Origin of the sequence: Streptomyces narbonensis, from assembly GCF_014649015.1 — a bacterium.
Taxonomy (GTDB): Bacteria; Actinomycetota; Actinomycetes; order Streptomycetales; family Streptomycetaceae; genus Streptomyces; species Streptomyces narbonensis.
On record NZ_BMSF01000001.1, the window covers coordinates 171,205 to 285,695 of the forward strand.

General features: G+C 72.1%; 95 protein-coding genes, 3 tRNA genes and 1 pseudogene (2 of these 99 only partly in view). 50 read left to right on the forward strand and 49 right to left on the reverse strand.

Features of this window, described 5'->3' with window-relative positions; all coding sequences use genetic code 11:
* The 7 genes from IE124_RS00770 to IE124_RS00800 all read left to right on the forward strand — a co-directional run.
* Positions 1 to 973: the 3' portion of a peptidoglycan-binding protein gene (locus IE124_RS00770; RefSeq protein ID WP_189503708.1), read on the forward strand. It extends 527 nt beyond the left edge of the window; the window shows 973 of its 1,500 coding nt (coding positions 528-1,500); its start codon lies off the left edge, out of view; its stop codon occupies positions 971 to 973.
* 429 nt (positions 974 to 1,402) lie between these two features.
* The gene (locus IE124_RS00775; RefSeq protein ID WP_189503710.1) at positions 1,403 to 1,885 is read left to right on the forward strand and encodes a hypothetical protein; all 483 of its coding nucleotides are present in this window, start codon (positions 1,403 to 1,405) and stop codon (positions 1,883 to 1,885) included.
* A 118-nt stretch (positions 1,886 to 2,003) separates the two neighbouring features.
* Positions 2,004 to 4,064 carry an SPFH domain-containing protein gene (locus tag IE124_RS00780; protein WP_370468718.1) on the forward strand — a complete coding sequence of 687 codons (2,061 nt, stop codon included), beginning with the start codon at positions 2,004 to 2,006 and terminating at the stop codon, positions 4,062 to 4,064.
* Positions 4,065 to 4,281: 217 nt separating this feature from the next.
* The gene (locus IE124_RS00785; protein ID WP_150274759.1) at positions 4,282 to 4,878 is read left to right on the forward strand and encodes a lytic polysaccharide monooxygenase auxiliary activity family 9 protein; all 597 of its coding nucleotides are present in this window, start codon (positions 4,282 to 4,284) and stop codon (positions 4,876 to 4,878) included.
* A gap of 84 nt (positions 4,879 to 4,962) precedes the next feature.
* Positions 4,963 to 6,639, forward strand: a complete 1,677-nt coding sequence (locus IE124_RS00790) for an AMP-binding protein (protein WP_189503713.1) — start codon at positions 4,963 to 4,965, stop codon at positions 6,637 to 6,639.
* 93 nt (positions 6,640 to 6,732) lie between these two features.
* Entirely contained in the window at positions 6,733 to 8,037 is a 1,305-nt protein-coding gene (locus IE124_RS00795; RefSeq protein WP_189503715.1) for a sensor histidine kinase, read from the forward strand.
* Positions 7,968 to 8,630 (forward strand): response regulator, encoded by a 663-nt coding sequence (locus tag IE124_RS00800; protein WP_189503717.1) that lies wholly within the window; start codon positions 7,968 to 7,970, stop codon positions 8,628 to 8,630. Before IE124_RS00795 ends, IE124_RS00800 begins: the two co-directional genes overlap by 70 nt.
* A 76-nt stretch (positions 8,631 to 8,706) precedes the next feature.
* On the opposite strand, the gene IE124_RS00805 is transcribed toward IE124_RS00800, so the two are convergent.
* Both IE124_RS00805 and IE124_RS00810 read right to left on the reverse strand, forming a co-directional pair.
* A tRNA-Lys gene (locus tag IE124_RS00805) sits at positions 8,707 to 8,780 on the reverse strand.
* Positions 8,781 to 8,869: 89 nt separating this feature from the next.
* Positions 8,870 to 9,628: an IclR family transcriptional regulator gene (locus IE124_RS00810; protein ID WP_024758909.1), complete on the reverse strand. Its 759-nt coding sequence runs from the start codon at positions 9,626 to 9,628 to the stop codon at positions 8,870 to 8,872.
* A gap of 471 nt (positions 9,629 to 10,099) precedes the next feature.
* On the opposite strand from IE124_RS00810, the gene IE124_RS00815 reads away from it, so the two are divergent.
* Positions 10,100 to 11,170, forward strand: a complete 1,071-nt coding sequence (locus IE124_RS00815; RefSeq protein ID WP_189503719.1) for an LLM class flavin-dependent oxidoreductase — start codon at positions 10,100 to 10,102, stop codon at positions 11,168 to 11,170.
* 314 nt (positions 11,171 to 11,484) lie between these two features.
* Positions 11,485 to 13,182, forward strand: coding sequence for a glycosyl hydrolase family 18 protein (locus IE124_RS00820; protein WP_189503721.1), 1,698 nt, complete (start codon positions 11,485 to 11,487; stop codon positions 13,180 to 13,182).
* A gap of 166 nt (positions 13,183 to 13,348) precedes the next feature.
* Here the strand turns inward: IE124_RS00820 and IE124_RS00825 are convergent, their stop codons facing one another.
* Entirely contained in the window at positions 13,349 to 15,469 is a 2,121-nt protein-coding gene (locus IE124_RS00825) for a putative bifunctional diguanylate cyclase/phosphodiesterase (protein WP_268246697.1), read from the reverse strand.
* A 326-nt stretch (positions 15,470 to 15,795) separates the two neighbouring features.
* Here IE124_RS00825 and IE124_RS00830 point away from each other — a divergent pair, with 326 nt between their 5' ends.
* Entirely contained in the window at positions 15,796 to 17,076 is a 1,281-nt protein-coding gene (locus IE124_RS00830; RefSeq protein ID WP_370468719.1) for a M6 family metalloprotease domain-containing protein, read from the forward strand.
* A 60-nt stretch (positions 17,077 to 17,136) separates the two neighbouring features.
* On the opposite strand, the gene IE124_RS00835 is transcribed toward IE124_RS00830, so the two are convergent.
* The 4 genes from IE124_RS00835 to IE124_RS00850 all read right to left on the reverse strand — a co-directional run bounded on the left by IE124_RS00835 (position 17,137) and on the right by IE124_RS00850 (position 19,193).
* Positions 17,137 to 17,210: transfer RNA gene (locus IE124_RS00835), tRNA-Lys, on the reverse strand.
* A complete protein-coding gene (locus tag IE124_RS00840) occupies positions 17,201 to 17,830 on the reverse strand; it encodes a hypothetical protein (RefSeq protein ID WP_189503723.1) in 630 nt (209 codons plus the stop codon). Before IE124_RS00840 ends, IE124_RS00835 begins: the two co-directional genes overlap by 10 nt.
* A gap of 257 nt (positions 17,831 to 18,087) precedes the next feature.
* A complete protein-coding gene (locus IE124_RS00845; protein ID WP_189503725.1) occupies positions 18,088 to 18,444 on the reverse strand; it encodes a DUF8844 domain-containing protein in 357 nt (118 codons plus the stop codon).
* Between the two features lie 134 nt (positions 18,445 to 18,578).
* On the reverse strand, positions 18,579 to 19,193 hold the full coding sequence (locus IE124_RS00850; RefSeq protein WP_189503727.1) for a TetR/AcrR family transcriptional regulator C-terminal domain-containing protein: 615 nt from the start codon (positions 19,191 to 19,193) through the stop codon (positions 18,579 to 18,581).
* Between the two features lie 71 nt (positions 19,194 to 19,264).
* Here IE124_RS00850 and IE124_RS00855 point away from each other — a divergent pair, with 71 nt between their 5' ends.
* Complete coding sequence (locus tag IE124_RS00855) at positions 19,265 to 19,858, forward strand: peroxiredoxin-like family protein (RefSeq protein ID WP_370468720.1); 594 nt, start codon at positions 19,265 to 19,267, stop codon at positions 19,856 to 19,858.
* Positions 19,859 to 19,888: 30 nt separating this feature from the next.
* Here IE124_RS00855 and IE124_RS00860 read toward each other — a convergent pair whose 3' ends face one another.
* The 3 genes from IE124_RS00860 to IE124_RS00870 are packed head-to-tail and all read right to left on the reverse strand — an operon-like array spanning position 19,889 to position 23,978.
* Positions 19,889 to 21,232 carry an AAA domain-containing protein gene (locus IE124_RS00860; RefSeq protein ID WP_189503729.1) on the reverse strand — a complete coding sequence of 448 codons (1,344 nt, stop codon included), beginning with the start codon at positions 21,230 to 21,232 and terminating at the stop codon, positions 19,889 to 19,891.
* On the reverse strand, positions 21,229 to 22,839 hold the full coding sequence (locus tag IE124_RS00865) for a hypothetical protein (protein ID WP_189503731.1): 1,611 nt from the start codon (positions 22,837 to 22,839) through the stop codon (positions 21,229 to 21,231). Before IE124_RS00865 ends, IE124_RS00860 begins: the two co-directional genes overlap by 4 nt.
* Positions 22,830 to 23,978: a hypothetical protein gene (locus tag IE124_RS00870; RefSeq protein ID WP_189503733.1), complete on the reverse strand. Its 1,149-nt coding sequence runs from the start codon at positions 23,976 to 23,978 to the stop codon at positions 22,830 to 22,832. Before IE124_RS00870 ends, IE124_RS00865 begins: the two co-directional genes overlap by 10 nt.
* 150 nt (positions 23,979 to 24,128) lie before the next feature.
* On the opposite strand from IE124_RS00870, the gene IE124_RS00875 reads away from it, so the two are divergent.
* Complete coding sequence (locus tag IE124_RS00875; protein ID WP_189503735.1) at positions 24,129 to 24,731, forward strand: histidine phosphatase family protein; 603 nt, start codon at positions 24,129 to 24,131, stop codon at positions 24,729 to 24,731.
* Between the two features lie 114 nt (positions 24,732 to 24,845).
* Here the strand turns inward: IE124_RS00875 and IE124_RS00880 are convergent, their stop codons facing one another.
* Positions 24,846 to 26,132, reverse strand: coding sequence for an NsdA family TPR-like regulatory protein (locus IE124_RS00880; RefSeq protein ID WP_189503737.1), 1,287 nt, complete (start codon positions 26,130 to 26,132; stop codon positions 24,846 to 24,848).
* Between the two features lie 225 nt (positions 26,133 to 26,357).
* On the opposite strand from IE124_RS00880, the gene IE124_RS00885 reads away from it, so the two are divergent.
* Both IE124_RS00885 and IE124_RS00890 read left to right on the forward strand, forming a co-directional pair.
* Positions 26,358 to 26,801 (forward strand): hypothetical protein, encoded by a 444-nt coding sequence (locus IE124_RS00885; RefSeq protein ID WP_189503739.1) that lies wholly within the window; start codon positions 26,358 to 26,360, stop codon positions 26,799 to 26,801.
* Between the two features lie 33 nt (positions 26,802 to 26,834).
* Positions 26,835 to 27,701, forward strand: a complete 867-nt coding sequence (locus IE124_RS00890; protein ID WP_189503741.1) for a spermidine synthase — start codon at positions 26,835 to 26,837, stop codon at positions 27,699 to 27,701.
* A 7-nt stretch (positions 27,702 to 27,708) separates the two neighbouring features.
* Here the strand turns inward: IE124_RS00890 and IE124_RS00895 are convergent, their stop codons facing one another.
* Positions 27,709 to 28,314 (reverse strand): hypothetical protein, encoded by a 606-nt coding sequence (locus IE124_RS00895; RefSeq protein ID WP_189503743.1) that lies wholly within the window; start codon positions 28,312 to 28,314, stop codon positions 27,709 to 27,711.
* Positions 28,315 to 28,401: 87 nt separating this feature from the next.
* Here IE124_RS00895 and IE124_RS00900 point away from each other — a divergent pair, with 87 nt between their 5' ends.
* The 4 genes from IE124_RS00900 (at position 28,402) to IE124_RS00915 (ending at position 35,120) form a co-directional block, all read left to right on the forward strand.
* Positions 28,402 to 29,103 (forward strand): response regulator transcription factor, encoded by a 702-nt coding sequence (locus tag IE124_RS00900; protein ID WP_055604237.1) that lies wholly within the window; start codon positions 28,402 to 28,404, stop codon positions 29,101 to 29,103.
* Positions 29,100 to 30,512 carry a HAMP domain-containing sensor histidine kinase gene (locus tag IE124_RS00905; RefSeq protein ID WP_189503745.1) on the forward strand — a complete coding sequence of 471 codons (1,413 nt, stop codon included), beginning with the start codon at positions 29,100 to 29,102 and terminating at the stop codon, positions 30,510 to 30,512. The genes IE124_RS00900 and IE124_RS00905 overlap by 4 nt, the downstream gene beginning before the upstream one ends.
* Positions 30,513 to 30,675: 163 nt before the next feature.
* Positions 30,676 to 32,214: a glycoside hydrolase family 18 protein gene (locus tag IE124_RS00910; RefSeq protein ID WP_189503747.1), complete on the forward strand. Its 1,539-nt coding sequence runs from the start codon at positions 30,676 to 30,678 to the stop codon at positions 32,212 to 32,214.
* A 248-nt stretch (positions 32,215 to 32,462) separates the two neighbouring features.
* Positions 32,463 to 35,120, forward strand: a complete 2,658-nt coding sequence (locus IE124_RS00915) for a cellulose binding domain-containing protein (protein WP_189503749.1) — start codon at positions 32,463 to 32,465, stop codon at positions 35,118 to 35,120.
* Between the two features lie 147 nt (positions 35,121 to 35,267).
* Here IE124_RS00915 and IE124_RS00920 read toward each other — a convergent pair.
* The 4 genes from IE124_RS00920 to IE124_RS35980 all read right to left on the reverse strand — a co-directional run bounded on the left by IE124_RS00920 (position 35,268) and on the right by IE124_RS35980 (position 38,162).
* Positions 35,268 to 35,340 (reverse strand) — tRNA-His (locus IE124_RS00920).
* 112 nt (positions 35,341 to 35,452) lie between these two features.
* A complete protein-coding gene (gene orn, locus IE124_RS00925) occupies positions 35,453 to 36,055 on the reverse strand; it encodes an oligoribonuclease (protein WP_189503751.1) in 603 nt (200 codons plus the stop codon).
* A gap of 144 nt (positions 36,056 to 36,199) precedes the next feature.
* Positions 36,200 to 37,366: a helix-turn-helix domain-containing protein gene (locus IE124_RS00930; RefSeq protein WP_189503753.1), complete on the reverse strand. Its 1,167-nt coding sequence runs from the start codon at positions 37,364 to 37,366 to the stop codon at positions 36,200 to 36,202.
* 409 nt (positions 37,367 to 37,775) lie between these two features.
* The gene (locus IE124_RS35980; RefSeq protein WP_370468721.1) at positions 37,776 to 38,162 is read right to left on the reverse strand and encodes a hypothetical protein; all 387 of its coding nucleotides are present in this window, start codon (positions 38,160 to 38,162) and stop codon (positions 37,776 to 37,778) included.
* Positions 38,163 to 38,504: 342 nt separating this feature from the next.
* On the opposite strand from IE124_RS35980, the gene IE124_RS00940 reads away from it, so the two are divergent.
* Both IE124_RS00940 and IE124_RS00945 read left to right on the forward strand, forming a co-directional pair.
* The gene (locus IE124_RS00940) at positions 38,505 to 39,026 is read left to right on the forward strand and encodes a universal stress protein (RefSeq protein WP_055643330.1); all 522 of its coding nucleotides are present in this window, start codon (positions 38,505 to 38,507) and stop codon (positions 39,024 to 39,026) included.
* A gap of 176 nt (positions 39,027 to 39,202) precedes the next feature.
* Positions 39,203 to 39,763 (forward strand): GPR1/FUN34/YaaH family transporter, encoded by a 561-nt coding sequence (locus IE124_RS00945; RefSeq protein ID WP_189503755.1) that lies wholly within the window; start codon positions 39,203 to 39,205, stop codon positions 39,761 to 39,763.
* Between the two features lie 127 nt (positions 39,764 to 39,890).
* On the opposite strand, the gene glmS is transcribed toward IE124_RS00945, so the two are convergent.
* Together glmS and IE124_RS00955 are read right to left on the reverse strand one after the other, a co-directional pair.
* Positions 39,891 to 41,708 (reverse strand): glutamine--fructose-6-phosphate transaminase (isomerizing), encoded by a 1,818-nt coding sequence (glmS, locus tag IE124_RS00950; protein WP_150269983.1) that lies wholly within the window; start codon positions 41,706 to 41,708, stop codon positions 39,891 to 39,893.
* Between the two features lie 59 nt (positions 41,709 to 41,767).
* On the reverse strand, positions 41,768 to 42,043 hold the full coding sequence (locus tag IE124_RS00955; RefSeq protein ID WP_024758123.1) for a hypothetical protein: 276 nt from the start codon (positions 42,041 to 42,043) through the stop codon (positions 41,768 to 41,770).
* 189 nt (positions 42,044 to 42,232) lie between these two features.
* Between IE124_RS00955 and IE124_RS00960 the strand changes: the two genes are divergently transcribed.
* Positions 42,233 to 43,879, forward strand: a complete 1,647-nt coding sequence (locus IE124_RS00960; protein ID WP_189503757.1) for a beta-N-acetylhexosaminidase — start codon at positions 42,233 to 42,235, stop codon at positions 43,877 to 43,879.
* A 171-nt stretch (positions 43,880 to 44,050) separates the two neighbouring features.
* Here IE124_RS00960 and IE124_RS00965 read toward each other — a convergent pair whose 3' ends face one another.
* The 6 genes from IE124_RS00965 to IE124_RS00990 all read right to left on the reverse strand — a co-directional run bounded on the left by IE124_RS00965 (position 44,051) and on the right by IE124_RS00990 (position 51,181).
* Positions 44,051 to 45,835 carry an IucA/IucC family protein gene (locus tag IE124_RS00965; protein ID WP_189503759.1) on the reverse strand — a complete coding sequence of 595 codons (1,785 nt, stop codon included), beginning with the start codon at positions 45,833 to 45,835 and terminating at the stop codon, positions 44,051 to 44,053.
* Positions 45,832 to 46,362 (reverse strand): GNAT family N-acetyltransferase, encoded by a 531-nt coding sequence (locus tag IE124_RS00970; RefSeq protein ID WP_189503761.1) that lies wholly within the window; start codon positions 46,360 to 46,362, stop codon positions 45,832 to 45,834. The genes IE124_RS00965 and IE124_RS00970 overlap by 4 nt, the downstream gene beginning before the upstream one ends.
* On the reverse strand, positions 46,359 to 47,642 hold the full coding sequence (locus IE124_RS00975) for a lysine N(6)-hydroxylase/L-ornithine N(5)-oxygenase family protein (protein WP_189503763.1): 1,284 nt from the start codon (positions 47,640 to 47,642) through the stop codon (positions 46,359 to 46,361). Before IE124_RS00975 ends, IE124_RS00970 begins: the two co-directional genes overlap by 4 nt.
* On the reverse strand, positions 47,629 to 49,107 hold the full coding sequence (locus tag IE124_RS00980) for a pyridoxal phosphate-dependent decarboxylase family protein (RefSeq protein ID WP_189503765.1): 1,479 nt from the start codon (positions 49,105 to 49,107) through the stop codon (positions 47,629 to 47,631). Before IE124_RS00980 ends, IE124_RS00975 begins: the two co-directional genes overlap by 14 nt.
* Before the next feature lie 145 nt (positions 49,108 to 49,252).
* Entirely contained in the window at positions 49,253 to 50,125 is an 873-nt protein-coding gene (locus IE124_RS00985; RefSeq protein WP_189503767.1) for a siderophore-interacting protein, read from the reverse strand.
* A 3-nt stretch (positions 50,126 to 50,128) separates the two neighbouring features.
* Positions 50,129 to 51,181 carry an ABC transporter substrate-binding protein gene (locus IE124_RS00990; RefSeq protein ID WP_189503769.1) on the reverse strand — a complete coding sequence of 351 codons (1,053 nt, stop codon included), beginning with the start codon at positions 51,179 to 51,181 and terminating at the stop codon, positions 50,129 to 50,131.
* 194 nt (positions 51,182 to 51,375) lie between these two features.
* Between IE124_RS00990 and IE124_RS00995 the strand changes: the two genes are divergently transcribed.
* The gene (locus IE124_RS00995) at positions 51,376 to 52,998 is read left to right on the forward strand and encodes a hypothetical protein (protein ID WP_189503771.1); all 1,623 of its coding nucleotides are present in this window, start codon (positions 51,376 to 51,378) and stop codon (positions 52,996 to 52,998) included.
* Between the two features lie 81 nt (positions 52,999 to 53,079).
* Here the strand turns inward: IE124_RS00995 and IE124_RS01000 are convergent, their stop codons facing one another.
* The 4 genes from IE124_RS01000 to IE124_RS01015 are packed head-to-tail and all read right to left on the reverse strand — an operon-like array spanning position 53,080 to position 58,845.
* Positions 53,080 to 54,240, reverse strand: coding sequence for an acyl-CoA dehydrogenase family protein (locus IE124_RS01000; RefSeq protein ID WP_189503774.1), 1,161 nt, complete (start codon positions 54,238 to 54,240; stop codon positions 53,080 to 53,082).
* Positions 54,241 to 54,248: 8 nt separating this feature from the next.
* Positions 54,249 to 55,184, reverse strand: a complete 936-nt coding sequence (locus tag IE124_RS01005; RefSeq protein ID WP_141300895.1) for a hydroxymethylglutaryl-CoA lyase — start codon at positions 55,182 to 55,184, stop codon at positions 54,249 to 54,251.
* Complete coding sequence (locus IE124_RS01010; RefSeq protein WP_189503776.1) at positions 55,181 to 57,214, reverse strand: ATP-binding protein; 2,034 nt, start codon at positions 57,212 to 57,214, stop codon at positions 55,181 to 55,183. Before IE124_RS01010 ends, IE124_RS01005 begins: the two co-directional genes overlap by 4 nt.
* Positions 57,215 to 57,237: 23 nt before the next feature.
* Positions 57,238 to 58,845 carry a carboxyl transferase domain-containing protein gene (locus IE124_RS01015; RefSeq protein WP_189503779.1) on the reverse strand — a complete coding sequence of 536 codons (1,608 nt, stop codon included), beginning with the start codon at positions 58,843 to 58,845 and terminating at the stop codon, positions 57,238 to 57,240.
* 87 nt (positions 58,846 to 58,932) lie between these two features.
* Between IE124_RS01015 and IE124_RS01020 the strand changes: the two genes are divergently transcribed.
* Positions 58,933 to 59,550 carry an SACE_7040 family transcriptional regulator gene (locus IE124_RS01020; RefSeq protein WP_189503781.1) on the forward strand — a complete coding sequence of 206 codons (618 nt, stop codon included), beginning with the start codon at positions 58,933 to 58,935 and terminating at the stop codon, positions 59,548 to 59,550.
* Between the two features lie 99 nt (positions 59,551 to 59,649).
* Positions 59,650 to 60,423, forward strand: coding sequence for a phosphatase (locus IE124_RS01025; RefSeq protein WP_189503783.1), 774 nt, complete (start codon positions 59,650 to 59,652; stop codon positions 60,421 to 60,423).
* On the opposite strand, the gene IE124_RS01030 is transcribed toward IE124_RS01025, so the two are convergent.
* From IE124_RS01030 to IE124_RS01045, 4 genes are all read right to left on the reverse strand, one after another.
* Entirely contained in the window at positions 60,409 to 61,365 is a 957-nt protein-coding gene (locus IE124_RS01030; protein ID WP_189503785.1) for a cation diffusion facilitator family transporter, read from the reverse strand. The genes IE124_RS01025 and IE124_RS01030 overlap by 15 nt on opposite strands.
* 22 nt (positions 61,366 to 61,387) lie before the next feature.
* Positions 61,388 to 62,257, reverse strand: coding sequence for an acyl-CoA thioesterase (locus tag IE124_RS01035; protein WP_189503787.1), 870 nt, complete (start codon positions 62,255 to 62,257; stop codon positions 61,388 to 61,390).
* On the reverse strand, positions 62,258 to 63,415 hold the full coding sequence (locus tag IE124_RS01040; RefSeq protein WP_189503789.1) for an acyl-CoA dehydrogenase family protein: 1,158 nt from the start codon (positions 63,413 to 63,415) through the stop codon (positions 62,258 to 62,260). It lies immediately after the preceding gene.
* Positions 63,416 to 63,552: 137 nt separating this feature from the next.
* On the reverse strand, positions 63,553 to 64,800 hold the full coding sequence (locus IE124_RS01045; protein ID WP_189503791.1) for a helix-turn-helix domain-containing protein: 1,248 nt from the start codon (positions 64,798 to 64,800) through the stop codon (positions 63,553 to 63,555).
* Positions 64,801 to 64,963: 163 nt separating this feature from the next.
* Between IE124_RS01045 and IE124_RS01050 the strand changes: the two genes are divergently transcribed.
* From IE124_RS01050 to IE124_RS01070, 5 genes are all read left to right on the forward strand, one after another.
* A complete protein-coding gene (locus tag IE124_RS01050; RefSeq protein WP_189503793.1) occupies positions 64,964 to 65,572 on the forward strand; it encodes a hypothetical protein in 609 nt (202 codons plus the stop codon).
* A 148-nt stretch (positions 65,573 to 65,720) separates the two neighbouring features.
* The gene (locus IE124_RS01055) at positions 65,721 to 66,986 is read left to right on the forward strand and encodes an AAA family ATPase (protein WP_189503795.1); all 1,266 of its coding nucleotides are present in this window, start codon (positions 65,721 to 65,723) and stop codon (positions 66,984 to 66,986) included.
* Positions 66,986 to 67,660: an RloB family protein gene (locus IE124_RS01060; protein ID WP_189503797.1), complete on the forward strand. Its 675-nt coding sequence runs from the start codon at positions 66,986 to 66,988 to the stop codon at positions 67,658 to 67,660. Before IE124_RS01055 ends, IE124_RS01060 begins: the two co-directional genes overlap by 1 nt.
* 93 nt (positions 67,661 to 67,753) lie before the next feature.
* Entirely contained in the window at positions 67,754 to 70,345 is a 2,592-nt protein-coding gene (locus tag IE124_RS01065) for a type I restriction-modification system subunit M (protein ID WP_189503799.1), read from the forward strand.
* Positions 70,338 to 71,522 carry a restriction endonuclease subunit S gene (locus IE124_RS01070; protein ID WP_189503801.1) on the forward strand — a complete coding sequence of 395 codons (1,185 nt, stop codon included), beginning with the start codon at positions 70,338 to 70,340 and terminating at the stop codon, positions 71,520 to 71,522. Before IE124_RS01065 ends, IE124_RS01070 begins: the two co-directional genes overlap by 8 nt.
* 60 nt (positions 71,523 to 71,582) lie before the next feature.
* Here IE124_RS01070 and IE124_RS01075 read toward each other — a convergent pair whose 3' ends face one another.
* Together IE124_RS01075 and IE124_RS01080 are read right to left on the reverse strand one after the other, a co-directional pair.
* On the reverse strand, positions 71,583 to 71,804 hold the full coding sequence (locus IE124_RS01075) for a DUF397 domain-containing protein (protein WP_189503803.1): 222 nt from the start codon (positions 71,802 to 71,804) through the stop codon (positions 71,583 to 71,585).
* Positions 71,797 to 72,591, reverse strand: coding sequence for a helix-turn-helix domain-containing protein (locus IE124_RS01080; RefSeq protein WP_189503805.1), 795 nt, complete (start codon positions 72,589 to 72,591; stop codon positions 71,797 to 71,799). Before IE124_RS01080 ends, IE124_RS01075 begins: the two co-directional genes overlap by 8 nt.
* A 182-nt stretch (positions 72,592 to 72,773) precedes the next feature.
* On the opposite strand from IE124_RS01080, the gene IE124_RS01085 reads away from it, so the two are divergent.
* From IE124_RS01085 to IE124_RS01110, 6 genes and pseudogenes are all read left to right on the forward strand, one after another.
* Entirely contained in the window at positions 72,774 to 73,076 is a 303-nt protein-coding gene (locus IE124_RS01085; protein ID WP_189503807.1) for a hypothetical protein, read from the forward strand.
* Positions 73,073 to 73,429 (forward strand): hypothetical protein, encoded by a 357-nt coding sequence (locus IE124_RS01090; RefSeq protein WP_189503809.1) that lies wholly within the window; start codon positions 73,073 to 73,075, stop codon positions 73,427 to 73,429. Before IE124_RS01085 ends, IE124_RS01090 begins: the two co-directional genes overlap by 4 nt.
* 153 nt (positions 73,430 to 73,582) lie before the next feature.
* Positions 73,583 to 77,134 carry a type I restriction endonuclease subunit R gene (locus IE124_RS01095; protein ID WP_189503811.1) on the forward strand — a complete coding sequence of 1,184 codons (3,552 nt, stop codon included), beginning with the start codon at positions 73,583 to 73,585 and terminating at the stop codon, positions 77,132 to 77,134.
* Positions 77,135 to 77,139: 5 nt separating this feature from the next.
* The gene (locus tag IE124_RS01100; protein ID WP_189503814.1) at positions 77,140 to 77,925 is read left to right on the forward strand and encodes a M48 family metallopeptidase; all 786 of its coding nucleotides are present in this window, start codon (positions 77,140 to 77,142) and stop codon (positions 77,923 to 77,925) included.
* A 370-nt stretch (positions 77,926 to 78,295) separates the two neighbouring features.
* Positions 78,296 to 78,585: pseudogene (locus IE124_RS01105) on the forward strand (hypothetical protein); the annotation flags it as partial.
* A 191-nt stretch (positions 78,586 to 78,776) separates the two neighbouring features.
* Positions 78,777 to 79,814 carry a zinc metalloprotease gene (locus IE124_RS01110; RefSeq protein WP_189503816.1) on the forward strand — a complete coding sequence of 346 codons (1,038 nt, stop codon included), beginning with the start codon at positions 78,777 to 78,779 and terminating at the stop codon, positions 79,812 to 79,814.
* A 50-nt stretch (positions 79,815 to 79,864) separates the two neighbouring features.
* Here the strand turns inward: IE124_RS01110 and IE124_RS01115 are convergent, their stop codons facing one another.
* A complete protein-coding gene (locus IE124_RS01115; protein WP_189503818.1) occupies positions 79,865 to 81,499 on the reverse strand; it encodes a PucR family transcriptional regulator ligand-binding domain-containing protein in 1,635 nt (544 codons plus the stop codon).
* Positions 81,500 to 81,618: 119 nt separating this feature from the next.
* On the opposite strand from IE124_RS01115, the gene speB reads away from it, so the two are divergent.
* Complete coding sequence (gene speB, locus IE124_RS01120) at positions 81,619 to 82,596, forward strand: agmatinase (protein ID WP_189503820.1); 978 nt, start codon at positions 81,619 to 81,621, stop codon at positions 82,594 to 82,596.
* A 258-nt stretch (positions 82,597 to 82,854) separates the two neighbouring features.
* Positions 82,855 to 84,537 (forward strand): thiamine pyrophosphate-binding protein, encoded by a 1,683-nt coding sequence (locus IE124_RS01125; RefSeq protein WP_189503822.1) that lies wholly within the window; start codon positions 82,855 to 82,857, stop codon positions 84,535 to 84,537.
* Positions 84,538 to 84,649: 112 nt separating this feature from the next.
* Here IE124_RS01125 and IE124_RS01130 read toward each other — a convergent pair whose 3' ends face one another.
* Complete coding sequence (locus tag IE124_RS01130) at positions 84,650 to 85,021, reverse strand: hypothetical protein (protein ID WP_189503824.1); 372 nt, start codon at positions 85,019 to 85,021, stop codon at positions 84,650 to 84,652.
* Positions 85,022 to 85,192: 171 nt separating this feature from the next.
* Here IE124_RS01130 and IE124_RS01135 point away from each other — a divergent pair, with 171 nt between their 5' ends.
* From IE124_RS01135 to IE124_RS01145, 3 genes are all read left to right on the forward strand, one after another.
* The gene (locus tag IE124_RS01135) at positions 85,193 to 88,945 is read left to right on the forward strand and encodes an ABC transporter ATP-binding protein (protein WP_189503826.1); all 3,753 of its coding nucleotides are present in this window, start codon (positions 85,193 to 85,195) and stop codon (positions 88,943 to 88,945) included.
* Positions 88,946 to 89,107: 162 nt separating this feature from the next.
* Entirely contained in the window at positions 89,108 to 89,524 is a 417-nt protein-coding gene (locus IE124_RS01140) for a hypothetical protein (RefSeq protein ID WP_189503828.1), read from the forward strand.
* A 132-nt stretch (positions 89,525 to 89,656) separates the two neighbouring features.
* The gene (locus IE124_RS01145; protein WP_189503831.1) at positions 89,657 to 91,114 is read left to right on the forward strand and encodes an alpha/beta hydrolase family protein; all 1,458 of its coding nucleotides are present in this window, start codon (positions 89,657 to 89,659) and stop codon (positions 91,112 to 91,114) included.
* A 67-nt stretch (positions 91,115 to 91,181) separates the two neighbouring features.
* Here the strand turns inward: IE124_RS01145 and IE124_RS01150 are convergent, their stop codons facing one another.
* The gene (locus IE124_RS01150; protein ID WP_189503833.1) at positions 91,182 to 93,041 is read right to left on the reverse strand and encodes a glycoside hydrolase family 3 protein; all 1,860 of its coding nucleotides are present in this window, start codon (positions 93,039 to 93,041) and stop codon (positions 91,182 to 91,184) included.
* Positions 93,042 to 93,271: 230 nt separating this feature from the next.
* Here IE124_RS01150 and IE124_RS01155 point away from each other — a divergent pair, with 230 nt between their 5' ends.
* A complete protein-coding gene (locus IE124_RS01155) occupies positions 93,272 to 93,835 on the forward strand; it encodes an AAA family ATPase (protein WP_189503835.1) in 564 nt (187 codons plus the stop codon).
* Positions 93,836 to 93,869: 34 nt separating this feature from the next.
* Here IE124_RS01155 and IE124_RS01160 read toward each other — a convergent pair whose 3' ends face one another.
* Positions 93,870 to 94,433: a Uma2 family endonuclease gene (locus IE124_RS01160; protein ID WP_189503837.1), complete on the reverse strand. Its 564-nt coding sequence runs from the start codon at positions 94,431 to 94,433 to the stop codon at positions 93,870 to 93,872.
* Between the two features lie 41 nt (positions 94,434 to 94,474).
* Positions 94,475 to 95,521 (reverse strand): LacI family DNA-binding transcriptional regulator, encoded by a 1,047-nt coding sequence (locus IE124_RS01165; protein WP_189503839.1) that lies wholly within the window; start codon positions 95,519 to 95,521, stop codon positions 94,475 to 94,477.
* A 111-nt stretch (positions 95,522 to 95,632) separates the two neighbouring features.
* Here IE124_RS01165 and IE124_RS01170 point away from each other — a divergent pair, with 111 nt between their 5' ends.
* The 3 genes from IE124_RS01170 to IE124_RS01180 are packed head-to-tail and all read left to right on the forward strand — an operon-like array spanning position 95,633 to position 98,732.
* Positions 95,633 to 96,784, forward strand: coding sequence for a Gfo/Idh/MocA family protein (locus IE124_RS01170; RefSeq protein ID WP_189503840.1), 1,152 nt, complete (start codon positions 95,633 to 95,635; stop codon positions 96,782 to 96,784).
* A complete protein-coding gene (locus IE124_RS01175) occupies positions 96,781 to 97,932 on the forward strand; it encodes a dihydrodipicolinate synthase family protein (protein ID WP_189503842.1) in 1,152 nt (383 codons plus the stop codon). The genes IE124_RS01170 and IE124_RS01175 overlap by 4 nt, the downstream gene beginning before the upstream one ends.
* Before the next feature lie 26 nt (positions 97,933 to 97,958).
* A complete protein-coding gene (locus IE124_RS01180) occupies positions 97,959 to 98,732 on the forward strand; it encodes a sugar phosphate isomerase/epimerase family protein (RefSeq protein ID WP_189504697.1) in 774 nt (257 codons plus the stop codon).
* A 93-nt stretch (positions 98,733 to 98,825) separates the two neighbouring features.
* Here the strand turns inward: IE124_RS01180 and IE124_RS01185 are convergent, their stop codons facing one another.
* The 3 genes from IE124_RS01185 to IE124_RS01195 all read right to left on the reverse strand — a co-directional run bounded on the left by IE124_RS01185 (position 98,826) and on the right by IE124_RS01195 (position 100,023).
* The gene (locus IE124_RS01185) at positions 98,826 to 99,242 is read right to left on the reverse strand and encodes a PIN domain nuclease (protein ID WP_189503844.1); all 417 of its coding nucleotides are present in this window, start codon (positions 99,240 to 99,242) and stop codon (positions 98,826 to 98,828) included.
* Complete coding sequence (locus IE124_RS01190; protein ID WP_189503846.1) at positions 99,239 to 99,475, reverse strand: type II toxin-antitoxin system VapB family antitoxin; 237 nt, start codon at positions 99,473 to 99,475, stop codon at positions 99,239 to 99,241. The genes IE124_RS01185 and IE124_RS01190 overlap by 4 nt, the downstream gene beginning before the upstream one ends.
* Before the next feature lie 77 nt (positions 99,476 to 99,552).
* Entirely contained in the window at positions 99,553 to 100,023 is a 471-nt protein-coding gene (locus IE124_RS01195; RefSeq protein ID WP_189503848.1) for a DUF937 domain-containing protein, read from the reverse strand.
* A 93-nt stretch (positions 100,024 to 100,116) separates the two neighbouring features.
* Here IE124_RS01195 and IE124_RS01200 point away from each other — a divergent pair, with 93 nt between their 5' ends.
* Positions 100,117 to 100,275 carry a hypothetical protein gene (locus tag IE124_RS01200; RefSeq protein WP_189503850.1) on the forward strand — a complete coding sequence of 53 codons (159 nt, stop codon included), beginning with the start codon at positions 100,117 to 100,119 and terminating at the stop codon, positions 100,273 to 100,275.
* A gap of 71 nt (positions 100,276 to 100,346) precedes the next feature.
* Here the strand turns inward: IE124_RS01200 and IE124_RS01205 are convergent, their stop codons facing one another.
* Positions 100,347 to 100,571, reverse strand: coding sequence for a DUF397 domain-containing protein (locus IE124_RS01205; protein ID WP_189503852.1), 225 nt, complete (start codon positions 100,569 to 100,571; stop codon positions 100,347 to 100,349).
* A 114-nt stretch (positions 100,572 to 100,685) separates the two neighbouring features.
* Here IE124_RS01205 and IE124_RS01210 point away from each other — a divergent pair, with 114 nt between their 5' ends.
* Positions 100,686 to 100,889: a hypothetical protein gene (locus IE124_RS01210; RefSeq protein ID WP_189503854.1), complete on the forward strand. Its 204-nt coding sequence runs from the start codon at positions 100,686 to 100,688 to the stop codon at positions 100,887 to 100,889.
* A gap of 59 nt (positions 100,890 to 100,948) precedes the next feature.
* Here IE124_RS01210 and IE124_RS01215 read toward each other — a convergent pair whose 3' ends face one another.
* Positions 100,949 to 101,686 (reverse strand): hypothetical protein, encoded by a 738-nt coding sequence (locus IE124_RS01215; RefSeq protein WP_189503856.1) that lies wholly within the window; start codon positions 101,684 to 101,686, stop codon positions 100,949 to 100,951.
* Between the two features lie 108 nt (positions 101,687 to 101,794).
* On the opposite strand from IE124_RS01215, the gene recD2 reads away from it, so the two are divergent.
* Together recD2 and IE124_RS01225 are read left to right on the forward strand one after the other, a co-directional pair.
* On the forward strand, positions 101,795 to 104,044 hold the full coding sequence (gene recD2, locus IE124_RS01220) for an SF1B family DNA helicase RecD2 (protein WP_189503858.1): 2,250 nt from the start codon (positions 101,795 to 101,797) through the stop codon (positions 104,042 to 104,044).
* Between the two features lie 179 nt (positions 104,045 to 104,223).
* Positions 104,224 to 105,513 carry a citrate synthase gene (locus tag IE124_RS01225; protein WP_055643377.1) on the forward strand — a complete coding sequence of 430 codons (1,290 nt, stop codon included), beginning with the start codon at positions 104,224 to 104,226 and terminating at the stop codon, positions 105,511 to 105,513.
* A gap of 518 nt (positions 105,514 to 106,031) precedes the next feature.
* Here the strand turns inward: IE124_RS01225 and IE124_RS01230 are convergent.
* Entirely contained in the window at positions 106,032 to 108,257 is a 2,226-nt protein-coding gene (locus IE124_RS01230) for a heavy metal translocating P-type ATPase (RefSeq protein ID WP_189503860.1), read from the reverse strand.
* A gap of 72 nt (positions 108,258 to 108,329) precedes the next feature.
* Complete coding sequence (locus IE124_RS01235) at positions 108,330 to 108,554, reverse strand: heavy-metal-associated domain-containing protein (protein WP_189503862.1); 225 nt, start codon at positions 108,552 to 108,554, stop codon at positions 108,330 to 108,332.
* Positions 108,555 to 108,699: 145 nt separating this feature from the next.
* On the opposite strand from IE124_RS01235, the gene IE124_RS01240 reads away from it, so the two are divergent.
* A complete protein-coding gene (locus tag IE124_RS01240; protein ID WP_189503864.1) occupies positions 108,700 to 109,920 on the forward strand; it encodes a cation:proton antiporter in 1,221 nt (406 codons plus the stop codon).
* Here IE124_RS01240 and IE124_RS01245 read toward each other — a convergent pair.
* The gene (locus tag IE124_RS01245; RefSeq protein ID WP_189503866.1) at positions 109,898 to 110,596 is read right to left on the reverse strand and encodes a TetR/AcrR family transcriptional regulator; all 699 of its coding nucleotides are present in this window, start codon (positions 110,594 to 110,596) and stop codon (positions 109,898 to 109,900) included. The two genes, IE124_RS01240 and IE124_RS01245, sit on opposite strands and share 23 nt — an antisense overlap.
* 165 nt (positions 110,597 to 110,761) lie before the next feature.
* On the opposite strand from IE124_RS01245, the gene IE124_RS01250 reads away from it, so the two are divergent.
* Positions 110,762 to 113,104 carry an MMPL family transporter gene (locus tag IE124_RS01250; RefSeq protein WP_229832007.1) on the forward strand — a complete coding sequence of 781 codons (2,343 nt, stop codon included), beginning with the start codon at positions 110,762 to 110,764 and terminating at the stop codon, positions 113,102 to 113,104.
* 68 nt (positions 113,105 to 113,172) lie between these two features.
* On the opposite strand, the gene IE124_RS01255 is transcribed toward IE124_RS01250, so the two are convergent.
* Together IE124_RS01255 and IE124_RS01260 are read right to left on the reverse strand one after the other, a co-directional pair.
* Positions 113,173 to 113,367 (reverse strand): helix-turn-helix transcriptional regulator, encoded by a 195-nt coding sequence (locus tag IE124_RS01255; protein ID WP_189503868.1) that lies wholly within the window; start codon positions 113,365 to 113,367, stop codon positions 113,173 to 113,175.
* Between the two features lie 263 nt (positions 113,368 to 113,630).
* On the reverse strand, positions 113,631 to 114,491 hold the 3' portion of the coding sequence (locus IE124_RS01260; protein WP_229832009.1) for a sugar phosphate isomerase/epimerase family protein. It continues 75 nt past the right edge of the window; 861 of the gene's 936 nt are visible here — the last part of the coding sequence; the start codon falls outside the window, past its right edge — the gene reads right to left on this strand; it ends in the stop codon at positions 113,631 to 113,633.

The following is a 114,491-nucleotide window of genomic DNA, read 5'->3' on the forward strand; positions in this document are numbered from 1 at the left end:
CATCAACCGGGCCAAGCTGTGGGTATCCGCCCAGGTCCCGTACTCCATGGAGAAGTACTGGTCGGACGGGTACCGCCAGGACTGCTCCGGCTACATCTCCATGGCCTGGAACCTGCGCAGCAACGAGTGGACCGGCAGCCTCGACCGCTTCGCCGAGCGGATCGACCGCACCGAGCTCCAGCCCGGCGACATCCTGCTGTTCCACAACCCGGCCAACCCGACGCGCGGCTCGCACGTCACGGTCTTCGGCGGCTGGACCGACTACACCCACACCTCGTACATCGCGTACGAGCAGACCAAGCCGCGCACGCGGAAGCAGGCGACGCCGATGGCGTACTGGGAGAACTCCGACCGGTACGTGGCCTACCGCTACAAGGGCGTGGTGAGCGGCGGCAGCGGGGGCGGCACGTCCGGCGGAGGGTCGACCGCGACGCCGAAGCCGGCGACGCCGTACCCGGGGGCGGGGATGTTCGGCCCGGGGGCCAACAACGCCTACGTCACCCAGCTCGGGAAGCTCCTGGTCGAGCGCGGCGGCAAGAAGTACTACAGCAAGGGTCCCGGCCCGAAGTGGGGCACGGCGGACCGGCGCGCGACCCAGGCGTTCCAGCTCGCGCAGGGCTGGAAGGGCAAGGACGCGGACGGCCTGCCCGGGCCGCAGACGTGGCAGCTCCTCGTGACCGGCGGGGGCAAGAGCATCGGCGGATCGGGTGGTTCGGGCGGTCCGAGCGCGAATGCGACGGGGTTCCCCGGGCGTGGCTACTTCCGTCCGGGCCAATCCAACGCATATGTGGAGAAGCTGGGCAAACAACTGGTGAAGCGGGGCTTCGGCAAGCACTACCTGTCGGGACCCGGTCCGCGCTGGACGGAGGCGGACCGCCGCAACGTCGAGGCGTTCCAGCGGGCTCAGGGCTGGCGCGGCGGAGCGGCCGACGGCTACCCGGGCCCGGAGACCTGGCGGCGCTTGTTCCGATGACCCCGAGAGCATGAGGTGGACCCGAATGACCGCATCGACCCCGACCCCCGCGGACTCCGGCGCGGCGGCCTCGCGTGACGCGGCCCGCACGGCCAGACGCCTGACGGACGGCACCCTCCCCCGCACGTCACCACCCCACGGCGGGGACCCGACACGGACACCCCCGACACCCTCGGACCGGGCGCCGGCGGGCCCCTCGGACGGGGCGGGGCCTGGCGCCTCGGACGGGGCGGCGGCGGGGGGCGCGGCCGGGCCTGAGGCCCAGCCCGCGGGTGGGGCTGCGCCCACGGCGGCGGCTCCGGCCGGGGCCGCGTCCGGGCCCTCGGCCGGGGCGGGCGCGACGTCCACGGCGTGGGCTCCGGATCCGTCGGCAGGCCCCGACGGGGCCCCGTCGGGGCCTGCGCCCGGGCTCGCGGCCACGCCCACAGCTTGGGCCTCGCCCCCGGGCCGGCCCGGGGGTGGACCTGCGGCCGAGGCCGGGCCTTCGGCTGGTGGTGGGGCGACGCCTGCGGGTTGGGCTTCGTCCCCGGACCGGTCCGGGGGTGGGCCTGTGGCCGAGGCCGGGCCTTCGGCTGGTGGTGGGGCGACGGCCACGGCTTGGGCCTTGACCCCGGACGGGGCCACGGCGCCGGCCCCGAACCGGGCTGCGCCCGGGGCTCCGGGCGGGGTTGCGCCTGCGGGCCGGGCTGCGGCTTCGCCCACGGACCGGGCTGCGCCCGGGGCTTCGTCCGGCGCGGCGGCCACACCGACGACCTGGGCCTCGGCCCCGGACCGGGCCACGGCCGGGACTTCGGCCGAGGCCTCGGCCGCACCCACCCACGGGGCTTCGCCCGCGTCCACGACCTCGTACGGGGCTCCGGACCCGGCCTTCGGCCGAGCTCCGGTCTCGGACCGCGCGCCGGTCGGGCCTGAGGCAGGGGCCGCGCCCCCGGCCTCGGCCGGGACTACGACCGGGTCTGCGCCCACGGCCACGGCCCCGGCCGGGACTTCGGCCGCACCGACGGCTTCGGCCACACGCACGGGTTCGCCCATGCCCCCGGCCTCCTACGGGGCCAGGCCCCCGGCCTCGGACCGACCGCCGGCTTCGGACCGACCGCCGGCTTCGGACCGACCGCCGGCTTCGGACCGAACCCCGGTCTCGGGCCGCCCCCCGGCCCCGGCCGGGACTACGACCGGGGCTGCACCCACGACCCCAGCCACCACCGGGACTCCGGCCGCACCCACGGCGTCGGCCACGCACATGGCTTCGCCGGCCTCCACGCCCCCGTACGGGCAGACGGCCCCGCCCTCGGGCCGAGCGTCGTCCACGCCCAAGCCCGCGACCGGGGCTTCGCCCGCCCACACGGCTCCCGCCGCAGCCACGCAAACGGCCACGCCCACGGCTCCACCGACGAGCACGTCGTCGGGCCGGTCCCCGGCGGGCGCACCGGCATCGGCCAGCGCAGCGGCCGCACCGGCATCACCCGCCACTACTGCCCCCGCCACTGCTGGACCCACCACGTCTGGCCCCGCGCCCGCCGAACCGTCCACCACCAACACGGCTTCAGCCCGGTCGGGCCCGGCCGCCGCTGCCGCCGCGCTTTCGGTTCCCGCGATCAGCGGTACGAAGTCGGGGGCGCCCGGCTCGGCCGCCCCGGCGCCGACCCGCGACGCCGGTTCGCCCTCGGGCGCGGAGGGGGCGAAGGCGTCCGCGCGCGACGGGGCCGCCCCGGCGGGCGAGCGGAGCGCGCCCGTGCCCCCGGACGCCACGAAGGTCTCCGCGGCCAAGGAGCGCGTCGACGTGCCCGACTTCGGGCGGATCACCGGTGCGCGGGTCGCCGCGCTCGCCGTGCCCGTCGCCGGGGTCGTACGGGTCGTGCGTCGGAAGAACGTGATCGGGGCCGAGACCACCGGCTCTATCCCCGTGCACCTGCTCTTCCGGGACGAGCCGGAGGGCGGCGCCCCCGGCGCGAAGGGGGACGACGGCGGTCCCGACACCGTCGCGATGGCCGCGCCCGCCGCCCCCGGGAAGAACGGCAAGGCCGCCATCCCGGCGCCCTTGAAGACGCAGCAACAGGGCCAGGGCCAGGCGCAGAAGGGCAAGGGGCAGCCTCCGGGCAAGGCCCGAGCCCAAGCCCAGGCCGAGGCCCCATCCCGGTCCCGACAGCAGTCCCGCGCCGCCAAGGCCCGCCCCGCCCCCACCGCCGATCCCGATCTCGTCGAACGGCCCGGTGCGGTGCTGCCCGGCTGGCTCGGCGTGGTCGGCGGTGCCCTCGCGCTCGCCGGGTGCGCGGCGGTCGTGTGGTGGGCCGGGGCCGTCCCCGCGGAGGCGGCGCGGATGCTGAGGCTGCCGGTCCGCCCGTACCACGGCATCCACCTCGGCCAGTGGGCGCTGCTCGCGCTCGGCGTGCTCGCCGCCCTCTTCGCGGTCGGCGGCCTCGGCCGCGGCCGGGTGGGCTACGCCTGGGTCCTGACCCTCTTCGGCGACTACCGCGGAACCGTCCGCCGGACGGGCCTGGTCTGGGTCAGCCCGCTCCTGCTCCGCCGCCGCGTCGACGTCCGGCTCCGGCACTGGCGCAGTGAGCCCCTGCCCGCCGTCGACGCGAAGGGCACGGCTCTGGACGTCGTCGTCCTCGTCGTCTGGCGGGTGCGGGACACCGTCCGCGCCGCACTGGGGGTGGACGGCCACGAGGAGTACCTCCGGGAGCAGGTGGAGGCGGCGATGGCCCGGGTGCTGTCGCAGCTTCCGGCGGACGCCTTCCACGAGGACGCCCCGACGCTCCGGGACGCGGAGGCGGTCGGCGAGGCGCTGACGCGGATGCTGTCGGCGGAGTGCGCCCCGGTCGGGGTCGACGTCTTCTCGGCGCAGCCGACGCGCATCGAGTACGCCCCCGAGATCGCGGCGGCGATGCAGCGGCGCCGGATCGCGGCGATCGACGCGAAGCACCGGGACAGCGTCCTGACGTCGGTGGTGGACGCGGTGGACGACGTGGTCCACCGGCTGACCAGTCGTGGTCTGGTGGAGCTGGACGACTACGAGCGCAAGGCGCTGGTCAAGGACCTGACGGTGGCGTTCTACACGGGGAGGACGGCGCCCGCCGAGGGGGTCTGAGGGGATGGACATGTTCAACTTCCGTCCATACCTTGGTACTTGGTCCAGACCAAAATGAGTCACCCGTACGACCCGTGCGACCGTACGACTCGCGCAATCAGTACGACTCGCGCGACCGCACGACCGCACGACCCGTACAAGCAGAACCGGCAAGACCGCACGCGTGCGCACGGCCCAACGGAACTCCCCCACGTTCTCCTGGAGTGACAGCATGCACATGCGCAAGAAGAAGTCAGTCGGGGCGGCGGTGGTGGCGCTCGGCGTCGCCGGCGCCTCCCTCCTCGCGACCGGCAGCGCGGGCAGCCACGGCTACACCGACTCGCCGATCAGCCGCCAGAAGCTCTGCGCCAACGGCACCGTGACCAACTGCGGCTCCATACAGTGGGAGCCGCAGTCGGTCGAGGGCCTCAAGGGCTTCCCCGCCGCCGGTCCCGCCGACGGCAAGATCTGTTCGGCCGGGCTCACGCAGTTCGCCCAGCTCGACGACCCCCGGGGCGGAGCCTGGCCGACGACGACGCTCACGGCCGGGCAGAGCTACAGCTTCCGCTGGCAGTTCACGGCCCGGCACCGCACCACCGACTTCAAGTACTACATCACCAAGAACGGCTGGAACCCGAGTCAGAAGCTGACCCGGGCCGCGCTCGACCCCCAGCCGTTCCTCACCGTCCCCTACAACAACCAGCAGCCGCCGGCGACCCTCTCGCACTCCGGGACCGTCCCGGCGGGCAAGACGGGCCGTCACCTGATCCTGGCGGTGTGGACGATCGCGGACACCGCGAACGCCTTCTACGCCTGCTCGGACGTCAAGTTCTGAGAGACCCGACGGCCCCGACGGTCCTGGCAGCCCGTCAGCCTCTGGGCGTTCAGTTCTGACGATACGTCAGTTACAGTCCGGCTCATGAAGGGTGCGGACACCGTCGCGGAGCTCGTACGACGCCAATGGGGCGACCACCGGACCGGTCTGAGGGACGCGCTCCACACCCTCAGCCACCACGAGGTCGCCGCGGGCGCCGCCGCGCGGGCCGCACTGCTCGTGGACCTGATGCCACCCCTGCCGGGGAGCGAGCCGCACCTCGGCATCCTGCTCGACAACACGCCGGAGTACCCGCTCTGGCTCAGCGCGGCGGCCCTCGCGGGGGCCGCCGTCGCCGGGATCAACCCGACCCGGCGCGGCGCCGAACTCGCCCGGGACATCCGGCACACCGCCTGCCGGATCCTGGTCACCCAGCGCGCCCACCTGCCGCTCCTCGGCGGCCTCGTGCTGCCCGGGCTGCGCATCCTCGTCACCGACACCGACGCCTACCGCGAACTCCTCGCGCCCTACGCCGGCGCCCGCCCGGGAGACGCCACCCTCGGTCCCGTGCGCCCCGACAGCCGCTTCCTGCTCTCCTTCACCTCCGGCTCGACGGGCGCGCCCAAGGCCGCGCTCTGCAGCCAGGGGCGTCTCGCGGCGGCCGGTGCCTCCCTCGTCTCCCATTTCGGGGTCGGCCGGGACGACGTCCACTACGTCTGCATGCCGATGTTCCACGGCAACGCGGTGATCGCCGACTGGGCACCCGCGCTCTCCGCCGGCGCGGGAGTGGCGCTGCGGGCCCGCTTCTCCGCGTCCGGCTTCCTCCCCGACGTGCGCCGCTTCGGCGCCACCTACTTCACCTATGTGGGCAGGGCCGTGCAGTACCTGCTCGCCACGCCGCCCGGCCCGGACGACCGCGCGCACGCGCTGCGCCTCGGCTTCGGTACCGAGGCCGGGGCCGTGGACGCGGCCCGCTTCCGGGAGCGGTTCGGGGTCCCGCTCGTCGAGGGGTACGGCTCCTCCGAGGGCGGCGCGGCGATCCAGCGCACCCCGGACACCCCGACCGGGGCGATCGGGCGGGCCGCCCCCGGAGACGACCTGGCCGTCCTGGACGCGGAGACCGGCAAGGAGTGCGCCCCGGCCCGCTTCTCGCCCGAGGGGCGGCTCCTCAACACGGACGAGGCGGTCGGCGAACTCGTCAACCGCGGCCGGAACCCCTTCGAGGGCTACTGGCGCAACCCCGAGGCGGAGGCGGTCCGGCTGCGCGGCGGCTGGTACTGGACGGGCGACCTCTTCTACCGGGACGAGGCCGGCTTCCTCTACTTCGCCGGCCGCACGGACGACCGGCTGCGGGTCGACAGCGAGAACCTGGCGGCGGCGATGATCGAGAACATCCTCGCCCGCTGGGACCGGGCCGCCGGGGTGGCGGTGTACGCGATACCGGACCCGGTCGCCGGCGACCAGGTCATGGCGGCGCTGGCCCTGCGCGAAGGGGCCGTCTTCGACCCGGCGGAGTTCGCGGCCTTCCTCGCCGCACAGCCGGACCTGGGCACGAAGATGCCGCCGCGCTTCGTCCGCGTGACGCGCGAACTGCCCCTGACGGCCACCAACAAGATCCACCGCGTGGGCCTGCGCCGGGAGTCCTTCCTCTGCCCGGACCCCGTCTGGTGGCGCCCGGCGCCCACCGCCCCGTACGAGCCCCTGACCCCGGAGGCGACCGCCGCCCTCCAGGAGCAGTACACCCGCCACGACCGCACCCCGACCTGGGACCGCCGCACGTGACGGGTGTCCGGTGGGGGTAGGGCCGGCCCTACCCCCACCACGCCCCCCAGGCCCATGGCCCCGCCCGGGGCCCCGCGCCTACCGTGGGCGCTCATGGAACCCCGTAACCCCTGGCAGGCGCTCACCCGGTCCCGCTTCCCGCTCGGCCCCTGGCCCTGGCGGGCCGCCGGGTACCTCGCCACCGGGGCGCTCGTCGGGGCCCTCGCCTGTCTCGTCCTCCTGGTGCTCGGGGTGTTCTCGCTGCTCCTCGTCGGGATGCCGCTGCTGCTCCTGTCCGGGCTCGCCCTCGGTTCCGTCGAGCGGCTCAGGCTCCGGCTCTTCGACCTGGACCCGGCCCCCGACCCGCACCGCGTTCCCGCCGCCCCCGGGTTGACCGCCTGGCTCCGGCTCCGGGCGGGGGAGCAGGCGACCTGGCGCGAGCTCGGGTACGGGCTGCTGCTCGCCACCGTCCTGTGGCCGCTCGACCTCATCGCCCTCGCCGTCGGCGTCGGCCTGCCCCTCGCCCTGCTCAGCGCCCCGGTCCAGCTGGCGGCGGACGGCCGCGAGGCCAAGGTCGTCAAGGCGTACCTGGTCACCTCCTATCCCGAGGCCTTCGCCGCCGCGCTCCTGGGCGGCGTCCTCCTCGTCGCCCTCTCCTACCCCCTGGCCGCCGTCGCCGGAGCCCGCTCCGCCCTCGCCCGGGCGCTGCTCGCCCCGCGCGACACCGGTGCGGGGGACGGCAGGATCGGCGAGGTCATCGCCTCCCGCGCCCGGCTCGTCGACGCCTTCGAGGCCGAGCGCCGCCGCATCGAGCGCGACCTCCACGACGGGGCGCAGCAGCGGCTCGTCGCCCTCACCATGACCCTCGGTCTCGCCCGCCTCGACGCCCCGCCGGGCCCGCTCGCCGAGCAGCTGGCCAAGGCCCACGCGGAGGCCGGGCAGGTCCTGACCGAGCTGCGGGAGCTGATCCACGGCATCCACCCGCAGGTCCTGGCCGACTACGGCCTCGGGGCGGCGCTCGCCGACGCCGCCGACCGCTCGGCCGTCCCCGTCGACACCGACGTCGATCTGCCCCGGCTGCCCGCCTCCGTCGAGAGCGCCGGCTACTTCGTGGCCTGCGAGGCCCTCGCCAACATCGGCAAGCACAGCGGCGCCGCCCAGGCGAGGATCACCGCCCGGTACGCGGACGGCGTCCTGCGGCTCGACGTCGAGGACGACGGGCGGGGGGCCGCCGACCCGGCCCGCGGCACGGGGCTCACCGGACTCGCCGACCGGATCGCCGTCCTCGATGGCACACTGACGATCATGAGCCCGCCGGGCGGGCCGACCGTCCTGCGAGTGGAGATCCCGTGCCGAACCCTCCGAGAAAGCTCCGCGTCGTCCTCGCCGAGGACAGCGTCCTCCTCCGCGAGGGGCTGATCGGGCTCCTGACGCGTTTCGGCCACGAGGTCGTCGCCGCCGCCGGTGACGCCGACGGTCTGCGCGAGGCGGTCGCCGCCCACGGCCCGGACATCGTGGTCACCGACGTCCGGATGCCGCCCGGCTTTCAGGACGAGGGGCTGCGCGCCGCGGTCGCGCTGCGCGCCGAGCGGCCGGCCCTGCCGGTCCTCGTCCTCAGCCAGTACGTGCAGCGCAGCTACGCCGCCGACCTCCTCGACTCGGGTGACGGCACCGGTGTCGGCTATCTCCTGAAGGACCGGGTGGGGCAGGTCGAGGAGTTCGTCGAGGCGCTCACCCAGGTCGCCGACGGCGGCACGGTCGTCGACCCCGAGGTCGTACGGCAGCTGCTGCGCCGCCACCGGGACCCACTGGAGGCGCTGACCCCGCGCGAGCGGGAGGTCCTGGGTCTGGTCGCAGAGGGGCACTCCAACGGGGAGATCGCCCGCAGGCTGGTGGTGACGGAGGCCGCCGTCGGCAAGCACATCGGGAACATCCTCGCCAAGCTCGACCTGCCGCAGGCCGAGGACACCCATCGCCGTGTCCTCGCCGTCCTGACCTACCTCAGGGCCTGAGCGCAGGCCCCGGCCTCGGCCGGTGGCGGCAACGACAAGAAAGCCCCCCGCCGAAGCGAGGGGCTTTCCCTGTCTGTGCGCCGCCAGGGACTCGAACCCCGGACCCGCTGATTAAGAGTCAGCTGCTCTAACCAACTGAGCTAGCGGCGCCTGCTGACAGAGAAAATACTACCTGGTCCGAAGGGGTGCTCGTGACCGCCCCGCCGGAGCGCCGTCCGGCGGGGTCGCGGCATCCCCTTCTAGATCGCCAGCGAGAGCACCACCGGAGCGGCCCGTCGGTTGAGCGTGTCCGCCGCGGCGCGCAGCCGGTGGGCGTGCTCGATCGGCAGGGACAGGGCCAGGCAGCCCACGGCCGAGCCCGCCGTCAGCGGGACGGCGGCGCAGACCGTGCCGACCGCGTACTCCTGGAGGTCGAGGACGGGGACGGTCGCCGGCTGGCTGTCGAGCTTCGAGAAGAGGATGCGCTCGTTGGTGATCGTCCTGGAGGTCAGCCGGGCGATCTTGTGACGGGCGAGGTGGTCCCGCCGCCCGTTCTGGTCGAGCTGTGTGAGCAGGCACTTGCCGACGGCGCTGGCGTGCGCCGCCGAGCGGAAGTCCACCCATTCGTTGACCTTCGGGGTGCGTGGCCCGTCGGCGAACTGGGTGATCTTCACTTCGCCGTCGATGTACCGGCTGATGTAGACGGCCGCGCCGACGGAGTCGCGCAGTTCGGTCAGGGTCTCCTGGAGCTTGGCCTCCAGGGCTTCGCGGCGGGTCAGGCCGGAACCGAGGAGGACGAGGGAGTCCCCGATGACGTACGCGCCGTCGGCGACCTGCTCGACGTACCCCTCGCGGCGAAGCATGAGGAGCAGCGACGAGAGGTGGGCGACGGGCAGGCCGGTCTCGCGGGCGATCTGGACGTCCGTCACTCCGCCACCGTGCCGTGAGACCGTCTCGAGGACGCGCAAGGCGTATTGCACCGAGTGGAACGGCGCGGTGGGCTCGGGCTTCAGCGCCACGGTTTCCCCCTACCAGGTTGTGACCGCAAGCTTTCGTACCACGATAGCCGCCAAGGGCCCTTTAAGGGGCGGCTGTTGGCGAGAATGATGCGGAGGATCCCTGGCCTGGGCTGGGGCGCACCACCCTGGCATATGCCTGTGTCATGACTCCTTCATAGAGTCTCAGGTCAGGGCCGTGCGGGGCCGGGTTCGCGCTCACGTTCGGGTGGTGGCGGTCGAGAGATTTTTTACGGGGAAGCGGACCCGCGAAAGCCCCGTCGGCAGCCCTGCGAGCGGTTCCACCGTGGCCGAGAACGTTCGGAGGGCGGATCTGGACGACCGGACGACCGGACGACAGAAATACGCGAGACGGGCACGAGGTGAGCGCGAGACGGTCGAGGGGTACTGCAGCGGGGTGCCGGAATAACCGGAGACACCCTCCTGTTGTGTCCCGAGTCTTACCAACCGCACGTGCCGAGGAGGGTCCCCACGGTGACCGACGCCATTCGAGGAGAGACGCGGGGCACCGCGCCCGTACCGCTGTCCGTACTGGATCTGGTGACCGTCGGCAGAGGCGGCTCCGCGACCGAGTCGCTCGCCACCAGCGTCGAGCTGGTCCGGCTCGCCGAGCGACGTGGCTTCCACCGGCACTGGGTGGCCGAACACCACTCCATGCCCGGCGTCGCCTCCTCCTCGCCGGCGGTGATCCTCGCCCACCTCGCGGCCCACACCCGCCGCATCCGCCTCGGCTCCGGCGGCGTCATGCTGCCCAACCACGCCCCGCTCGTCATCGCCGAGCAGTTCGGCACCCTGGAGGCCCTCGCCCCGGGCCGGGTCGACCTCGGCCTCGGCCGCGCCCCCGGCACGGACGGCGCCACGGCCGTCGCGCTGCGCCGCGCCGAGTCGCCGAAGGAGGGCGCCGACGACTTCCCGGAGCAGCTCGCCGAGCTGACCCGCTTCCTGGACGACGACTTCCCGGACGGGCACCCGTACTCCCGTATCCACGCCATCCCCGGTCCCGTACAGGGTCCGAAGGGCCGGCCGCCGGTCTGGCTGCTCGGCTCCTCCGGCTTCAGCGCCCGCCTCGCGGGCCTGCTCGGGCTGCCCTTCGCCTTCGCCCACCACTTCTCCGGGCGGAACACGATTCCGGCGCTCGACCTCTACCGCGAGTCCTTCCGGCCCTCGGGCCTCCTCGACGCCCCGTACGCGGTGATCAGCGTCGCGACGCTCGCCTCCGAGGACGCGGCGGAGGCCCGCCGCCAGGTGCTGACCGGAGCCCTCGCGATGCTGCAGCTGCGCTCCGGGCGGCCGGGGCTGATGCCGACGCCGGAGGAGGCGGAGGCGTACCGTGTCAGCCCCGTCGAGCGGGAGTTCATGGACGAGTGGGTGGGGAACGTTTTGTACGGCACCCCGGACGAGGTCCGCACGGGCCTCGACGACCTGCAGAAGCGCACGGGCGCCGACGAGCTGATGCTCACGGCCAACGTGCACAGCGGGGAGGCGCGGCTGCGGAGTCACGAACTGATCGCGGACGCGTACGAGCTTCCGGAGCTCGCGGAGTAGCCGGGAACTTCTCGGAGGGGTCGCCCGCGCCTCGCGGGGCGCTGGACCCCGGCTCGAAAACCCGGGTTTCCGTGGCGGGGTGGTTCGGTCCCGAACCACCGCCCCCTCACCCCTAAGTGAACCTTAAGTCGCTCGTCACCCATGGTGGCGGGCGGTTCCGTTTTGTGCTGCACCCCTCTGACGAGGCCTTTCCTCGGCAAATTGGTCTAGTCCTCAATCTGGTTCAGACCATTGACGTGCTGTTCATGAGCCGGTTATCACTTCCTCAGCTCCTGTACGGCACCACCCAGTTCTCCCCCCTTCGGAGGCCGCACGTGCACCCCCGTAAGCCATTGATCGCCGCGCTTCTCAGCTCGGCCCTCGCCGCCGGCGCGCTCGCCGCGACCGTCGGCCTCGGCTCCGCCCAGGCGGCCGACTCGTCGACCACTGCCTCTGCGGGCAACGTGCGCATCGCGTACTACGACCAGTGGAGCGTCTACGGCAACGCGTTCTACCCCAAGCACCTCGACACCCGGGGCATCGCGAGCCAGCTGGACGTCATCAACTACTCGTTCGGCAACATCCACCCCACCAACCTCACCTGTTTCATGGCCAACAAGGCCGCGGGTGACGACAACAACCCCAACGCGGGAGACGGTGCGGGCGACTCCTACGCCGACTACCAGAAGTCCTTCAGCGCGGCGGACAGCGTCGACGGCGTCGCCGACAAGTGGGACCAGCCGATCGTGGGCGTCTTCAACCAGTTCAAGGAACTGAAGGCGAAGTACCCCCACCTGAAGATCAACATCTCGCTCGGCGGCTGGACCTACTCCAAGTACTTCCACGACGCGGCGAAGACGGACGCGAGCCGCAAGAAGCTCGTCTCCTCCTGCATCGACCAGTACCTCAAGGGCAACCTGCCCGTCGAGGGCGGCTTCGGCGGCGCGGGCACGGCGGCCGGCATCTTCGACGGCATCGACATCGACTGGGAGTACCCGGGCTCCTCCGGCGGCCACCTGGGCAACCACTACGGCCCCGAGGACAAGCAGAACTTCACCCTCCTCCTCGCCGAGTTCCGCAAGCAGCTCGACGAGTACGGCGCGGCCAACGGCGGCAAGAAGTACCTGCTGACCTCTGCCCTCCCGGCCGGCCAGGACAAGATCAAGTACATCGAGACCGACAAGATCGGCCAGTACTTGGACTACGCCAACATCATGACGTACGACATGCACGGCGCCTGGGACGGCGACGGGCCGACGTACCACCAGTCCCCGCTCCACCCCTCGCCGAACGACCCGACCGACGTGATCGCGCCGGGCACCGAGAAGTACAGCATCGACTCGGCCATCGACTCCTGGATCGACGGCAACCCGGCCTACGGCATCGCGGGCGGCTTCCCCGCCAACAAGCTGACCCTGGGCTACGAGTTCTACTACCGCGGCTGGAAGGGCGTGCCGGCCGGCACCACCAACGGCCTCGCCCAGACCGCCACCGGCGGCTCCGGCGCCCGCCCGCTCAGCCAGCAGGCGGGCATCGCGCACTACAAGGAGCTCGGCGGCATCGTCGACAACGCGTCGACGACCTTCTGGGACGACCAGTCGAAGTCCTCGTACTTCTACAAGGACGGCGAGTTCTTCACCGGCCTCAACCAGAAGTCCATCCAGGCCCGGGTGGACTACGGCAAGCAGCGCGGCCTGGCCGGCGCGATGATGTACTCGCTCCTCGGCCTGGACAACAACGCCACCCTGCTGACCCAGATCAACACCGCGCTCGGCGGCACCACCGCCCCGCCGACCACGACGCCGCCGACCACCCCGCCGACGACGCCGCCCACCACGCCCCCGACCACGCCCCCGACGACGCCGCCCACGGGCTGCGGCTCGCTCCCGGCGTACGTGGCCGGCACGATCTACAACGCGGGCAACGAGGTCTCCCACAACGGCCGCAAGTACAAGGCCCAGTGGTGGACCCAGAACGAGACGCCGGGCACGACCGGCGAGTGGGGCGTCTGGAAGGACCTGGGCGCCTGCTGAGGCCCTGACCCACTGAGCTCCACCACATGACCACTGCCCCCGCCCGGAATGTCCCTCCGGCCGGGGGCAGTTCCATGCCCCGTCCCTGCCCCCGTCCCTGCCCCTGCCCCTGCCCCGCCCCTGCGTCCGTTGCGGTGCAGGGGCGGGGCAGGGGCAGGGACGGGGTTCAGACGCGCAGGGGCTCCGTGCGGATCAGCTCGGCGATCCGGTCCGGGGCCACCGCCCGCGAGTACAGCCAGCCCTGCCCGGTGTCGCAGCCGATCCGGCGCAGCCGGGCCGCCTGCCCCGAGGTCTCGACGCACTCGGCGGTGACCGTGAGCCCGAGGCGGTGGGCGAGCTGCACGAGCGCCTCGACGATCAGCTCGTCGGCCGGGTTCGGGTGCTCCTCGTCCTGGAAGCCTCGGACGAAGGAGCCGTCCAGCTTGAGCACGGAGACCGGCAGCCGGCTCAGGTAGGCGAGGTTCGAGTAGCCGGTGCCGAAGTCGTCGATCGCGATCCGCACGCCCATGTCGCTCAGCGCCTTGAGCGCCTGGAGCGGCCGCCCGGCCGAGCCCATCACGGCGGACTCGGTCAGTTCGAGCTGGAGCAGGTGCGGGGCGAGCCCGGTCTCCGCGAGGATCCCGGCGACGTCCGCGACCAGGTCGGAGTCCCAGACCTGGCGCACCGCCACGTTGACGCTCACGAAGATCGGGCGCTCGCGCGGATGGTCCTTCTGCCACTGCCGGGCCTGGCGGCAGGCGGTCCGCAGGACCCACCGTCCGAGCTCGACGATGGAGCCGTCCTCCTCGGCGATGCCGATGAACCGATTCGGCGGGAGCGAGCCGAACTGCGGGTGGTTCCAGCGCACCAGCGCCTCCACCCCGCGCACGGCCCCGTCCGTCAGGTCCACGAGCGGCTGGTACTCCAGACCGAACTCCCCGCGCTCCACGGCCGGGCGGAGCGTGGAGGAGAGCGCCTGCCGGGTCATCCGGTGCGCGTTGCGCTCCGGGTCGAAGAGCGTCCAGCGGGCCTTGCCGTCCGCCTTCGCCCAGTACAGCGTGGTGTCGGCGGCCTGCATGAGGGCGGTCGCCGTCGTCCCGTGCGCGGTGCGCTCGACGACGCCGATCGAGGCGGAGACCGAGAGCCGCTGGCCGCCGAGGTCGAAGGGGCTCTGGAGCGCGCAGAGCACCGAGCGCGCGAGGTCGGCCAGTTGCTCCGTACCGGTGGAGTCCTCGACGAGGATCGCGAACTCGTCGCCGCCGAGCCGCGCCACGAGGTGGCCGCCGCTGCGGGTGTAGCCGTCGCTGTCGGCGCACTCGGTCAGGCGGGCGGCGACGGCTGCGAGGAGCCGGTCGCCGACCCGGTGGCCGAGGGTGTCGTTGACGGCCTTGAAGCCGTCGAGGTCGAGGTAGCAGAGACCGATCCGCCCTGTTCTGCCATACCCGTACGACTCATGCGACTGATGCGACTTGTGCGATTGATTCGACTGGTGCGCCTGATGCGGCTCGTCTGACTCGTACGGCGGGTCGGTGTCCTGGGCGGCGGCCTCCAGGGCCGAGGAGAGGCGCTCGAAGAACAGGGCCCGGTTGGGCAGTCGGGTCACCGGGTCGTGCATCTGGAGGTGGCGCAGCCGCGCCTGGAGCTCGCGCCGGTCGCTGACGTCCGCGATCGACAGGAGGACGCTCCGGCTGTCGGGTACGGGGGCGACGGTGACCTCGGCCCACAGCGAGCGCCCGTCGGGGTGCTTGAGCCGGCGTGTGCAGCGGAAGCGGGAGCGGCGGCCGCGGAGGACCTCGTGGTACGCGTGCCAGGTGCGGCCGTCGGACGCGAGGTCGACGAGATCGGCGGCGGCCTGCTCGCGGAGCGCCCCGGCCTCGGTGCCGAGAAGGGTGCCGAGGGAGTCGTTGGCCGTGACGACGATGCCGTCCTGGTCGACGACGGCCATGGCGAGCTGCGCGGCCCGGAAGGCGGCGCGGTAGTCGCGGAGTTCGGCTGCCCGACGGTCGGCACGGAACCCGGCATCGAGTCCGGCGTCGGGCTCGGTGGGATGCCCGGCATCGAGCCCGGTGTGGAGCTCGGTGGGATGCCCGGCATCGAGTCCGGTGTGGAGCTCGGTGGGGAGCCCGGCGTCGAGCCCGGGACGGAGTCCGGCAGGGAGCCCGGTACTGAGCGAGCCGGGGGCCGGATCGGGGACGAGGTCGGTCTGACGCGTGGCGCAGGGCTCGGCGTGACGCTCCGTGACGGCGGGATCGGTCTGGGGCGTCTCCGGCGGCTCTGGGTGCACCGGTCCTTCGGGGGTTTCGCTCACCGCTCGCTCCCGTAGTGCAGTCGGGCCGTTCACATGTGGTCGGGATGGTCGGCCAAGGAAAAGTGAGCCGATCATAGAGCCCGTTCGGGGGGCCGTTCCAGCTCCGAGGCCTCTCCGGCGACCGGTGACCATCGTGAGGGGCCCCGCCGCCACCCCTCGCCCGATCGTTTCTGCACAGGTCTGACACGGGCCGATGGTGACGTGACCGAATGTGACTTTCCGTGAGCTGATCCCCGCTCGTGTCGCGTCGACCCGGCGGCGCCCCCTCACCCGACCGGGGCAGCGGAAACGTGCGAAACGCTGCAAACCATCACAAGGTGGTTGTGGTGTCCCGCCCTACCGATCCGGAGGTCCACGTGAGGGGTCAGCAGCCACCCGGGGGAGTGGAGCGGCCGAGGCTGCGTTCCGGCGCGGCGGCCTTCACCGCGCTCGCCGCGCTCGCCGCCACCGGGCTCGTCGCGGGCCCCGCCGTCGGCGCGCCCGCGGGGAACCCCTGCACCCTGCCCCGCACCGCGGCCCACCACTCGCTCGGCCTCGACACCTGGAACGGCTCCTACCCGAAACCCACCCGCAGCCTCGACGCGGTCATGATCTTCCTGTCCTTCCCTGACTCCACCCCGCTCACCACTCCGGCCGAACTCGCCGCCGACCACTTCCCGGCCACCAGCGAGTACTTCGACCGCGCCTCCTACGGCCGCTTCGACCTGCGCCCGCACCCCCGGACCGAGTGGACCCGGATGCCGCAGGAGTCGGGGGCGTACGACATACGGCGTGACTGGGCCTCCGGGAAGCGCGCGGCCTATCTGCGCGACGCGGTGGCCGCCGTCGACGCGGACGTCGACTTCTCGCTGTACGACGTCGTCTACCTGGTCGCCGACCCGGACGCGCCCGGCGTGGACTCCGACGCGACGAAGGTCGTCAACCTCGAACGGCCGCTGGAGGTCGACGGCACCGAGATCAAGCGGGTCGTCACGGTCTTCGAGCGGCACCCGCCCGACCGGAACGTCCTCGCCCACGAGACCGGCCACGTCTTCGACCTGCCCGACCTGTACCACCGCCCGTCGGACGGCAAGGGCGACTGGGACACCCACGTGGGCGACTGGGACGTCATGGGCAGCCAGTTCGGGCTCGCGCCCGACTTCTTCGGCTGGCACAAGTGGAAGCTCGGCTGGCTCTCCCGCGCCCAGGTCACCTGCGTCCAGGGGCCCGGACCCCAGTTGGTCAGCCTGGAGCCGACCAGTGCCCCGCCCGCGGACGGCGGCACCCTCGGCACCCGGCTCGCCGTCGTCAGGACCGGCCCGGACAGCGTCCTGGCGATCGAGGCTCGCGGCGCCTCCGGCAACGACACCGAGACCTGCACCGAGGGCGTCCTCCTCTACCGGGTGCGCAACAGCGCGGCCTCCGGCGACGGCCCGGTAGAGGTCGTCGACACCCACCCGCGCACCGAGGCGTGCTGGGACCGCTCCGTCTACCCGCCGCTCGCGGACGCGCCGCTGGAGGAGGGCGAGACCTTCACCGTGCCCGGCACGGGCGTACGCGTCGAGGTGGCGGACCACACCGAGGCGGGCGGCTGGACGGTGAAGGTGACCCCGCCCGGCACGGGCTGACGGCACCTGATCGCGCGCACGAAGAAGCCCCCCGCTTCCGCGAGGGGCTTCTTCCGTCTGTGCGCCGCCAGGGACTCGAACCCCGGACCCGCTGATTAAGAGTCAGCTGCTCTAACCAACTGAGCTAGCGGCGCCTGCTGACGTCGTAGACATTAGCACCCGGATCGGCGGGAGGAAAAATCGATACCCGCACGTCGGGGGTGGCGGCCGCCCGGACGGCCCGCACGCAGGCCCAGAGCACGACCTCGGGGCCGGGCAGCCAGGGGTTCCGCGTGTCGGGGGCCACCAGCCAGCGGGGGCCGGAGGAGCCGGCGGGGGTGAGCGGCGGCACGGTCACCGCGTCCCCGACGCCGTGACAGAGCGGCCGGGGGACGGCGTCGCCCCACTCCTCCCAGTCGAGCAGCGCCGGCAGGCGCTGGGCCGTCCCGGGCGCGGTGAACAGCATCATCCGGCCCCGGTGCACCGCGACGGGCCCGGAGCCCGGGCCCTCCTCCCACAGCCGGTCCAGGATCCGGCGCCCGAAGACCGGGTCCACGTTGACGACGTCGAAGACGGTCCCGCACGGCAGTGCCGCGGGCGAGGCCGGGCTGGCCTCCCAGCGGGTGAGCGCCGCTCCGGGGCGGCCCCCGGCGGCCGAGGCGAGCCAGGCCGCCCCGTCGGCGGTCACGTGGGCCGTCTGGTGCCGGCCCTCGTCACCCTCCCGCAGGAAGCGGAAGATGTCGTGCGGGGTCTCGTCGCGCAGCCAGGTCGTCATGCGTCCAGATCTACCGGGCGTGACGGGCCGGTTTCCGAGAGTTGCCGGAATCCCGGACAAGGGGCATGAGCGAGGAGTATCGTGCGCCCCGCATATGCCATGGGACGCGGCGCGACGCGCCGCCTCGCGCCCCCGGACACACCCCCGGGCCGCCCTCCCGGACAAGCGCCCCCGGGCAGGCCCCTCGGCCGGCCTCCCGGACAAGCCTCCCGGACAAGCCTCCCGGACAAGCCCCCCGGACAAGCCCCCTGGCCGTCCTACTCCTCCGCGGGGCGCCCGTTCGTCCGGATCAGCCCGCGGCCGAACTCGATCATCTTCAGGGCGTAGTCCTCGGTCCACTCCGCCCGTTCGGCGACATCCGCCGCCGTCAGCCGGTCGAACCGGCGCGGGTCCGCCAGCTGCGCAGCCGCGATCGCCTGGAACTCCGTCGCGCGGTCCGTCGCCGCACGGAACGCGAGCGTCAGCTCCGTCGCCCGGGCCAGCAGCTCGCGCGGGTCCTCTATCGACTCCAGGTCGAAGAAGTGCTCCGGATCGGCGGTCGCCTCGGCAGGCTCGAAGACCAGTGGCGCCGGCCGCAGCTGTCGCTGTCCGCTCCGCTCCGCGGGTTCCGCCATCGTTCGTCTCCTCCTCGCACAGGCACGGCCCGGGATCCCGGGCCGCTTTCCATTGTCCCGCGCCGCGCAAGAGCGCGAAGCCTCCGCCGCGCGCCCCGGCTCCGCATCCGGGCCCCGGTTTGGCGGGGCGCGGCTCAGTCCTCGATGCCGCGCAGGAGCAGCCGCAGTCCCCCGAAGAACTCCTGGTCGGGGTCGACCTCGGCGGCGGTCCGGGCCGTCTCCGTCAGATGCGGGAAGCGGTCCTCGGGGAGTGCGGCGATCACCGACGTGCCGGCTCCGGACAGCGGTCCGAGGTGTTCGAGCTGTATCGCGCCGGTGATGTACCCGTGGAGCGCGCGCAGGGCGACGACCCGCCGGGCGCCGTCGATCCCCGCCTCGGCGAGGAGGCCGAGCACGGTCTCCGACCAGCGGAGTCCGCCGGGGGAGCGGTGCCGGTGGGTGAGGGTCAGGGTGATGGCCTCCGGGTGGCGGGCGATGGCCTCGCGCAGTCGCCTGGTCATGACCTCGATCCGTTCCCGCCAGGGGGCGTCCGGGGCGGGTGGGCTGGTGTCGACGGCCCCCAGGACGCGGTCGACCACGAGTCCTTCGAGCTCCTCGCGGTCGGCGACGTAGCGGTAGAGCCCCATGGGGCTCATGCCGAGTTCCTTGGCGACGGTGCGCATGGAGAGGGCGCCGAGTCCGTCGCGGTCGATGACGGCGAGGGCCGAGGCGGCCAGTCGGTCCGGGGTGAGGGAGCGGGGTCGTGGCATGGCGGTTGACAGCGTACGCCCTACGCCTACGCTGTTAGGAGTACGCCGTACGCCTACGAGGACGGTGCCCCATGCGCATGCCCCAGACCCTGCCCGGCGCCCGACTGGCGCCCGGTACCCGCGTCCCCACCCGCGCCCTGGCCCCGGTGCTGGGCGCCCCGCTGACGCTGCCCGACCCCGAGCGGGTCACCCACGTGCAGTTCCGGCGCTTCGCGGGCTGCCCCGTCTGCAACCTCCATCTGCGGTCGGTGGTCCGACGGCACGAGGAGATCGAACGGGCGGGGATCCGGGAGGTGGTGTTCTTCCACTCGCCCGCCGACGAGCTCCGCGAGCACGTGGCGGAGCTGCCGTTCGCCGTCGTCGCGGACCCCGACAAGGTGCTCTACGCCGAGTTCGGCGTGGAGGCCCACCGCCGCGCCCTGCTCGATCCGCGTGGCTGGCCCGCGATCGTCGGGTCCGTGCTCGGCGGCGTCCGCGAGCTGCTGCGGGGCCGGGGCCGACTGCCGGCCGCCTCCCAGCCCGCCGGCCGGCTGGGCCTCCCCGCCGACTTCCTGATCACCCCCGACGGCCGCGTCGCCGCCGTGAAGTACGGCGAGCACGTCTACGACCAGTGGTCGGTCGACGAACTCCTCGCCCGGGCGGCGGAGCTCAGGGCGTCCGGCTGACCCGGTGCTCCGAGCGAACGGCCAGGGTCCCTACGGCCGCCACGGAACCCGGTGCTCCGCCAGGTGGGAGAGGACCGCGTGGTTGGCCTCCCAGCCGTCGGGGAACGACACCGCCGCGCCCAGCCGCACCGGCTCCGTCGACGGGTGCTCGTCGAGCAGGTCCGCGACGCCCGCGCGGCAGACCACGATGCAGGCGTGCCGGTGCCGGGAGGCCAGCACGCACAGCCGGCCCGTCTCCAGGTGGAAGGCGGTCGCGTCCGGGCGGCCGGACAGCGGATGGAGGACGACCGTGACGTCGTACTCGCGCCCCTGGAGCCGGTTCGCGGTGTCCACCGTCACGCCCGTCACGCCGAGCCGCGCGAGCGCCGCCCGCACCGCCGCCGCCTGGTCGCGGTGGGCGGTGCCGACCGCGACCCGGTCGGGCGTCAGGGGCGCGGGGGTCTCCGAGCGCTCCGAGACCGCGGCACCGCCCCGGTCCAGGAGCCGCCGGACGACCAGGGCGACCGCGCCGACCGCCTCCGGGTCGGTGCGCGGGGTCGTGCGGGCCGGCAGTTCGAGCAGCCCCCAGCCCGACTCCGCCGCCTCGTCGAGGACCCGGTCGGGACCCGAACCGTCCGACGCCACCGAGAAGGAGAGCTTCCGGTCCCCGGGCCCGGTGCCACTGCGGAACGGGGTGTACGGGTAGAAGGCGTCCGAGACCAGCGGCGCCGCCGAGGCGGGCAGGCGCCAGGACACCGGCAGCCGGTGCTGCGGAAGCTCCGGATTGTGCGCGAGCAGCGTGGAGACCGCGCTCGCCGACGGGTCGTACGAGAGCCCCGCCCACTGCTCGGCGCCCACCACCGAGAAGGGGTCGAGCTGACCGGGGTCGCCCACGAACAGCGCCCGCTCGAACAGCCCCGCCACGGCGAGGAGCGAATCCGAGCGCATCTGGTAGGCCTCGTCGACGATCGCGTGCGCCCACGGCTCGACGTTCTTCACGTGCGCCCACTTGGCGGAGGTGGAGAGGACGACCGGCAGCCCCGTCAGCTCGCCGGGCTTCGCCGACTTCCGTACGTTGGCCAGGTCGTCGAGCGCCTTGTCGTACGCGTCGCTGTCGCTCGAGTGCAGCCGCCCCACCTCCAGACCGGGCTCCTTCTCGGCGAGCCGCAGCACCAGGTCGTCCACCTGCGCGTTCGTCTGCGCGACGACCATCAGGGGGCGCCCGGCGGCGGCCAGTTCGAGAGCGGCCCGGACGACCAGGGTCGACTTCCCGGCGCCCGGTGGGGAGTCCACGACGACACCCCGCGAGGTGCCGTGCAGGGTGTCCGCCAGGATGCCGTCGGTCGCCCGGCCGGCCTCGGCCGACGGATCGAAACGCGGCTCGGGAATCGTCACAGCACGTCCTCGGGGGTCACGGCGTCGGGCAGTTCCACGGCGTCCGTCCTGGGGGTCCCCCCGGCGGAGCCGGGGGCAGGCGGGCCGCCGTGCGTCCAGGGCGTGTCCTCCGGCTCCGGCAGCTTCGGCCCGACCCGCTGCTCGTGCTCGAACAGCGTCCAGGAGATCCGCTCGCCCTTCTCCGGCACCGAGCCCGCCGCGGGCTCCTTCGACCGGCCCATCCGGTCGAGGAGCCGCAGCACCAGCGAGCCGTCCTCCTCGTACCGCACGAACTCCGCCGCCTGCGGCTTCCCGTCGAGCGAGCGGAACACCTTCGCCTTCTCCGCGAGGTGCGGCCGGTCCTCCGTACGGACCGTGAGCAGCGGGCGGGGACGGTTCTTCTCCGTGTACGCCATCGCCACCTCGGCCACCTCCGCCGCGAACGCCTCGCCCGCGAGCCGCCGCGCCGCCAGGACCAGCGGGTCGTCGAGGGCCTCCTGCGCCTCCAGCTGCCCCTGCGCCCGCTCGCGGTTCGCGAGCTTCGACGCGGCCGCGATCACGTCGTCCCGGCGCGGCTGCGGCGGCTCACCGGCCACCACACGGTCCCGGTGGCCGGTGAACGACCAGCGGTCCCGGGTCCAGCGGTCCTCGACCCTGGCGCCCACCGGCAGCTCCCGCAGCAGGCCGAGCGCCCGCCAGACGGCGTCCCAGGTGGGCTTCAGCTGCGAGGCCACGAGCCGCCGGACCTCCCGCTCGGCCCGGTGCAGCTCACCGAGGCCCGCGTCGGCCGCCTCGCCGTCCTCGGCCGCGCCCAGCGCCAGCCGGGCCCGGTCGTACCGCTCGATCGCCGGCGCCAGGAGCCGGTTGTCGAAGGCCGGGTCGGTGGCCGGCCCGGCCGGCGGGCACAGCAGCTGCCCCCGCTCGTCCCGACCCACCTCGGCCCGCAGCGCCCCCTCGGGCCCCGACTCCCCGTCCCGAGGGTCGATCCAGGCGAGCAGCGCACCCAGGTGCTGGTCCTCCAGAGAGGACTGGCCGGTCGCCCAGTGCCGGTTGAGCAGGTCCGTCGCCGCGAGCAGCAGCGAGGAGCCGGGGACGAGGGCACGGTCGCCGTAGTGCGTCAGCCAGCGCCCGAGCAGCGGCACGCGCGGCGGCGCCGGGAACGGCGTCTCCGGGTCCTGCTCGGCCGTCCGCCGGAACCGCGTCGACCGCCCGAGCAGCCGTACGTACTCGATGCCCGCCCGGCTCGGCACGATCAGCTGCGGCGCGTCGGCGCACAGCTCGACCTCGACCTTCACCTTCTTGCCGGTCTCCGGGTCGACCTCGCTCCGCTCCGCCGCCTCCACGACGTCCGTGAACGAGTCGACGTACGGCAGGACCTCCTCCGCCAGGTCGGCGAGGAACGAGAACCGCAGGTCCCGGTCCCGGGGCTGCGTCACCACCAGGAGCCGGGGCGCCTCGGCGTCGGTGCCGACGAGCGCCCCCAGCGGAGCACCCGCCTCACCCGCGGTCGTCAGCGGTACGAGGACGAGCGGCCGCGCGGAGACGTGCCGGTGCCGGACGGTGGCCAGCGGCTGGGCGCGCCCCGACTCGACGGCCTCCATCCGGGCGAGCGCGGAGATCAGCGACATGCCCCGGCCTCCTCGGACGGCGCCGACGCCCGGTCCAGCGCCTCCTGGCGCATGGCCCGCGCCCGGCGCAGGGCCGCCACCGCCGGATCCTCCGGATCACCCGCCTCGCCGCGCGCCGCCGCCAGGACCGCGTCGACCGTCGTCAGGCCGCCCAGCTCGCCTCGCACCGCCCGGCCCAGGGTCTCCACCGCGCCCGCCTCCCGGGCCCGCGCCCGGCAGTGGAAGGCCAGCTCGCAGGCGGCCAGGCACTCCGGCGCGTACGCGTGGGGCACGGACTCCACGGCCTCCGTCAGCTCGGCCGACGAGCACCCCTCCACGTCGAAGGTCGTCCCCTCCGGCAGGGCGTCCGCGATCTCCTCGATCCGGATCAGCCGGGCCAGCTGCCGCCGGGTCACCGACCGCTGCTTGCGCACGTCCACGACCGAGGCGGTCGGCACGTTCGAGAAGTCCTTCGGGCAGACGAGGAGCACCGAGTGCGCCACCGTCGCGCCCTCGGTCACCGCCGCCGTCCGTTCGAGCGCGAGGACGTACACGGCTGACTGCCGGGCCGCCGCGCCCACCTTCGACGCGTCGGCGGCGCCGTCGATCATCGGGAAGGACTTGATCTCGACGACCGTCCACCGCCCGTCAGGGGAGACCACCACCGCGTCCGGCTCCAGATAGACCGGGGAGCCGGCCACCTCCAGGGCCACCAGTGGATGGTCGAGCAGCGTCCACGTCCCGGCCGCGGTCGCCTCCCGCAGCGCGAGCGCCGTGCGGGCCGTCCGGCCCTGGGGTCCGGCCGCGGCGAGATCGGGCACGGAGACCGCGCCGGGCTCCTCGACGCCGAGCAGGCGCAGCAGCTCACGGCCGCCGTCCGCCTTGACCTTCGCCTCGAAGGAGTTGCCCCGCATGATCGCGAACTGCGACTGGCCGAACGGCGCGGGGGAGCCCAGCCTCGACGCGAGCGCCGCCTTGTCGACCCCGGCGCCGTCCAGCAGCGCCCGGCGGCGGCAGCCGGGATTGGCGGCGAGCGCCGCGAGCGCCCGCGCGTCGAGGGCGCGCGGCGCCGTGCCCGGTCCGCGCAGCTCCCCCAATCGCTGCCGAAGTGTCGTCGTCTGCGACGGTCGTGGCAGACCGCTGTCCAGGGATGCGCTCACCCGCGGAAGTCTCGCATCCGCCACTGACAACCGTCCCGGAGTCGCCCGGACGTCACCCCGAATTCGCGTGGGTGATGATGGGAAGAGGCACGTCCCGCACGTCCCGCACGCCCGCACCGTGAACACGTGAACCCCTGGAGAATCCTTCCCATGGCACCGCGCATCCTGCTCGCCCGGCACGGCCAGACCGAGTGGTCGCTCAGCGGCCGGCACACCGGCAGGACCGACATCCCCCTGCTCGACGAGGGCCGGCGCGGCGCGAAGCTGCTCGGCGAGCGGCTGCACCGTGGCCCCTGGCAGGGCCTGCCCGACGTGGAGGTGCGCACCAGCCCGCTGGTCCGCGCGAGCGAGACCTGCGCCCTCGCCGGCTTCGCCGAGCGCGCCGAGCCGTGGGACGCGCTGATGGAGTGGGACTACGGGGCGTACGAGGGCATGACCCCGGCCCAGATCCACGCGATCCGTCCCGGCTGGCTGATCTGGCGCGACGGCGTCCCCGAGGGCGAGTCCATGGCGGAGCTGTCGGCCCGCGCCGACGAGATCGTGGAGTGGGCCCGGTCGGCCGACCGTGACGTCCTGGTCTTCGCCCACGGCCACATCCTGCGCTCGATCGGCGCGCGCTGGCTCGGCGAGGACGTCTCGTACGCCTCCCGCATCCGCCTCGACCCGACGAGCCTCTCGGTCCTCGGCTGGGCGTACGGCGCACCGGCGATCGAGCGCTGGAACGACACCGGTCACATGGAGCAGGACGCCTGATCGTCCGAGCGGCCCGCATGCGGGGACCCGTCGGGCCGCGCCGCGAACCCGCCCCGCCGCGTCGCGAACCCGCCCCGCCGCGTGGCCGACCCGTCAGTACGCGGGGCCGACCCGTCAGTACGCGGCGAGGACCCGGCCCGTCTCGGCGAGCATCCCGCGGATCCGGGCCGAGGCGATGCCGTCGAGCGACTCCGCGACGCGCTTCGCCTCCGCCGCCGCCTCGTCCGGGCGCCCCGCGTGCGCCAGGTCCCGGGCCAGATGGGCGCGGTAGAGCGCGAGGTTCCGGGCGAAGTACGGATTCTGCAGGACCGTGGCCCGGTGGGCGTGGCGGGCGGCGCGTCCCCACTCGCCGAGGGCCGCCCAGCACTGGGCCTCCAGGGCCTCCCGCTCGGGCTCGCCGAAGAACGACATCCACTCGGGGTCGCCCTCGGACGGCCCCCGGTCGAAGTGCGCGTGGGCGCGGCCGAGGGCCTGGTCGCAGGCGGACCGGTCGCCGAGCCCCGCCCACGCGGCGGCCTCCCGCAGCGAGAGCAGCGAGAGCAGCCGGGCCGAGTCGAGGGGCTGCGCGGCCCGCAGCCCCGCCTGCGCCGCCCGGACCGCCTCGCGGTACCGGCCGGTGTCCCGGGCCAGGAACGAGGTGTTGCAGAAGGCGTGCGCCTCCAGGGCCGCGTTCCCCGAGACCCGCGCGGTGGCGAGGGCCTCGGCGTAGTGCGAGCGCGCGTCCTCGTGACGGCCCGAGTCGTGGGCGAGCCAGCCGACGGAGAGGGACAGCTCGCCGGCGCCCGCGTGCAGCCGGTCCTCGGTGGACCGGCGGGTCATGCTCCCCGTGTCGAGCAGCGCGTAAGCGGTACGGAGCGGCTGGGCGGCCACCTTGTAGAGCCCGTCGGCGCCGTGCCGGTCGTCGAGCAGACGGATCTGCCGTACGGCCTCCTCGACGGCCCGGACCTCGGTCTCGCCGATCCTGTGGGTGCCGCGGGGGGCGGGGATCGCGACGGCGGGGCCGCCGAGTCCCAGAGAGGCGACCGCCAGGGTGGCGGAGCCGCTCGTCATGAATGCGCGACGCAGCACGTCGCTCTCCTCATCGTTCCGGGTCGTGATCGCGGCGGGAGGCGAGGCCCCGGCCGGGGCGCCCTGCCGCCGGCCGCGCACCGTCTCCCGCGCGGAGAAGCCCAGGTCGGAGAGGCCGAGTCCGGGGAACATGTGCAGGAAGACCCGCTCGTACGCGTAGTTGGGGCAGCGGATCTCGCCCGCTTCCACGCGCCCGATGTAGCGGGCGTCGCACGCGACCTGTTCGCCGATCTCCCGCGCCGCCCGGCGGACAGCCGCGGCGAACTCCGCCGGCGAGTGCTGTCCGCGGAGCCGGCGGAAGGCGAGATTGGGAACTGCCCGTGACATCGCCATGGCCGAGCCCTCTCCTGGTGCTGCCGGGTGGTCCGGCGGCAAGAACGTACCTGCTGTGACCGGATGCGTACGCTGAGTTTGGCTACAAATCGGATATCTCGCCTGTGATCTGCCATGAACTGCCATCCTTTGCAGCGGCATGCCGCCGTAGCCGTTGACGCGCACGGGCGTTGAACCGTAAGGGAGAGACGGAACGTGTCTCCTCAGGAGCGAGGAGGGGTCCCCATGTCGGAGATCGGTTCGCAGTCGGCCACGTGGCACGCGCCCGCCCCGGACGGCGGCGCCCCCCAGCCCCCCGCCGAGCCCTGGGACCTGGTGACCGTGCCGGCCCGCCAGGGCCTGGAGGCCGTCGACATCCTGCGCCGCGGCAGCACCCCGGCCGTCGGCCCGGTGGTGCACGACGGCGCCTGCGACACCCTGGGCTTCCTCGTCCCGCCGGGCACGGCCGCGGCCTGGGACATGCCGGGCAGCGCGTGTACGCGCACCTCGGGGCGCGGACTCCGCCTCCCCGAGCTGCCGGAACTCCCCGAACCGACCGGTGACACCCCCCGCCCCGCCGGCTGGCTGCTGCCGCCGGGGGACACCGACCCCGTCACCGACCCGGCGGTGCTGCGCCAGGCGCTCGGCGAGGCGGCCCGGCTCATCGAGGCGGCCGACGGCTGCCACTGAGCCCCCCACCCGGCATGCCCGGATAATGGGGCCGTGGCCAGGAACAGACAGCGCGACCGGGCGGCCTCGGCCGCCGCCGTCGTCGAGACCGTCGACGGCGGGCTCGCCGAACTCGTACCCGACCGGGAGCGTCCGCGCGCCTGGACACTGCTCATCGACGGCGCCCCGCAGTCGCACGTCGACCTGGACGATCCGGCCCACCTCTCCTTCGAGTACCAGCGGCGCCTCGGGCACATCGCCGATCTCGCCGCCCCGCCGAACAAGCCGCTCCAGGTCCTGCACCTCGGCGGCGGCGCCTTCACCCTCGCCCGCTACGTCGCCGCGACCCGCGCCCGCTCCACCCAGCAGGTCGTCGAGCTCGACGGCCCGCTGGTCCAGTTCGTCCGCCGTGAGCTGCCGCTCGACCCCGGGGCCCGGATCCGCGTCCGCTCCGTCGACGCCCGGGAGGGACTCGCCAAGGTGCAGGACGGCTGGGCGGACCTCGTCATCGCCGACGTGTTCAGCGGGGCCCGTACCCCGGCCCATCTGACCAGCACCGAGTTCCTCGGCGAGGTCCGGCGCGTCCTGCGGCCCGGCGGCTTCTACGCGGCGAACCTGGCCGACGGCCCGCCCCTGACCCATCTCCGCGGCCAGATAGCCACGGCCGCCGCCGTCTTCCCCGAACTGGCCCTGACCGCCGACCCCACGGTGCTGCGCGGCCGCCGCTTCGGGAACGCGGTGCTGCTCGCCTCCGACCGCGAGCTGCCGGTGGCCGAGCTGACCCGCCGGGTCGCGACCGATCCGCACCCGGGCCGGGTGGAGCACGGCAAGGAGCTCGCCGACTTCGCGGGCGGCGCGGCCCCGGTCACCGACGCGAGCGCCAAGCCCTCGCCCGCACCGCCCGCGTCCGTCTTCCGCTGAGCGACCCTCAGGTCGCGCGGTCCTCGATCTCCACGCGGGGCGCGGTGTCGTGCCACACGCAGAAGACCGACAGCTCGCGGCCGTCCTTGGTGAAGGTCACCCGGATCCAGGTCGGCTGCTTCCACACCTGCATCTGCCAGCCGGACGCGGGGATCGCCGAGACCAACTCGGCCGAGGTCTCGCCGAGGTCGAAGGTGACCCGGCCGCCGTCGACCGTGTAGCTCTTCACGGAGGACGGCGGGGCGGACACGGGGGCCGTGGTGGGCGGGGCCGTGGTGGTGGCGGGCGCCGTCGTCGTGGACTCCGGCCGGTCGGCGGGGGTCGTGGCGGGCGACGAGGAGGGGGACGCGGAGGCCGTGCGCTCCTCGTCCGGCGCGGACGTCCGGGGCGACGGCGAGGTCTTGGGGGTCGCGGGCCGGTGCGTCGAGGAGGTCAGCGGATCGCCGCCCGCGCCGACCGGCGCGTCCTCGGTGGTGCCGGCCGGGAGGGGCACGGCGAGCGGCGGGTCGTAGACGGTCCCGGACAGCACCGTGTGCACTCCCCACCAGGACAGGGTGACCGCCGCGCCGGTGGCGAGCGACCAGGCCAGGGCGTGAACGAGTCCTCTTCGCACCGGGCCATAGTGCACCACCCGGCACGGGGCCTCTCGAGAGGGTGGAGGTTGCTCGCCCGTTCCCCCGAATGGCGTACGGTGCGGCCCATGGCAAGTGTGCTCGTGGTCGAGGACGACCAGTTCGTGCGCTCCGCCCTCATCCGCCGGCTCTCCGAGGCCTCCCATACGGTACGGAGCGTCGGGACGGCCCTGGAGGCGTTGCGCGAGGTCGCCCATTTCCGTTTCGACGTGGTCATCCTCGACCTCGGACTGCCCGATCTGGACGGGTCCGAGGCGCTCAAGATGCTGCGCGGAATCACCGACGTACCGGTGATCATCGCGACCGCCCGGGACGACGAGGCCGAGATCGTACGGCTCCTCCACGCCGGCGCGGACGACTACCTCGTGAAGCCCTTCTCGGTGGACCACCTCTCGGCCCGCATGGCGGCCGTCCTGCGCCGGGCGCGGTCCGGCGCGGGCGAGGCACCGCCGCCCCGCGTCATCCGGGTCGGTGGCCTCACCGTCGATCCGCTGCGCCGTCAGGCGGAGCTGGACGGGGCGCCCTTGGACCTCACGCGGCGCGAGTTCGACCTGCTCGCCTTCCTGGCCGGGCGGCCCGGCGTGGTCGTCCCGCGCAAGGAGCTGCTCGCCGAGGTGTGGCAGCAGTCCTACGGGGACGACCAGACCATCGACGTACATTTGTCATGGCTGCGGCGGAAGTTGGGCGAAACCGCCGCCCGGCCCCGCTATCTGCACACCCTGCGCGGGGTGGGCGTGAAGCTGGAGCCGCCCCGGGAGCCGCAGCCGTGAGGTGGGCGCTCGTCAAGGTGTCCCTGGCCGTCACCGTGATGGTCGTCGTCGCCTTCGCCGTACCCCTCGGGCTCGTCGTCAAGGAGATGGCCCGCGACCGGGCCTTCTCCAACGCCGAACGACGGGCCGCCGGCCTCGCCCCCGTCCTCGCGATCACCACCGACCGCCAGGAACTGGACAAGGCCGTCGCCACCACCGAGGACGGGGCCGCCGGCCGGCTCGCCGTCCACGTGCCCGCCGCCGAACCGGGCGGAGCGGCCCTGGAGATCGGCACCCGCAGGGCCGGCGCCGAGGAGCTCGCGGCCACCCGCAGGCTCGGCCGGGCCTCCATCGCCGAGGTGCCCGGCGGCTTCGCGCTGCTCCAGCCCACCGCGCTCAGCAGCGGCCAGGTCGCCGTCGTCGAACTCTTCGTCCCCGAGGGCGAGGTCAGCAACGGCGTCGCCACCGCCTGGCTCGTCCTGGCCGGTGTCGGCATCGCCCTCATCGTCGGCTCCGTCGCCGTCGCCGACCGGCTCGGCGTCCGCATGGTCCGGCCCGCCCAGCGACTCGCGGGCGCCGCCCACGACCTCGGCGAGGGCCGGCTCGGCGCGCGCGTGCCCGAGGAGGGCCCGCCGGAGCTCAAGTCGGCGGCCGTCGCCTTCAACTCGATGGCCGACCAGGTCGTCCAACTCCTCGCCAACGAGCGCGAGCTCGCCGCCGACCTCTCCCACCGGCTCCGCACCCCGCTGACCGTGCTGCGGCTCAACGCGGCCTCGCTCGGCTCAGGACCCGCCGCCGAACAGACCCGGGCCGCCGTCGAACAGCTGGAGCGCGAGGTCGACATCATCATCCGCACGGCCCGGGAGGCGAAGCCGCAGACCCAGGCGACCGGTCCCGGCGCCGGCTGCGACGCCGCCGAGGTGGTCCGGGCGCGCATGGACTTCTGGTCGGCGCTCGCCGAGGACGAGGGCCGGCGGGTCCGGGTCGCGGGCATCGAGCGTCCCGTACGCATCCCGGTGGCCCGCCCCGAACTCGTCGCCGCCCTCGACGCCCTGCTCGGCAACGTCTTCCGGCACACCCCCGAGGGCACCGCCTTCTCCATCGACGTCCACAACGGCGACGACGCCGTCATCGTCCTCGTCTCCGACGCGGGCGCCGGCATCGCCGACCCCGCCGCCGCCCTGGCCCGCGGCAACAGCGGCGCCAGGCCCGGCTCCACGGGCCTGGGCCTGGACATCGTGCGGCGGATGGCGGAGGCCACCGGGGGCGACGTCGCCATCGGTCACTCCGTCCTCGGAGGCACCGAGGTCCGCGTCTGGATCGGGCTCGACGGGCGCCGCTCGGGCGCCACGGCCGGCCGCCGCGGTCACCGCCCGGCCCGCCGTCGCCGGGGCGGCGGCACGGGCACCCGGCGCGCCGCGGACGCCTGAGCGGAGTCCCCTGCGGTGTGAACCTTTCCTGGTTCCGATGCCTTCCTTAAGTGGAGCCTAAGAATCCCAACCCCCGTCCGCTCATGGCCTTTTGTCCGTTTCCCAGTCGCTAGCGTGCTGCCGCATCACACCCCCACACCCGGCACACAGAGGCAGGCACGCGATGGGCAGCAGTTCGCACCGGCGCAGGGCGAGCACCAGGACCAAGGCCGTCGGAGCCGTCGTCGCGGCGGCGATCGTCGGCGGCGTCGCCTTCGCGCTCGGCGGGACCGCGCAGGCCGCCGCCGTCGGCGCCGCGTACACCCGCACCAGCGCCTGGACCGGCGGCTACACCGGCCAGTACGTCGTCACCAACGAGACGAGCACCGCCCAGTCCGACTGGACCCTGGAGTTCGACCTCCCGGCCGGGACGACCATCGGCTCCCTCTGGAACGGCGAGCACACCGTCTCCGGCGGCCACGTCACCGTGAAGCCCGCGAGCTGGAACAGACAGCTCGGCCCCGGCCAGTCCGTCACCGTCGGCTTCGTGACCTCCGCCGCGGGCACCGCGGGCGACCCGACCGGCTGCCTCATCAACAAGGCCGCCTGCTCGGCCGGAGGCCCCGCCCCCACCCCCAGCGGCCGCCCCACCGAGCAGCCCACCGCCACCGCCTCCCCCTCGGCGACGGCCACCACGAAGCCCACCCCCACCGCCACGGCGACCGCGACGGTGAAGCCGACCCCGACGGCCACCACGAAGCCCACCCCCACCACGGCGCCGACCACCCCCGCCCCGACCCCCACGGCGACCGCGACCGGCGCCCCCGTCGGAGCCGCCAAGTACGCCCCGTACGTCGACACCTCGCTCTACCCGACGTACGACCTGCTCGCGACCGCCGACGCCACCGGCGTGAAGGAGTTCAACCTCGCCTTCATCACCTCCGGCGGCTCCTGCGCCCCGCTCTGGGGAGGGGTCACCGACCTCGCCGGCGACAAGGTCGCGGCCCAGATCGGCACCCTGCGCGCCAAGGGCGGTGACGTCCGCGTCTCCTTCGGCGGCGCCGCCGGCCACGAGCTGGCGCTGAACTGCTCGTCCTCCTCGGCGCTCGCCGCCGCCTACGGCAAGGTCATCGACCAGTACAAGCTGACCAAGGTCGACTTCGACGTCGAGGGCGCCGCCCTGCCGGACACCGCCGCCAACACCCGCCGCTCGCAGGCCATCGCCCAGCTCCAGAAGACCCACCCCGGCCTCAACGTCTCCTTCACCCTGCCCGTCATGCCCGAGGGCCTGACGCAGCCGGGCGTGGCGCTGCTCGCCGACGCGAAGAAGAACGGGGTCCGCGTCGACGCCGTCAACATCATGGCGATGGATTACGGCCCGGCGTACAGCGCGGACATGGGCACCTACGCGATCCAGGCCGCGACCGCGACCCAGGCTCAGGTCAAGGGGGTCCTCGGGCTCTCCGACGCGGCCGCCTGGAAGGCCGTCGCCGTCACCCCGATGATCGGCGTCAACGACGTCACCAGCGAGATCTTCAAGGTCGACGACGCCACGCAGCTCGTGGACTTCGCGCGGTCGAAGGGGATCGGCTGGCTCTCGATGTGGTCCTCGACCCGTGACAGGCAGTGCGCGGCCGGCGCCGTGAACCACGCCGACGCGACCTGCTCGTCGATCCTCCAGGCGCCCCTGGCCTTCACCAAGGCCTTCGCCGCCTACAAGTAGGCCGCTCACCCCAGTCCCCCCACAGCGCGCGCCCCGGCCGAGACACCCCACCCCGGCCGGGGCGCGCTTCCCCGTCCGGCCTGCCCCTTCACCGCACCCCGCATCGCACCGCCCACGATGTGCCGGCCGCACGCACCAGTCCCCACCCCCGTGTCGTCGAACGTCTTCGACGACTCCCGGACCTTGACCGTGTTCTGACCCCGACTCAATAGTGGGAGCGCTCCCATTCAATCTTCGACGGGATACCCATGCGCAGAACACGCCACCTCCTCGCGGGGCTCGCCCTCACCGCGGGCCTCCTCGCGGGAGCGGTCCCCGCGACCGCGGCCCCGGCGACGCCCGTATCCACGGCCGCGGCGGCACCTTCGTACACCTGGAAGAACGTCCGCATCGACGGCGGCGGCTTCGTTCCCGGCATCGTCTTCAACCGGGCCGAGAAAGACCTCGTCTACGCCCGCACCGACATCGGTGGCGTCTACCGCTGGAACCAGTCCACCACCTCCTGGACCCCGCTCCTCGACTCCGTCGACTGGGACCACTGGGGCCACACCGGAGTCGTCGGCCTCGCTTCCGACACCGTCGACCCGGACCGGGTGTACGCGGCGGTCGGCACGTACACGAACGACTGGGACCCCGGAAACGGCGCCGTCCTCCGCTCCGCCGACCGGGGCGCCACCTGGCAGCGCGCCGACCTCCCCTTCAAGCTCGGCGGCAACATGCCGGGCCGCGGCATGGGCGAACGCCTCGCCGTCGACCCGCACAAGAACAGCGTCCTCTACCTCGGCGCCCCCAGCGGCAACGGCCTGTGGCGCTCCACCGACTCCGGCGCCACCTGGGCGAAGGTCACCTCCTTCACCAACCCGGGCAACCACCAGCAGGACCCCACCGACACGAGCGGCTACAACTCCGACGAACAGGGCATCGTCTGGGTCACCTTCGACGAGTCCACGGGCACCCCCGGCACGGCGACCGGCACGATCTACGTCGGCGTGGGCGACAAGGAGAACGCCGTCTACCGCTCCACCGACGCCGGCGCCACCTGGACCCGCCTCCCCGGCCAGCCCACCGGCTACCTCGCGCACAAGGGCGTCCTCGACGCCGAGAACGGCCACCTCTACCTCGCGTACAGCGACACGGCCGGTCCGTACGACGGCGGCAAGGGACAGGTCTGGCGGTACGCCACCGCCACCGGCGAGTGGAAGAACATCAGCCCCGTCGCCGAGGCCGACACCTTCCACGGCTTCAGCGGCCTCACCGTCGACCGGCAGAAGCCCGGCACGGTCATGGTCTCCGCCTACAGCGCCTGGTGGCCGGACACCCAGATCTTCCGCTCCACCGACTCCGGCTCCACCTGGACCAAGGCCTGGGACTACACGGCATACCCCACCCGCGCCAACCGCTACACGATGGACGTCTCCTCCGCGCCCTGGCTCACCTGGGGCGCCAGTCCCACCGCGCCCGAACAGACCCCGAAACTCGGCTGGATGACCGAGGCCCTGGAGATCGACCCCTTCGACTCGAACCGCATGATGTACGGCACCGGGGCCACGATCTACGGCACCACCGAGCTCGCCAAGTGGGACACGGGCACGAACTTCACCATCCGCCCCATGGTGAAGGGACTTGAGGAGACCGCGGTCCTGGACCTCGCCTCGCCGCCCTCCGGCGCCCCGCTGATCAGCGCCCTCGGCGACATCGGCGGCTTCCGGCACACGGACCTCACCAAGGTCCCCTCGATGATGTTCACCGGCCCCAACTTCACCTCCACCACCAGCGTCGACTTCGCGGAGACCAAGCCGGACACCGTCGTGCGGGCCGGCCACCTCGACGGCGGCCCCCGCGTCGCCTTCTCCACCGACAACGGCGCCAACTGGTCCGCCGGACAGGAGCCCGCGGGCGTCACCGGCGGTGGCACCGTCGCCGTCTCCGCCGACGGCAGCCGCTTCGTCTGGAGCCCGGACGGCACCGGAGTCCACACCGGTACCGGAGGCGCCTGGACCGCCTCCACCGGCATCCCCGCCGGCGCCACGGTCGAGTCCGACCGCGTCGACCCGAAGACCTTCTACGGCTTCAAGGACGGCACCTTCTACGCCAGCACGGACGGCGGCGCGACCTTCACCGCCCGCGCCGGCGGCCTCCCCGCCAAGGGCAACGCCCGCTTCAAGGCCGTCCCCGGCAAGAAGGGCGACATCTGGTTCGCCGGCGGCGCCGCCGACTCCACGTACGGCCTCTGGCGCTCCACCGACGGCGGCGCCGGCTTCACCCGCGTCTCCGGCGTCGAGCAGGCCGACACCGTCGGCTTCGGCAAGGCCGCCCCCGGAGCGTCCTACCCCACGCTCTACACCAGCGCGAAGATCGGCGGCGTCCGCGGCATCTTCCGCTCCACCGACGCGGGCGCGAGCTGGGTCCGGATCAACGACGACGCCCACCAGTGGGGCTGGACCGGCGGTGCGATCACCGGCGACCCCCGGGTCTACGGCCGCGTGTACGTCTCCACCAACGGCCGCGGCATCATCTACGGCGACACGGCGGAGACCGGCGGCGGAGACGGCGGCACCGACCCCACGGACCCGCCCGCCCCCACCGGCGCCTGCAAGGTCGCCTACAAGGTCACCAACCAGTGGCAGGGCGGCTTCCAGGCCGACGTCACCCTGACCAACACCTCCACCACCGCCTGGACTGGCTGGGCCCTCGGCTGGGAGTACCCCGCCGGGCAGCGGATCGGCCAGATGTGGAACGCGGCCCCGACCCAGTCCGGCACCACCGTCACCGCCCGGAACGCCGGCTGGAACGGCACCGTCGCCGCCGGCGCCTCAGCCTCCTTCGGCTTCACCGGCGCCTGGACCGGCACCAACCCCGTACCCGCCGCCTTCACCCTCGGAGGTGCGACGTGCTCCGTCGCCTGATCGCCGCGGGCGCGGTCCTCGCCACCACACCCGCGACCGCCGCCGACACCCCACAGGCCTGGAACGCCACGGTGACCCAGACCTGCTCCTAGATACGAGAAAGGCCCCGATCCGCGTCTCCGCGAATCGGGGCCTCTCCCTTGAAAGGGTGAGTAACGGGACTCGAACCCGCGACATCCTGGACCACAACCAGGTGCTCTACCATCTGAGCTATACCCACCACGACCGGTTCTCGGGGGCTTCCCCGACCGGCCGAGAAGAAGTCTACAGGGTTCTGAGGGGTGCTCGCGCCCACGTTTTCCGGAGGGGGTCCCGAGGGCGCGAGCGGGCGGTCATTCGGCCGGTACGACGTGCTTGGCGGCGATCCGCTTCGCGGTCTCCGAGTCGGGGCCGGGCTGCGCGACGAAGACCGCCTCGCGGTAGTAGCGCAGTTCCGCGATGGACTCGCGGATATCGGCGAGCGCCCGGTGGTTGCCGTTCTTCTCCGGACTGTTGAAGTACGCCCTCGGGTACCAGCGGCGAGCCAGCTCCTTGACCGAGGAGACATCGACGATCCGGTAGTGCAGGTGGCCCTCCAGGGCAGGCATGTCCCGGGCGAGGAAGCCGCGGTCCGTTGAGACCGAGTTCCCGCACAGCGGCGCCTTGCCGGCCTCCTTGACGTGCTCGCGGATGTACGCGAGGACCTGGGCCTCCGCGTCGGCGAGCGTGGTGCCGCCGGCGAGCTCGTCGAGGAGCCCCGAGGCCGTGTGCATCTGGCGCACGATCTCCGGCATGGTCTCCAGTGCCGCGTCCGGCGGGCGGATCACGATGTCCACCCCGTCGCCGAGCACGTTCAGTTCCGAGTCGGTGACCAGTGCGGCCACCTCGATGAGTGCGTCGTCCGTCAGCGAGAGCCCGGTCATCTCGCAGTCGATCCACACCATGCGATCGTTCATGCGTCCACCTTAGGGGGTGTCTTGCCGATCAGGCCGGGCTCGCGGGGTCCGGCACCCGCGAGACGGCCGACGGGCGCCCGGGGGAGGTGTCCCCGGGCGCCCGTCGTTCCTGCGGTGCGCCGCTTGTGGCCGCGCTGGTCGGTGTTACGGCGCGCTGCGCTGGCCCGGCAGGGAGGGGCGGCCGGGAGCGTAGACGTCCATGTGCGGCCTCCCCGCCTCAAGCGGGGAGGCCGGGCGCCGCATGCCCGCGGCGACCTGGACGGGCACCTGGTCGAGCACCGCCGTGGCGGACTCGCCCTGTGGCCGCCTGGCCCGGTACGCCGCCCGGTAGGCGGCCGGCGAGGATCCGAGCTGGCGCCGGAAGTGGCCGCGCAGCGCCACCGGCGACCGGAAGCCGCACCTGCCCGCGACCTCGTCGACCGAGTAGTCGGAGGTCTCGAGCAGCCGCTGCGCCTGGAGCACCCGCTGCGTGATCAGCCACTGGAGCGGGGCGGAGCCCGTCAGCGAGCGGAACCGGCGGTCGAAGGTCCGCCGTGACATGTACGCGCGCGCGGCCAGGGTCTCCACGTCGAACTGCTCGTGGAGGTGCTCCAGCGCCCAGGCGACGACCTCGGCCAGCGGGTCGGCGCCGATCTCCTCTGGTAAAGACCTGTCGAGGTAGCGCTCCTGACCGCCGCTGCGCCGCGGCGGGACGACCAGCCGGCGCGCCAGCGCGCCCGCGGCCTCGGTGCCGTGGTCGGTCCGCACGATGTGCAGACACAGATCGATTCCGGCCGCGGTGCCGGCGGAGGTGAGGACGTCACCGTCGTCGACGAAGAGCTCCCGCGGGTCCACGTGGACCGACGGATAGCGCTTCGCGAGCGTCGGCGCGTACATCCAGTGCGTCGTCGCCGGGCGCCCGTCGAGCAGGCCCGCGGCGGCGAGGACGAAGGCCCCGGTGCACAGGCCGACGATCCGCGCGCCCTCCTCGTGGGCGCGGCGCAGCGCTTCGAGCGCCTCCGGCGGCGGCGGCGAGGTGATCGACCGCCAGGCCGGCACCACGACGGTGCCCGCGCGGCCGATGGCCTCCAGGCCGTATGGCGCGGTGAGTTCGAGTCCGCCGGTGGTACGCAGCGGTCCGTCCTCGCCGGCGCAGACGAGCAGCCGGTAGCGGGGCACGCCCGCGTCCTGCCGGTCGATGCCGAAAACGGAGAGCGGGATGGAGCTCTCGAAGATGGGGCCGCCGCTGAACAGCAGCACCGCGACGACTTCGCGGCGGCGGCGTCCGGACAGCTTCCGTGCGACCTCCGTTACGGCGGAGTCCTGGCTCATGACGCTAAGCCCCCCTCGGTGTTCGCGTCTCCCTGGTCGTGTCGCTCCTGCACGTTTCCCCTCGGTTTTGCACGAGACCCCAGTCTTCGGTACCCATGATCGAATCTACTGTGTCCCATGGCGCCGGCGTGACAAGTTCTCCATCCGGTGGATTGTCGACAAGGCCACTTGGCGCGAAGCGATCGATCGCGAAGCGTTCCACCTGACGGCCGCCAGGGGAAGGGGCGGCGCCGCGAAGGCCCGGTGAGTGTGGGGTACGGGGCCGTGTGCCGGGGTTCCGGGGGTCGTCGGCGCCGGGGTTGGCCAACCGTTCCGCCAAGGACTCGCCGGGGAATGGAAGTTGGCTGAAAACGTATGGGCTCGGGTGTGCGAACCTGTCAACTCGAAGGGGGTCCGGTACGTCCCGGGCTCAGTTCCGGCGCCTGGTTCGTACCGTTTCGGCCCGTAGTCCGCGCTCCGAGCGCCGCAGCAGCACCCGGCAGACCGCCGTCACCGTGACGAGCCCCAGTGCGGTTCCGGCGGCCCCGCCGAGCGAGGTGCCGTAGACGACGAGCACGACGGGGACGAGGACACAGCAGAAGGCCGCCCACCGGACGACGTCGTCGGCCGGGTCCACGGTTCCGGCCCCGCCCGCCCCCCACTCCCGGTCCGGGCCCGCGGCGGCGGGCGCGGAGGCACGCGTGGAGGCGCCCGCGGGGGTGGCGGGTGCCCGGCGGCGGCCGCGCGGCGAGCCGAGCGCGGCGGCGGGGGCGGAACGGGTGGAGGTCTGGCCGGCGGCGGTCGATGGTGCGGGCACGGGCGGTCTCCCTGCGACGGTGGGCTGGACCTGTGGGAACGAGGAGCGGAACCTTCCGGTCACTGTGTGTGGCGTCCGTTTGGCCCCCGTACGGACGCCTGTAGGGCACAACCGGCATTGCCAGATCGCGAACCCCTCGGGCATGCTCCCTGGAACGCCGCGCGCAGCGGGGCGTACGCCGGGGAGTGGCACGGCGGGCTCTGGGCAGGAGAGGAGTGTCGCCGTACCCTTGGGGGTATGGGCTTGGGAAGATGATTCCCGGACACAGCTCCGCCGCCACCCGTTGTTCCGTCCCCCCTTTCCCCGTCCCTTCCCACGAGGACTCTCTTCGCCGAGACACCGATGGCCGGTCACGAATTCCCCGAACCCGCGGACCGCAAGCGCGTCGCCGACTCCACGGTCGACCCTCTCGCGGTAGAACAGCCACGCCACGCCTGCGACCCGGCCTTCCGGCACGGGGTGGTCGTCGGCTTCGACGGCTCCATGTCCAGTGAGCGAGCCCTCGCGTACGCCATCGGCATGGCCCGCCGCTCCGGCTCCGGCCTGATCATCGTGCACGTGGCCAACAGGCTGCCCACCACGGTGTGGGCCGGCTGCGAGCCGCCGGTCTTCGTCGACGTGCCGGATCACCGCACCGAGGTCCTCGGCCTCGAGCTGGCCTGCGCCGAGCACCTCTCCGAGGTGCCGTGGATCCTCGTCGAGCGAGGCGGCGACATCTGCCACGAGCTGGAGGAGGTCGGCCGCGAGTACTCGGCCGACGCGATCGTGGTCGGCTCCACGCACGGGATCGTCGGCCGGATCTTCGGTTCGGTCGCCGGCCGCCTCGCGCGCCGCGCCCAGAGGCCCGTGATCGTCATCCCGTAGGGCTCCGCTCCCGCCCTCGTACACGGACCCGTTCCGGCGCTCCACTCCCCAACTGGCGTTGTCCGGCCATAATTTCGGCCTTCCTCAGGTGAATTGTGTGCTTGTGAAGGGTAGATAAGGCTCACCGGATCACAGCAGCTCACGCAGCTCGACTGCTCTCCTGAAGGGAGCCCGCCGTGGACAACGAAGTCGCCGCGGGGAACAGCACCTCCACTCTCGGCAACCTGGCCCTCGGACTGACCCTGCTGGCCTTCGGGCTGGGCGGGACGGGTGTCATCGACAACGTCGCGGCAGCGGATGCCGCAGGCCTCGCCACCTGGGTCGGCGGGGTGACGCTCTTCCTCGTCGGACTGCTCGCCCTGCGCGCCGGCAGCACCGGTGAGGGCACGGCGTACGCGGCGCTCGGCGCCTTCTGGTTCACCTGGGGGACCGCCGTGGGCGGCGGGGCCTCGGCGGACGCCGTGGCGCTCTTCATGCTCCTGTGGGCGCTCCTCGCGCTCACGCTGACCATGGCCGCGTCGGGCAGCGGTCTGTTCGGACAGGGCGTGTACGGGCTGCTCTTCGTCGCACTGCTGCTCATCGGCATCGGCACGCTGGTCGACAACGGCGGTCTGGCGAAGGCGGGCGGCTGGGTCGCGGCCGTCGGCGGGCTCCTCGCCTGGTACGGCGCCACGGCCGCGGTGGCGGGCTGGCCGACGGCGCTCCGGCGCACGGCGAGCGCTCCGGCCGCGGGGTGACGACGGGGTAAGTGAAAGAGGTCCCTGCCGCACCTGGGTGTGCGGCGGGGACCTCTTTCGTGTCCGGTCGAACCGCCGGGGGACAGGCCCGGCGGCGCGGGTCGGGGGGACAGGCCCCGACCGGCTGCTACTCGACCGTGACGGACTTGGCCAGGTTGCGCGGCTTGTCGATGTCGCGGCCCATGGCGAGCGCCGTGTGGTAGGCGAGGAGCTGGAGCGGGATGCCCATGAGGATCGGGTCCAGCTCGTCCTCGTTCTTCGGCACGACGATGGTGTGGTCGGCCTTGGCCTGCGGCTGGTGCGCGACCGCGAGGATGCGGCCGCTGCGGGCCTTGATCTCCTCCAGGGCGGCGCGGTTCTTCTCCAGCAGGTCGTCGTCGGGGACGATCGCGACCGTCGGCAGGGCCGGCTCGATGAGGGCGAGCGGGCCGTGCTTCAGCTCGGAGGCCGGGTAGGCCTCGGCGTGGATGTAGGAGATCTCCTTCAGCTTGAGGGAGGCCTCCAGGGCCACCGGGTAGCCCCGGACGCGGCCGATGAACATCATCGACTGGGCGCCCGCGTACTCCGCGGCGATCTTCTTGATCTCGTCCTCGGTCTCGAGGATCTCCTGGATCTGCGCGGGCAGCTTGCGCAGGCCCTCGATGATCCGCTTGCCGTCGGTGACGGACAGGTCGCGGATGCGGCCCAGGTGCAGGGCGAGCAGCGCGAAGGCGGTGACCGTGTTGGTGAAGCACTTGGTGGAGACGACGCAGACCTCGGGGCCGGCGTGGACGTACACGCCGCCGTCGGCCTCACGGGCGATGGCGGAGCCGACGACGTTCACGACGCCGAGGACGCGGGCGCCCTTGCGCTTGAGCTCCTGGACGGCGGCGAGCACGTCGTAGGTCTCACCGGACTGGGAGACGGCGATGTAGAGGGTGTCGGGGTCCACGACCGGGTTGCGGTAGCGGAACTCCGAGGCCGGCTCGGCGTCGGCGGGGATGCGGGCCAGGGACTCGATGAGCCCGGCGCCGATGAGGCCGGCGTGGTACGAGGTGCCGCAGCCGAGGATCTTGATGCGGCGGATGGTGCGGGCCTCGCGGGCGTCGAGGTTCAGGCCGCCCAGGTGCACGGTGGAGAAGCGGTCGTCGATCCGGCCGCGCAGCACGCGGTCGACCGCGTCGGGCTGCTCGGAGATCTCCTTGTGCATGAACGTGTCGTGGCCGCCCATGTCGTAGGAGGCGGCCTCCCACTCCACGGTCTCCGGGGTGGCGGTGGTGGACGCGCCCGAGGTCGTGTAGGTGCGGAAGTCGTCGGCCTTGAGGGTGGCCATCTCGCCGTCGTCGAGGGTGACGACCTGGCGGGTGTGGGCGATCAGGGCGGCGACGTCGGAGGCGACGAGCATCTCCTTCTCGCCGATGCCGAGGATGACCGGGGAGCCGTTGCGGGCCACCACGATGCGGTCGTTGAAGTCGGCGTGCATCACGGCGATGCCGTAGGTGCCCTCGATGACCTTGAGCGCCTCGCGGACCTTCTCCTCGAGGGTGTCGGCCTGGGACCGGGCGACGAGGTGGGTGATGACCTCGGTGTCCGTCTCGGAGGCGAAGACGACGCCGTCGGCCTCCAGCTTGGCGCGGAGCTCCTGGGCGTTGTCGACGATGCCGTTGTGGACGACCGCGACCTTGTTCTCGGGGTCCAGGTGCGGGTGCGAGTTCACGTCGCTGGGGGCGCCGTGGGTGGCCCAGCGGGTGTGGGCGATGCCGGTGGTGCCGGAGAAGCGCTTGGGGACGCGGGCTTCCAGGTCACGGACCCGGCCCTTGGCCTTGACCATCTTCAGGCCGGTGGCCTTCGGGCTGGTGATGACCATGCCGGCGGAGTCGTATCCGCGGTACTCCAGACGCGCCAGGCCCTCAAGGAGCAGGGGGGCGACGTCGCGCTTTCCGATGTAACCGACAATTCCGCACATAAAGGTGAAACCCCTCCAGGTTGGTGATGGTGCTCGTGCTCGCCGTGTCCGTGCGGGACTCAGCCGTAGACGATGCGGCGCAGCTGCCGGAGCGAGAGCTCCGGTGGCGCCACGGCCCGGTGCGGCAGCTCCGCCGCGATCCGCTCGAAGATCTCGGCGTTCACGGCCCCGCCGGACTGCAGTTCGCGGTGGCGGCGGCGAACGAACTCCTCGGTCGTCTCGTCGAAGTACGCCAGCACGTCGAGCACCACCCGGGCGGCCTCACCGCGCTGGAGCGCGGTGCTGCGGACCAGATGGTCGACGAGGTCGTCGTGCGACGGGCGGCGTTCGAGCACCCGTGAATACTGAGGGGTGCCCCCTGGCTTTTGCAAGAATCCTGCCCGAAATCGGGCAGGAGCTGCATGATCGGCGCTCCCCAAGCGGATATTGGTCCAGACCTTGACCCGAGGTGACGGCAGCGGTACGCATGGTCGCCAAATGGATATATGACCCGAAGACGTGTGTGTCGATCACCGAAGGGGACCATGCCCGTGAGTCAGCGCCGAAGGATTCCTCGCCTCATCGGATCACTCCTCCTGGTCGCCACCGCCGGGGTCGGCTGCGGAGAGGCCGGCGCCGCCGCCGGCGGCGGCGACAGCAGAGGCGCCGACGGCAAGGCGGCCGCCGCCGAACCCGAGGTCCGCCCGCTCGGCCGCATCATCCCCGTACCCGCCTCCGTGACCCCCGAGGGCGAGCCGTACACCCTCACCCACGCCACCCGCATCGGCATCGACGAGGCCTCCCGCGAGTCCCGCGCCGTCGGCCGCTACCTCGCCGGCCTCCTCCGCCCCTCCACCGGCTTCCCGCTGCACATCGTCGACGAGGACGCGGCCCGCGGCGGCATCCGCCTCCGCCTCGACCGCGAGGACGCCGAGCTCGGCGACGAGGGCTACCGCCTGCACTCCGCCCCCGACGGCGTCACCCTCACCGCCCGCACCCCCGCCGGCCTCTTCCGCGGCGTCCAGACCCTCCGCCAGCAGCTGCCCTCCGCCGTCGAGCGCCGCACCGTTCAGCAGGGCCCCTGGAAGATCGCGGGCGGCACGATCACCGACACCCCGCGCTACGCCTACCGGGGCGCCATGCTCGACGTCGCCCGCCACTTCTTCACCGTCGACGAGGTGAAGCGGTTCATCGACCAGCTCGCCCTCTACAAGATCAACACCCTCCATCTGCACCTCTCCGACGACCAGGGCTGGCGCATCGCCGTCGACTCCTGGCCCCGGCTCACCACCCACGGCGGCTCCACCGAGGTCGGCGGCGGCCCCGGCGGCTTCTACACGAAGGAGCAGTACACGGAGATCGTGCGGTACGCGGCCTCCCGCTACCAGGAGGTCGTCCCCGAGATCGACGTGCCGGGCCACACCTTCGCGGCCCTCTCCTCCTACGCCGAGCTCAACTGCGACGGCATCGCCCCGCCCCTCTACACCGGCATCAAGGTCGGCCTCAGCTCCCTCTGCGTCCCCAAGGACGTCACGTACGACTTCGTCGACGACGTGATCCGCGAGATCGCCGCGCTCACCCCCGGCCGCTACCTCCACATCGGCGGCGACGAGGCCCACTCCACCAGCCACGCCGACTACGTGACCTTCATGGACAAGGTGCAGCCGCTCGTCGCCAAGTACGGCAAGACGGTCGTCGGCTGGCACCAGCTGACCGGCACGAAGCCCGTCGAGGGCGCGCTCGTCCAGTACTGGGGTCTCGACCGCACCCCCCTCGCCGAGAAGGAACGCGTCGCCGCGGCCGCGCGGGACGGCGCCGGGCTGATCCTCTCGCCCGCCGACCGCTCCTACCTCGACATGAAGTACACGAAGGACACCGAGCTCGGTCTCGCCTGGGCCGGCACGGTCGAGGTCCGGCGCTCGTACGACTGGGACCCGGCGACGTACCTCCCGGGAGCCCCGGAGAGCGCCGTCCGCGGCATCGAGGCCCCGCTCTGGACGGAGACCCTCGCCACGACCGACGACCTCGACGTCATGGCCTTCCCCCGCCTCCCGGGCCTCGCCGAACTGGGCTGGTCCCCGGCGGAGACCCACGACTGGGACACGTACAAGGTCCGTCTGGCGGAACAGGCCCCGCGCTTCGACGCGCTGGGCATCGGCTACTACCGCTCGCCGCAGGTGCCCTGGGAGTAGGCCGGAGTTCGGCCGGGTGGCGGGTCGCTGAAACGGAACGCCCGGCCGGGCATCGGAAATGCGGTCATCCTCGCGCGAATCAGGGATGCGAGAGTCTGGCCGGTTGCCAAAAGACGTGAGCGCCCCGGCGGAGGACCGTGCTCCGGCGGGGCTCACATCGGTTTCGGGGGGTCAGGCGAAGCGGGTGATCGGGTTGGTCAGGTCGCCGATCAGCTGGAGGGCCGCCGACGGGTCCGAAAGGTCGACCATCTGCTTGTTGTTGCGGAGCTGGAGGCGGTTGAGGGCGGAGAGGGCGAAGGTCTCCGCGAACATGTCGTACTGAGCGAACTTGTCGGCCAGTTCCGGCTTCGACCGCTCATACGCCCGGACGCACTCCGCGACCGTCCGCCAGAAGTCGTCCTCGTCCAGCACGCCCTCCGTCGCCAGCGTCGCCGCCAGGAAGCGGAAGAAGCAGTCGAAGACGTCCGTGAAGACCGAGAGGAGCTTCATGTCCTCGGGGATCTCCGCGCGGACCCGCTCCACGGCCGGCGGCAGGACCGCCGCCGGGTCCATGACGACGATCTCCTCGGCGATGTCCTTGAAGATCGCCCGGGAGACCGTGCCCTGCTCGTCGAGGACCAGGATCACGTTCTCGCCGTGCGGCATGAAAGCCAGGTCGTACGCGTAGAAGCTGTGCAGGACCGGCATGAGGTAGGCGTCGAGGTAGCGGCGGAGCCACTCCGTCGGCGCCAGGCCCGACTCCTTGATCAGCGCGCCGGTGAAGGACGCGCCCGTGTGGTCCACGTGCAGGAGGGAGGCCATCGTCGCCAGCCGCTCGCCCTCGGCGAGGGTCGGGACCGGGGACTCGCGCCAGAGCGCGGCCAGCATCTTGCGGTAGGGGGAGTAGCGGTCGGTCGCGGCCTCGTACTCCATGTGCCGGTAGCCGACGGCCGCCCGCTCGCGGATGATCGAGAAGTGGGCCGACCGGAAGGTCGCGTCCGACTCGATCAGGGTGTGCAGCCAGTCGTTGATGGCCGGGGTGGCCTCCATGTACGCGGCCGAGAGGCCCCGCATGAAGCCCATGTTGAGGACCGACAGCGCCGTCTTGACGTAGTGCTTGGCCGGGTCCGTCGTGTTGAAGAAGGTACGGATCGACTGCTGCGCCAGGTACGTGTCGTCGCCCTCGCCCAGGTAGACGAGGCGCTGCTGCGCGACCTCGGCCGCGAAGGTGACGGAGAGCTTGTTCCACCACTGCCAGGGGTGCGCCGGCATCAGGAGGTAGTCGGCCAGGTCCAGGCCGCGGGAGGCGAGGGTCGCGGCGAAGCCGTCGACCGTCCCGTCACCCAGCTCGGCGCGGATGAACGTCTCGTAGTCGATGTCCGCGCCGGCGGTGAAGGTGGTGCGGTCGCGGCGGGCGGCGAGCCAGATCAGGTGGATGTCGCTCGCGGCCTCGGGGGCGTACGCGCGGAACTCGTCGACGCCGAAGCCGAGTCGGCCGTTGTTGGCGACGAAGCAGGGGTGGCCCTCGGTCATCCCCGTCTCGATCGCCTGGAAGTCGGCGCGGGCGAGCTCGGCGGAGGTGACGGGCTCCTTGGTCGACTTGAACGCCGTGCCGGCCAGGGTGGAGGAGATCTCCTCCAGGTAGACCGGGAGGATCTCGTCGCTCAGGCCGAGGGAGGAGCGGAGCTCGGTGATGAACTGGAGGGCGTCCAGCGGGAGCTGCTCGTCGCCGCGGTGACGGCTGATCGACTCGGCGTAGACCTGCCAGTGGTCGAGCGCGAAGCGGTCCGCGGTGAAGCGGTACTCGGTCGAGCCGTCGTCGCTGAGGACCTTGTAGCGGGACTCGCCCAGCTCCTGCGGGGAGAGGAGCCGCTCGTGGGCGAACTCGGCGAGGCCCTTGCGGATCAGCGCGCGGTTGGCGTCGGCCCAGCGCTCGGGGGTGAGGTGGGCGACGGGGTCGGTGGCGTAGGCGGTCATATCGTCACTCCCACGGCGGCCTCGAACTGGGCGCGGGTGCAGAAGCTGAGCAGCGCCCGCTTCTCCGGCTTCTGGATCTCGCGCTCGGGGACGAAGCCGACGACCTCGTTGAGCGCGTGGACGGCCTTGTTGGACACGTCCGGTTCGACGACCACGCGGGCGGTCGCCGGGTCGTCGAACAGCTCGGCCATCACGGCGGTGATCACCTTGCGGGTGAAGCCGTGCACGGGGGTGTCCGTGGGGGCCACCAGGAAGTGCATGCCGACGTCGCCGGGGAGCGGGTCGTACAGTCCGACCAGCTCCAGGTGGGCGGGGTCGTAACGCTCCATGAGGATCGCGGGCTGCTCGTCGACGAGGCCGATGAAGGCCTCGTGGTGCGGGTGCTCGGCGAAGGCCGTGTACTCGCGTACGACGTCCTCCAGGGTCGCCTCCTGCATCATCCAGAAGGCGGCCTTGGGGTGGGTCACCCAGGCGTGGATCAGCGCCGCGTCCTTGAGGGGATCGAGCGGGCGGAAGCGGATGGTCATGCGGCGAACTCCTGGAAGGCGATGGTCTTCTCTACGGGGTAGTACTCGGAGCCCAGCATCTCCCCGATGATGTACGCGTTGCGATACGCCCCCATGCCCAGGTCGGGCGCGGTGATCGAGTGGGTGTGCACGGCGGCGTTCTGGAGGAAGATCCCCCGGCCGGTCGTGTCGATCGCGTAGTTGCGGGCCACGTCGTAGCGGCCCTGGCCGTCCCAGCGGATGCGGTCGCGGACGGGCTCCAGGAAGGCGGGGGCCGTGTACTTGTACCCGGTGGCGAGGATCAGGCCCTCGGTGTCCAGGGTGAAGTCCTTCTCCTGCTCCTCCTGGCGGAAGCCGAGCGTGTACGTGCCGGTGGCGTCGTCGTACGCGGCGGTGTGCAGGGCGGAGTTGGTGAGGAGGCGCGTGGGGACCGGGCCGTTCAGGTTCTTCTGGTAGAGCAGGTCGAAGATGGCGTCGACGAGCTCGCCGTCGATGCCCTTGAAGAGGCCCTTCTGCTCGGTCTCCAGGCGGTAGCGGGTCCGCTCGGGGAGGGCGTGGAAGTAGTCCACGTACTCCGGGGAGGTCATCTCCAGGGTGAGCTTGGTGTATTCGAGGGGGAAGAAGCGGGGGGAGCGGGTCACCCAGTTCAGCTGGTAGCCGTGGACGTCGATCTCGCTCAGGAGGTCGTGGTAGATCTCCGCCGCGCTCTGACCGCTGCCGACCAGGGTGATCGACTTCTTCTTCTGGAGCGCTTCCTTGTTCGGGACGTAGCGCGAGTTGTGGATCATGTCGCCGCCGAGGTCCGCGCAGGTCTCGGGGACGTACGGCGGGGTGCCGGTGCCCAGGACGATGCGGCGGGCGCGGAAGGTGTCCCCGGCCTCGGTGGTGACGGCGTAGACCTCGTCGGTCTCGTCGAAGGTCACGGAGGCCACGGTCGTCGACCAGCGGACGGAGGTGACCTTCGCGGCGGCCCAGCGGCAGTAGTCGTTGTACTCGGTCCGCAGCGGGTAGAAGTTCTCCCGGATGTAGAAGGAGTACAGGCGGCCCTTCTCCTTCAGGTACTGGAGGAAGGAGTACGGGGACGTCGGGTCGGCCATCGTGACGAGGTCCGACATGAACGGCGTCTGGAGGTGGGCGCCTTCGAGGAACATGCCCGAGTGCCACTCGAAGTCCGGCTTGGACTCCAGGAAGAGGCCGTTCAGGTGGTCGATGGGCTCGGTGAGGCAGGCGAGTCCGAGGTTGAACGGGCCGAGCCCGATGCCGATGAAGTCGTACGTCTCGGTCGTCTCAGGCGTGGACAAGGGTCTCTCCCAGGTACTGCTCGGCGTGGCCGGCGATCAGGTCGAGGACGGCGGCGATGTCGGCCGCGGTCGTCTCGGGGTTGAGCAGGGTGAACTTGAGGTACTGGCGACCGTCGACCTTGGTGCCGGCGACGACGGCCTCGCCGGAGGCGAAGAGGGCCTTGCGGGCGTAGAGGTTGGCCCGGTCGATCTCGTCGGGCGAGGTGACGGCCTCGGGGACGTAGCGGTAGACGAGGGTGGAGAGCTGCGGTTCGACCACGACGTCGTAGCGCGGGTCGGCGGCGAGCAGCGCGTGGCCCTCGCGGGCGAGGTCGCAGACCTCGTCGAAGAGCTCGCCGACGCCGTCGGCGCCCATCACGCGCAGGGTCATCCAGAGCTTGAGCGCGTCGAAGCGGCGGGTCGTCTGGAGTGACTTGTCCACCTGGTTGGGGATCTGCTCGGCGACCGTGGTGGGGGTCCCCCCTGCTCGAGCGGAGCCGAGAGCTTGGGGGAGGGGGTTGAGGTAGTCCGCGTGGTACGTCGCGTGGCGCAGGGTGGCGCCGTCGCGGACCAGGAGGGCGGAGGAACTCACGGGCTGGAAGAAGGACTTGTGGTAGTCGACCGTGACCGAGTCGGCCCGCTCGATGCCGTCAAGGAGGTGGCGGCGGGTGCGGGAGGCGAGCAGTCCGCAGCCGTAGGCCGCGTCGACGTGCATCCAGGCGCCGTACTCGTCGGCGAGGGCGGCGACCTCGGGCAGCGGGTCGATGGAGCCGAAGTCGGTGGTGCCGGCGGTGGCGACGATCGCCATCGGGACGAGGCCCTCGGCGCGGCAGGCCTCCAGCTCGGCGGCGAGGACGACGGACTGCATGCGCTTGTTCCGGTCGACCGGGATGGAGATGACCGCGTCGGCGCCGAGGCCGAGGAGGGTGGCCGACTTCTGCACGCTGAAGTGGCTGCACTCGGAGGAGAAGATCCGGAGCTTCGCCAGGTCCTTCGTCTTGGCCTCCTCGCGGGCCAGGAGCATGGCCTGGAGGTTGGACTGCGTGCCGCCGCTGGTGAACACCCCGTCGGCGGAGGCGCCGAGGCCGATCCGGCCGGTGGTCCAGTCGATCAGCTTCCGCTCGATGAGGGTGCCGCCGGCGCTCTGGTCCCAGGTGTCCAGCGAGGAGTTGACCGCCGAGAGGACGGCCTCGCCGAGGACGGCGGGGATGACGACCGGGCAGTTCAGGTGGCCCAGGTAGCGCGGGTGGTGGAAGTAGACCGCGTCGCGGAGGTAGACGTCCTCCAGCTCGTCGAGGGCCGCGGAGGCGTCGCCGAGCGGCCGGTCGAGGTCGACGGCGTCGATGACGGGGGCGAGCTCGGCGGGGGTGACACCGGTGAACGGGCGGTGCGTCGCGGCGAGTTTGGCCGCCACCCGCTCGACTCCTTCGGTGACGGAGCGCCGGTAGCTCTCCGCCGTGGCGTCGTTGAGCAGGTGGGAGCGCATGTGGGGGCCCTTTCGGGAGGAACGCTGGGGATGCTTCGGGACACGCCGGAAGGGCGCTGCGAAAGTAAGGTTAGCCTAACCTAATTTCTCAACGCAATGGCCCCCCAACCCATGAGGGTCGGGAGGCCATTGGGGAAACGGGGAGTTACGCCTCTTCCTGCGTCTCGTCCGGCACCTCGCGCAGGGCGTCCTCGGACAGCCCCTTGCGCCAGTAGCCGACGAACGTCACCCGGCGGCGGTCGAGTTCGCGCTCGCGCACGAAGTGGCGGCGCAGCGCCTTCACCGCGCCGGACTCGCCCGCGATCCACACGTACGGGGCCTGGCCGGGCAGCTCGGCGCCGCGCACCGCGTCCACGGCGGACGGCGCCCCCTCCTCCCGTACGAGCCAGGTGACCGTGGCGTCCGCCTCGGTCGCGAGGTCCATGCGGTCGCCGGAGTACGGCACTTCGAGGAAGACCTGCGCGCGGGTCTCGGCCGGCAGCCACTCCAGGATCGCCGAGGCGGCCGGCAGGGCCGTCTCGTCCGCCCAGATCAGCACGGAGTCGGCGTCCTCGGGAAGCTGGAAGCGGACGCCCGTGTTCGCCGCGACCGCGGGGCCGAGGACGACCACCCGGTCACCGGGCTTGGCGCGGCCGGCCCAGCGGCAGGCGGGCCCGACGCCCGCCGCCCCGGCGGCCGATGTCTCAGCGTGGATCGCGAAGTCGATGTCCATCTCGTTCGGGTCCGTGCGCTGCTCGCGGACCGTGTACGAGCGCATCACGGCCCGCTCGTCGTCCGGCATCGCCCGCCAGGCGCCCAGGATCGCGTACATGTCCGGGTCGTCGAGCGGCGGCAGGACGGGCGCCTCCTGGCCGGGGTGCGGCAGGAAGAGGGAGAGCGACTGGTCGCGGCCCCCGGAGGCGAACCTCTTCAGGTCCTCGCCGGTGAAGGTGACGCGGACCAGCGACGGGCCGAGCCGCCGCGTCCGGTCGACCTGGAGGGAGAAGAACTGGAACGGGGCGGTCTCGGCGGTCGTCATGGGTCAGGAAACCTTCTTCGCGTTCTCCAGGGCCTTCGCCAGGTCCTCCAGGAGCGGGGCGCACTTGGCGTAGGAGTAGACGGGCTCGGTGACGCGCGGGATGACCTGGCCGGCCTTGACGGCGGGCAGTGCGCCCCAGGTGGGCTTGGCCTTCAGCTGCTCCGGCTGGAGGGTGCCCGTGCGGTTGTCGAGCATGATGACGTCGGCCTTGTACTTGTCGACGTTCTCCCAGCTGAGACCCTCGAACCAGCCGCCCTGGTCCAGCTTGGTCGGGACGACCAGGTTGACGCCCAGCTCCTTGAAGAAGAGCGTGTCGGTCGGGCGGACCGGGGTGGAGACGTAGAAGAGGTCGGGGGAGCCGGAGCCGATCAGGACCTTGATGTCCTTCTTGCCCTTGGCGGCCTTGCGGACGCGCTCGGCGGCGGCCTCGAAGCGGGCCTTGTCGGTCTTGATCTGCGCGGTCTGCACGTCGGCGCCGAGCGAGGCGGCCAGGTCGGCGTGGCGCTGGAGGACGGCCGGCATCGACAGGTCCGAGGCCCACAGGGCGACGCTCGGGGCGATCTTGAGGATCTTGTCCTTCTGCTCCGCCGGGACGTACCAGAGGTCGTTCTTCTCCCACATGTCCGTGATCAGGACCTCGGGGTTGAGCTTGAGGTACTCCTCGATCTTGAACTCGCCCCAGACGTTGCCTATGACCGCGACCTTGTTGATGTCGAGGTCGCCCGCCTGGACGTCCGGCTTCCGCGCCTTGGTCTTCGGGTCCTCGACGTAGGTCGGGCCGAAGACGCCGACGACCTCGACGCCGAAGTCGTGCAGGGCGGCGGCGGTGCCGGTGAAGGCGACGATCCGCTTCGGGGTGGCCTTCGCCTTGACGGTCAGACCGCGGTCGTCCTTGAACTCCCACGGGCCGGACTTCGCCGAGGCGGAGGGAGCGGCGGCACCGTCCTTCTTCTTGTCGCCGCCGCAGGCGACGAGCGCGGCGCCGAGCCCGAGAGCGCCGCCCGCGGCCAGCAGGCCGCGACGGGTGAGGTGGTTGGCGCGGGTGGTGCTGGGCATGGCGGAGTCGCTTTCGGTACGAGCCGGTGTCGGCCGGGGCAAGTCGAGGAAAGGTTAGCCTAACCTCACGTTTTTTTGACAGGGTGGAACTTCCCCCGACGACTGTGATGCTCGCTACTCCTGACGAGGCGAAGGGTGCGCCCGCGCGGCGCGCCGCAAGGGGCGGGTGGGCCGACAGTCGGACGATGGGCGGGATGGCCACCGTCGACACGACCTCGGAACCGCCGGACCCCAGCACGTCCACGCCCGCGGCTCCGACCACCTCCGCCGGGCGGCCCCTGCCCGGATCGCCGCTCTGGCCGGCCGGGCTCGCGGTGCTCTTCAGCCTTGCCCAACTGGCCTTGGTCGTCCCGGGGTCGGGCCTCGGCTGGGACGAGGCGGTGTACGTCAGCCAGGTCGGCGGCAACGCCCCGGCAGCCTTCTTCAGCGCTCCCCGCGCACGGGGCGTCTCGTACCTCGTCGCCCCGGTGGCCGCGGTCACCGACTCCACGGCCGCGATCCGCGTCTACCTCGCCCTGCTGTCCGGGGCCGCCCTCTGGGGAGCGCTCCGGGCCTGGCGGGGGATCCTGCCCGTGTCGGTCCTGACAGCGGGAGGCGCGCTGTTCACCGGACTGTGGGTCACGCTGTTCTACGGCCCGCGGGTCATGCCCAACCTGTGGTGCGCGTTCGGCGTGCTGGCCGCCGTGGGGTTGTTCCTGCGGTTCGCCGGTGAGGGCGGCAGGGGCGTGGGCGGGCGTCGGCGCACGGGCGAGGACGGCGGGAACGTGGGCGGGCGTCGGCGCACCGGCGAGGACGGCGGGAGCGTGGGCGGGCGCGCGGCGCTCGTGGGGCTCGGGCTCACCGCGGCCGGGGTCACCCTCTTCCGGCCCGGCGACGGTCTCTGGCTCGTCCTGCCGCTCGGCGCGGCGGCGTTGCTGGTGCCCGCCTGGCGGCGGCGCGCCATCGCGCTCGTCGCCGTGCTCGCCGGAGCGTTCGCGCTCGGGGCGCTGCCGTGGATCGTCGAGGCGTACACCCACTACGGCGGCCTCGCCGCGCGGCTGCGGCGGGCCGGGGAGATCCAGGGCTCCCTGGGCTGGTACCTGTCCGTGGACGACCACGCGCGCGCTCTCGCCGGCCGCACCCTGTGCCGGCCCTGCGACGTGCCCTGGGAGCACCCGTTCACCGCGGTGTGGTGGTTCCTCCTGCCGGTGGCCGTCGCCGCCGGGACGGCCGCCGCCTCGCGCGCCGGCCGGGGAGCCCCGGTCCTGCTCGCCACCCTGACCGCGGCCGCGCTGGCCGCTCCGTACCTCTTCACCGTCGGCTACGCCGCCCCCCGCTTCCTGCTCCCCGCGTACGCCCTGCTGGCCGCACCCGTCGGCGAGTGCGCGGTGTCCCTGTTCGCCGCGGCGCGCTCCGCGCGGCGGCGGCGGGCGGCCACCGTCCTGCTCGCGGTCGCCCTGCTCGGACACCTCGCGGTGCAGTACGCCGTGCTCGACCTGGCCGTCGGCAACAGCCGTGCCTTGCGGGTCCGGTTCACCACCATCGCGACCGCGCTGCACGGTCTCGGCGTCCGGCCGCCCTGCCTGGTCACCGGCCGCGAGTACGTGCTGGTCGGCTACTACGCGGGCTGTTCCTCCCGCCAGCCGAGCGGACACGACGAGAGCATCACCCCGGACGGCATCGCCGCGGCCGCCCGTCGGATGCCGGTGGCGGTCGTCGTGCCCGCCGGCGCCGCACCGCCCGATTACGCCCGCGCCTGGCGCTTCGTGCGGCTCCCGCCGGCCCGGGGCCGGGAAGAGGACTACGACGCGTACATCTCACCCCGTACGCGGCGGTGACCGACACGGGGCCGCCGTCACGACTGTGCCCGCCGCCCCGGGGAAGGGGCGGCGGGCACGGTCCCGTACACGCGTCGAGGATCAGGCCGGCAGGCCCAACTCCCGCGCGATCAGCATCCGCTGGACCTCGCTCGTGCCCTCGCCGATCTCCAGGATCTTCGAGTCGCGCCACATGCGGGCCACCGGGTACTCGTTCATGAAGCCGTAGCCGCCGTGGATCTGGGTGGCGTCACGGGCGTTGTCGACGGCCACCGTCGAGGAGTACAGCTTGGCGATCGCCGCCTCCTTCTTGAAGGACTCGCCGAGGACCAGGCGCGAGGCCGCGTCCCGCCAGCCGATCCGCGACATGTGAGCCTTCGTCTCCATGTCGGCGATCTTGAACTGGATCGCCTGGTTGTCGGCGATCGGCCGGCCGAAGGCGTGCCGCTCGTGCGCGTACTTCACCGACTCGTCCACACAGCCCTGCGCGAGACCCGTCGCGAGCGCCGCGATGGCGACCCGGCCCTCGTCCAGGATCCGCAGGAACTGCGCGTAGCCGCGGCCCTCTTCGCCCAGCAGGTTCTCCACCGGGACGCGGACGTCATCGAAGGAGAGCTCGCGGGTGTCCGAGGCGTTCCAGCCGACCTTCGAGTACGGGGCGGCGACCGTGAAGCCCGGCGTGCCGGACGGGACGATGATCGAGGAGATCAGCGGGCGGCCGTCGGGCTTGCGGCCGGTGACCGCCGTGACGGTCACCAGACCCGTGATGTCCGTACCGGAGTTGGTGATGAAGCACTTCGAGCCGTTGATGACCCAGTGGTCGCCGTCGCGGACGGCGGTCGTGCGGGTGCCGCCGGCGTCCGAGCCCGCACCGGGCTCGGTGAGGCCGAAGGCGCCGAGGACCTCGCCGGAGCAGAGCTTCGGCAGCCACTCGCGCTTCTGCTCCTCCGTGCCGAAGCGGAAGACCGGCATGGCGCCGAGGGAGACGCCCGCCTCCAGCGTGATGGCGACGGAGGAGTCGACGCGGGCCAGCTCCTCCAGGGCGATCCCGAGGGCGAGATAGTCGCCGCCCATGCCGCCGTACTCCTCCGGGAAGGGGAGGCCGAACAGGCCCATGCGGCCCATCTCGCGGACGATCTCGTACGGGAACTCGTGCCGCTCGTAGAAGTCGCCGATCTTCGGGGCGACGACGTCGTGCGCGAAGGCCTCGACGGTGCGGCGGAGTTCCTCGTGCTCTTCGGTGAGCCGGTGGTCGAGGGACATGGGTTTCGTCACTCCTTGTGGGAGAGGGCGCGGACGGTACGGGAAGGGCTGGGCCGGCCCAGCTGTTCGGCCATCCACCCGCTCGTGGCGGTGAGGGCGGCCAGATCGACCCCGGTCTCGATGCCGAGACCGTCGAGCATCCACACGAGATCCTCGGTGGCGAGATTGCCGGTGGCGCTCTTCGCGTACGGGCAGCCGCCGAGGCCGCCGGCGGAGGCGTCGACCGTCGTCACCCCGTGCCGCAGCGCGGCGAGGGTGTTGGACAGGGCCTGCCCGTAGGTGTCGTGGAAGTGCACGGCGATACGGGAGGTGGGGACCCCGGCCTCGTTCAGCGCGGTCAGGAGCGCCTGGACGTGGCCCGGGGTGGCGACGCCGATCGTGTCGCCGAGGCTCAGCTCGTCGCAGCCCATCTCGGCGAGGGCCTTCGTGACGCGGACGACCTGCTCGATCGGGACGGCGCCCTCCCAGGGGTCGCCGAAGCACATCGAGAGGTAGCCGCGGACCTTGAGGCCCGCCTCTATGGCGCGGGTGACCGTCGGCGCGAAGAGCGCGAGCGCCTCGTCGACGGTCCGGTTGAGGTTGGCCTTCGCGAAGGACTCGGTCGCCGAGGCGAAGACCGCGATCTCCCGCGCCCCGAGCGCGAGCGCCCGGTCGAGGCCGCGCTCGTTCGGCACGAGCACCGGGAGGCGGACGGGCAGGTCGCGGACGAGCGGGAACAGCTCCTCGGCGTCGGCCAGCTGGGGCACCCACTTCGGGTGCACGAAGCTCGTGGCCTCGACGGTGTCCAGGCCGGCGGCGGCGAGCCGCCGGACGAACTCCGCCTTCACGGCGGTCGGGACGGCCGTCTTCTCGTTCTGCAGCCCGTCGCGGGCGCCGACCTCGTGGATCCGGACCCGGGCGGGGAGCGAGGGGTCGGCGACGGTCATGGGCAGGCCGGTGGTCATGCGTCCTCCTCCTCGTGGGGCGTCACCACGGCCAGGATCTGGTCCATGGCGACGGTGGTGCCGGGCGTGACGTCGAGCTCGGTGACGGTGCCGGCGTGCGGGGCGGAGATGACGTGCTCCATCTTCATCGCCTCGACGACGAGCAGGCTCTGCCCGGCCTCGACCTCGTCCCCGACGGCCACCTTGACGACCGTGACGGTGCCGGGCATCGGCGCGGCGAGCGTGTCCGCCCCGCCGTGCCTCGCCCCGCTGAGCGCGGCCTCGACGGGGTCGTGGTCCAGGACGTGCCAGGAGTCGCCGTCACGGCCGAGCCAGACTCCCTCCGGGGAGGTGGCGACGGTGAAGTGGTGGGTGACGCCGTCGAGGGAGACGGAGATGTCCCCCACCCCGCCGCTGCCCGAAACCCTGCCGGGGGCGGAGGGCGTGCCGCCCAGGGTGGCGGTGAGGGCGCCGGCTTCGCCGGGCTCGCCGAGCAGGAGCTCGGCGGTCGCGGCGGTGCCGCGTACGCGAACCGGGACCGGCTCGTGGCCCGGGATGCGGAAGTGGTGCGGTGTCCAGGCGGGCCGGCCGCCGAGGCGCCAGCCCGTACGGGCGTCGAAGGGGTCCGTCCAGCCCGGTTCCGCAGGGGGTGCGGCCGGGAACTGGCGCAGCAGCGCCGCGGCTGCGTACACCTCGGCCGGGACGCCCTCGGGGACCAGGCTCTCCGCGTCCCTTTCCACCAGGCCCGTGTCGAGGTCGCCCGCGATCACGTCCTCGTGGGCCAGGAGGCGGCGCAGGAAGCCCGCGTTGGTCGGGACGCCGAGGGTGACCGTGTCCGCGAGGGCCGCGCGCAGCTTGCGGAGGGCCGTCGGGCGGTCCTTCGCGTGGACGATGACCTTCGACAGCATCGGGTCGTAGAGGGACGAGACCTCCGTGCCCTGGGAGAGACCCGAGTCCGTCCGGACTCCGTTCCCCTGCGGCTCGTTCAGCGCGAGGACCGTGCCGCCCGAGGGGAGGAAGCCCCGCGAGGGGTCCTCCGCGCAGATGCGGGCCTCGATCGCCCAGCCGTCGAGCCGGATGTCGTCCTGCGTGAAGGGGAGCGGCTCGCCGGCGGCCACCCGCAGCTGCCACTCCACCAGGTCGATGCCGGTGATCAGCTCGGTCACCGGGTGCTCGACCTGGAGACGGGTGTTCATCTCCATGAAGTAGTACGCCGACGGGTCGACGCCCGGCACGATGAACTCGACCGTGCCCGCGCCCACGTAGCCGCAGGACCGTGCCGCCTCGACCGCCGCCGCACCCATGGCGGCGCGGATCTCGGGGGTGAGGAGGACGCTCGGCGCCTCCTCGATGATCTTCTGGTGGCGGCGCTGGAGCGAGCACTCGCGCTCGCCGAGGTGCACCACGTTCCCGTGGGTGTCGGCGAGGACCTGGATCTCGATGTGCCGGGGCCGGTCGATCCACCGCTCCACGAGCAGCGTGTCGTCGCCGAAGGACGCGCGCGCCTCACGGCGGGCCGCCGCGATCTCCTCCTCCAGGACCGTCAGGTCCCGGACGAGCCGCATGCCCTTGCCGCCGCCGCCGGCGGACGGCTTGAGCAGGACGGGAGCGCCCAGCTCGCGGGCCGCCTCGACCAGTTCGGGATCGGCGGCGCCGGGGACGACGGGCACGCCCGCCGTCTTCACGGTCTCCTTCGCCCGGATCTTGTCGCCCATCAGGGAGATCGCCTCGGCGCTCGGGCCGATGAAGACCAGACCGGCGTCGGCGCAGGCCCGCGCGAAGGCGGCGTTCTCCGCGAGGAAGCCGTAGCCCGGGTGCACGGCCTGTGCCCCGGTGCGGGCGGCGGCGTCGAGGAGCGCCGGAACCGACAGGTAGGACTCGGCGGCCGGCGGCGGACCGATCCGTACCGCCGTGTCCGCCTCGCGGACGTGCCGGGCGTCGGCGTCCGCGTCGCTGTAGACGGCCACCGAGCGGACGCCGAGCTCCCGCAGGGTGCGGATGACGCGGACGGCGATCTCGCCCCGGTTGGCCACGAGGACGGTGTCGAACATGCTGTGCATCTCCTGAGGGCCCTTCACATCCGGAAGACGCCGAACTGGGGGTCACCCAGGGGCGCGTTGGCACAGGCGGTCAGGGCGAGGCCGAGGACCTGCCGGGTCTCCAGGGGGTCGATGACCCCGTCGTCCCACAGCCGGGCCGAGGCGTAGTAGGCGCTGCCCTGGGTCTCGTACTGCTCGCGGATCGGAGCCTTGAAGGCCTCCTCGTCCGCCGCGCTCCAGTCGTCGCCGAGCTGGTCCCGCTTGACCGTCGCGAGGACGGACGCGGCCTGCTCGCCGCCCATGACGGAGATCTTGGCGTTGGGCCACATCCACAGGAAGCGGGGGGAGTAGGCCCGGCCGCACATCGAGTAGTTGCCCGCGCCGTACGAACCGCCGACGACGACCGTCAGCTTCGGGACCCGGGTGGTGGCCACGGCCGTGACCATCTTGGCGCCGTGCTTGGCGATGCCGCCGTGCTCGTAGGCCTTGCCGACCATGAAGCCGGTGATGTTCTGGAGGAAGACGAGCGGGATCCCGCGCTGGTCGCACAGCTCGATGAAGTGCGCGCCCTTCTGGGCGGACTCGGCGAACAGGATGCCGTTGTTGGCGACGATCCCGACGGGGTGGCCGTGGATCCGGGCGAAGCCGGTGATCAGCGTCTGCCCGTACTCGGACTTGAACTCCTGGAAGCGGGAGCCGTCCACGACGCGGGCGATCACCTCGCGCACGTCGTACGGGGTACGGGAGTCCACCGGCACCGCGCCGTACAGCCCGGCCGGGTCGACCTTCGGCTCCTCGGCCGGCTCGACCGACCAGGGCAGCGGGCCGCGCTCGGGGAGCGTGGCGACGATGTTCCGGACGATGCGCAGGGCGTGGGCGTCGTCCTCGGCGAGGTGGTCGGTGACGCCGGAGATCCGGGAGTGGACCTCGCCGCCGCCCAGCTCCTCGGCCGTGACGACCTCGCCGGTCGCCGCCTTCACCAGCGGCGGACCGCCCAGGAAGATCGTGCCCTGGTTCCGGACGATCACGGCCTCGTCGCTCATCGCCGGGACGTACGCGCCGCCGGCCGTGCACGAGCCGAGGACCGCCGCGATCTGCGGGATGCCCGCGCCGGACATCCTGGCCTGGTTGTAGAAGATCCGGCCGAAGTGCTCCCGGTCCGGGAAGACCTCGTCCTGCATCGGCAGGAAGGCGCCGCCCGAGTCGACCAGGTAGAGGCAGGGGAGACGATTCTCCAGCGCCACCTCCTGGGCGCGCAGGTGCTTCTTCACCGTCATCGGGTAGTACGTGCCGCCCTTGACGGTCGCGTCGTTGGCGACGATCACGCACTCGCGGCCCGAGACCCGGCCGATGCCGGCGATGACCCCGGCGGCCGGTGCCTGGTCGCCGTACATCCCGTTCGCCGCCAGCGGGGCCAGCTCCAGGAAGGGCGAGCCCGGGTCCAGGAGGGTGTCCACGCGGTCCCTCGGCAGCAGCTTCCCGCGCGCCGTGTGCCGGGCGCGGGACTTCTCACCGCCTCCCAGAGCGGCGGCGGCGAGCTTGGCGCGCAGGGTCGCGGCCAGCTCGTGGTGCGCCGACTCGTTGGCCTGCCAGGCCGCGGACGCGGGATCCGCCGCGCTCGTCAGCACAGGTGCCTGCTGCATCCCTCGAGCTCCCTTGCTCGGTTAATGAGCGTTAACGTATGGCGCCCAGGTTAACGACCGCTAACCGGGTTGTCTAGAATCGATCGCATGACCACGATCCCGACCCCCACCACGACGCCGCAGGCCGGTGGCAGGACCGCGGCCCCGACGCGGCGCGAGCAGATCCTCAGGGAGGCCGCCCGCCTGTTCGCCGAGCGCGGCTTCCACGGGGTGGGCGTGGACGAAATAGGGGCGGCCGTCGGCATCAGCGGCCCCGGGCTCTACCGCCACTTCCCCGGCAAGGACGCGATGCTCGCCGAGCTCCTCGTCGGGATCAGTGAGCGGCTCCTCACCGGGGGCCGCATCCGGGTCGGCGAGACCGCCGGCGACCCCGAGGCCGTGCTGGCCTCGCTCGTCGACGGCCACATCGACTTCGCCCTCGACGACCGGCCGCTGATCACGCTGCACGACCGGGAGCTCGACCGCCTCAAGGACGAGGACCGCAAGCGGGTGCGGCAGCTCCAGCGGCAGTACGTGGAGCTGTGGGTGGCGGTCGTGCGGGAGCTGTACCCGGACTCCTCCGAGAGCGAGGCGCGGACGGCGGTGCACGCCGTCTTCGGCCTCCTGAACTCGACCCCGCACCTGGCGGCCCTCGGCCGCCAGTCGATGGAGGAGCTGCTGCGACGGCTGGCGCACGGGGCGTTCGGGGCGCTGGCGCGCGCCTAGGGGGTGTCCGGCGGCGCCGGGTGGGGTGGCGCGGGCGCGGGGGTCCAGAAAACGGGACGGGCTGCTCGTCGCCCCCTGTCCTCGGACAGAATGAGCCCCATGCCGATACTCAGCCGCCCCGCCCTTGTCGAGCACCTCGTGCGTACCCGGATCGCCGGAGACGTCGCCACGCCGCGGGACAACAACCTCTCCCACTACAGAAAGCTCGCCAACGGCGACCGGCACTACTGGCTCGGGCTGGAGCTCGGCGACCGTTGGGCCGACGAGCAGGACGTGCTCGCCGTGATGGCGGAGCGTTGCGGGGTCGTCGACGACCCGGCCCACCGGGTCGGCCAGGACACCATCGACCCCGAGCTGACCGTCGACGGCCTCGACCGGATGGCCGCCCGCCTCCGCAAGGCGGCCGCCGGCAAGGAGCGGGTCCTCTTCGCGACCGGCCACCCCGGCTCGCTCATCGACGTCCACAGCCGGATCGCCGCCGCGCTGCGCGCCCAGGGCTGCGACATCGTCAGGATCCCCGGCGGGCTGATCGCCGACGAGGGGTACGTCGTGCAGTTCGCCGACGTCGCCGTCTTCGAGCGCGGGGCCACCCTCTGGCACACCCACTCCCCGGAGCCGATGAACGCCATCCTGGACGCCCTCGGCGAGGACGGGCGCCCCGATCTGGTGATCGCGGACCACGGCTGGGCCGGGCGCGCGGGCCAGCGCGGGATCGACTCCGTCGGTTACGCGGACTGCAACGACCCCGCCCTCTTCATCGGTGAGGCCGAGGGCACGATGCAGGTCACGATCCCGCTCGACGACCATGTGATCGACCCCCGCTACTACGAGCCGATGACGACGTACACACTGGAGGCCTCAGGCCTGCTCTGACGGCCGGGCACGACGCCGGCCCAGGCCCGGTGTCGGGTCCAGGTACACGCGGCGGATCGCCGGGAAGCGCTCGCGGAGCTGGTCCTCGGCGTCCTCGCAGGCCCACTCGATCTGCTCCGCCGAGGCGACGTCCCGGAAGTCGATCTTCGCGGCGACCAGGACCTCGGACGGCCCCTGGATCAGGGTCGTCAGGTCGAGGACGTCCACGACGTGCGGGACGGTGAGCAGCTCCTCGCGGACGGCCGCCCGCATGGGCCGGGGCAGCGGCCGGCCGATGAGGAGCTCGGCGTTGGAGCGGCCGAGGACCCAGGCCACGTACACGAGCAGGACACCGATGAGGATCGAGGCGACGCCGTCCCAGACGCCGGAGCCGGTGATCTGGCCGCCGAGCAGGCCGCCCGCCGCCAGCATCAGTCCGGCGAGGGCGGCGGAGTCCTCCATGACCACCGCCTTGACGGTGGTGTCGGCGGTCAGCCGGAGGTAGCGGCCGAAGGGGGCCTTCATCCGCTCCGCCTCGGCCTTGACCTGCTTGACCCCGGTCCGCAGGGAGAACCCCTCCAGGACGAAGGCGACGCCGAGGACGACGTACGAGATCGTCGGGTCGCCGAGCTCCTCGCCGTGGGTGAGCGTGTGGATGCCGTCGTAGACGGAGAAGACCGCGCCGCCGACGAAGGTGGCGACGGCCGCGAGCATCGCCCACACGTACCGCTCGGCCGCGTACCCGACGGGATGGTCCTCGTCGGCGGGCTTATCGCTGCGCTTGAGCGCGGTGAGCAGCATGGCCTCGGTGACGGTGTCGGCGAGCGAGTGGGCCGCCTCGGAGAGCATCGCGCTCGATCCGCTGACGACCCCCGCGACGGCTTTGGCGGCGGCGATCCCGAGGTTCGCCGCCGCCGCCACGATCACCGTGAAGGTGCTTTCGCCGCTGTCCGCATCCGCCATGATCGGACGGTATGTCCGATCATCAGCGCGGCACGCGAACGACACCCTCCTGGATGACGGAGATCGCGAGCCGCCCGTCCTGCGTGTAGATCCGCGCCTGGCCGAGGCCGCGTCCGCCGGACGCGGTCGGCGACTCCTGGTCGTAGAGGAGCCATTCGTCGGCCCGGAAGGGCCGGTGGAACCACATGGCGTGGTCGAGGGAGGCCCCGACCACGTCACCGACGGCCCAGCCGCCGCGTCCGTGCGCGAGCAGGACGGAGTCGAGGAGGGTCATGTCGGAGACGTACGTGGCGAGGACGACGTGCAGCAGGGGGTCGTCGGCCAGCTTGCCGTTGGTGCGGAACCAGACCTGGGAGCGGGGCTCGCGCGGGGTCCCGACCGTCCCCCACGGGGGCGTCTCGGCATAGCGCAGGTCGACGGCGGCGCGGGCTTCGATCAGCCGGTCCGCGACCTCACGGGGGAGGTGGCGGGGGAGCATCTCGGCCGGCGTCGGGAGCGACTCCGGGTCCGGGGCGGGCGCCATGTCGACCTGGTGGTCGAGCCCCTCCTCGTACGTCTGGAAGGACGCCGAGAGGTGGAAGATCGGCTGCCCGTGCTGGACGGCGACGACCCGCCGGGTGGTGAAGGAACGGCCGTCGCGGATGCGGTCGACCGTGTAGACGATCGGCGCGCCCGGGTCGCCGGCGCGCAGGAAGTACGCGTGGAGCGAGTGGGCGAGCCGGTCCGCCGGGACGGTCCGCCCCGCCGCCACCATCGCCTGGGCGGCCACCTGGCCGCCGAAGACGCGGGGGACGATCGCGGAGCGGGACTCGCCCCGGAAGATGTCCCGCTCGATCTGTTCGAGGTCGAGCAGATCGAGCAGGTCATCCAGAGCCGTGTGACCGTCGGGCACTTACAGGCCCATCGACTTGGCGATGATCGACTTCATGATCTCGCTGGTGCCGCCGTAGATGCGGTTGACGCGGTTGTCGGCGTACAGGCGGGCGATCGGGTACTCGTTCATGTAGCCGTAGCCGCCGTGCAGCTGGAGGCAGCGGTCGATGACGCGGTGCGCGACCTCGGTGCAGAAGAGCTTGGCGCTCGCGGCCTCGGCCGGGGTCAGCTCGCCCGCGTCCAGGGCCTCCAGGGCGCGGTCGGCGACGGCCTCGGCCGCGTCCACCTCGGCCTGGCAGGCGGCCAGCTCGAACTTGGTGTTCTGGAAGTGCGCGACCGGCTTGCCGAAGACCGTGCGGTCCGTGACGTACTGCTGGGCGAAGCGGACGGCGGCCTTGGCCTGGGCGTACGCGCCGAAGGCGATGCCCCAGCGCTCGGAGGCCAGGTTGTGCCCGAGGTAGTAGAAGCCCTTGTTCTCCTCGCCGAGCAGGTCCTCGACCGGCACCTTCACGTCGACGAACGCCAGCTCGGCGGTGTCGGAGGTCCGCAGGCCGAGCTTGTCCAGCTTGCGGCCGATGGAGTAGCCCTCGGACTTGGTGTCCACGGCGAAGAGGGAGATGCCGTGGCGGCGGTCCTCGGCCGTCGGGGCGGACGTGCGGGCGCAGACGATCACGCGGTCGGCGTGGACGCCACCGGTGATGAAGGTCTTGGAGCCGTTGAGGACGTAGTGCGTGCCGTCCTCGGAGAGCTTGGCGGTGGTCTTCATGCCCGCGACGTCGGAGCCGGTGCCCGGCTCGGTCATCGCCAGCGCCCACATCTCCTCGCCGGAGACGAACTTCGGCAGGTAGCGCTTCTTCTGCTCGTCGGTGGCGAGCATCTTGATGTAGGGGAGGGCGAGCAGCACGTGCACGCCGGAGCCGCCGAAGTTCACGCCGGCGCGCGAGGTCTCCTCGTACAGGACGGCCTCGAACTTGTGGGTGTCCAGGCCCGCGCCGCCGAACTCCTCGGGCACGTTGATGCCGAAGATGCCCAGCTCGCCGAGCTTGTAGTAGAAGTCGCGGGGCGCCTGTCCCGCCGCGAACCACTCGTCGTAGACAGGGGCGACCTCGGCCTCGATGAAGGCGCGGATGGTCTCCCGGAACGCCTCGTGGTCCTCGTTGAATACGGTACGGCGCACGAGCCGCCTCCTCGGAGTCCTGGGCACCCTGGCCCACTATGCCTAAGCGCTTGCTCAGTCAAGTTACCCATCGGTTCGTATCGCTGTCCAGATCTGTGCGCCCAAGGTTGTCCATGTCACGTCCCTCCTCTGCGCGGTCAGGACCCGTCGGCCTCCGCGGGGACCCAGCGACGGCTCGCGTCGTCGTACCCGAACGCGGGCCTGCCCGTGAGGGAGGAGGTGCGGAAGGGCCGGCCCTCGTCGGTGATGCGGACCGTCCCGGAACGGCCCTCGCTGCTCCACTCCAGCTCCAGGTACCAGCGGCAGTCGCAGCCCGCCGCTGCCGCCGAGACCAGCAGCTCCTCCGGCTCGGCGGCGCTGACCGCGTACGGGAAGGAGACCGCGGGGAGCGTCCGGCCCTCCTGCCCGGAGGCGTCGTACCCGTCCACCGCCCGCGCCACGGGCCGCGGCCGGTCCAGGTCCACCTCGAAACGGCGCGGCGTCACCGCCCCGCCGCACCCGTCGCCCATCCGGTACGCCGCCCAGGGCAGCGGCGCGCCCCGCTCCACCACCCGCACGTGCAGCGCCTGGAGCACCACGGCCGCCGCGCTCTTCCCCTGCACCGACACCCGCACCAGCGTCTCCCCGCCGTGCACGGCCCCCTGCGCCGTCGCCCAGCTCCGCGCGTCGGCCGCCTCCGGCGGGGGAGGGGGCGTCCGCTCCGCGAGGTAGGCGTGCCCGCACCCGTTCTGCCAGAGGTGGGAACCGACCGTCCACGTCAGCGGCGCCGGTGGTTCGGTGGCCCGCTCCGGGGTCTTCCCGGGCAGGAGTACGGCTCCGAGCGTCACCGTCCCCACGACCGCCAGCGCCCCGCCGACCACGCCCACCCACCCCCACCGACGCCTCCGCCGCTCGGGCGGGAGGCCCGGCACGCGCGCGCGGACGGGTTCCAGCTCGGGTTCGGGCTCGGGCTCGGACGCAGGCTCCGGGGCCGGCTCGGGGGCCGCCTCCGGGGCCGGGGCGGGCTCGGGGGCCGGTGCGGGCTCGGCCGGCTTCGGCTCCGCGGCGGGCTCGGGCGCCGGCTCCGCACCGGGCTCGGGCGTCTCCGCGGCGGGTCCGGGCGTCGGCTCCGCGGCGGGTTCCGGCACCGGAGGGCGGCGGGTGCCGTCCGCGCGGGTCCAGGCCGCCTCCAGGGCCCGCCGCTCCTCCTCGTCCGCCCCGCACAGCAGGGCGAGGCGGTCGACCACGGCGAACTCCTCCGGGACGGTCGCGCCGGAGCAGTAGCGGTGGAGGGTGGACGCGCTGACGCTCAGGCGCCGGCCGAGCGCCTCGTAACTCCTCCCGTCCCGGGCCTTCAGCGCGCGCACGAGCCGCGCGAACTCCTCGACGGTGGCGTTCTTCGGCATTCCATCCCCCTCGGCCCCGCGTCCCACCCTTCACGTCCTTGCACGTCAGCGGGGGTGAAATGGTTCCGGGACGGATGGTGGGCGCGTCACCGTTGCCGACGGCGGGCGCCGGCCCGACGCTGGTGGAGCACTGACCGAACGACCCGACGGGGGATCCACCACCATGAACAAGCTCCGTACCGCACTCGCCACCGCCGCCGCTGCCGCCCTGGGCCTCGCGGCCCTCGCCACGGCCCCGGCGCAGGCCGCCGCCCAGCCCGCCTTCCTCGCCGCCTCCCAGATGCCGCCGTCGTCGACGCCGTGGACCGCCACCCAGGTCTTCGCCGGCGTCCCGGAGAACGGCGGCGTCCTCTGCGCCCCGTACAAGATCCCGGCGCAGAACACCCGCTACCGCGAGTTCAGCACCGAGCTCGACACCAACGGCGTCCAGGTCACCACCGTGGCCCGCACCGAGGCCGACGCCGTGAAGCTGGTCGACACCCTCCGCAAGGCCCTCGCCGGCTGCGGCCCCCTGCTGGAGCGGCAGAACCCGGGCCTGCAGGCCGTCAGCGCCTACCACGGCAAGCTCGCCGTCGAGGAGGGCGCCTGGGTCTACAGCCTGGACACCGCCGACCCGCAGATCGGCAACACCGACATCCACCTCTTCTCCGTCGGCCGCGACGGCCGCACCGTCACCCTCGTCCGCTGGGGCCAGATGGGCGACTTCGAGGACGCCCCGCTGACCGCCTTCCGCACGACGACGAAGACCGCCGTCAACAAGCTCTGGCCGTGACCGACTCCGAGCGGCCCTGATCGTCCCTCCCCCTGCGCGCCCGGCCCCGCTGGGCGCGCCGGAGGAGAGCGACGGCAGGGAGATCGCGGGCCCTGGAGCGAGCCGCTGTCATTGATGACCATTACGCTGGCCGCGGAGAGGGGGCAGCATGCTGCTGAGGTTTCGTACCGCGAACGTCCGGTCACTGCGCGATGAGCAGGAACTGTCCTTCGTCGTGTCCGAGGGGGAGCCGAGTGCCGCCGCTCGGTCGCTGCATCTCGCCGGCAGCGGAGCGCTCGGGGTTCTGCCCCTCATCGGCGTCTTCGGCGCCAACGCGTCGGGCAAGTCGAACGTCCTGGCCGCCATGACCGACATGCGGACCGCCGTCCTCAACTCCTACGCGCGCTGGGCGTCGTACGACGGCATTCCGCGACGCCCCTTCGAGCTGGGCGGCGGCAAGGAGGAGCGTGAGCCGAGCTTCTTCGAAGCGGACCTGGTGATCGAGGATGTGCGCTGGACGTACGGGTTCGAGCTCGGCCCGGAGCGCGTCGAGGCCGAATGGCTGCACAGCTACCCCCGCGGCCACCGCCAGGTCTGGCTCGACCGCGACGCCTCACGCAGCGAGGTGTACGAATGGCCCGGCGCCCGGGTCAAGGACCGGGCCCAGCTCGTACGGCGTACCCGGCCCAACGCCCTGCTCCTGTCCACGGCCGGCACGGACAACCACCCCCAGCTCTCTCCGCTCTTCCACTGGTTCCGCCGCAACCTCTGGCTCATCAACCCGGAGGACGAGCGGACGCAGCGCGAGGCGTTCACCACGCGGGAGCTCTCGGGGACGCGCGCACGGCGCATCAACGAACTGCTGCGGGTCGCGGACCTCGGCATCACCGGCGCGGAAGTCGTCCAGGAGGGGCGGGGCCCCTCCACGGTGAAACTCACCCACCGGTCGGCCTCGGGTGAGGTGTCCTTCGACTGGCACGACGAGTCGTTCGGTACCCGCTCATGGTTCGCCCTGCTCGGCCCCCTGCTTCTTGCCCTCGACGAAGGCGCGGTCCTGCTCGTCGACGAACTGGACTCCAGCCTGCACCCCCGCTTCGCCGCCGAGGTGGTCCGGCTCTTCCACGACCCGGACGCCAATCCGAGGGGCGCGCAGCTCGTCTTCACCTCGCACGACCCATCGGTGCTCAGCACACCGAGCGGCGGACGCCTGCTGGAGCCCGCCCAGGTGTGGCTGACGGAGAAGGACGAGGACGGGGCCACCGACCTCTACCCGCTCACCGCCGCCTCCCCGGGCAAGGACGAGGACCTGATGAAGTCCTATCTGGCCGGAGCCTTCGGCGCGGTTCCCGATCTCCTGGAGGGCCAGATCGCCCGGCGGCTGCTGGCCGCCACAGGGCATGAGCAGGATCGTGGGGACGGGGCGGAGCTGAGCTGATGGCACGTACAAGGGGGAGGGACCAGCTGGCTCCCGCGAAGCAGCAGCGTGGGCGCCGCCGCCGGGTCGTCCACGTCTTCACCGAGGGCCGGGTCACGGAGCCCGACTACATCAGCATCATCAAGGCCCGGGGTGTCTACGCCGACCCCTCCCTGGCTGTCGAGGTGCGGATCGCGAACTCCACCGCACCGGGTTCCCAGCGGAAGCCGATCAAACTGGTCGAGGCAGCCGTACAGCTGATGCGGGACGAAGCGCGCGACGCGAAGCGCAACGGCCTGAAGCAGGAGTTCTGGCCGCAGGTCTGGTGCCTGTTCGACCGCGACGAGCACGAATCCATCGACACGGCGCTGAAGCAGGCCCGTGACGGGGACGTACGCGTCGCCTTCTCGCACCCGTGCTTCGAGGTGTGGCGGCTGCTGCACCACAAGGCGGTGAGCGGCACGTTCGGCGGGGTCTGCGGACAGGCGACGGCACGGCTGCCGTTCGCCAAGGACGCGGCGAACATCAAGAGCGTGCTGCCGGAGCAGATCGCGCGGGGCAGCTTCGCGGAGGCCAAGAAGCGCGCGCTGAAGATGAACGCGACGCACGGTGACCACGTACCGCTGGTCAAGCGCGATCCGTACACCGACGTCTTCGCCTTCGTCGAGGACGGGCTCGGAATCACCTCGTACTGACGCGAGCGAGGGGGCCGGGCGTCCGTTTTCGCGGGGAGCCCGCCGCCGCCGTAGGGTTCCTACGTCACACCGGGGACGTAGGGAGTCGAACTCGTGGCCAAGCTCACGCTCGCGCAGTTGGAGCGGCATCTTTTCGCCGCCGCGGACATCCTCCGCGGCACGATGGACGCCTCCGAGTACAAGGACTACATCTTCGGCCTGCTCTTCCTGAAGCGGGCCAACGACGAGTTCGAGGCCGCCCGGGAGCACATCCGGGAGCACGCGGCGAAGAGCATGGGACTCACGGGCGAGCTGCTGGAGAGCTACCTGGAGCAGGAGTCCGCCTATGGCGACCGTGACGTGCTCTACGTCCCGAAGGTCGCCCGCTGGGCACAGATCTCCTCGGCCACGCACAACATCAACGAGGACCGGCTGCGGCCCGCGCTCCAGGCGCTCGAAGGCCAGAACAGCAAGCTCAAGGGACTCTTCGACCACCTCGACTTCAACCGCATCGGCGGCTCCGGCGCGGCGGCGGGCGCAGCCAAACTCGCCGACCAGCGGCTGAAGCTGCTCATCGCGCACTTCGGACGCATTCGGCTGCGGACGGACGACTTCGAGTTCCCCGACCTGATCGGTGCCGCCTACGAGTACCTGATCAAGGAGTTCGCCGACTCGGCGGGCCGCAAGGGCGGCGAGTTCTACACCCCGCGCGCGGTCGTCCGCATGATGGTCGAGCTGCTCGGCCCCCGGCAGGGCATGCGGATCTACGACCCGTGCGTCGGCTCGGGCGGCATGCTGATCCACGCCAAGGAGTACGTGGAGGAACACGGCGGAGACACCACGGACATGTTCTTCGCCGGCCAGGACGCCAACAGCGGCTCCTGGATCATGTCCACGATGAACATGGTGCTGCACGGCGTGCGCCGCTTCGACCTGCGCACCGGCGACACCCTGGCGGAGCCGGCACACGTACCGAGCACCGACGCGGACCGCTTCGACGGCGTCCTCAGCAACCCGCCGTTCTCCATGGACTACACCCTCAGCGACCTCCTGTACGGCGCGCAGCGCACGACGTACGGGGCGACCAGCGAGCGGGGCAAGGCCGACCTGATGTTCCTCCAGCACATGCTATGGGAGACGAAGCGGGAGGGGCGCGGCGGCATGGTCATCACGGTCATGCCGCACGGCGTGCTGTTCCGCGGGGGCGGCGAGCAGGAGATCCGTACGAAGCTGCTGGACGACGACACGATCGAGGCGGTCATCGGACTTGCCCCGAACCTCTTCTACGGCACGGGCATCCCGGCCTGCATCCTGCTGCTGCGCCCGCCGGGGAAGAAGGACCCGGCGCGGGCGGGCAAGGTGCTGTTCATCAACGCGGACCGCGAGTACCGCAAGGAGTCGGCGCAGAACGTCCTTCTGCCCGAGCACGCGGAGAAGATCACCTCCACCTTCCATGGGTACGCGGAGGTGCCAGGCTTCTCGCGTGTGGTGAGCCGCGAGGAGCTGCGCGACAACGACGACAACCTCAACATCCGCCGCTACGTGGACAACACGCCGCCGCCGGAGCCGCAGGACGTGCGGGCGCATCTGGTGGGCGGGGTGCCGCGTGCGGAGATCGAGGCGAAGCAGGACCTGCTGGAGGCGTACGAGGTGGTTCCGGCCGACCTCTTCGCCGAGCGGGACCCGGTCGACCCGGCGTACATGGACTTTCTGCCGGAAGGGCAGCGCCCGGACGCGGCCCGGCTCGCGGAACTGGCCCGCCCGCGCGAGGACGAGCTGCGGACCGCCTTCGCCAAGTGGTGGGACGAGGAGGCCCGGCACCTGGAGGCGGTGACGGCGACCCCCGAGCGCCTGGCCGACCTGACGTCCTCGGAGCGCAAGGCCGCGCTGATGGCGGTGCGGGGCTCGCTGATCGAGTCGTTCGTGGAGCGGCTGGGCGGGGTCGGACTGCTCGACCGGTACGCGCTCGCGGGCGCGGTGGCGGGGTGGTGGTACGAGGCCAAGTACGACCTGCTGGCCCTGTCGGAGAACGGGTTCGCGGGCGTCCTGGACGGCTGGGTGGAGAACGTCGACACCCTGCTCGCACCCGAACAGGACCCGAAGACGCGGAAGCTGCGTAAGCGCACGGCGGCAGAGCGGCGCCAGGCGTACGACCACAAGGTGGTCGCGGCGATCGCCCCGGACTTCCTGGAGGAGCTGGCGGCGGCGGACGCGCGCAAGGCGGACCTGGACGCGCGCTGGAAGGAACTCAACGCGGAGCCGGAGCCGTCCGAGGACGGCGAGCCGGAAGGTGACGAGGACGCTGTCACACGCGAGACCGTCGCGCTGAGCGTGGAACAGCTGGCGGAGCTCGCGCAGGTGAAGAAGGACCGCGCGAAGGCTGGCGCCCTGATCAAGCGGCTTGAGGCGGAGTTCTGGTATCCGTGGCCGAGCGACCCGCCCAAGCTGGGCGAGGAACCGCCGAGGCTGTTCGCCGCGCGGGCCGCGCTGGACGCGGAGGGGGAGCGCCGGGTGGTGTTGGAGCTGCTGCGGGACGATCTGGCGGGGAAGCTGGACGGGCATGTGGTGCGTCGGCGGCGGGAATTGGTCGACGCGGTTGGGGTGTGGGCGGACAAGTACGCGGTGTCGCTGCGGGAGATCCGGGCGGAGCGGGAGCGGGCTGCAGTGACGCTGGACGGGTTCCTGAAGGAGCTGGGCTATGCGTGAGCTTCCGTCTGGGTGGGCCCGGACTCGTGTGGGTGACCTCTTCGACATGCAGATCGGCAAGAAGCTGAACAAAGAGGCATCGGCAGGGCTGGAGCAGTACGAGTACGTCACGAACAAGAACGTGCAGTGGAATCTCATTCGATTTGGCGAGCTGAATCGAATGAGCTTCAGTGCAGCCGAGCGAAATCGGTTCCGGCTGCTCTCGGGTGACCTCCTCGTGACGGAAGGTGGAGAGGTGGGGAGGACAGCTATCTGGGAGGGGCAGCAATCTGATTGCTACTTCCAAATGTCGCTACACCGGCTACGAACGCGGGGAGCCATTGAACCCCGTTACATGCTCCACTACATGTCCTATGCGGCCCGCCACGGTCTCTTTGTCGATGGCGTCAGCCAGACGAGCATCGCGCACCTACCGCAGGATAAATTTGCGGAGCACCTTGTCCCCCACCCCGTCGAGTTGACTGAGCAGCGGCGGATTGTTGGCATCATCGATGCGGCGTCGGCACAGGAGCGCGCCATCGAGAAGTCGATCGCGAAGCTAGATAAACTCAGGGCTGGCTTGATGGAGGAACTCGATAGTGTGGAGTGTGGCACGTTCGAGGACGTTCTTAGTTATGGCCCCCAGAACGGGATCTACAAGCCTGCGTCCTCGTACGATCCTGAGGGGACACCAATTGTCCGCATCGACAGTTTCAAGGGCGGGCCATCGGATTTCACTCGGAACTTGCTCCGACTTTCGCTCGGGGCGAGTGAGGCTGAACGCTACGGGCTGGTTACCGGGGACATCCTCATCAATCGGGTGAACTCCCTGGAACTGGTTGGGAAGTCTACCGCTGTTGGGGATCTGGTTGAGAGGACCGTGTTCGAGTCGAACATGATGCGTTGTAAAGTGCTGCCGGGCCGAGCCGTTCCGGCGTTCGTTGAAACGTGGCTGGGGGGTCGCGCGGCAAAGGCGCATTTTCGAGCGCGAGCGAAGAGTGCCATTTCGCAGGCAAGTATCAATGGTTCCGATATCCGCAGCTGCCCCTTTCCGCAAATGGATGTTCCTGGGCAGTTGCGGTTCCTGGGGCAACTTGCGGCCGTGAGAGGCCGACAGCAGCTTGAGACGGCTGAACTCGCGAAGCTCAGAGACCTCAAGAGGGGGCTCGTGGACGACCTGTTGTCGGGCGAGGCTTGAGCAGTCGTGGGGATGTGGCGAGGCCCCTGTCGCACGACAGGGGCCGGGAGTCCTTGGAGGTCAGGCGGGAAACTCGCCGCGCTTGACGGCCGTGACGAACAATGACCAGCCGACCGTCGGGAAGATCAGCGCAGGGCCGTGCGAGGCCTTGGAGTCGCGGACCGGGACGCCTGACGGGTGGCCGTCCAGGATCTCGACGCAGCTGCCACCCTCAGGGCCGCTGTGTGAAGACTTGCGCCAGCCGTGGAGGGCGGAACTGTCGGGGATGGTGTGGTCACTCACGATCTTCGTAGTCCTTTGCCGTTGCCCTCAGGAGGGCGAGTGATTCCCGTAGCGGAAGCGCATCGCTCAGTGCGAGATCGTAGGCACCTTGGAGTCGGGTGACCAGCGCGGGTGAGTCGTGGACTGTGCCCACGCTGTTCCCCTCCGCATACGCGAGAGGCGGCTGGTCCTCGAACCACATCAGGCTCAGCATGCCCTGAAGCAGCTGGTAGGCGCCGACGCCGAACGGCAGCACGTGTACCCGTACACGCCTCGACTCCACCAGGCGAACCATGTGCGTGATCTGCTCCGCCATGATCCCTTCGCTGCCCACTACCCGGCGTAGCACTGCCTCGTCCAGCAGCGCCCAAACTACCGGCATCACCGGGTCGTCAAGGATCTTCGCCCGCTCAAGCCGTGTGACAACGAGCCTGTCACACTCCTCTTCACTCACTGGAGGGAACGACGTGCTCAGAACCGCACGCGCGTACCTTTCCGTCTGGAGGATGCCCGGGATGAACGACAGCGCGAACTCCCGGATCATCACCGCCTGTTGTTCGAGGAGCCGCGCCGACTCGAAGTAGTCGGCGACTGCCGCGCCGTCGTCCGGCAGGAAGCTGCTCAGGACGTTTCCCGTGCCCAGGGCCCTGTCCAGGCGGCGGGCGTCCTCCTTCGACGGGATGCGGCGGCCCGCCTCGATGTGCGCGATGTGCGAACGGGTCATGACCGCCATGTCGGCCAGTTCCTGTTGCGTGAGTCCGGCCGCCAGCCGTTGTTCCTTCAACCAGACCCCGTAGATGCTGCTCATGGTCAACTCCCATGTGACAAAAGCTTCGTCACTCTCTACCCCCTGGCGAGCCTAGCCCGACCCGTCTCACTCTGTGAGGGGATCGCTACACAGCGATGCCTATTCGCCGGCCACGCACGAAAGACCCCCGCAGCCGCGTCAACGGCCCGGGGGCGTGGCCATCAACCACCGGAGTTGACGACGTGTCGCACTGTATCGCCCGCATCTTCGAGTCGCTGCTGCGGCTCCTGTGGCCCGCGCCGGAGTGTCACCAGCCCCCGGAGGTACCCGCCGCGCCGCCCATCGCCGTACCGCCCGTCCCCGGCCGCCCGCCCGAGCCCGTCCTCCGAGGCGAGGACAGCCCTCTCGTCCGCCCCTACCTCCTCGCCCACGAGCAGCGTGAGCGGGCCCGTCGTCAGCGAGCGCGCCGGCGCGCCCTCTGGCTCGCCGTGCACGGCATCGACATCGGGCCGCGCCTGATCCACGGTGTGGAGGTCGTCGCGTGATCGGCCGGACGATCCACAACGGGCGACTGCTCCCCTGGTCCAGCCCCGAGGGCAAGCCCTGTTACCTCATCGGCGACGGCACGGGCTACCTCTCCCGCGTCGCCGACAACATCGAGAGCGTCCAGCTCGGCATGGCCGCCGAGCTCCTCGGCCACGCGGCCGACATGGTCGACGACCGCCAGGTCACCCCCGAGCAGCTCCGGTTCGTCGTGGCCCGCATGGCCGAGGCTCTGCGGGATGTGCACCGCATCGCGAGGAGCCGGGGCGCCCGGCTCCCCGTACCCGTACTTGAGGATCAGGAGGGCGAGGCGTCCGAAGAGGAGGAGGGCGACACCGGCCCGCTCGACGTCTGACCGACCCCGCCACCCCCGGTGACGTACCCCGACATGCCCCGGTACGTCACCGGCCCGCACGGCTGGAACTCTCCCACCCGCCCCGCTCAGGGCGCAGAATGGATCAACTGAGCGGGACCTGGGTGACGGCGGGCGGAAGGCGCGGGGGCGGGCATGGTGGTGCAGGTCGAGCGGGACGAGGTGGAGCGGCCGATCGTCGCGCAGCTTGAGGCGATGGGGTGGACGCACGTCCCGGGGACGGCGGTCGGCACGCTGGACGCCGGTACCCCGCTGCTCGTCGATCAGCTCGGCGCCGCCCTGCGGCGGATCAACGTCCGGGCCGACGACGGCGAGTCGTGGATGGACGGCACCGACGTGTCGCGGTCCGTCACCGCGCTGGCCTCCGTCTCCCTCGGGAAGGGCGTCGCGCAGGCCAACTTCGACGCCACCGATCTGCTGCTCAGTGGGCACTTCCTCACCGGCCCCTCCGCCGCTCACGGCGGGGCCTCCGCCACCGTGCAGTACATCGAGTGGCACGAGGAGCGGGTCGGGCTCAACGAGTTCACGGTCGTCGACCAGCTTCGCGTGAAGAACCGCTCCGGGGACGTGTCGATACTCGACGTCGTCCTCTTCGTGAACGGCATCCCGCTCGTCGCCGTCGAGTGCAAGAGCCCCGACCTCGCCGACCCCGTCCGCAGCGCCGTGCTCGACCTGCGGCACTACGCCGGTGACCCCATCGCCGACGACGAGCGTGACGGTTCCGACCTGCCGCTGCCCGCCGGCGTGCCGGAGCTGTTCCGTACCGTGCAGCTGCTGGTCGCCGCGACCGCCGGGACCGCGTATCTCGGGACGGTCACCTCCACGCCCGACCATTTCCATCCCTGGCGGAGCGTCGAGCCGGAGGCCCCGACCACGCTCCTCGCGGAACTGCCGGACGACGTCACCAAGCTCAACGAGCGGCACAAACTCGTCGGCATCGTCCTGCGTCCCGCCGCGCTGCTCACCTTCGTACGCCACTACGTCATCCCGCTCCCCGTCGAGACGGAGTCCGGAGGCACCCGTACGGTCAAGGCAGCCGCGCGCCACCAGCAGTACCGGGCCGCCGAGAAGGCCGTACGCAAGCTGGTCGACGGCCGGACCCGTGGCGGGCTCGTCCTCGAAGACGAGCGTGGTGGGATCATCTGGCACACGCAGGGCTCCGGCAAGAGCCTGACCATGACGTTCCTCGTGCGCCGGATGCATCTGCACCACCGGCTCAGCGAGTTCACGATCGTCGTCGTCACCGACCGCACCCAGTTGCAGGACCAGCTCTCCAAGACGCTGAAGCTCAGCGAGTCGGACGTCGAGACGGCCGAGACCCGGACCCAGATGGAGGGGCTGCTCCGGGACGGCGGGCGCCGGGTCGTCTTCGCGATGATCCAGAAGTACGGGACCGGTGGCGCCTTCGCCACGGGGGCCGGAGGCGACGGCGGAGACGGGGACGGCGACAGCCGGGATCTGGCAGGGGAGTACGAGGACGCCGAGCGGGCCCGGAAGGAGCACCGGGCCGACGTTCCGCCACCCGAGCCCGATTTCCCGGAGTGCAACACGTCCTCCGACATCCTGGTCCTGGTCGACGAGGCCCACCGCTCGCACACGAGCGTGTTGCACGCCGCCCTGCGCAGGGCCATCCCCAACGCCGCCAAGATCGGCTTCACCGGCACGCCGATCATGACCGGCCGGGTGGAGGACACCCGCCGGATCTTCGGCGGATTCCTCGACACGTACCGCATGGCGGAGGCCGAGCGCGACGGCGTCGTCGTACGCATCCGCTACGAAGGCCGTACCGGCGAGGGCAAGGTCTTCGACAAGGACGGCCTCGACCGGAACTTCGCCGACCTGATCCGGGGGCGCACGGACGACGAGCGCAAGGCGCTGCTGCGGCGCTGGCCCACCGAACGGGACGTCGCCGAATCCCAGCCCATGATCCGGGCGAAGGCCGAGGACATGCTGGAGCACTGGGTGACCTGGGTGCTGCCGGGCGGTGGCTTCAAGGCTCAGGTCGCGGCCGTCAGCCGGAAGGCAGCCGTCGAGTATCACCACGCGCTGCGACGGGCGCGCGACCTCCTGATGGTCGAACTCGCCGCATTCGACCCGGAGTCGGTGGCGGGGATTCCGCTGGAGGAGCTGCCCCGCCGGCAGCGCTACCTCTACCAGGCCCACCAGTACCGTTCCCTGCTGCACCGTCTCGACTTCGTGCCGGTGATCTCTCCGGGGGAGGAACGGAAGCGCCGTCAGTGGCTGCACTGGACGGACAAGGAGCGGCAGAAGGCGTACATCAAGCGTTTCCACCAGGCGTTCCCCCAACTGCGGCCCCTATCCGACTGGGTCACCACCACACCCTTCAACCTGCCGTCGCAGGAGACCACAGGGGCGGGCGCCGGAGCCGGCGACCACCCCTGGTCGCAGGAGGAGTCCGGACAACCGGAGACCCGGCCGGGGGCCGTGCCCGATCCGGTGCACCCCGACAGCCCGGTCGCCTTCCTCATCGTGAAGTCCATGCTGCTGACGGGTTTCGACGCACCACGCGAGCAGGCGCTCTACCTGGACCGGCCGATTCGCGACGCCGAGCTGCTCCAGGCCGTCGCCCGGGTCAACCGGCCGATGGAGGGCAAGGACATCGGGTACGTCGTCGACTACTACGGCGTCTTCGAGCACCTGACCGGCGCGCTGGCCGAGTACCAGCAGGCCGATGTCGACGACACCATGCGCAGTCTGTCGGACGAGATCGAGGGCCTCGCGCCGGCGGCGAGGGCGGTGCGCGACTTCCTGAGCATGCACGGCGTCGACGACGCGGACCTGACCGACCCGGCCAAGCTGGGTGCGGCCGCGCAGCGCTTCGAGTCCGAGGCGGCGCGGTTCGGGTACGACGACGTGCTGCACGAGTTCCTCGGTGTACTGGAGCGGGTGCTGCCGCACGAGGAGGGCCTGCGGTTCGTGGCGGACGCCCGGCGGTGGGGCATGCTCCAGAAGCGCGTCCGCAGGCTCTACCGGGACGCGCCGGGCGGGACGTTCACGCTGCGCCGCTACGGCCGCAAGGTCCGGGCGATGATCGCCGACCACCTGGAGGGCCCGGAGATCGAGCAGGTCATCGCGCCCGTCTCGCTCGCCTCGCCCGTCTTCGACGACGCGGTGCGCACCATGCCGCCGCGCGAGGCGGCAGCGGAGATGGGGCACGCGCTGCGCTTCCACCTGGAGGAGCGGGTCAAGCGGGAGGACCCGGAGAAGTACACACGGCTCTCGGAACGGCTGGAGGAGATCCTGCGGGATCTGCCAGGACGCTTCGACGAGCAGATCCAGGAGTTCGGCCCGCTGATCGAGCAGGCCCGGCGGGAGGACGAGGAGGACCCGGCGCTGGCGGGGCTCAGTCCGCTGGAGCAGAAGGTGTACCGGCTGATCGACCAGCTTCTGGAGGAGATCCCGGGAGTCGTCCGGAACGTCCCGAGCACCCGGCCGCTGGTCGGCGCGGTCTGTGACGCGGCCGGGCGGACCATGGGCAAGGCGGCGTTCCAGGGGCAGAGCCAGGACCTGGACGAGCTGGCGAAGATCATCCACGGCCAGTTGGTTCCGGGGCTGCTGCCGACCGACGTCACGGACTGGGCACCGCTGAACGGCATCGCCCAGCGACTCGCCTCGTTCGCGGCGGAGAACAAGCAGCAATTTCTGGCCAGGCAACGGGGAGAATAGGCCGGGTGACCGCTCTTGCCGACGACCGACTCCTCCCTGCCCTTGCCGAGGGGAGTCTCCTCACCGTCGACGGGCTGTCGCTGCGCGTACGGGTCAGTGGCCGCCGCAAGCGGTTCGCGCTGACTGTTGAGTCCGATGCAGGGCTGACCCTGCACGCGCCCGAGGGACGTCCGGCGGGGGATGCGGAGGGCTTCGTCCGCGCGCACTGGTCCTGGGTGGTGACGAAGGTGGCGGCGCGCGAGCGCACTCTCCCGCTGAATCCCGCGAAGCGGTTGGTGGACGGAGAGGTCTTCCGTTACCTGGGGCGGACGTACCGGCTCGCGATCACGGCAGACGGGCCCGCCGACGGCAGGGTGCGACTGATCGCCGGGCGCCTGGTGATGAGCCGCGAGCAGGCCGGAGACCCGGACCGAGGGAGGGCGGCGCTCGCTGAGTGGTACTGCCGGGCCGGGCAGAACTGGACCGCGGGACGGCTCCAGCCATGGGCGGCCCGCATGGCGGTCGCGGAGCCCGTACTCGAGGTCTGCGACCTCGGTCGACGCTGGGGAAGGTACCGGCCCGGCGACGGCGATCGAGGTCCCGGCCTGATGAGCCTTGGGTGGCCGCTCTTTCAGCTGCCGATGCATCTGGTCGACTACGTCGTCGCCCATGAGCTGGCCCATGTCCGCGTGCCGGGACACCGCGCGGACTTCTGGCGGCTGCTGGGGATGGCGCTGCCCGAGTTTGAGGAGCGTCGGACCGAGCTTGACGAGCTGGGTCGGCGCATGTGGATGGGCGAGATCGCTCAGTAACCGACTGGGCCGGTCTCAGCCGTACTGCAGGGCGAACCACAGCCCCATACTGATGCTCGGATCGTCCAGGTCCGCGGCCAGATGTGTGGTGCAGCGGGCGACGTCCTGGGCGGATGGTGCTGCGGCGGACACCCAGAGTGGCCGTCGTGCGGTCCCAGCTGCCGTGGGGCGAGAGCGAGGCGCGGAGGGTCTCGGTTGGCGCTTCTGTGGGTGAGGTCAGGGAGCACGGGCGTACGCGGCCGCCTCTGCGGCGTTCGCGAAGCCGATGTAGCCGGTGGCGTACGAACGCACCTGCCTTCGCCCGGCACAGCGCCCGATCGGCCTGGGCGTCGGCGAGGTCGCTGGCCCCGAGGAGTGAGCTGGCGCCGCGCTGCGTACAGCACTCGCCGGCTGCGGCGCCCGCGTCGAGCGTCAGTGCCCGGGCTGGACGCGGTCAGCCGCTGGCACGGGGCGCTCGCCGTCGAGGAGGGCGCCTGGGTCTACAGCCTGGACACCGCCGACCCGCAGATCGGCAACACCGACATCCACCTCTTCTCCGTCGGCCGCGACGGCCGCACCGTCACCCTCGTCCGCTGGGGCCAGATGGGCGACTTCGAGGACGCCCCGCTGACCGCCTTCCGCACGACGACGAAGACCGCCGTCAACAAGCTCTGGTCCTGACGCAGCGTCACCCTGGCGTGCGCTGAACCACTTAGAGTGACGGAGGGGTCGCAGAGTACCTCCAATCGGAGGATACTGGGACATGAGTTTCCGACGTCGGCACGCTCGTGCGTGGAGCCGGGCGGCCCATCCGTCATCAGACCGGTACCGGTCGGGGGGACCGTTTCGAATGTGATGCGAAAGGACGCGTCATGGAACTCGAATCTCTCCCTCTCGAATCCCTGCCCGACGAGATCGTCGCCGAGATCGAGGTCCGGGACCGCTGGAGGCGCGCAACGGCCGCCGGTGGCCTGGAGTTCCTCGTCACCGACATCGGCAGATGGCCTCTGGGCAAGACGGTGCGGGTCGCCTTCCTCGACGGGAACGACCAGCTGCACGCGGACATCGCGCGAGCGACGAAGCAGATCACCGACGCCTGCAACCTGACGCTCGACTTCGGGCAGAACGGCGGCGGAACGTTCCGGCGATGGAGCGAGGACGACACCGAACTCGCCGCCGAGATCAGGGTCAGCTTCGACCTGCCGGGCTTCTTCTCCCTGGTGGGCACCGACAGCACGGACAGTGCCATCGGTGCGGGAGGAGGCCCGGTCGGCGGCAACCCCGGCCAGCGCAGCCTGAACCTCGGGCGGTTCGTGACGAACAGGCCGACCAGGTGGGAGGGCACCGTGCGGCACGAGTTCCTGCACGCGCTGGGGTTCCACCACTCCCACCAGAACATGCGCGGCACCTGCGAGGGCGAGTTCCGCTGGGAGGACCCGGAAGGGTACGAGCCCACGCAGGACCCGACCGGTGCCTTCGTGGCGGACGCCCAGGGCCGGCAACCCGGCATCTACACGTTCCTCGCGGGTGCGCCGAACCGATGGCCGCGCGCGAAGGTGGACCACAACCTCCGCACCGTGGACACCCCGGATCTCGTCGCCGGGCCCTTCGACACGAAGTCCGTGATGCTGTACCACTTCCCGGACTTCTTCTACAAGTCCACCCCCAGCAGCTGTGCGCCGGCCGGTGACGGGCAGAACCTGTCGGACGGCGACAAGCGTGGGCTCGACCTGCTGTACCCGCACACCCTGGACGGGCTGGCGGACCGTCAGGCCCGCGCCGACGCGGTCCTGGAGTCGCTCGGGGCCGCCCCTGAGGGGCGCCCCGGTGCCAACGGCGGCGACCTGGCCAAGGTGTACCGCAGCCGGGTCGAGGAGCTGGCGACCGCCCAGACCGCGGGCGTCTCCTGAACCCTGCCGAGAGACAGCGTCCCGGTGAGGGAACCACCTTCCCGGTCCCCTCACCGGGACGCGAGCGCGAACCACAGCTCCATCCGTACGTCCGGGTCGTCCAGGTCCCGGTCCAGGAGCGCGGTGCAGCGCGCGATGCGCTGCCGGACGGTGTTGCGGTGGACGTCCAGCGCCGTCGCCGTCCGGTCCCAGCTGCCGTGCAGCGAGAGCCAGACCCGCAAGGTCTCGGTGAGCGGCTCGGCGAGCGGGGCGAGGAGGGTACGGGCGTACGCGGCGGCCTCCGCCGGGTCCACGAGCCCCCCGAACCCGGCGGGACGGTGCCGGGCCAGGGGAGTACGGGACGCCTCCGCGCGCCGCAGGGCCCGCGCGGCCTCCGCGTCGGCCGCGGCGAGGTCCCGGGCGTGGGCGGGGGCGGCGGCCCCGAGCGTCCAGCCGGGCTGGGCGGTGAGGGGCGCCGAGGCGGGGAGGAGAAGCCGTACGGCGGCGGGGGCCGCCCCGGGTGCGGCTCCGGCGGAGTCCGTCGCCGGAGTCGCACCCGCGTCCACCAGGGCCGTCGCCGGAGTGGCACCCGCGCCCGCGCCCGCGTCCACCAGGGCCGTCGCCGGAGTGGCACCCGCACCCGCACCCGCGTCCACCAGGGCCGTCCCCAGCGATGCCGCCAGCGAGGCCGCCGCGAACGGGGTGCCGTCGCCGCCGCGGGCGTGGACCACCGTCCAGGGGCCCGGGCCCAGCGCCGCCGCGGCCTCCCCGGGGGCCGCGCCCAGGAGGAGCCGGACCAGGGCCCCGTCCCGTACCGTCACGTCCGCGCCCCGGTGCGGGGCCGTGAGGAGCGAGAGCAGGACCACCGCGACGCCCGCGATCGTGTGGTCGCCCGGGTCGCGCCGCTCCGTCGCCACCCCGAGCGTCAGGCCGTCCCGGCCACCCAGCGCGTACGCCGCGAGCCGCCACCCGCCACCGTCCCCGCTCGCCGAGGCGGGACCTCCCGGGCGCGGGCCGAGCACCCCGGCGAGCTCGCGCAGGGCCCGGGCCGCCTCCGGCGGGACCTCCCGGCCGGCCGCCGCCGACTCCGTGCCGTCCGACCCGAAGAGCACCGCCCGCCCCGTGAGGCGGGAGGCGAGGGCGCCGAGCACCGCCGGGACCGGGGCCGGCCGGGCCGCGGCCGTCGCGAGGGACTGCTGCGCCTCCGTCACCCGGCGCAGCTCGTGCAGCCTGGCCTCCGCCATCAGCCGCCACAGCGCCCGCGCCACCGCCGTGAACGGGGTTCTGGGCGGGACCTCGACCAGCGGGAGGCCGTGCCGCGCGCAGGCCTCGACGAGCTCCGCCGGGACCGTGTCGTAGACCGGCGTCACGCCGAAGCCGAGCGCCGCCGCCCCCGCCTCCACGACCCGCTCGACGTAGCGCGTCGGGTCGGTGAGCTGCACGCCCGCCGTCATGAGCAGCTCGCCGCCGAGGAGGTACGGGTACGGGTCGGCCATCTCCGAGGTGTGGACCCAGTGCAGCGGCACGTCCCCGGAACCGGCGAGCAGCCGGAGCCCGAGGTCCCGGCGGGCGAGCAGCGAGGCCAGAGGGACCGGCGGCGCCGGGGGAGTGGCGCCCGGCTCGGGGGCGGGCGGTGAGCTCGGTGAGATCGGTGAGATCGGTGGGGTCGGCGAGCTCGGCGGGATCGGTGAGGTCGGCGTGGCCATCACAGTGGACCCTTCGTACATTCTCAGTCCGTACAGTGGAGGGAACGTACACTTCAATGTCGCTTTCGGGCCACTTACTGTCGAGCCGGACCCACCCACACCCCAGGAGGACCCCGACCATGAGCAGCAGCGACCAGAACACCCCGCGCGGCCCGATCGACTCGTCCCGCACCCCGCGGTACGCCGGTCCCGCGACGTTCGCGCGGCTGCCGCGACTGGACGAGGTCGGCACCGCCGACATCGCCGTGGTCGGCGTCCCCTTCGACAGCGGCGTCTCCTACCGCCCCGGCGCCCGCTTCGGCGGCAACGCCATCCGCGAGGCCTCCCGCCTCCTGCGCCCCTACAACCCCGCGCAGGACGCCTCCCCCTTCGCCCTCGCGCAGGTCGCGGACGCCGGCGACATCGCCGCCAACCCGTTCAACATCAACGAGGCCGTCGAGACCGTCGAGGCCGCCGCCGACGAGATCCTCGGCACCGGCGCCCGCATGATGACCCTCGGCGGCGACCACACCATCGCGCTGCCGCTGCTGCGCTCCGTCGCCAAGAAGCACGGCCCCGTCGCCCTGCTCCACTTCGACGCGCACCTCGACACCTGGGACACGTACTTCGGCGCCGAGTACACCCACGGCACGCCGTTCCGCCGGGCCGTCGAGGAGGGCATCCTCGACACCGAGGCGCTCTCCCACGTCGGCACCCGCGGTCCGCTCTACGGCAAGCAGGACCTGACCGACGACGAGAAGATGGGCTTCGGCATCGTCACCTCGGCGGACATCTACCGCCGCGGCGCCGACGAGGTCGCCGACCAGCTGCGCCAGCGCATCGGCAACCGCCCGCTGTACATCTCCATCGACATCGACTGCCTCGACCCGGCCCACGCGCCCGGCACCGGCACCCCCGAGGCCGGCGGCATGACCTCCCGCGAGCTCCTGGAGATCCTGCGCGGCCTGTCCTCCTGCAACCTGGTCTCCGCCGACGTCGTCGAGGTCGCCCCGGCCTACGACCACGCCGAGATCACCGCCGTCGCCGCCTCGCACACCGCGTACGAGCTGACCACGATCATGTCCCGCCAGATCGCGGCGAGCCGCGAGGCGAAGTAACCTCCCCTCCGGCCCGGCTTAGGGGGTGTCCGGAAAGTCCCGCCTGGCCCGCGACGTCTGGCACGCACGCTCGCCGCGTTGCCAGAATGCCCACGTAGCGAGCTACGCGGGCATCCCGGCGCCTTGCGATCGCACGCACCAGACGCCGCGGGCCCTGCCCTGCGGGCAGACGGCGCTACTTTCCGGACACCCCCTGGCCGCCGGGCCGGGCGGGCCGCCCGGCCGCACCCGACCACCGAGCCACGCCCCGAGGGACCGATGACCCACGACCACGACCTGGTGCTGCGCCCCACCGAGGCGCAGACCGCCGCCGCGCTCAACCCCCCGAAGGGCCGCACCGGCGGTGACCTCGTCGTCGAGACGCTCTCCGGGCTCGGCGCGACGACCGTCTTCGGCCTGCCCGGTCAGCACGCGCTCGGCATGTTCGACGCCCTGCGCCGCTCCTCCCTGCGCTACGTCGGCCTCCGCGTCGAGAACAACGCCGGCTTCGCCGCCGACGCCTACGGCCGGATCACCGGCGAGGCGGCCCCGCTGATGCTCTCCACCGGGCCCGGCGCGCTCATGTCGCTCGCCGCGCTCCAGGAAGCGGCCGCCGCCTCGGCGCCGGTGCTCGCGATCGGCAGCCAGATCCCGGTGGCCGGCCTCGGCGGCGGCCGGCACGGCTACCTGCACGAGCTGCGCGACCAGCAGGCCTCCTTCCGGGACGTCGTGAAGTCCGTCCACACGGTCCGTACGCAGTCCCAGATCCCGTCCGCGATCGCGGCGGCCTGGGAGTCGGCGCTGACGGCCCCGCACGGGCCGGTGTGGGTGGAGATCCCGCAGGACGTGCTCCTCGCGGAGACCCCGCTGCCCGTGGTCACGGCGATGGACGCCACGCCCGAGGAGACCGCCCCGCGCCCCGAGCTCACCGCGGTCGCCGCCGACCTGCTGACGAAGGCCGCCCGGCCCGTGATCATCGCCGGCGGCGGAGTCGTCCGCTCCGACGCCTCCGGCAAACTCCGCGCGCTCGCCGAGCGGATCGACGCGCCCGTCGTCACCACCTTCGGCGGCAAGGGCGCCTTCCCCTGGACGCACCCGCTCTCGCTCCAGTCCTGGCTGGAGGACCGGCACACCACCGACTTCCTGGAGGACGCCGACGTCCTCCTCGTCGTCGGCTCCGGCCTCGGCGAGCTGTCCTCGAACTACCACACCTTCGCCCCGCGCGGCCGGGTGATCCAGATCGAGGCCGACGCCGGGAAGCTGGAGTCCAACCACCCGGCGCTCGGCATCCACGCGGACGCCCGGCTCGCCCTCCAGGCCCTCCTGGAGACGGTCGGCGAGCGAACCGACCCGGCCGCCCCCGAGCGGGTCGCGGCCGTCCTGGGCAAGGTCCGGGACCGGATCGCCGCCCAGGACCTCGGCCTGGAGCAGCGGATCGTCGCCGCCGTGCGCGAGGCGCTGCCGGACCGGGCCCCCAGCTTCTGGGACATGACGATCCTGTCGTACTGGGCGTGGTCGGCCTTCGACGCCCGGCACCCGAACACGATGCACTCCGCCCAGGGCGCCGGCGGCCTCGGCTACGCCTTCCCCGCCGCCCTCGGCGCGGCCGTCGCGGACCCGTCCGCACCGGTCCTCGCGGTCTCCGGCGACGGCGGCGCGATGTACTCGATCGCGGAGCTGGCGGCGGCGAAGCAGTACGGCCTCGACGTGACGTGGCTGATCGTCGACGACGGCGGCTACGGCATCCTGCGGGAGTACATGACGGACTCCTTCGGCGAGACCACGGGCACCGAGCTCACCCGCCCGGACTTCGTCGCCCTCGCCGAGTCCTTCGGCGTCCCGGCGACCCTGACGACCCCGGAAACCCTGACGGCGGACCTCAAGAGCGCCCTGGCGACCCCCGGCCCGTCGGTGGTCGTCCTCCCGGCCCTGCTGCGGATGTTCGAGCCGACGCACCTCTGAGCCGCGCGGAGCCGGGGCCGCCCGCCCCGGACCCGCCGGCCCCGGACCCGCCGGCCCCGGCGGCTCCGCCGCCCCGCCGCCCCGCCGGGCGCCGGGGCCGGGGCACCCGCTCTCAGGCGAACAGCGCCCCGTACTTCTCCTTGTAGGCGCTCAACTGCTCGTTGTAGCCCTCGCTGAAAAGGGCGGACTCGGTGTTGTCGAGGGGCCGCGACGGAATCCCCTTCGGCGGGATGAACGCCGGTATGCCCTGGAAGACCTCCGTCGCCGCCTTGGCGTGGGCCTCGCCCCGCACCACGGCGGCCACGACGTGCTCGCCCGCCAGCCTCAGGTGCTGGCGCAGCTTGTTCTGGGGCGACCGGGCCGTCTCGTACAGCGTCCCGGTCTCCGCGAGCCTGTTGGTCCGCGCCCCGATGCTCTCCAGCGCGCGCAGCGCGGCGTGGAGCTGCCCGCACAGATACGCCGGCCTGCGCTCGGCCTCCGACATGTCGCCCCCTCCTGGCGTCGAGTGCGCCGCCCCCTGGCGGCCCGTGATCCCTACCCCGTCCGCCCCGGCGGGGAACACGCGACTCCGGGTCGCTAATTGTTGCGGCGGGATGAAATCGCAGCCCAGCCGTGTTGGGCCTTCCGGTAGAGAAGGACGAATGGGAGGCCACTCGTGGCGGCGGTCGGGGAGAAACAACAGGGCTGGGCGCGCAGGCTGACCGGCTACGCGTGGCGCTACAAGGCCAATGTGGTGCTCGCGCTGGGGTCGTCGCTCGTCGGCATGGCCGTCCTCGCCCTCGTGCCGCTCGTCACCAAGGTGATCATCGACGACGTCATCGGGACCAAGACCCGGGACCTCGGCGTCTGGACCGGCCTCCTCATCGGCGCCGCCGTCCTCGTGTACGTCCTCACCTACGTCCGCCGGTACTACGGCGGCCGCCTCGCCCTGGACGTGCAGCACGACCTCCGTACCGACATGTACGGGACCATCACCCGCCTCGACGGGCGGCGGCAGGACGAGCTGTCCACCGGGCAGGTCGTCGGCCGCGCCACGAGCGACCTGCAACTCATCCAGGGTCTTCTCTTCATGCTCCCGATGACCATCGGGAACATCCTGCTCTTCGTCATCTCGCTGGCCGTCATGGCCTGGCTCTCCATCCCCCTCACCCTCGTCGCCCTCGCCGTCGCCCCCGCCCTCTGGTTCATCGCCAAGCGCAGCCGCACCCGCCTCCACCCGGCCACCTGGCACGCCCAGCAGCAGGCCGCCGAGGTCGCAGGCGTCGTCGACGGGGCCGTGACCGGCGTCCGCGTGGTGAAGGGCTTCGGCCAGGAGGACCAGGAGACCGGCAAGATCCGGGAGGCCGGGCGGAAGCTCTTCGCCGGGCGCCTGCGGACGATCCGGCTGAACGCGAAGTACACCCCCGCCCTCCAGGCCGTACCCGCCCTCGGCCAGGTCGCCGTCCTCGCCCTCGGCGGCTGGCTCGCCTACCGCGGCCAGATCACCCTCGGCACCTTCGTCGCCTTCTCCGCCTACCTGGCGTCCCTCGTCGGCCCGGTCCGGATGCTCGCCATGGTCCTCACCGTCGGCCAGCAGGCCCGCGCGGGCGTCGAGCGGGTCCTCGACCTCGTCGACACCGAGCCCGTCATCCAGGACGGGACGAAGGAGCTCCCGGCCGACGCGCCAGCGACGGTCGAGTTCGACGACGTGAGCTTCGCCTACGACGGGGCCAACGGCAAGATCAGCCCCGTCCTCGACGGTTTCTCCCTGGAGATCCGCTCCGGCGAGACCGTCGCCGTCGTCGGTGCCTCCGGCTCCGGCAAGTCCACCGTCTCGCTCCTCCTGCCCCGCTTCTACGACGTCACCCACGGCGCCGTTCTCGTCGGCGGCCACGACGTCCGCGAGCTCACCCTCGACTCCCTGCGCGCCGCGATCGGGCTCGTCCCGGAGGACTCGTTCCTCTTCTCCGACACGGTCCGCGCCAACATCGCGTACGGCGCCCCCGACGCCACCCAGGAGCAGATCGACGCCGCCGCCCGCGCCGCCCAGGCCGACCGGTTCATCGCCGAGCTGCCCGAGGGGTACGACACCAAGGTCGGCGAGCACGGCCTCACCCTCTCCGGCGGCCAGCGCCAGCGCATCGCCCTCGCCCGCGCGATCCTCACCGACCCCCGTCTCCTCCTCCTCGACGACGCCACCTCGGCCGTCGACGCCAAGGTCGAGCACGAGATCCACGAGGCCCTCAAGTCGGTCATGGCGGGCCGTACGACCCTGCTCATCGCCCACCGGCGCTCCACCCTCGGCCTCGCCGACCGCATCGCCGTCCTCGACGACGGGCGGCTCTCCGACATCGGCACCCACGAGGAGCTGGAGGAGCGCTCCGCGCTCTACCGCCGCCTCCTCACCGACCCCGACGAGCTCGGCGCCGTCTCGCCGGGCCATGTGCTCCCCGCCGACGTCCCCGAGGACGCCACGCTGCGGGCCGAGCTCGACGCCGAGTTCGACGCCGAGCGCGGCATCACCCCCGCCCTGTGGGTACGGGACGCGGGCACCGCCGAGGAGAGCCCGGCCCCCGGAGCCACCCCCGAGCTGCTCGCCGCCGTCGAGGCCCTGCCGCCCGCCGACGACACCCCCGGGATCGACGAGTCCCGCGCCGTCTCGCCCGAGGACAGCTACGGCCTGCGCCGGCTGCTCCGCGGCTTCGGCGTCCCGCTGCTCATCAGCCTCGGCCTGGTCGCCCTCGACGCGGGCGCCGGCCTCCTGCTTCCCGTCCTGATCCGGCACGGCATCGACGAGGGCGTGAACCGGCTCGCGATCGGCGCAGTCTGGGCGGCCTCCGCGCTCGCCCTGGTCACCGTGCTCGTGCAGTGGGTCGCGCAGACCGCCGAGACCCGGATGACGGGCCGCACCGGCGAGCGGGTCCTCTACGCCCTGCGCCTGAAGATCTTCGCCCAGCTCCAGCGCCTCGGCCTGGACTACTACGAGCGCGAGCTCACCGGCCGGATCATGACCCGCATGACCACGGACGTGGACGCCCTGTCCACCTTCCTCCAGACGGGTCTTGTCACCGCCTTCGTCTCGGTCGTGACCTTCTTCGGGATCATGGTCGCGCTGCTCGTGCTCGACCTCCAGCTCGCCCTGGTCGTCTTCGCGACCCTGCCGGTCCTCGCCGTCGCCACGTACTTCTTCCGCCGGTCGAGCGTGAAGGCGTACGAGCTGGCGCGCGACCGGATCAGCGTCGTCAACGCCGACCTCCAGGAGTCGGTCTCCGGACTCCGGATCGTGCAGGCCTTCCGCCGCGAGCACGCGGGCGTGGAGCGCTTCGGCGCACGCAGCGACGAGTACCGCGAGGCGCGCGTCCGCGGCCAGTGGCTGATATCGATCTACTTCCCCTTCGTGACCCTGCTGTCCTCGGTGGCCGCCGCGGCCGTCATGATCGTCGGCGCGAACCGCATCGACGGCGGCACCCTCACCACCGGCGCGCTCGTCGCCTACCTCCTCTACATCGACCTCTTCTTCGCCCCCGTCCAGCAGCTGTCGCAGGTCTTCGACGGCTACCAGCAGGCCGCGATCTCGCTGAAGCGGATGCAGGAGCTGCTCCAGGAGCCGACGTCGACGGCCGCCGCCGACGCGCCCCGGGACGTGCGGTCGCTGCGCGGCGAGATCGCCTTCGAGGACGTGTCGTTCTCGTACGGCTCCGACGTCCGCGACGGGGAGGACGCGGCCCTCACCGGCATCGACCTGCGCATCCCGGCCGGGCAGACCGTCGCCTTCGTCGGCGAGACCGGCGCGGGCAAGTCGACCCTGGTCAAGCTGGTCGCGCGGTTCTACGACCCGACGGGCGGCCGTGTCACCGCCGACGGCACCGACCTGCGGGACCTGGACCTCACCGCGTACCGCCACCGGCTCGGGGTCGTCCCCCAGGAGGCGTACCTCTTCGCCGGGACCGTCCGGGACGCCATCGCCTACGGCCGCCCCGCGGCGACCGACGCGGAGGTCGAGGCGGCGGCCCGCGCGGTCGGCGCGCACGAGATGGTCGCCACGCTCGACGGCGGCTACCTCCACGAGGTCGCCGAGCGCGGCCGGAACCTGTCGGCAGGGCAGCGCCAGCTCATCGCGCTCGCCCGCGCCGAGCTCGTCGACCCGGACGTCCTGCTCCTCGACGAGGCCACGGCGGCCCTGGACCTCGCCACCGAGGCCCAGGTCAACCAGGCCACCGACCGGCTCGCGGGCCGCCGGACGACGCTCGTCGTCGCCCACCGCCTGACCACGGCGGCCCGCGCCGACCGGGTCGTCGTGATGGACCACGGACGGGTCGTAGAGGACGGCACCCACGACGAACTGCTCGCCCTGGGCGGCCGGTACGCGGCGCTGTGGAGCACGTTCATCGGCGAGGCCGTGGACGAGGAGGAGCCGGAGCGGGTGTGAGGCGGGGCGGGCGGGGACGGGGTCCGAGCACGGGCTGACCGGTGGGGCGCATGAGGGGGCACCACCTCTGCCGGAGGCAACCATTCCGATGGCTGGTGCGTCGTACGCCCGTACGCCTGCATCTCCGTACGTTCGTACGGCGACCCCTCGGGAGGGGACCGCATGCCCACGGACACCACGCCCGCACCACGCCGCCGACGGCTGCTCGTTCGGGTCCTCGCCCCGCTCCTCGGCGCCCTCGCCCTGCTCCTGCTCCCCTTGCCGGGTCCCGGCGCCGGGACCGCCGAGGCCGTCTCCGTCTGCCACGGCCGCCCGGCCAAGACCTACTCCTTCGCCGGCGGCGAGCTGCGCCTCTACAAGACCCGCCACTACGCCTGCGCCGTCACCGTCGCCAAGCGCCCCGGCGCCGCGCGCCCGATGACCGTCTCCCTCCAGCCGCGCGGCGGCCGCCCCGTCGTCAAGGCCGGACGGTTCGGCCGGCAGGCCGGGCCCGTCACCGTCCACGCCCTCAACCGCTGCGTCCGCGCCTACGGTTCGGTGGCCGGACAGGGCAGGTCCACGGGCTGGATCCTGTGCTGACCGGCGCTGAGTCCGTCCCGGTTCCTCTGCTGATGCACAGGAAAGTCCAAGGGTAAGGACCAACTGGGTCTGGCGGTCCACACGTTGCCCCCGCTAGGTTCGCGACACCGTTGTGAACCAAGGGGAGGACGAATGCGCAAGTCGCTCAGATGGCTGGTGTCGCTCTCGGTGCTCATAGGCACCGTCGGCTCCACGGGCGTGGCCACCGCCGCGGACGCGGAGGACACCACCGCCGTCGCCGACTCGCAGAGCGCTGACACGCAGAGCGCGGACATCAAGGACCGCATCCTGGCTATCCCCGGGATGAGCCTGATCGAGGAGAAGCCCTACGCCGGCTACCGCTACTTCGTCCTGGAGTACGTCCAGCCGATCGACCACAACCGCCCGTGGGCGGGCACGTTCAAGCAGCGGCTCTCGGTCCTCCACAAGGACACGGACCGCCCCACCGTCTTCCGCACCAGCGGCTACGGGCTGAGCACCACCCCCAGCCGCACCGAGCCGACGCGGATCATCGACGGCAACCAGATCTCCATGGAGTACCGCTTCTTCACGCCGTCGCGCCCGCAGCCGGCCGACTGGTCGAAGCTGGACATCTGGCAGGCGGCCAGCGACCAGCACCGGATCTTCCGCGCGCTGAAGAAGATCTACGGCAAGAACTGGCTCTCCACCGGCGGCTCCAAGGGCGGCATGACCGCCACCTACTACGAGCGCTTCTACCCGCGCGACATGGACGGCGTCGTCGCGTACGTCGCCCCGAACGACGTGGTGAACAAGGAGGACTCGGCCTACGACCGGTTCTTCGAGAACGTCGGCACGAAGGACTGCCGCGACCGCCTGAACAACATGCAGCGCGAGGCCCTCGTCCGCCGCGAGCCGCTGCAGAAGAAGTACAAGGAGTGGGCCGAGGCCGAGGGAGCCACGTTCAACACGGTCGGCTCGCTCGACAAGGCCTGGGAGGCCGTCGTCCTCGACTTCGTCTGGGGCTTCTGGCAGTACTACGGCCAGGACGTCTGCGACCAGATCCCGGACGCGGCGACCGCGAGCGACGACACCGTCTACGAGACGATCGACGCCTACTCCGGCTGGGCCGCCTACGCCGACCAGGGCCTGGACTACTACACGCCGTACTACTACCAGGCGGCCACCCAGCTCGGCTCGCCCAGCATCAAGCAGCCGCACCTGAACGGCCTGAGCCGCTACGGCTACCAGCCGGCCAGCAGCTTCGTGCCGAAGTCGATCCCGATGAAGTTCCAGCCGCAGGCCATGCGGGACGTCGACAACTGGGTCCGCAAGAACGCGAACCGGATGATGTTCGTCTACGGCGGCAACGACCCGTGGGGCGCCGAGCCGTTCCACCTCGGCAAGGGCGCGCGCGACAGCTACGTCTACACCGCGCCCGGCATGAACCACGGCGCGAACGTCGACGGGCTCGTCGAGGCCGAGCGGGAGAACGCCACCGCCCGCATCCTGGCCTGGGCCGGCGTCTCCGCCCCGGCCGTGCAGGCGGCGCAGCCCCTGGCCCGCTTCGACGCCCGCCTCGACAAGGCGGTCGACGAGGACGTGACCCGGGAGCACGGCCTGCGCCCGTAATCCCTTCGTACGACCCGGGTGTGCCCGGCGGTCCTCCCGAGGACCGCCGGGCACACCCTTTCCCGCATCAGCCGTACGACAGCCCGTACCCCACCGGATACAGGACCTCGGTCGGGTCCTCCGCGTCCTGCACCGGCACGGGCAGCCGTCCCTTCGGCCGGGCACGGCCGGCCAGGACCCGGGCCGCGGCGCGGAGTTCGACGTCGGTCCAGGAGTACGCGGCGAGGGTCGCCCGCTGGCCGCCGAGCCGGGCGACGTCGTACGGGTTGCGGATCGCGACCGTCACGACGGGCACGCCGCTCGCGACGAGCCGCGCGACGAGCGTGCGCTGCGGACTGGCCGCGGTCACGTTGTACGTGCCCACGACGACCACGTCCTGCCCGGCCGCCGCCGCCACCGCCTCCTCGATCTTCGCGGCCGTCGGGGTGATCCCGGTGGGGAGCGCGGTCGTGGTGAAGCCCAGTTCCGTCAGGGCGCTCGCGAGCGTCGTGGTCGGCGGGCCCGTCGTACCGGACGGCGAGGCCGGGTCGGCGCCGACGACGAGGACCCTCCCGTGGGTGGTGGCGCTCAGCGGCAGGAAGCCGCCCTCGTTGAGGAGCAGGGTTGTCGTCGCCTCGGCGATCCGGTCGGCCTGCGCGAGGTGGGCGGCGGTGCCGACCGCCCGGTCGACGCCGGCCCGCGTCACGTACGGCTGTCGGAAGAGGCCCAGCTTCGTCTTGAGCCGCAGGATCCGCAGGATCGATTCGTCGAGCCGGGCCTCCGTCAGCTCGCCGTCCCTGACCGCCGCCAGGACCGCCTTCCAGGCGACGTCGAGTTTCGGCGGGTTGAGCAGCTGGTCCACCCCGGCCTTCAGAGCGAGGACGGGGACGCGCTCGTCGCCGTACTTGGTGCGCACGCCCTCCATGCCGAGCGAGTCGGTGACGACCACGCCGTCGTAGCCGAGCTGCCGGCGCAGGATGCCGGTGAGGATGGGCTCGGAGAGGGTCGCCGGGTCCTCGCTGGGGTCGAGCGCGGGCACCACGATGTGCGCGGTCATGATCGAGTCGATCCCGGCGTCGATCGCCGACTCGAAGGGCGGCGCGTCGAGTTCGGTCCACTGGGCCCGGGTGTGGCTGATCGTCGGCAGGCCGTAGTGGCTGTCGACGGCGGTGTCGCCGTGGCCCGGGAAGTGCTTGGAGGTGGCCGCGACCCCGGCCCGCTGGTACCCCTTGACCTGGGCGGCGACCAGCCCGGCGACCGCGCGCGGGTCGGAGCCGAAGGAGCGGACGCCGATGACGGGGTTGGCCGGATTGACGTTGACGTCCGCGACCGGGGCGTAGTTCTGGCGGATGCCGACGGCGGCGAGCTCGGTGCCCGCGATCTGCGCGGCCTTGCGGGCGTCCGCGAGCGAGCGGCCCGCGCCGAGGGCCATCGCTCCGGGCACCAGGGTCGCGGGCTCGCCGACCCGGCAGACGATGCCGTGCTCCTGGTCGGTGGAGATGAGCGCGGGGATCGGCGTGGGCTGCGCGAGGGCGGCCTGCTGGATGCCGTTGGAGAGCTCGGCGATCTGGTGCGGGTCGCGGGTGTTGTGGGCCCAGGAGAAGTAGATGACGCCGCCGACGTGGTAGCGCTCGACGAGCTCGGCGGCGGTGCGGACGCCGATCTCCGAGAGGTTGGCGTCGATGTCGGCCTGGTCGGGGGCGGTCGCGGAGTGGCCGTACACCCGCATCACGAAGAGCTGGCCGACCTTCTCCTCCAGGGACATCCGGTCGATGATCTTCCGGAGCTTCCTGTCGGTGGTCTCCGAGTGGGCCGCGTGAGCCACGGGGGCGGTGGCGCCGGTGACGGCGGCCGCGGCGGCTGCGGCGGTCACCGTGAGAAGGGCGCGTCGGGAGGGGGAGGGGGAGGGGGAGGGGGAGGGGGAGCTGGCGGGGGCGCGGTGGTGCACTGATGCTCCTTCCGGCCGTGCGAGGTTGAAGGAAACTTCCAAGGAGTCACGGATAGCCCGAAAGTAACTGCCAGGTCAAGGACCCGCGCAGGAATCGCCACCGCGCGCGCCGCGCCCCCCGTTCCGCCTGCCTCCGTCCCCCCGCCATCGCGACCGACCGGGAAATCCCTGGCGCCCGGACCCCCGGCGCTCGTACGGTCTACCGGTCCCACCAGCGAGGAAAGGCGCGCATGACCTTCGAACGCATCACCGTCGACACCCCCGATCCCGCCCCCGGCACCGTCCTGCTCGCGGGCATCCCCGGCAGCGGCAAGTCGACCGTCGCGGCGGCCCTCGCGGCCCGCTTCACCCGCTCCGCGCACATCGAGGTCGACGACCTCCAGGAGCTCATCGTCCAGGGCTGCCACTGGCCGACCCCGGACGGCGACCCCGAGGCCGACCGCCAGATCCTGCTGCGCGCCCGCAACGCCTGCCTGCTCGCGGACAGCTTCGCCTCGGCGGGCTTCCTGCCGGTCCTCGACGACGTGGTCGTACGCCGCTCCCACCTGGACTTCTACCGCGCCCACGCGAAGGCGGCCCCGCTCCATGTGGTGATCCTCGCCCCCGGCCCCGACAAGGCCTGGGAGCGCAACAACGCTCGCCACAAGAAGCTGACGACGAACTGGGCCTTCCTGGACGAGGCCATGCGCGCCGAACTCTCCGGCGAGGGCGTCTGGATCGACAACGCGGACCAGACGGTCGAGGAGACGGTCGAAGCCGTGCTGGCGGCGACGGGCCTGAGGCCGGAGAAGTAGGGCCGGAGAAGCAACCGGCCCTCGGCCGGGATCCTCAGCTCTCGGAGCGGGGGAAGCCGTCGGTCCTGACGACGATCTCCCGGCCTTCGAGGGGGAGGGTCAGGTCCTCGCCGAAGGGGATCCGCTCCTGGTCCGTGTAGACACCGGTCCTGGCGGGGGCGCTGTGGACGACGCAGACGTTCTCGGAGGGGTCGATGATCACGTAGAGCGGGATCGCGCACGCCGCGTACATGCGGAGCTTCTTCTCGAAGTCGTTGTCCCGTGTGCTGAGCGAGACGATCTCCAGGACGGCCTCAAGGCTGTGCCACTCGAAGCGGCCCCGGTTGTTCCGCTCGGAGCCGGGGGCGACGATCGCCAGGTCGGGGGCGTATCCGTACAGGCTCGACGGGAAGTCGATCATGACGTCCGAGAGGATCTCACCGTGTCCCGCGAGCTGCTGCTCGATCTGGGGGGCGGCCCGCAGGATCACCTTCCACGGCCACTCGCCCCGGGGGGTCATGATGATCTTTCCGTCCGTGATCTCGACGCGGTAGCCGTTGGGCAGGTTGACGCCCTCCAGGACGTCCCACGCGCTGGAAAGGTCCATGGGTACCGTCATGCGATCCTCCACGTGGCGCTCGTCACCACGATAGCCCTCCACTACCCCCTCGGCGCCGCCGTCGACCCCCGCACCACCAGCTCTCCCGGGACCGCCACCGGGCCGTCCGTCGGGGGCTCCTCCGCGCCCATCGCCAGGCGGCCCGCCCGGGCGCCCGCGTCGTGCAGCGGCAGGCGGACGGTCGTGAGGGCCGGGACCGCGTCCACCGAGAACGGCAGGTCGTCGAAGCCCGCCACCGAGACGTCGTCCGGGATCGACAGGCCCCGCTCCCGCAGGGCCGCGCAGACGCCGAGCGCCACCGTGTCGTTGGCGGCGACCACCGCCGTCAGGTCAGGGTCTCGGGCGAGGAGTTCGGCGGTCGCCTCGTGCCCGGAGCGGCGGTCGTAGGGGCCGTGGACCGTCGGGCCCTCGGCGACCCCCGCCGCCGCGAGCGCCGCCCGGTGGCCTTCGAGCCGGTGCCGGGTCGTCGTCCGGTCGGCCGGTCCCGCCACGTACCCGATCCGCCGGTGGCCGAGTCCGAGCAGATGCTCGGTCAGGAGCCGTGCGCCGGTGCGGTTGTCGAAGACGAGCGCCGCCGTGTTCGCGTCGCCCGGCACCGGCGGCCGGCCGCACAGCACCACCCGGGTGCCCGCCTCCGCGAGCTTGGCCAGTTTGCCCGCCGTCGCCGCCAGGTGCTCCGGGTCCTCCAGCGAACCGCCCATGAGGATGACGGCCGCGGCCCGTTGCCGCTGGAGCAGGGTGAGGTAGGTCAGCTCGCGTGCGGGGGAGCCGCCCGTGTTGCAGACGACGGCGAGCTTCTCGCCCCCGGCCCGCCCCGAGGCGACCTCTCCGATCGCGCCCTGCGCCGCGCTCGCCATGATCCCGAAGAAGGGGTCGGCGATGTCGTTGACCAGCACCCCGACCAGGTCGGAGGTGGCGGCGGCCAGTGAGCTCGCGGGGCCGTTGAGGACGTAGTCCAGCTCGTCCACCGCCCGCAGCACCCGCTCGCGGGTCGAGGCGGCGACCGGGTAGTTGCCGTTCAGGACCCGGGAGACGGTCGCGGGGGAGACCCGGGCGCGGGCGGCCACGTCCGCCAGGGTGACGGTCATCGTGTGTGTACCTCCGAGGCCCTTGTCCGGCGTGATGTCGGCAGGCTAGCGTCCTCTCAGACAGAAAGCGCTTTCTATCGGGGCGCGGAACGCCGGGGAGAGGAATCTTTCGTGACACGCAGGACAGTCCGCATCGCCATGAACGGCGTCACCGGACGCATGGGCTACCGCCAGCACCTCGTCCGCTCGATCCTCGCCCTGCGCGAACAGGGCGGCCTCGACCTCGGCAACGGCGAGACCCTCTGGCCCGAGCCCGTCCTCGTCGGCCGCCGCGAGCACGCCCTGCGCGCCCTCGCCGAGCGCCACGGCCTCACCGAGTGGTCCACCGACCTCGACGCCGTCCTCGCCGACGACGGCGTCGACGTCTACTTCGACGCCCAGGTCACCTCCGCCCGCGTCGACGCCCTCACCAAGGCCATCGCCGCCGGCAAGCACATCTACACCGAGAAGCCCACCGCCGCCGACCTCGCCGGCGCCCTGGACCTCGCCCGGCTCGCCGAGGCGAAGGGCATCAAGCACGGCGTCGTCCAGGACAAGCTCTTCCTCCCCGGCCTGCTCAAGCTCAAGCGGCTCATCGACGGCGGCTTCTTCGGCGAGATCCTGTCCGTGCGCGGCGAGTTCGGCTACTGGGTCTTCGAGGGCGACTGGCAGGACGCCCAGCGCCCGAGCTGGAACTACCGCGCCGAGGACGGCGGCGGCATCGTCGTCGACATGTTCCCGCACTGGGAGTACGTGCTCCACGAGCTCTTCGGCCGCGTCACGAGCGTCTCCGCGCACGTCGCCACCCACGTCCCGCAGCGCTGGGACGAGCAGGGCAAGCCGTACGCCGCCACCGCCGACGACGCCGCGTACGGGATCTTCCAGCTGGAGGGCGGCGCGATCGCCCAGATCAACTCCTCCTGGACGGTCCGCGTCAACCGCGACGAGCTCGTCGAGTTCCAGGTCGACGGCACCCACGGCTCCGCCGTCGCCGGCCTCCGCGGCTGCCGCGTCCAGCACCGCTCGGCCACCCCGAAGCCGGTCTGGAACCCCGACATCCCCGTCACCGAGTCCTTCCGCGACCAGTGGCAGGAGGTCCCCGACAACACGGAATTCGACAACGGCTTCAAGGCCCAGTGGGAGCTCTTCCTGCGGCACGTCACGCTCGACGAGCCGTACCACTGGGACCTCCTCGCGGGCGCCCGCGGCGTCCAGCTCGCCGAGCTGGGCCTGAAGTCCTCCGCCGAGGGCCGCCGTCTCGACGTCCCGGAGGTCTCCCTGTGATCCGGCTCCCCCTGACGGGCGGGGGCGTCCGCGCGTACGAGCCCCGCACCGAACCCCTCGCCCTCGCCACGGGCGGCGCCCTCGCCTCCCGTACGGTCTTCTCCGCCGCGCACGTCGTCGCCGACCCGTACGCCGACACCACCCCCGACTCTCCCGCCGTCGTCGACTGGGACGCCACCCTCGCCTTCCGCCGCCACCTCTGGTCCCACGGCCTCGGGGTCGCTGAGGCCATGGACACCGCACAGCGCGGGATGGGACTCGACTGGACCGGGGCGGCCGAGCTGATCCGCCGCTCCGCCGCCGAGGCGAAGGCCGTCGGCGGACGGGTCGCCTGCGGCGTCGGCACCGACCAGCTCACCGGCCCCGCGGACCTGGCGGCGGTCCGCAAGGCCTACGAGGAGCAGCTCGCGCTCGTCGAGGAGACCGGCTCCCAGGCCGTCGTGATGGCCTCCCGCGCCCTCGCCGCCGCAGCCGACGGCCCGGACGACTACCTCGACCTCTACGGCCACCTCCTGCGCCAGGCGAGCGAGCCGGTGATCCTGCACTGGCTGGGCCCGATGTTCGACCCGGCCCTGGAGGGCTACTGGGGCTCGGCGGACCTCGACGCCGCCACCGAGACCTTCCTCGACGTGATCGCTGCCCACCCCGACAAGGTCGACGGCATCAAGGTCTCCCTCCTGGACGCCCGGCGCGAGGTCGAGCTGCGCCGCCGTCTCCCGGAGGGGGTGCGCTGCTACACGGGCGACGACTTCCACTACCCGGAGCTGATCGCCGGCGACGAACAGGGCTTCAGCCACGCCCTGCTGGGCATCTTCGACCCCCTCGCCCCGCTCGCGGCGGAGGCGGTCCGGACCCTGGACACGGGCGACAAGGCCGGCTTCCGCGCGCTCCTCGACCCGACGGTCGAACTCTCCCGGCACCTCTTCGAGACGCCCACCCGCTTCTACAAGACGGGCGTGGTCCTCCTCGCCTGGCTCGCCGGCCACCAGGAGCACTTCACGATGGTCGGCGGCCTGCAGTCCGCCCGATCGCTCCCGCACCTCGCCCGCGCCTACGAACTGGCCGACGGCCTCGGCCTGTTCCCCGACCCGGCGCTCGCGGAGTCCCGGATGCGCTCGCTCCTCACCGTGTACGGAGTCCCGCAGTGAACCTCGACCGCTTCTCGATCAACCAGATGACGGTCAAGCAGCTGGCCCTGCCCGAACTGGTCGCGGAGTGCGTCCGGCTCGGCATCCCGGGCATCGGCCTGTGGCGCGAACCCGTCCAGGCGTACGGGGTCGAGGCCGCCGCCGCGCTCGTACGGGACGCGGGCCTCACCGTCACCACTCTCTGCCGGGGCGGCTTCTTCACCGCCGACGGCTGGGAGGCCGAGAACCGCGCGGCGATCGACGAGGCGGTGACGCTCGGCACCGACACCCTGGTCCTGGTCTCGGGCGGCCTGACCCCGGCCTGCCCCGACCTGCTCTCCGCCCGCGCCCGCATCACCGAGGCGATCGGCGCCCTGGCCCCCTACGCGGGCGAACGAGGAATCCGCCTGGCCATCGAGCCCCTCCACCCGATGTACGCCTCCGACCGCTGCGCGGTCTCGACCCTGGACCAGGCGCTGGCCATCGCCGAGCACTTCCCGCCCGGGCAGGTCGGCGTGGTGGTCGACACGTACCACCTCTGGTGGGACGACCGGGCCCCGGCAGCGGTGGAACGCGCGGGCGCGGCGGGCCGCATCCACTCCTTCCAGCTCGCCGACTGGACCACTCCACTCCCAGCCGGAGTCCTCAACGGCCGGGGCCAGTTGGGCACGGGCGCGATCGCCCTCCGAGCCTGGGCGGACCTCGTCGAGAAGGCCGGCTGGACGGGCCCGGTGGAGGTCGAACTCTTCAACGACGAGCTGTGGTCACGGGACGGCGTCGAGGTCCTGGAGGAGACCCTGGACAGCTTCCTGGCGGTCTGACCGGCCCAAGAGCCACCCGGCCCCCGTGCGGAGGGACCGGGGGGAGAGGCTGCCCGGCCGTGCGGGGCCGGGCAGCCGCAGGCGTACGTGGAGTCACCCGCCCAAGTGCCGCACGTCCTGTTGTCGGACTTCCTTGAGAATGCGGGCGACCGTGGCGAAGTCATTGTCCCTGTGCAGGATGGTCAACCCGTGATGGACCGCCGTGGCGCAGATCAGGAGATCGACGACGCCCGCCGCACGGTGCTGCCCCTTCTGCGTCAGCTTGTATTGGGCGGTCTCCACCCACCGCCACGCGTCGTTGGGGACGCGCACGGTTCCGAACAGGGTGGAGAGCTCCTCGTCGATCTCGTCGCGGTCGTCCGGGCCGGTGGCGGTGAAGAGGATCTCCGCGCGGGTGGCCTCGCACATACCGAAAGTGCCCGTCTTGATCGCGGCGTCCCAGTGCCGGAGTGTGGCGTGGTCGCTGCCGAGGTGCACGTGCGCGCTGGTGTCGATGAGGTACGTGATCACTCGGCGTCTACGCCGTGCTGAGCGGCCTTGCGGGCTTCCCATGCCCGGCGCAGGGGTTCCAGCTCGCCCCGCGCGCCCCGCTCCGCGAGCCGCTGGAGGGCCGCACCTCGACGGTGACGCTGTATGACCTCTTCCAGCGCCCGGTTGATGGTGTCCTTCTTCGTGGTCGTACCGAGCAGCTTCGCCGCCTCGGCGAGCACGTCGTCATCCACGTCCACATTGGTCACGCTCATGATCGACCTCCGAACATCCCATGTGGGAAGAACACTCGCATCTCCCACATAGTAGCTCGGAGGTGTCACCGGCGGCGCTACTTCTTCGCGCTGCCACCCCCGCCCAGCAGGTCACCGAGACCCCCACCGCCCTTCTTCGCGGCGGCGCGCTTGGTCAGGGCGGCGATCACCACCGGGACCAGGACGTCGACCGCGCGGTTGACCGCCGCCGGGGGGAGTCCCGTGCGCTTGGCGACCGCGTTCGCCGCCGGTTTGGCGAGCTTGGCGAGCACCCCGGACATCAACCCGCCCGCGGCCAGGCCGCCGACCGTGGCGACCCCCTGCAGCGGCGGTTCCGCCGAGGTCACCTCGTTGACGGCGGCCCGCACCTCGTCCGCGCTGGCCGGCTCGGCCGCCGCCTGACGCAGCTCGCCGGAGAGCTCGGCCACCGAACTGCCCACGAGTTCCTGCGCCCCGTCGACGTCCGTGTCGAGCAGCCCGGCGATCTCCTGGAGCCGGTCGTCACCGAGCTCGGTCAGCACGTCGTCCTGGAAGGAAGGTTCACTCATGCCGGAAACGCTACGACCCGTGCCCTTTCTCGGCATGCCGAAGATTTCGTGGGGGAACCCTCCCGCCCGCCTCCTGCGTCATGGAAGGCGGGGGTGGGAGCCGTGCCGGAGTGGCTGTGGGCGGTATTGATCCCGGGCGGGATGACGGGGCTCGGGGTCGCCGGGTTCCTGGTCTGGGCGAAGCTCGGGACGGACCGTCCGGTGGAGCACCACAACACCAAGATCCAGGACGAGTGGGACCCGGGCGGCTGAGCCCGGCGGGGTGCGGTCGAGCCCGGGGCCGGACGCCGGCCCGACTCTCCGGGCTCGTGCGGTGCACAGGGTCAGCCGGAGAAGCGGCCGTCCTTGACGGCGGCGACGAAGGCGGACCAGCCGTCGGCCGAGAAGACGACGGCGGGGCCGGTCACGGCCCTGCTGTCGCGGACGGGCACGCCGGCGTGACCACGGGCGGCCTCAAGACACTCGCCCTGATCGCCGCCGCTGTAGCTGGACTTGAACCACCCGGTGAGGGAGGACGCGTCGGAGACGGTGTGCTCACTGCGGACCATGCGCGTATTTTTCTGCTGCTGCCCTCACGAGCGCCAGTGACTCCTGTTGCGACAGCGCGTCGCTCAGAGCCAGAGCGTAGGCCGTGCGCCTGGCGTTCACCAGGGGCGGGCCGGGTGTCACGGCTTGCCGACGACATCGAGAGAGTCCAGCTCGGTATGGCCGCCGGGCTGCTCGGCCATGCGGCCGAGCTCCTCGCGGACCGGCGGGTGACCGAGAGCGAGCTGCATTACCTCGCCAGTCGGCTCAGCGAGTCCCTGCGGGACGTGAAGCGGGTCGCGGACAGCCGTGGGGCACGGCTGGCGCAGCCGGGGCCCTGACACCGAGGGGTCCTGGAGCGCGGACCACACCCCACGTCACCCAAGCAGAGTGACCGGCGTCAGAGCTGGGTCGTGACCTGGTCGGCCACGGCGAAGTCGGTTTCGCAGTCCGGGCAGGTCGCGCTCCCGAAGACGAAGGTCAGCGCGTGTGCGACGTCGTGTTGACCGTCGGTGAGTGCGATGCCGTGGAGACGTCGACCGATGCCTTCCAGGTCTGCGGGGCTCGTCGGTCGAAGCGGCCGGGTCTCGATGCTGTCGTCCGACAGTGCGTAGTCCTCGCTGGTGGAGAAGAACCCGCGTTCACCGAGGACGATGAACAGGTCGGTTTCGCAGCCGGGACAGGAGACTTGGAACTCCTCGTTCCTGAGCCCCCAGGCCAGGTCCTCGCTCCACCCCACGACGCCCTCGAAGCCGAGCATGGACTCCAGGAGATCGATGTACTCGCTGGGGTGGGCCGCGGTCCGGAGATGGCGGTTCACCGATGCCAGCAGGGTCGCGATCTCCGCCGAGTGCCGTGTGCGGACGTCACCGGCTCCATGCGTCTGCTCGGAGCCGGCCAGGATGGCACCCGCCAGGTTCAGGGCGTTCACGGCTTGATGTCGGTCTTCGTTGTCAGCCACGTCGGCCAGCCAGGGCAGAGCCGCGAAGCTGGCCGAGTACACGCTGCCCTGATGGCAGAGTGCGGACCACAGGTCGTTCCAGAGCTCTGGCTCGGGGTCGGACGCGGTGCGTGCCAGCAGGGCGGGTATGTCCTCGGCGGAGCCGTAAGCGTGGCTGAGTTGCGGCCAATCGGTCATGCCGGGAATCCCATCACACCTGTGCTGCGAGAAACGACGAGACGGCTGCTCTGTCGGTGACGGGCGATAGCCTCCCTGGTATCGGAGACGCAGGAAGCCAGGTGGGGCATGTCCGGTGGGGGAGTTGAGTCGCAGCAGGGCAGCCGCCAGGGTGTCTGCGAAGTGACCGGGGTCCTGGAGCGGATCACCTACGCCAACGAGGAGAGCGGGTACACAGTCGCGCGCGTCGACACCGGGCGCGGGGCCGGTGACCTGCTCACCGTGGTCGGGGCGCTGCTCGGGGCGCAGCCGGGGGAGTCGCTGCGGATGGAGGGGCGCTGGGGCTCCCACCCGCAGTACGGGAAGCAGTTCACCGTCGAGAACTACACGACGCTCCTGCCCGCCACCATCCAGGGCATCCGGCGGTACCTGGGGTCGGGACTGGTCAAGGGCATCGGGCCCGTCTTCGCCGACCGCATCACGCAGCACTTCGGACTCGACACCCTCGACATCCTCGAAGAGGCGCCCGCGCGGCTGATCGAGGTCCCGGGGCTCGGCCCGAAGCGGACCAAGAAGATCACCGCCGCCTGGGAGGAGCAGAAGGCGATCAAGGAGGTCATGGTCTTCCTCCAGGGGGTGGGTGTCTCCACCTCCATCGCCGTGCGCATCTACAAGAAGTACGGGGACGCCTCCATCTCCGTCGTGCGGAACCAGCCCTACCGGCTCGCCGCCGACGTCTGGGGCATCGGCTTCCTCACCGCCGACAAGATCGCCCAGGCCGTCGGCATCCCGCACGACAGCCCGGACCGGGTGAAGGCCGGCCTGCAGTACGCGCTGTCGCAGTCCACCGACCAGGGCCACTGCTTCCTGCCCGAGGAGCGGCTGATCGGTGACGCGGTGAAGCTGCTGCAGGTCGACACCGGGCTCGTCATCGAGTGCCTGGCCGAGCTCGCCGAGGACCCCGAGGGGGTCGTACGGGAGCAGGTGCCCGGCCCCGAGGGGCTGCCGGTCACCGCCGTGTTCCTGGTGCCCTTCCATCGCGCGGAGCTGTCGCTCGCCGGGCAGATCGGGCGGCTGCTGCGGGCCGGGGAGGACCGCATGCCGGCCTTCCGGGACGTCGCCTGGGACAAGGCGCTGGCCTGGCTCGCGGAGCGCACCGGGGCCACGCTCGCGCCCGAACAGGAGGATGCGGTCCGGCTCGCCCTGACCCGTAAGGTCGCGGTCCTCACCGGCGGCCCCGGCTGTGGCAAGTCCTTCACGGTCCGCTCGATCGTGGAGCTGGCGCGGGCGAAGAAGGCCAAGGTGGTCCTCGCCGCCCCCACCGGCCGGGCCGCCAAGCGGCTCGCCGAGCTGACCGGTGCCGAGGCCTCCACCGTCCACCGGCTCCTGGAGCTCAAGCCGGGCGGGGACGCGGCCTACGACCGGGACCGGCCGCTCGACGCCGACCTGGTCGTCGTCGACGAGGCCTCCATGCTCGACCTGCTCCTGGCGAACAAGCTGGTGAAGGCGGTGGCGCCCGGTGCCCACCTGCTGCTCGTGGGGGACGTGGACCAGCTCCCCTCGGTCGGCGCGGGCGAGGTCCTCGGCGACCTGCTCGCCCCCGGCAGCCCCGTCCCCGCCGTGCGGCTGACCCGTATCTTCCGGCAGGCCCAGCAGTCCGGGGTCGTCACCAACGCGCACCGGATCAACGCCGGCACCCCGCCCCTCACCCAGGGCCTGCCGGACTTCTTCCTCTTCGTCGAGGAGGAGACCGAGGACGCGGCCCGGGTCGCCGTGGACGTCGCCGCCCGGCGCGTTCCGGCCAAGTTCGGGCTCGACCCGCGCCGGGACGTGCAGGTCCTCGCCCCGATGCACCGGGGCCCGGCCGGTGCGGGCGCGCTCAACGGCCTGCTCCAGCAGGCCATCACCCCGGCCCGGCCCGATCTGCCGGAGAAGCGGTTCGGAGGCCGGGTGTTCCGGGTAGGCGACAAAGTGACGCAGATCAGGAACAACTACGACAAAGGTGCCAACGGTGTCTTCAACGGCACGGTCGGCGTCGTCACCGCCTTGGACCCCGTCGAGCAGCGGCTCACCGTGCGGACGGACGAGGATGAGGAGGTGCCGTACGACTTCGACGAGCTGGACGAGCTGGCCCACGCGTACGCGGTCACCATCCACCGCTCGCAGGGCAGCGAGTATCCGGCGGTCGTGATCCCCGTCACCATGAGTGCCTGGATGATGCTCCAGCGGAACCTGCTCTACACGGCCGTGACCCGCGCCAAGAAGCTGGTCGTGCTGGTCGGCTCCCGCCGGGCCATCGCCCAGGCGGTCCGCACGGTCTCGGCGGGCCGACGTTTTACCGCACTGTCCCATCGCCTCACAGGTGGAGCCCCCGTGTGAAAGATCACGGAGGTCTACCGGAACCGGGGCGAAGGGGGCAGGATATGAAGGTTGGCGGCACTGAGTGCCGCCGATTGGCCCAATGGTCGACCCCGAGTGCACTCTCCTGAGCCAAATGGGGGATGGTAGAGACAGTCAGGGCACCTCGAAGAAGAGGCACTACGTCGGTGAGGGATGACGTGAGCGACAACTCTGTAGTACTGCGGTACGCGGACGGTGAATACACCTACCCGGTGGTCGAGAGCACCGTCGGCGACAAGGGCTTCGACATCGGCAAACTCCGAGCCCAGACCGGTCTGGTCACCCTGGACAGCGGATACGGCAACACCGCCGCCTATAAATCCGCGATCACCTACCTCGATGGTGAGCAGGGGATTCTGCGGTACCGCGGCTACCCCATCGAGCAGCTTGCCGAGCGCTCCACCTTCCTTGAGGTGGCGTACCTGCTGATCAACGGCGAGCTTCCGAAGGTCGACGAGCTGTCGACCTTCAAGAACGAGATCACGCAGCACACGCTGGTCCACGAGGACGTCAAGAACTTCTTCCGTGGCTTCCCGCGGGACGCCCACCCGATGGCGATGCTGTCGTCGGTGGTCTCCGCGCTGTCCACCTTCTACCAGGACAGCCACAACCCGTTCGACGAGAAGCAGCGCCACCTCTCGACGATCCGGCTGCTCGCCAAGCTTCCGACGATCGCGGCGTACGCGTACAAGAAGTCGATCGGCCACCCGTTCGTCTACCCGCGGAACGACCTCGGCTACGTCGAGAACTTCCTGCGCATGACCTTCTCGGTGCCGGCGCAGGAGTACGAGCTCGACCCGGTCGTCGTCTCCGCGCTCGACAAGCTGCTGATCCTGCACGCGGACCACGAGCAGAACTGCTCGACCTCCACCGTGCGTCTGGTCGGCTCCTCGCAGGCGAACATGTTCGCCTCGATCTCCGCCGGCATCTCGGCCCTGTGGGGCCCGCTGCACGGTGGCGCCAACCAGTCGGTCCTGGAGATGCTGGAAGGCATCCAGGCCAACGGCGGCGATGTCGACTCCTTCATCCGCAAGGTGAAGAACAAGGAGGACGGCGTCCGCCTGATGGGCTTCGGTCACCGGGTGTACAAGTCCTTCGACCCGCGCGCCAAGATCATCAAGGCTGCGGCGCACGACGTCCTCTCCGCGCTCGGCAAGGACGACGCGCTGCTGGACATCGCGCTCAAGCTGGAGGAGCACGCGCTCTCCGACGAGTACTTCGTCTCGCGCAACCTCTACCCGAACGTGGACTTCTACACGGGCCTGATCTACCGCGCCATGGGCTTCCCGACCGAGATGTTCACCGTGCTCTTCGCGCTCGGCCGGCTGCCCGGCTGGATCGCCCAGTGGCACGAGATGATCAAGGAGCCCGGCTCCCGCATCGGCCGCCCGCGCCAGATCTACACGGGCGAGGTCCTGCGGGACTTCGTCCCGGTCGAGGCCCGCTAGTCCGGCGCAGGGACTGCAGCGCCCGGCGAGTGAGCCGAAGGGGCGCGTCGGTGTCGAGAGGGCGAACGCGCGGAGGCCCGACGTAGGAGGGTCGAGCACGATCGCCCTCTCGACACCGGCTGGAGCGCCCCGGAGGCGAACCGAGCCCTGAAAGAAAGCGAGAAGCGCCCCGCCGCCGATCCCCCCACGGGTCGACGGACGGGGCGCTTCCCATATCCCCCGGTGCGGATTCCCCCCACGGGATCCGGGCCGGGCGTCTGCCGGCGTCAGCAGAAGCTGCGCGGGTCGGGCGCGACGCGGTCTGCCGGGGTACGTACGGGAGGGCCGCTCAAAGCTCCCCGGTGCACGTGCCCCGGCCAACGCTTGCCTAGGGACGTCCCCCAAGACATCCCATGAACGTCCCCCAAGACGTTCTCGGCATCGCCCACTTAGACTCGCGAACAGCCCAGATGGTTACCCCCCAATATCTGTGATCTAGATCTCTTTGTGAAGGTCCTGTGAGTCACGTGTAGGTCAATTCACGTGAAGCGCCGCAGCCGCAGGCTGTTGGATACGACGAAGACGGACGAAAAGGCCATCGCGAGGCCCGCGATCATCGGGTTGAGCAGTCCGGCCGCCGCCAGGGGCAGGGCGGCCACGTTGTATCCGAAGGCCCAGGCGAGGTTGCCCTTGATCGTCGCCAGGGTGCGGCGGGAGAGGCGGATGGCGTCCGCCGCGACGCGGAGGTCGCCGCGGACCAGGGTCAGGTCGCTCGCCTCGATGGCCGCGTCCGTGCCCGTGCCCATCGCGAGGCCGAGGTCCGCGGTGGCGAGGGCGGCGGCGTCGTTGACCCCGTCGCCGACCATCGCGACCGTCCCGCCCTCGTCCTGGAGCCGCCGGATCACCCCGGCCTTCTCCTCGGGCAGCACGTCGGCGATCACCTCGTCGATGCCGACCTCCGCCGCGACGGCCTCCGCGACCGCCCGGTGGTCGCCGGTGAGCAGGACCGGGCGGAGCCCCAGTCCGCGCAGCCGGGCGATCGCCTCGGCGCTGGTGTCCTTGACGGTGTCGGCGACGGTCAGGGCGCCGCGGGCGACGCCGTCCCAGGCGACGTGGACGGCGCCGGGCTCCGGGGCCCCCGGCACCTCGACGCCCTCGGCCGTGAGGAGGGCGGCGCGGCCGACGAGGACCAGGTGGCCGTCGACCGAGCCGCGCACGCCGAGCCCGGGGACGTTCTCGAAGGTCTTCGGTACGGGAAGCTCGCCGCACCGCTCGGCGGCGGCGGCCGCGACCGCGCGGGCCACCGGGTGCTCGGAGGAGTGCTCCAGGGCGCCCGCGAGCCGCAGCAGCTCGGTCTCGTCGGTGGAGGCCGTGCCGTAGCGGCCGCCGTACACGTACACCTTCCGCAGGGACATGCGGCCCGTGGTGACCGTGCCCGTCTTGTCGAGGACGACGGTGTCGACGCGGCGGGTGGACTCCAGGACCTCGGGTCCCTTGATGAGGATGCCGAGCTGGGCGCCGCGGCCGGTGCCGACCATGAGGGCGGTCGGGGTCGCGAGGCCGAGGGCGCAGGGGCAGGCGATGATCAGGACGGCGACGGCCGCGGTGAAGGAGGCGGTCGGGTCGTCCGTGAGCAGGAGCCAGGTGACGAGGGTGCCGAGCGCGACGAGCAGCACCGCGGGGACGAAGACGGCGGAGATCCGGTCGGCGAGCCGCTGCACCTCGGCCTTGCCGTTCTGGGCGTCCTCGACGAGCTTCGCCATCCGGGCGAGGCGGGTGTCGGCGCCGACGGCGGCGGCCCGGACGACGAGCCGGCCCGAGACGTTGACGCAGCCGCCGGCCACCTCGGAGCCCTCGGTGACGTCCACCGGCATCGACTCGCCGGTGAGCAGGGAGGCGTCGACGGCGGACGCGCCCGTGGTGACGGTGCCGTCGGTGGCGATCTTCTCCCCGGGGCGTACGACGAAGAGGTCGCCGGCCCGCAGCTCCGTGACCGGGATCCGTACCTCCGTGGTCCCGCGCAGGATGGCCACGTCCTTGGCGCCGAGCTCCATGAGGGCCCGCAGGGCGGCGCCCGCCTTCCGCTTGGCGCGGGCCTCCAGGTAGCGGCCGAGCAGGATGAAGGTGACGACGCCGGCGGCGACCTCCAGATAGATCGCGGAGGAGGCCTGGGAGCGGTCGGCGGTGAGGTCGAAGCCGTGGCGCATGCCGGGCATGCCGGCGTCGCCGAGGAAGAGGGCCCAGAGCGACCAGCCGTAGGCGGCGAGGGTGCCGACCGAGACGAGGGTGTCCATGGTGGCGGCGCCGTGCCGGGCGTTGGTCCAGGCGGCCCGGTGGAAGGGGAGTCCGCCCCAGACGACGACGGGGGAGGCGAGGGTGAGGGAGAGCCACTGCCAGTTGTCGAACTGGAGCGAGGGGACCATGGCGAGCAGGACCACGGGCGCGGCGAGCAGTGCCGAGACCGTGAGTCGCTGCCGGAGGCGGGCGAGCTCGGGGTCCTCCTGTTCGGCTCGTTCCTCGGATTCGGATTCGGCTTCGGGCTCCGGCGGGAGGGGTTCCTCGGCGGTGTAGCCGGTCTTCACGACGGTGGCGATCAGCTCGTCGACGCCGACGTGCGGCGCGTGTTCGACGTGTGCCTTCTCCGTGGCGTAGTTGACGGTGGCGGTGACGCCGTCCATCCGGTTGAGCTTCTTCTCCACGCGGGCCGCGCAGGAGGCGCAGGTCATCCCGCCGATCGTCAGCTCGGTGACGGTGGTGCCGGTCATGGTGCGGTTCCAAACGGGAGCAGGGCCGTACGGGTCAACGGTACGGCCCTGCGATGTCTGTTCCGGTGCGGGTCAGACCAGCTCGTAGCCGGCCTCGTCCACGGCCGCGGCCACGGCCTCGCGGTCGAGAGCGGCGTCGGAGACGACGGTGACCTCGCCGGTCTTGGCGACGGCGGTGACCGAGGAGACGCCGGGGAGCTCGGAGATCTCGCCGGCGACCGCGCCCTCGCAGTGGCCGCAGGTCATGCCCTTGACCTGGTAGACGGTGGTGAGTTCGGTCTTCGTCTCTGCGGTCATGGCGCTCTCCATACTGGGTGGCGGGTCCTTGCGAAGGTCCTTTTGAAGGTCCTCACGAAGGCGATTATACCCCTAGGGGGTATTAATCGGGGGCGGGGTCGGCTCGCGTCGCGCGAGTGGCCGGAGCCTATGGTAAATACCCGTTATGTCGCATTCGGGGAGCACGCTGATCCTGATCATGGCGATCGCCGTCCTGGCGCCGCTGCTCGCCTACGCGGTCGGGCGCAGGCTGCCCGTACCCCTCGTCATCTTCGAGATCCTCCTCGGCATCCTCATCGGCCCCGACGTCCTGGACTGGGCCCGCCCCGACGCGCTGATCGACGGCCTCTCCCAGCTCGGCCTCACCATGCTGATCTTCCTCGCGGGGTACGAGATCGAGTTCGGCAAGGTCCGCGGCGACACCCTCAGGAGAGCCGTCTGGTCCTGGCTCGCCGCCCTCGCCCTCGGGCTCGGCACCGGCGTCCTGTTGGGCGGCGGCTATGCCAAGGGCGTCTTCATCGGGGTGGCGCTGACCAGCACCGCCCTCGGCACCGTCCTGCCCGTGCTGCGGGACGCGGGCGTGCTCCACGGGCGGTTCGGCTCGGTCGTCATGGCCTTCGGCGCGGTGGGCGAGTTCGGGCCGATCATCGCGATGGCGCTGCTGCTCAGCGGGCGCGCCCCGGCCGAGTCGGCGGTGCTGCTCGGCGTCTTCGCCGCGCTCACGGCGGCGGCCGTCTTCTGGGCGCTGCGCCCGCGCCCGCCGTGGTTCTCCCGGATCATCGCCAAGACCCTGCACAGCAGCGGCCAGTTCGCCGTCCGGTTCGTCTTCCTGGTGCTCGCCCTGATGCTGGGGGCCTCGACGGCGCTGGGGCTCGACGTGCTGCTCGGCGCCTTCGCGGCCGGTCTCATCACCCGGCTCCTGCTGACCGGGGCCGCTCCCGAGAGCGGCCCGGAGATCCTGGAGAAGGTGGAGGGCGTCGGCTTCGGCTTCCTCGTCCCGGTCTTCTTCGTCGTCACCGGTATCGAGTTCGACCTGGACTCGCTCCTCTCCGGCGGCCGCACCCTGCTCCTGCTGCCGGTCTTCCTGGTGCTCTTCCTGGTCGTGCGCGGCGGGCCGATCTGGTTCCTCGCCCCGCGCGACCTCGACCGCAGGGACCGGGGCGGGCTCGTCCTCTACGGCTCCACGGCGCTGCCGCTCGTCGTCGCGATCACGACCATCGGCGTGGACGACCACGAGCTGTCGGCCGGCGACGCGGCGGCGCTCGTCGGCGCCGCCATGGTCTCCGTCCTCGTCTTCCCGCTGCTCGCGCTGAAGCTGCGGGCGCGGGCGGGGGAGGGTGGGGAGGGGCGGCCCGCCGAGGCGGTCAGGGGGTCCGAGACGTGGTGACTCCGCCGCCGGCGATCGCGGGGGTGCCGGCCGCGAGGGTGCCCTGGCCGATGACCGGGTCGAGGTAGCGCAGGAGGACCTGCTTCAGCTCGGCGATCGTGGCGTCCCGCTCGGGGCCCTCGGGGGCGGCGAGGACCAGGTGGAGGCCGCCCTTGAAGACCGCGAAGGCCATGTCGGCGACCCGGACGCAGTCCGCGGGCGGGCTGTCCGGGAGGTAGTGGGCGATCAGCAGACGGACCCGCTCGATCAGCGAGGCGTGCAGGGCGTCGTGCTCCTCCGCGATCTTGCCGGGGACCTCGGAGCCGTGCATCAGGGCGAGGAAGACCGGGTTGGCGCAGTTGAAGGCGATCAGCGGGTCGACGACCGCGTCGAGCAGCTCGGGCAGCGGCAGGGCCAGGTTCTCCGGGGTGAAGGCCTGGCCGTGGGCCTCCCGCATCTCGTACATGAGGCGCTCGCCGAGCTCGACGGCGATGGCCTCCTTGTTCGGGAAGTACTGGTAGAGCGTGCCGGGCGAGACGTGCGCCTCGCGGGCGATCGCGTTGGTGCTGGCGGCCGTGTACCCGTTCGCGCAGAAGACGTTCGCGGCGGCCTGGAGCAGCTGCGTGATGCGGCGCTCACCGCGCGCCTGACGGCGGCGCGGCTTCGGGTCCTCGGACATCTCGGGCTTCTCGGACATGACTGTCCCCAGCTCTCCTCGTGGCGCGTTTGACAAATGCGAGAGGTCGCTCGCATTCTAAGGAAACGCGAGCGATCACTCGTGTTTGTCATTCTATGGCAATGGGTGACCCATGCGACCTGCCGGGAAGCGCGCACATGGGTCAGGTGAAGGGGACACCGCGTCATGGCCGAAGTCAAGAAATCAGCGCCCGGCGGGGGCACGGGCGGCGGGTGGACGCGGTTCGTCACCGCCCGGCCGCGCCTCACGCTCCTCGTGGCGCTCGTACTCACCGCCCTCGCCGTCCTGGCGGGCGGCGGCGTCGCGGACCGGATGGGCAGCGGGGGCTGGGAGGACCCGGCCGCCGAGTCCACGTACGCGACGGAGGCGCTGGCCCGGGAGTTCCCCGGCTCCCAGCCCAACCTGCTGCTCCTGGTCGACACGGGACAGACCGGGGGGGCCGGGCAGGCCGGGCAGGCCGGGAAGGCCGGGAAGGCCGGGAAGGCCGCCGGGGCCGCCGCGGTCGACGACCCCGCCGTCGTCGCCGAGGCGCGGAAGCTCGCCGAGCGGCTCGACGCCGAGCCGGGCGTCGACGGCGTCGGCTCGTACTGGTCCACCGGCTCGCCCGCCCTCCGCTCCGAGGACGGCCGCCAGGCGGTCATCGCCGCCCGGATCGCCGGCGAGGAGAAGGACGCCGCCGCCGTACTCGACCGGATCGCCCCCGAGTACCGGGGCACCCACGGCCCCGTCGAGGTCTCCCTCGGCGGCGGGCTGGCCGTCCGCCACGAGATGCAGACCGTCATCCAGGAGGACCTCCTCCGGGCCGAGCTCATCGCTCTGCCCCTCACCCTCGTCCTCCTCGTCATGGTCTTCGGCAGCGCCGTCGCCGCCCTGCTGCCGCTCGGCGTCGGCATCGTCGCCATCCTCGGCACCAACGCCGTCCTGCGCGGCATCACCGAGTTCACCGACGTCTCGGTCTTCGCCCAGAACCTGACGACGGCCCTCGGGCTCGGCCTAGCCATCGACTACGCCCTGTTCGTCGTCCGCCGCTACCGCGAGGAGCTCGCCGCCGGGGCCGACACGTACACCGCCGTCCGCACCACCCTGCGCACGGCGGGACGGACCGTGCTGTTCTCCGCGCTGACCGTCGCCGTCTCGCTCTCCGCGATGCTCGTCTTCCCGCAGTACTTCCTGCGCTCCTTCGCCTACGCCGGCATAGCCGTCGTCGTCCTCGCCGCGACCGCCGCGCTCACCCTGCTCCCGGCCGCCCTCGTGCTGCTCGGCGACCGGGTCAACGCCCTGGACCTGCGCCGCCTCCTCCGCCGCGGCCGCCCGCCCCGCAAGGACACCGACGGATCCGGCTGGGCCCGCGCCGCCGACCTCGTGATGCGCCGCGCGCCCGTCTTCGCCGTCGCCACCGCCGCCGGCCTCGTCCTCCTCGGACTGCCCTTCCTCGGCGTGAAGTTCGGCACCGCCGACGACCGCCAGCTGCCCGTCACCGCCGCCTCCCGGGTCGTCCAGGACCAGCTCCGCGACGGCTTCCCCGGCAACCCGGGCGGCGGGCTCACCGTCCTCGCCGAGGGCGAGGCCACCCCCGCCCAGTACGAGGCCTTCCGTGAGCGGATCTCCACCATCGAGGGCGTCGGCCGGGCCGACGGCCCCGTCACCGCCGGCGGGGCCACGGGCCAGGCCTACTTCACCGTCGTGCCCGAGGGCGAGACCGTCGGCCCCGGGGCCCAGCAGGTCGTGAGCGAACTCCGGGCCGCGCCCGCGCCCTTCGAGACCTCCGTCACCGGCCAGGCCGCCGTCCTCGTCGACTCCAAGGACGCCCTCGCCGACCGGCTGCCCTGGGCGGCGGCGATCGTCGTCCTCGCCACCCTGCTGCTCGTCTTCCTGCTCACCGGCAGCGTGATCGTGCCCGTCCAGGCGGTCGTCCTCAACGCCCTCAGCCTGACGGCGATGTTCGGCGCGGTCGTCTGGGTCTTCCAGGAGGGCCACCTCGCCGGACTCCTCGGCTTCACCTCCACCGGCGACATCGAGACCACCCTGCCCGTGCTCATGTTCTGCGTGGCCTTCGGGCTCTCCATGGACTACGGCGTCTTCCTGCTCTCCCGCATCAAGGAGGAGTACGACGCCACCGGCGACCACGAGCACTCCGTCCGCTTCGGCCTGCGCCGCACCGGTGGTCTGATCACCGCGGCCGCCGTGATCCTCGCCGTGGTCATGGTCGCGATCGGCACCTCACGGGTCACCAACACCAAGATGCTCGGCCTCGGCGTCGCCCTCGCCGTCCTCATGGACGCGATGGTGGTCCGCAGCCTCCTCGTCCCCTCCGTCATGAAGCTGACCGGCCGCTTCACCTGGTGGGCCCCGGGACCGCTGCGCCGCTTCCACGACCGCTTCGGGGTCAGCGAGTCGGACGCCCCGGCCCCGACAGCCACCGCCCCGGCCGACACCGACTCCGTCACGGGCACCGGCTCAGGCACCGGCTCCGACGCCGACCGCAAGGAGTACAGCCCCGCCCACTGACGAGACACAGCAGGACGCCGGGCCCCGGAACACTCCGGGGCCCGGCGTCCTCGTCTCCCGGACAGGTCCTACGGCCTTGCCCGGTTGCCGGGGCGGCTGGCGACCCAGGCGCGGATCGTGTCCGCGTACCAGTAGGGCTTGCCCGACTCGACCTGGTCGGGCGCCGGCAGGAGGCCGTGCTTCCGGTAGGACCGGACGGTGTCCGGCTGGACGCGGATGTGCGCGGCGATGTCCTTGTACGACCAGAGCCTTCTGTCCGTCATGCCTGGTACCTCCCTGCGCGCCGCGCAGCGGCGGCAGGGGGTGCCGTTCGGGGGCGCTGCGGGCGGGCGTTGGTGATCACTGAGCCTGTTCCCGGGTGAACGACCCCTGCCGGCAGGAGGAGAGCGGCTGTCGAGCGCCTGTGACGGAAGACCCGCGTAACGGAGATACGCGTGACGGGGAAGCGACCTGTGTGACCGAAGTGATGCACGCGGACACCGGTGTGTCCGCGTGCGTCACCCCTGGTGAAGCAGGTATGCGCCCGTCACACGCCGCAGGAGCGCAGGAATCGCCGGGTGCGGAGCGCGATCGGGTACGGAGCGTCCGGCTCGCACGGGTACATGTCCTGCTCGACGATCGCGAAGAGGTCCACGTCCAGGGCGCGCGCGGCGGCGAGCACCGGCTCCAGGGCGGGCACCCCGGACGGCGGTTCGCACATCACGCCCCGCGCGACCGCCGGGCCGAACGGCACCTCCTCGGCCACCACCCGGGCCAGGATCTCCGGATCGACCTGCTTGAGGTGGAGGTAGCCGATCCGCTCCCCGTAGCTCTCGATCAGCTTGACGCTGTCCCCGCCGGCGTAGGCGTAGTGTCCCGTGTCCAGACAGAGCGCGACGGCCTCCGGGTCGGTGGCGTCGAGGAAGCGCGTCACGCTCTCCTCGCCGTCGAGGTGGGTGTCGGCGTGAGGATGGACGACGAGCCGCAGCCCGTATCTCTCCCGCACCTCCCGCCCCAGACGCTCCGTCAGACGGGTCAGATCCCGCCACTGCTCCGCGGAGAGCGTGCGCTCCTCCAGGACCTCGCCCGTCCGGTCGTCCCGCCAGAAGGACGGGATGACGACGAGATGGCCCGCGCCCATGGCCTGGGCGAGCGCGGCGTTCTCGGCGACGTGCGCCCAGGTGCGGTCCCAGACGCCCGGGCCGTGGTGCAGCCCGGTGAAGACCGTCCCCGCCGAGACCCGCAGCCCGCGCCGCGCCGTCTCCTCCGCGAGGACGGCCGGATCGGTGGGCAGATAGCCGTACGGCCCCAGCTCGATCCACTCGTAGCCCGCGCCGGACACCTCGTCGAGGAAGCGCTGCCACGGCACCTGCCGGGGATCGTCGGGGAACCACACCCCCCAGGAGTC

Excerpts from the sequence above, each read along its gene's own strand:
- IE124_RS01060 (WP_189503797.1), top strand. The coding sequence starts at position 66,986 with ATGGCACGTACAAGGGGGAGGGACCAGCTGGCTCCCGCGAAGCAGCAG.
- IE124_RS01070 (WP_189503801.1), top strand. The coding sequence starts at position 70,338 with ATGCGTGAGCTTCCGTCTGGGTGGGCCCGGACTCGTGTGGGTGACCTC.
- IE124_RS01190 (WP_189503846.1), bottom strand. The coding sequence starts at position 99,475 with ATGAGCGTGACCAATGTGGACGTGGATGACGACGTGCTCGCCGAGGCG.
- IE124_RS01125 (WP_189503822.1), top strand. The coding sequence starts at position 82,855 with ATGACCCACGACCACGACCTGGTGCTGCGCCCCACCGAGGCGCAGACC.
- IE124_RS00790 (WP_189503713.1), top strand. The coding sequence starts at position 4,963 with ATGAAGGGTGCGGACACCGTCGCGGAGCTCGTACGACGCCAATGGGGC.
- IE124_RS01145 (WP_189503831.1), top strand. The coding sequence starts at position 89,657 with ATGCGCAAGTCGCTCAGATGGCTGGTGTCGCTCTCGGTGCTCATAGGC.
- IE124_RS00915 (WP_189503749.1), top strand. The coding sequence starts at position 32,463 with ATGCGCAGAACACGCCACCTCCTCGCGGGGCTCGCCCTCACCGCGGGC.
- IE124_RS01140 (WP_189503828.1), top strand. The coding sequence starts at position 89,108 with ATGCCCACGGACACCACGCCCGCACCACGCCGCCGACGGCTGCTCGTT.
- IE124_RS01015 (WP_189503779.1), bottom strand. The coding sequence starts at position 58,845 with ATGCAGCAGGCACCTGTGCTGACGAGCGCGGCGGATCCCGCGTCCGCG.
- IE124_RS00785 (WP_150274759.1), top strand. The coding sequence starts at position 4,282 with ATGCGCAAGAAGAAGTCAGTCGGGGCGGCGGTGGTGGCGCTCGGCGTC.
- IE124_RS01240 (WP_189503864.1), top strand. The coding sequence starts at position 108,700 with ATGTCGCATTCGGGGAGCACGCTGATCCTGATCATGGCGATCGCCGTC.
- IE124_RS01055 (WP_189503795.1), top strand. The coding sequence starts at position 65,721 with ATGCTGCTGAGGTTTCGTACCGCGAACGTCCGGTCACTGCGCGATGAG.
- IE124_RS00980 (WP_189503765.1), bottom strand. The coding sequence starts at position 49,107 with ATGCGCTCCCACCTGCTCAACGACGCCACGGCGGAGAGCTACCGGCGC.
- IE124_RS00880 (WP_189503737.1), bottom strand. The coding sequence starts at position 26,132 with ATGGCGATGTCACGGGCAGTTCCCAATCTCGCCTTCCGCCGGCTCCGC.
- IE124_RS01195 (WP_189503848.1), bottom strand. The coding sequence starts at position 100,023 with ATGAGTGAACCTTCCTTCCAGGACGACGTGCTGACCGAGCTCGGTGAC.
- IE124_RS01235 (WP_189503862.1), bottom strand. The coding sequence starts at position 108,554 with ATGACCGCAGAGACGAAGACCGAACTCACCACCGTCTACCAGGTCAAG.
- IE124_RS01005 (WP_141300895.1), bottom strand. The coding sequence starts at position 55,184 with ATGACCACCGGCCTGCCCATGACCGTCGCCGACCCCTCGCTCCCCGCC.
- IE124_RS01230 (WP_189503860.1), bottom strand. The coding sequence starts at position 108,257 with ATGACCGGCACCACCGTCACCGAGCTGACGATCGGCGGGATGACCTGC.
- IE124_RS00940 (WP_055643330.1), top strand. The coding sequence starts at position 38,505 with ATGGCCGGTCACGAATTCCCCGAACCCGCGGACCGCAAGCGCGTCGCC.
- IE124_RS01095 (WP_189503811.1), top strand. The coding sequence starts at position 73,583 with ATGGTGGTGCAGGTCGAGCGGGACGAGGTGGAGCGGCCGATCGTCGCG.
- IE124_RS01205 (WP_189503852.1), bottom strand. The coding sequence starts at position 100,571 with ATGGTCCGCAGTGAGCACACCGTCTCCGACGCGTCCTCCCTCACCGGG.
- IE124_RS00795 (WP_189503715.1), top strand. The coding sequence starts at position 6,733 with ATGGAACCCCGTAACCCCTGGCAGGCGCTCACCCGGTCCCGCTTCCCG.
- orn (WP_189503751.1), bottom strand. The coding sequence starts at position 36,055 with ATGAACGATCGCATGGTGTGGATCGACTGCGAGATGACCGGGCTCTCG.
- IE124_RS00970 (WP_189503761.1), bottom strand. The coding sequence starts at position 46,362 with ATGACCATCCGCTTCCGCCCGCTCGATCCCCTCAAGGACGCGGCGCTG.
- IE124_RS01110 (WP_189503816.1), top strand. The coding sequence starts at position 78,777 with ATGGAACTCGAATCTCTCCCTCTCGAATCCCTGCCCGACGAGATCGTC.
- IE124_RS00840 (WP_189503723.1), bottom strand. The coding sequence starts at position 17,830 with ATGACGACCTGGCTGCGCGACGAGACCCCGCACGACATCTTCCGCTTC.
- IE124_RS00965 (WP_189503759.1), bottom strand. The coding sequence starts at position 45,835 with ATGACCGCCTACGCCACCGACCCCGTCGCCCACCTCACCCCCGAGCGC.
- IE124_RS01010 (WP_189503776.1), bottom strand. The coding sequence starts at position 57,214 with ATGTTCGACACCGTCCTCGTGGCCAACCGGGGCGAGATCGCCGTCCGC.
- IE124_RS01030 (WP_189503785.1), bottom strand. The coding sequence starts at position 61,365 with ATGGCGGATGCGGACAGCGGCGAAAGCACCTTCACGGTGATCGTGGCG.
- IE124_RS00990 (WP_189503769.1), bottom strand. The coding sequence starts at position 51,181 with ATGCCCAGCACCACCCGCGCCAACCACCTCACCCGTCGCGGCCTGCTG.
- IE124_RS00855 (WP_370468720.1), top strand. The coding sequence starts at position 19,265 with ATGCGCATGCCCCAGACCCTGCCCGGCGCCCGACTGGCGCCCGGTACC.
- IE124_RS00780 (WP_370468718.1), top strand. The coding sequence starts at position 2,004 with ATGCCCCCGGCCTCCTACGGGGCCAGGCCCCCGGCCTCGGACCGACCG.
- IE124_RS00885 (WP_189503739.1), top strand. The coding sequence starts at position 26,358 with ATGTCGGAGATCGGTTCGCAGTCGGCCACGTGGCACGCGCCCGCCCCG.
- IE124_RS01045 (WP_189503791.1), bottom strand. The coding sequence starts at position 64,800 with ATGCCGAAGAACGCCACCGTCGAGGAGTTCGCGCGGCTCGTGCGCGCG.
- speB (WP_189503820.1), top strand. The coding sequence starts at position 81,619 with ATGAGCAGCAGCGACCAGAACACCCCGCGCGGCCCGATCGACTCGTCC.
- IE124_RS00865 (WP_189503731.1), bottom strand. The coding sequence starts at position 22,839 with ATGTCGCTGATCTCCGCGCTCGCCCGGATGGAGGCCGTCGAGTCGGGG.
- IE124_RS01155 (WP_189503835.1), top strand. The coding sequence starts at position 93,272 with ATGACCTTCGAACGCATCACCGTCGACACCCCCGATCCCGCCCCCGGC.
- IE124_RS00900 (WP_055604237.1), top strand. The coding sequence starts at position 28,402 with ATGGCAAGTGTGCTCGTGGTCGAGGACGACCAGTTCGTGCGCTCCGCC.
- IE124_RS00930 (WP_189503753.1), bottom strand. The coding sequence starts at position 37,366 with ATGAGCCAGGACTCCGCCGTAACGGAGGTCGCACGGAAGCTGTCCGGA.
- IE124_RS01215 (WP_189503856.1), bottom strand. The coding sequence starts at position 101,686 with ATGACCGATTGGCCGCAACTCAGCCACGCTTACGGCTCCGCCGAGGAC.
- IE124_RS01080 (WP_189503805.1), bottom strand. The coding sequence starts at position 72,591 with ATGAGCAGCATCTACGGGGTCTGGTTGAAGGAACAACGGCTGGCGGCC.
- glmS (WP_150269983.1), bottom strand. The coding sequence starts at position 41,708 with ATGTGCGGAATTGTCGGTTACATCGGAAAGCGCGACGTCGCCCCCCTG.
- IE124_RS01250 (WP_229832007.1), top strand. The coding sequence starts at position 110,762 with ATGGCCGAAGTCAAGAAATCAGCGCCCGGCGGGGGCACGGGCGGCGGG.
- IE124_RS01050 (WP_189503793.1), top strand. The coding sequence starts at position 64,964 with ATGAACAAGCTCCGTACCGCACTCGCCACCGCCGCCGCTGCCGCCCTG.
- IE124_RS01245 (WP_189503866.1), bottom strand. The coding sequence starts at position 110,596 with ATGTCCGAGAAGCCCGAGATGTCCGAGGACCCGAAGCCGCGCCGCCGT.
- recD2 (WP_189503858.1), top strand. The coding sequence starts at position 101,795 with ATGTCCGGTGGGGGAGTTGAGTCGCAGCAGGGCAGCCGCCAGGGTGTC.
- IE124_RS01160 (WP_189503837.1), bottom strand. The coding sequence starts at position 94,433 with ATGACGGTACCCATGGACCTTTCCAGCGCGTGGGACGTCCTGGAGGGC.
- IE124_RS01130 (WP_189503824.1), bottom strand. The coding sequence starts at position 85,021 with ATGTCGGAGGCCGAGCGCAGGCCGGCGTATCTGTGCGGGCAGCTCCAC.
- IE124_RS00960 (WP_189503757.1), top strand. The coding sequence starts at position 42,233 with ATGCCCGTGAGTCAGCGCCGAAGGATTCCTCGCCTCATCGGATCACTC.
- IE124_RS00910 (WP_189503747.1), top strand. The coding sequence starts at position 30,676 with ATGGGCAGCAGTTCGCACCGGCGCAGGGCGAGCACCAGGACCAAGGCC.
- IE124_RS00875 (WP_189503735.1), top strand. The coding sequence starts at position 24,129 with ATGGCACCGCGCATCCTGCTCGCCCGGCACGGCCAGACCGAGTGGTCG.
- IE124_RS01025 (WP_189503783.1), top strand. The coding sequence starts at position 59,650 with ATGCCGATACTCAGCCGCCCCGCCCTTGTCGAGCACCTCGTGCGTACC.
- IE124_RS01020 (WP_189503781.1), top strand. The coding sequence starts at position 58,933 with ATGACCACGATCCCGACCCCCACCACGACGCCGCAGGCCGGTGGCAGG.
- IE124_RS01165 (WP_189503839.1), bottom strand. The coding sequence starts at position 95,521 with ATGACCGTCACCCTGGCGGACGTGGCCGCCCGCGCCCGGGTCTCCCCC.
- IE124_RS00995 (WP_189503771.1), top strand. The coding sequence starts at position 51,376 with ATGGCCACCGTCGACACGACCTCGGAACCGCCGGACCCCAGCACGTCC.
- IE124_RS00850 (WP_189503727.1), bottom strand. The coding sequence starts at position 19,193 with ATGCCACGACCCCGCTCCCTCACCCCGGACCGACTGGCCGCCTCGGCC.
- IE124_RS01180 (WP_189504697.1), top strand. The coding sequence starts at position 97,959 with ATGACGGTCAAGCAGCTGGCCCTGCCCGAACTGGTCGCGGAGTGCGTC.
- IE124_RS00985 (WP_189503767.1), bottom strand. The coding sequence starts at position 50,125 with ATGACGACCGCCGAGACCGCCCCGTTCCAGTTCTTCTCCCTCCAGGTC.
- IE124_RS01000 (WP_189503774.1), bottom strand. The coding sequence starts at position 54,240 with ATGTCCCTCGACCACCGGCTCACCGAAGAGCACGAGGAACTCCGCCGC.
- IE124_RS00845 (WP_189503725.1), bottom strand. The coding sequence starts at position 18,444 with ATGGCGGAACCCGCGGAGCGGAGCGGACAGCGACAGCTGCGGCCGGCG.
- IE124_RS01255 (WP_189503868.1), bottom strand. The coding sequence starts at position 113,367 with ATGACGGACAGAAGGCTCTGGTCGTACAAGGACATCGCCGCGCACATC.
- IE124_RS01115 (WP_189503818.1), bottom strand. The coding sequence starts at position 81,499 with ATGGCCACGCCGACCTCACCGATCCCGCCGAGCTCGCCGACCCCACCG.